General features: G+C 66.6%; 73 protein-coding genes and 1 tRNA gene. 42 read left to right on the top strand and 32 right to left on the bottom strand.

The window, feature by feature from the left end; genetic code table 11:
* Positions 1–276: 276 nt before the first annotated feature.
* Positions 277–1,569: a phospholipase D-like domain-containing protein gene (locus ACTOWK_RS17300; RefSeq protein ID WP_441331345.1), complete on the bottom strand. Its 1,293-nt coding sequence runs from the start codon at positions 1,567–1,569 to the stop codon at positions 277–279.
* A gap of 248 nt (positions 1,570–1,817) precedes the next feature.
* On the opposite strand from ACTOWK_RS17300, the gene ACTOWK_RS17295 reads away from it, so the two are divergent.
* Complete coding sequence (locus tag ACTOWK_RS17295) at positions 1,818–2,654, top strand: hypothetical protein (protein ID WP_441331344.1); 837 nt, start codon at positions 1,818–1,820, stop codon at positions 2,652–2,654.
* Between the two features lie 27 nt (positions 2,655–2,681).
* On the opposite strand, the gene ACTOWK_RS17290 is transcribed toward ACTOWK_RS17295, so the two are convergent.
* The 5 genes from ACTOWK_RS17290 to ACTOWK_RS17270 form a co-directional block, all read right to left on the bottom strand.
* Positions 2,682–4,073 carry a hypothetical protein gene (locus ACTOWK_RS17290; protein WP_441331343.1) on the bottom strand — a complete coding sequence of 464 codons (1,392 nt, stop codon included), beginning with the start codon at positions 4,071–4,073 and terminating at the stop codon, positions 2,682–2,684.
* Positions 4,057–5,457 (bottom strand): CHAT domain-containing protein, encoded by a 1,401-nt coding sequence (locus ACTOWK_RS17285; protein ID WP_441331342.1) that lies wholly within the window; start codon positions 5,455–5,457, stop codon positions 4,057–4,059. The genes ACTOWK_RS17290 and ACTOWK_RS17285 overlap by 17 nt, the downstream gene beginning before the upstream one ends.
* Positions 5,454–7,271 (bottom strand): hypothetical protein, encoded by a 1,818-nt coding sequence (locus ACTOWK_RS17280; protein WP_441331341.1) that lies wholly within the window; start codon positions 7,269–7,271, stop codon positions 5,454–5,456. The genes ACTOWK_RS17285 and ACTOWK_RS17280 overlap by 4 nt, the downstream gene beginning before the upstream one ends.
* A 16-nt stretch (positions 7,272–7,287) precedes the next feature.
* Positions 7,288–8,607 (bottom strand): hypothetical protein, encoded by a 1,320-nt coding sequence (locus ACTOWK_RS17275; RefSeq protein WP_441331340.1) that lies wholly within the window; start codon positions 8,605–8,607, stop codon positions 7,288–7,290.
* A 62-nt stretch (positions 8,608–8,669) separates the two neighbouring features.
* Positions 8,670–8,798 (bottom strand): hypothetical protein, encoded by a 129-nt coding sequence (locus ACTOWK_RS17270; protein WP_441331339.1) that lies wholly within the window; start codon positions 8,796–8,798, stop codon positions 8,670–8,672.
* A gap of 131 nt (positions 8,799–8,929) precedes the next feature.
* Between ACTOWK_RS17270 and ACTOWK_RS17265 the strand changes: the two genes are divergently transcribed.
* Complete coding sequence (locus ACTOWK_RS17265) at positions 8,930–10,819, top strand: XVIPCD domain-containing protein (protein ID WP_441331338.1); 1,890 nt, start codon at positions 8,930–8,932, stop codon at positions 10,817–10,819.
* 83 nt (positions 10,820–10,902) lie between these two features.
* On the opposite strand, the gene ACTOWK_RS17260 is transcribed toward ACTOWK_RS17265, so the two are convergent.
* The 6 genes from ACTOWK_RS17260 to ACTOWK_RS17235 form a co-directional block, all read right to left on the bottom strand.
* Positions 10,903–11,640, bottom strand: a complete 738-nt coding sequence (locus ACTOWK_RS17260) for a helix-turn-helix transcriptional regulator (RefSeq protein ID WP_441331337.1) — start codon at positions 11,638–11,640, stop codon at positions 10,903–10,905.
* 638 nt (positions 11,641–12,278) lie between these two features.
* Positions 12,279–12,557: a hypothetical protein gene (locus ACTOWK_RS17255; RefSeq protein ID WP_441331336.1), complete on the bottom strand. Its 279-nt coding sequence runs from the start codon at positions 12,555–12,557 to the stop codon at positions 12,279–12,281.
* A gap of 382 nt (positions 12,558–12,939) precedes the next feature.
* Entirely contained in the window at positions 12,940–14,565 is a 1,626-nt protein-coding gene (locus ACTOWK_RS17250) for a flavin-containing monooxygenase (RefSeq protein WP_441331335.1), read from the bottom strand.
* Between the two features lie 80 nt (positions 14,566–14,645).
* The gene (locus tag ACTOWK_RS17245) at positions 14,646–15,869 is read right to left on the bottom strand and encodes an FAD-dependent monooxygenase (RefSeq protein WP_441331334.1); all 1,224 of its coding nucleotides are present in this window, start codon (positions 15,867–15,869) and stop codon (positions 14,646–14,648) included.
* Between the two features lie 251 nt (positions 15,870–16,120).
* The gene (locus tag ACTOWK_RS17240; RefSeq protein WP_223620571.1) at positions 16,121–16,447 is read right to left on the bottom strand and encodes an antibiotic biosynthesis monooxygenase family protein; all 327 of its coding nucleotides are present in this window, start codon (positions 16,445–16,447) and stop codon (positions 16,121–16,123) included.
* A gap of 1,628 nt (positions 16,448–18,075) precedes the next feature.
* Entirely contained in the window at positions 18,076–19,101 is a 1,026-nt protein-coding gene (locus ACTOWK_RS17235; protein WP_441331333.1) for a methyltransferase, read from the bottom strand.
* A gap of 131 nt (positions 19,102–19,232) precedes the next feature.
* Between ACTOWK_RS17235 and ACTOWK_RS17230 the strand changes: the two genes are divergently transcribed.
* The 8 genes from ACTOWK_RS17230 to ACTOWK_RS17195 all read left to right on the top strand — a co-directional run bounded on the left by ACTOWK_RS17230 (position 19,233) and on the right by ACTOWK_RS17195 (position 26,559).
* Entirely contained in the window at positions 19,233–19,475 is a 243-nt protein-coding gene (locus tag ACTOWK_RS17230) for a hypothetical protein (protein ID WP_441331332.1), read from the top strand.
* Positions 19,476–19,723: 248 nt separating this feature from the next.
* Complete coding sequence (locus ACTOWK_RS17225; protein WP_441331331.1) at positions 19,724–21,130, top strand: class II 3-deoxy-7-phosphoheptulonate synthase; 1,407 nt, start codon at positions 19,724–19,726, stop codon at positions 21,128–21,130.
* Between the two features lie 216 nt (positions 21,131–21,346).
* Positions 21,347–21,973: an isochorismatase family protein gene (locus tag ACTOWK_RS17220; RefSeq protein ID WP_441331330.1), complete on the top strand. Its 627-nt coding sequence runs from the start codon at positions 21,347–21,349 to the stop codon at positions 21,971–21,973.
* Positions 21,970–23,841, top strand: a complete 1,872-nt coding sequence (locus ACTOWK_RS17215; protein ID WP_441331329.1) for an anthranilate synthase family protein — start codon at positions 21,970–21,972, stop codon at positions 23,839–23,841. Before ACTOWK_RS17220 ends, ACTOWK_RS17215 begins: the two co-directional genes overlap by 4 nt.
* Entirely contained in the window at positions 23,838–24,176 is a 339-nt protein-coding gene (locus ACTOWK_RS17210) for a hypothetical protein (protein WP_441331328.1), read from the top strand. The genes ACTOWK_RS17215 and ACTOWK_RS17210 overlap by 4 nt, the downstream gene beginning before the upstream one ends.
* A gap of 321 nt (positions 24,177–24,497) precedes the next feature.
* Positions 24,498–25,127, top strand: a complete 630-nt coding sequence (locus ACTOWK_RS17205; RefSeq protein ID WP_441331327.1) for a pyridoxal 5'-phosphate synthase — start codon at positions 24,498–24,500, stop codon at positions 25,125–25,127.
* A gap of 13 nt (positions 25,128–25,140) precedes the next feature.
* Positions 25,141–25,995, top strand: coding sequence for a PhzF family phenazine biosynthesis protein (locus ACTOWK_RS17200; protein ID WP_441331326.1), 855 nt, complete (start codon positions 25,141–25,143; stop codon positions 25,993–25,995).
* Between the two features lie 69 nt (positions 25,996–26,064).
* The gene (locus ACTOWK_RS17195; RefSeq protein WP_441331325.1) at positions 26,065–26,559 is read left to right on the top strand and encodes a PhzA/PhzB family protein; all 495 of its coding nucleotides are present in this window, start codon (positions 26,065–26,067) and stop codon (positions 26,557–26,559) included.
* A gap of 236 nt (positions 26,560–26,795) precedes the next feature.
* Here ACTOWK_RS17195 and ACTOWK_RS17190 read toward each other — a convergent pair whose 3' ends face one another.
* The gene (locus ACTOWK_RS17190; protein WP_441331324.1) at positions 26,796–29,729 is read right to left on the bottom strand and encodes a winged helix-turn-helix domain-containing protein; all 2,934 of its coding nucleotides are present in this window, start codon (positions 29,727–29,729) and stop codon (positions 26,796–26,798) included.
* 303 nt (positions 29,730–30,032) lie between these two features.
* Between ACTOWK_RS17190 and ACTOWK_RS17185 the strand changes: the two genes are divergently transcribed.
* The gene (locus ACTOWK_RS17185; RefSeq protein ID WP_441331323.1) at positions 30,033–32,132 is read left to right on the top strand and encodes a S8 family serine peptidase; all 2,100 of its coding nucleotides are present in this window, start codon (positions 30,033–30,035) and stop codon (positions 32,130–32,132) included.
* Positions 32,133–32,261: 129 nt separating this feature from the next.
* Here the strand turns inward: ACTOWK_RS17185 and ACTOWK_RS17180 are convergent, their stop codons facing one another.
* Positions 32,262–33,134: a helix-turn-helix domain-containing protein gene (locus ACTOWK_RS17180; RefSeq protein ID WP_441331322.1), complete on the bottom strand. Its 873-nt coding sequence runs from the start codon at positions 33,132–33,134 to the stop codon at positions 32,262–32,264.
* A 139-nt stretch (positions 33,135–33,273) separates the two neighbouring features.
* Between ACTOWK_RS17180 and ACTOWK_RS17175 the strand changes: the two genes are divergently transcribed.
* The 5 genes from ACTOWK_RS17175 to ACTOWK_RS17155 all read left to right on the top strand — a co-directional run bounded on the left by ACTOWK_RS17175 (position 33,274) and on the right by ACTOWK_RS17155 (position 42,020).
* Positions 33,274–34,251 (top strand): alpha/beta fold hydrolase, encoded by a 978-nt coding sequence (locus tag ACTOWK_RS17175; protein WP_441331321.1) that lies wholly within the window; start codon positions 33,274–33,276, stop codon positions 34,249–34,251.
* Positions 34,252–34,849: 598 nt separating this feature from the next.
* On the top strand, positions 34,850–38,986 hold the full coding sequence (locus ACTOWK_RS17170; RefSeq protein ID WP_441331320.1) for a DUF1592 domain-containing protein: 4,137 nt from the start codon (positions 34,850–34,852) through the stop codon (positions 38,984–38,986).
* Positions 38,987–38,988: 2 nt separating this feature from the next.
* The gene (locus ACTOWK_RS17165) at positions 38,989–40,353 is read left to right on the top strand and encodes a DUF1552 domain-containing protein (protein WP_441331319.1); all 1,365 of its coding nucleotides are present in this window, start codon (positions 38,989–38,991) and stop codon (positions 40,351–40,353) included.
* A gap of 184 nt (positions 40,354–40,537) precedes the next feature.
* The gene (locus ACTOWK_RS17160; RefSeq protein ID WP_441331318.1) at positions 40,538–41,074 is read left to right on the top strand and encodes a lanthionine synthetase LanC family protein; all 537 of its coding nucleotides are present in this window, start codon (positions 40,538–40,540) and stop codon (positions 41,072–41,074) included.
* 250 nt (positions 41,075–41,324) lie between these two features.
* On the top strand, positions 41,325–42,020 hold the full coding sequence (locus ACTOWK_RS17155) for a hypothetical protein (RefSeq protein ID WP_441331317.1): 696 nt from the start codon (positions 41,325–41,327) through the stop codon (positions 42,018–42,020).
* Between the two features lie 312 nt (positions 42,021–42,332).
* Here the strand turns inward: ACTOWK_RS17155 and ACTOWK_RS17150 are convergent.
* Together ACTOWK_RS17150 and rnd are read right to left on the bottom strand one after the other, a co-directional pair.
* Positions 42,333–42,408 (bottom strand) — tRNA-Ala (locus ACTOWK_RS17150).
* A gap of 66 nt (positions 42,409–42,474) precedes the next feature.
* Complete coding sequence (gene rnd / locus ACTOWK_RS17145) at positions 42,475–43,578, bottom strand: ribonuclease D (RefSeq protein WP_441331316.1); 1,104 nt, start codon at positions 43,576–43,578, stop codon at positions 42,475–42,477.
* A 391-nt stretch (positions 43,579–43,969) separates the two neighbouring features.
* Here rnd and ACTOWK_RS17140 point away from each other — a divergent pair, with 391 nt between their 5' ends.
* Together ACTOWK_RS17140 and ACTOWK_RS17135 are read left to right on the top strand one after the other, a co-directional pair.
* Entirely contained in the window at positions 43,970–45,694 is a 1,725-nt protein-coding gene (locus ACTOWK_RS17140; RefSeq protein WP_441331315.1) for an SUMF1/EgtB/PvdO family nonheme iron enzyme, read from the top strand.
* Between the two features lie 161 nt (positions 45,695–45,855).
* Positions 45,856–46,779, top strand: a complete 924-nt coding sequence (locus tag ACTOWK_RS17135; protein ID WP_441331314.1) for a M48 family metallopeptidase — start codon at positions 45,856–45,858, stop codon at positions 46,777–46,779.
* A 776-nt stretch (positions 46,780–47,555) separates the two neighbouring features.
* Here the strand turns inward: ACTOWK_RS17135 and phbB (ACTOWK_RS17130) are convergent.
* The 4 genes from phbB (ACTOWK_RS17130) to gluQRS all read right to left on the bottom strand — a co-directional run bounded on the left by phbB (ACTOWK_RS17130) (position 47,556) and on the right by gluQRS (position 51,025).
* Positions 47,556–48,296, bottom strand: coding sequence for an acetoacetyl-CoA reductase (gene phbB / locus ACTOWK_RS17130; RefSeq protein WP_408950312.1), 741 nt, complete (start codon positions 48,294–48,296; stop codon positions 47,556–47,558).
* 186 nt (positions 48,297–48,482) lie between these two features.
* On the bottom strand, positions 48,483–48,968 hold the full coding sequence (phaR, locus tag ACTOWK_RS17125; RefSeq protein WP_036147922.1) for a polyhydroxyalkanoate synthesis repressor PhaR: 486 nt from the start codon (positions 48,966–48,968) through the stop codon (positions 48,483–48,485).
* Between the two features lie 317 nt (positions 48,969–49,285).
* On the bottom strand, positions 49,286–50,026 hold the full coding sequence (phbB, locus tag ACTOWK_RS17120) for an acetoacetyl-CoA reductase (protein ID WP_057918483.1): 741 nt from the start codon (positions 50,024–50,026) through the stop codon (positions 49,286–49,288).
* 42 nt (positions 50,027–50,068) lie between these two features.
* Positions 50,069–51,025 carry a tRNA glutamyl-Q(34) synthetase GluQRS gene (gene gluQRS, locus ACTOWK_RS17115; protein WP_441331313.1) on the bottom strand — a complete coding sequence of 319 codons (957 nt, stop codon included), beginning with the start codon at positions 51,023–51,025 and terminating at the stop codon, positions 50,069–50,071.
* Between the two features lie 184 nt (positions 51,026–51,209).
* On the opposite strand from gluQRS, the gene htpX reads away from it, so the two are divergent.
* Complete coding sequence (gene htpX, locus ACTOWK_RS17110; RefSeq protein WP_441331312.1) at positions 51,210–52,124, top strand: protease HtpX; 915 nt, start codon at positions 51,210–51,212, stop codon at positions 52,122–52,124.
* Positions 52,125–52,438: 314 nt separating this feature from the next.
* Here htpX and ACTOWK_RS17105 read toward each other — a convergent pair whose 3' ends face one another.
* Together ACTOWK_RS17105 and epmB are read right to left on the bottom strand one after the other, a co-directional pair.
* Positions 52,439–54,532, bottom strand: coding sequence for an EAL domain-containing protein (locus tag ACTOWK_RS17105; protein ID WP_441331311.1), 2,094 nt, complete (start codon positions 54,530–54,532; stop codon positions 52,439–52,441).
* 176 nt (positions 54,533–54,708) lie between these two features.
* Complete coding sequence (epmB, locus tag ACTOWK_RS17100) at positions 54,709–55,758, bottom strand: EF-P beta-lysylation protein EpmB (RefSeq protein ID WP_441331310.1); 1,050 nt, start codon at positions 55,756–55,758, stop codon at positions 54,709–54,711.
* A gap of 260 nt (positions 55,759–56,018) precedes the next feature.
* Between epmB and efp the strand changes: the two genes are divergently transcribed.
* The 8 genes from efp to ACTOWK_RS17060 all read left to right on the top strand — a co-directional run bounded on the left by efp (position 56,019) and on the right by ACTOWK_RS17060 (position 64,479).
* Positions 56,019–56,585: an elongation factor P gene (efp, locus tag ACTOWK_RS17095; protein ID WP_441331309.1), complete on the top strand. Its 567-nt coding sequence runs from the start codon at positions 56,019–56,021 to the stop codon at positions 56,583–56,585.
* A gap of 259 nt (positions 56,586–56,844) precedes the next feature.
* The gene (locus ACTOWK_RS17090; protein WP_441331308.1) at positions 56,845–58,185 is read left to right on the top strand and encodes a TRZ/ATZ family hydrolase; all 1,341 of its coding nucleotides are present in this window, start codon (positions 56,845–56,847) and stop codon (positions 58,183–58,185) included.
* Between the two features lie 202 nt (positions 58,186–58,387).
* A complete protein-coding gene (gene ubiG / locus ACTOWK_RS17085; RefSeq protein WP_441331307.1) occupies positions 58,388–59,206 on the top strand; it encodes a bifunctional 2-polyprenyl-6-hydroxyphenol methylase/3-demethylubiquinol 3-O-methyltransferase UbiG in 819 nt (272 codons plus the stop codon).
* On the top strand, positions 59,203–59,907 hold the full coding sequence (locus ACTOWK_RS17080) for a phosphoglycolate phosphatase (RefSeq protein WP_441331306.1): 705 nt from the start codon (positions 59,203–59,205) through the stop codon (positions 59,905–59,907). Before ubiG ends, ACTOWK_RS17080 begins: the two co-directional genes overlap by 4 nt.
* Positions 59,889–60,647 carry a phytoene/squalene synthase family protein gene (locus ACTOWK_RS17075; RefSeq protein ID WP_441331305.1) on the top strand — a complete coding sequence of 253 codons (759 nt, stop codon included), beginning with the start codon at positions 59,889–59,891 and terminating at the stop codon, positions 60,645–60,647. Before ACTOWK_RS17080 ends, ACTOWK_RS17075 begins: the two co-directional genes overlap by 19 nt.
* 88 nt (positions 60,648–60,735) lie before the next feature.
* A complete protein-coding gene (gene folE2 / locus ACTOWK_RS17070) occupies positions 60,736–61,677 on the top strand; it encodes a GTP cyclohydrolase FolE2 (RefSeq protein WP_441331304.1) in 942 nt (313 codons plus the stop codon).
* A gap of 214 nt (positions 61,678–61,891) precedes the next feature.
* Positions 61,892–63,610: a diguanylate cyclase gene (locus tag ACTOWK_RS17065; protein WP_441331303.1), complete on the top strand. Its 1,719-nt coding sequence runs from the start codon at positions 61,892–61,894 to the stop codon at positions 63,608–63,610.
* A complete protein-coding gene (locus ACTOWK_RS17060; RefSeq protein ID WP_441331302.1) occupies positions 63,607–64,479 on the top strand; it encodes a hypothetical protein in 873 nt (290 codons plus the stop codon). The genes ACTOWK_RS17065 and ACTOWK_RS17060 overlap by 4 nt, the downstream gene beginning before the upstream one ends.
* Positions 64,480–64,483: 4 nt before the next feature.
* Here the strand turns inward: ACTOWK_RS17060 and ACTOWK_RS17055 are convergent, their stop codons facing one another.
* Genes ACTOWK_RS17055 through yidD form a run of 3 tightly spaced genes read right to left on the bottom strand, consistent with a single transcriptional unit; the run spans position 64,484 to position 66,965 of the window.
* Entirely contained in the window at positions 64,484–65,404 is a 921-nt protein-coding gene (locus ACTOWK_RS17055) for a M23 family metallopeptidase (RefSeq protein WP_441331301.1), read from the bottom strand.
* Positions 65,401–66,732, bottom strand: coding sequence for a dihydroorotase (locus tag ACTOWK_RS17050; RefSeq protein WP_441331300.1), 1,332 nt, complete (start codon positions 66,730–66,732; stop codon positions 65,401–65,403). Before ACTOWK_RS17050 ends, ACTOWK_RS17055 begins: the two co-directional genes overlap by 4 nt.
* Complete coding sequence (yidD, locus tag ACTOWK_RS17045) at positions 66,717–66,965, bottom strand: membrane protein insertion efficiency factor YidD (protein WP_031370542.1); 249 nt, start codon at positions 66,963–66,965, stop codon at positions 66,717–66,719. Before yidD ends, ACTOWK_RS17050 begins: the two co-directional genes overlap by 16 nt.
* Before the next feature lie 345 nt (positions 66,966–67,310).
* Here yidD and dksA point away from each other — a divergent pair, with 345 nt between their 5' ends.
* A complete protein-coding gene (gene dksA, locus ACTOWK_RS17040; RefSeq protein ID WP_441331299.1) occupies positions 67,311–68,402 on the top strand; it encodes an RNA polymerase-binding protein DksA in 1,092 nt (363 codons plus the stop codon).
* 229 nt (positions 68,403–68,631) lie between these two features.
* A complete protein-coding gene (locus tag ACTOWK_RS17035; protein ID WP_441331298.1) occupies positions 68,632–68,988 on the top strand; it encodes a hypothetical protein in 357 nt (118 codons plus the stop codon).
* Positions 68,989–69,018: 30 nt separating this feature from the next.
* On the opposite strand, the gene ACTOWK_RS17030 is transcribed toward ACTOWK_RS17035, so the two are convergent.
* From ACTOWK_RS17030 to cysS, 3 genes are all read right to left on the bottom strand, one after another.
* Entirely contained in the window at positions 69,019–70,239 is a 1,221-nt protein-coding gene (locus ACTOWK_RS17030; protein ID WP_441331346.1) for an MFS transporter, read from the bottom strand.
* A 113-nt stretch (positions 70,240–70,352) separates the two neighbouring features.
* A complete protein-coding gene (locus ACTOWK_RS17025; RefSeq protein ID WP_441331297.1) occupies positions 70,353–70,790 on the bottom strand; it encodes a SufE family protein in 438 nt (145 codons plus the stop codon).
* Positions 70,791–70,899: 109 nt separating this feature from the next.
* The gene (gene cysS / locus ACTOWK_RS17020) at positions 70,900–72,288 is read right to left on the bottom strand and encodes a cysteine--tRNA ligase (RefSeq protein ID WP_441331296.1); all 1,389 of its coding nucleotides are present in this window, start codon (positions 72,286–72,288) and stop codon (positions 70,900–70,902) included.
* A gap of 311 nt (positions 72,289–72,599) precedes the next feature.
* Here cysS and ACTOWK_RS17015 point away from each other — a divergent pair, with 311 nt between their 5' ends.
* The 12 genes from ACTOWK_RS17015 to ACTOWK_RS16960 all read left to right on the top strand — a co-directional run bounded on the left by ACTOWK_RS17015 (position 72,600) and on the right by ACTOWK_RS16960 (position 88,022).
* Entirely contained in the window at positions 72,600–73,067 is a 468-nt protein-coding gene (locus ACTOWK_RS17015; protein ID WP_441331295.1) for a hypothetical protein, read from the top strand.
* Positions 73,068–73,486: 419 nt separating this feature from the next.
* The gene (locus tag ACTOWK_RS17010) at positions 73,487–74,515 is read left to right on the top strand and encodes an N-acetylornithine carbamoyltransferase (RefSeq protein WP_441331294.1); all 1,029 of its coding nucleotides are present in this window, start codon (positions 73,487–73,489) and stop codon (positions 74,513–74,515) included.
* Between the two features lie 48 nt (positions 74,516–74,563).
* The gene (locus tag ACTOWK_RS17005) at positions 74,564–75,811 is read left to right on the top strand and encodes an argininosuccinate synthase (protein WP_441331293.1); all 1,248 of its coding nucleotides are present in this window, start codon (positions 74,564–74,566) and stop codon (positions 75,809–75,811) included.
* 345 nt (positions 75,812–76,156) lie between these two features.
* Positions 76,157–77,251, top strand: coding sequence for an acetylornithine deacetylase (locus ACTOWK_RS17000; RefSeq protein WP_441331292.1), 1,095 nt, complete (start codon positions 76,157–76,159; stop codon positions 77,249–77,251).
* Positions 77,248–78,576, top strand: a complete 1,329-nt coding sequence (locus ACTOWK_RS16995) for an acetylglutamate kinase (protein ID WP_441331291.1) — start codon at positions 77,248–77,250, stop codon at positions 78,574–78,576. Before ACTOWK_RS17000 ends, ACTOWK_RS16995 begins: the two co-directional genes overlap by 4 nt.
* A gap of 5 nt (positions 78,577–78,581) precedes the next feature.
* Positions 78,582–79,214: a GNAT family N-acetyltransferase gene (locus ACTOWK_RS16990; protein WP_441331290.1), complete on the top strand. Its 633-nt coding sequence runs from the start codon at positions 78,582–78,584 to the stop codon at positions 79,212–79,214.
* Positions 79,207–80,178 carry an N-acetyl-gamma-glutamyl-phosphate reductase gene (gene argC, locus ACTOWK_RS16985; protein WP_441331289.1) on the top strand — a complete coding sequence of 324 codons (972 nt, stop codon included), beginning with the start codon at positions 79,207–79,209 and terminating at the stop codon, positions 80,176–80,178. The genes ACTOWK_RS16990 and argC overlap by 8 nt, the downstream gene beginning before the upstream one ends.
* Before the next feature lie 187 nt (positions 80,179–80,365).
* On the top strand, positions 80,366–81,694 hold the full coding sequence (proS, locus tag ACTOWK_RS16980) for a proline--tRNA ligase (RefSeq protein ID WP_441331288.1): 1,329 nt from the start codon (positions 80,366–80,368) through the stop codon (positions 81,692–81,694).
* A gap of 130 nt (positions 81,695–81,824) precedes the next feature.
* A complete protein-coding gene (argH, locus tag ACTOWK_RS16975; protein ID WP_441331287.1) occupies positions 81,825–83,114 on the top strand; it encodes an argininosuccinate lyase in 1,290 nt (429 codons plus the stop codon).
* Complete coding sequence (gene proB / locus ACTOWK_RS16970; protein ID WP_441331286.1) at positions 83,111–84,343, top strand: glutamate 5-kinase; 1,233 nt, start codon at positions 83,111–83,113, stop codon at positions 84,341–84,343. The genes argH and proB overlap by 4 nt, the downstream gene beginning before the upstream one ends.
* On the top strand, positions 84,340–85,620 hold the full coding sequence (locus ACTOWK_RS16965) for a glutamate-5-semialdehyde dehydrogenase (RefSeq protein ID WP_441331285.1): 1,281 nt from the start codon (positions 84,340–84,342) through the stop codon (positions 85,618–85,620). Before proB ends, ACTOWK_RS16965 begins: the two co-directional genes overlap by 4 nt.
* Positions 85,621–85,823: 203 nt before the next feature.
* Positions 85,824–88,022, top strand: coding sequence for a CocE/NonD family hydrolase (locus ACTOWK_RS16960; protein WP_441331284.1), 2,199 nt, complete (start codon positions 85,824–85,826; stop codon positions 88,020–88,022).
* A 324-nt stretch (positions 88,023–88,346) separates the two neighbouring features.
* Here ACTOWK_RS16960 and ACTOWK_RS16955 read toward each other — a convergent pair whose 3' ends face one another.
* The 3 genes from ACTOWK_RS16955 to ACTOWK_RS16945 all read right to left on the bottom strand — a co-directional run bounded on the left by ACTOWK_RS16955 (position 88,347) and on the right by ACTOWK_RS16945 (position 91,438).
* Positions 88,347–90,023, bottom strand: coding sequence for an XVIPCD domain-containing protein (locus ACTOWK_RS16955; protein ID WP_441331283.1), 1,677 nt, complete (start codon positions 90,021–90,023; stop codon positions 88,347–88,349).
* Between the two features lie 6 nt (positions 90,024–90,029).
* Entirely contained in the window at positions 90,030–90,662 is a 633-nt protein-coding gene (locus tag ACTOWK_RS16950; RefSeq protein ID WP_441331282.1) for a hypothetical protein, read from the bottom strand.
* Positions 90,663–90,802: 140 nt separating this feature from the next.
* Positions 90,803–91,438 carry a hypothetical protein gene (locus tag ACTOWK_RS16945; RefSeq protein ID WP_441331281.1) on the bottom strand — a complete coding sequence of 212 codons (636 nt, stop codon included), beginning with the start codon at positions 91,436–91,438 and terminating at the stop codon, positions 90,803–90,805.
* A gap of 10 nt (positions 91,439–91,448) precedes the next feature.
* On the opposite strand from ACTOWK_RS16945, the gene ACTOWK_RS16940 reads away from it, so the two are divergent.
* On the top strand, positions 91,449–92,132 hold the full coding sequence (locus tag ACTOWK_RS16940) for a hypothetical protein (RefSeq protein ID WP_441331280.1): 684 nt from the start codon (positions 91,449–91,451) through the stop codon (positions 92,130–92,132).
* A 180-nt stretch (positions 92,133–92,312) separates the two neighbouring features.
* Here ACTOWK_RS16940 and ACTOWK_RS16935 read toward each other — a convergent pair whose 3' ends face one another.
* Complete coding sequence (locus ACTOWK_RS16935; protein WP_441331279.1) at positions 92,313–94,424, bottom strand: family 16 glycosylhydrolase; 2,112 nt, start codon at positions 94,422–94,424, stop codon at positions 92,313–92,315.
* Positions 94,425–94,519: the final 95 nt, after the last annotated feature.

Here is a 94,519-nt window from a genome sequence, read left to right as displayed (position 1 = left end):
GCGGGTAAGCCTGGACATCCGTATGCCGGCGGAGGTGTTTCTGGAGAAGCTTTACAGGCGGCCGGTGAACTTCTCTATTGAGGACGTGCTTGCGGTGGGGTGATGCACTTGGATGTTGACTCCGCCTGGCCATGAAGCTGCTCCTGAAGGAAAGGGCTGCCGATGCGTCGGCGACACCCGATCCTGCACCCGGGAAAGTTAAGGCCGCGTGGCACGCGGCGGATTCATCCGGCCGTCGCGCCTTGCCTCATCGATTCTTGTGCAGCCGTGCGCCGGTCACAGTTGGCTCTTCAGCGGCAGGATGAATTTCTCGGCGAAGCGCTCGGTCCACGGACGTTGCTGCCAATGTTGCAGCGTGTACGGCGCGGCCTGGGCGAGGTCGGTTTCGAACACGCGGGTCATGCGCTCGGCGAATCCCGCGTCGTAGACGTTGAGGCTGGCTTCGTCGTTGAGCCGGAACGAGCGGATGTCGAAGTTGGTCGATCCCACCGACACCAGGTGCCGGTCCACGATCAGCAATTTGACGTGCATCATCGTCGGTTGGTATTCGTGGAACTCGATGCCGGCCCGAAGCAGCGGTTCCCAGCCGGCTTTCGAGGCCAGGCGGACGGCATCGGAGTCGGTATGTTTTCCCGGCACCAGGATGCGGATGCGCACGCCGCGCTTGCGCGCCGCCAACAGCGCCCGGGCGATCAGGTCGTCGGGGACGAAATAGGCCGCGGCCAGGTCGATCGAACGCGAAGACGCCGCGATCGCCATGAGGTACATCAGGTGCATGCTGTCGCTGCCGCCGGCCGGCGAGCTGAGAAACATCTGTGCGTCCATTTGGCCGGCCGGACGCAGCGTCGGGTAATACGCCGCACCGTTCAACACCTGGCCGGTGGTCTTGATCCAGTTGTCGCTGAAGGCCGCCTGCATCTGCGCCGCGACCGGCCCCTCGACCTTGAAATGGCTTTCGCGCCAATGCTCGGGGTCTTGCGCATGGCCCAGCCATTGATCGGCCACGCCCACGCCGCCGGTGAATGCGGTCGCGCCGTCGACCACCAGGATCTTGCGATGGGTGCGATTGTTGATCCGGTCCAGGCTATGCCAGGCGATCGGTCGATAGCGTTGGATGCGCACGCCGGCCTGCTGCATCTGTTCCAGCAATGCCGGGTCCATCTTGGCGCTGCCGAGCCAGTCGATGGTGAGGTGCACACGCACGCCGGCCCGGGCGCGTTCCGACAGTGCGTCGCTGAAGCGCTGGCCTATCTCGCCGGACCAATAGATGTAGGTCTCGAAGGTGATGGTGCGCCGCGCCGAGGCGATCGACTGCAGCATCGCCGGAAAGATCTCGTCGCCGTTGTGCAGATCGACCACGTGGTTGCCGGGCAACAGGGCCGGACCCAGCATCACCCCCATTTCCTGGCGGAACTGCGGGTCGGTCACGGCGTAGCGGTGCTCGGGCATGCGCTGCAGGCGCTTTTCCGGACCGGCCAGATTCACCGCCAGCCAACCGAGCAAGGTGGTGATCAGGACGGTCGCGACGATCGCCGAGGCGACTTGCTTTCGAGTCCAGCGTTCAGACATGAGTAGCGACCGTGAAGGGCGGGCGCGATGGTCTTCCCGAGGCCTGAGGATCGGCCGCGCACTGTGCAATCCATGCGAAGTTCCGACCGGGGGTGACGCGGCGCGTAACGAACGGTATGTATTGGGCGACGGGCTGGCATCGCGAGGTCGTTGCCGCCGCGGACCCGGGGTAGCGTGGCCGCTGGAAAATCATGCGGCGACGCAGCACAATCGCGCTCCAGCCGACGGCCGTGTCAGGGATCGACCGCATGAGTGCCATTCGTATCACCGTCCTCGCCGGGCTGCTGGCGCTCGCGCCGTTGCGCAGCGGCGCCGCCGAGGTTCTCGCCGCCGTGCAGGCGTCGCCGACGCAGCCGCAGACCGATTGCCGGCGCCTGTTGCAGTTGGCGCAGTGCCTCGCTTCGGTCGAGCTGAGCTCGAACTCGCCGCCGGACGAGGCCTATCGCGGCCAGTGGCAGCGTTACGCCGACAACGAAAGCCGGGCTTCGGTGCAACGCGGCCGTCTGCAGTTCGAGTCGATCGTGTTGCGCAACGGCCGCCATTTCTCGAAAACCAATGACGAGTCGCAAGCGGCGGCCAGCGCCGCCGAACTCGGCGCCTTGCTCGCCAGCACCCCGGTGATGTGGCTCGGCCTGCTGCTCGGCGAAAATTTCGAACTGCCCTTGCCCGGGCACGACGTCGATGCCGTCGGCGAGAACAGCTGGGCCTATGGGGTGGAGAAGTATCGGGTCCAGGTCAAGGCGCAGGGCGAGGGGCGTTATCGCATCGATCTCGTCAAAACCGCCACCACCGGCGCCGAAGCGCCCCCCGAAGCTGCGCCGCAGGCCGGCGAGTGCAGCGACGCCGAAGCCAAGGCCGGGCGCTGCGAGCAGCCCTTCGTCTTCAGCACCGCCGAGGACCGCGCCGCGCGCTTGGCCGAGTTGGCCCCGATCGGCTCGGGCTTCACCGCGATCATCGGCGTGCAAACGCCGACGCAGGCCTTGCCGGATGCGCTGTCGCTGAGCGGGTGGACGTCGAGCGACGGCAAAGCCTATGCCACGCTCGGCGATGCGCGCCGCGCCGCCGAGCCCGCTGCGAAGGAATGACCGAGACACTGCCGAAAGCGCAGCGCCTCAGTTCGGCAAGCGCACCGTCGGGTCGCCCAGCACCACCATCGCCAGCCGATCCATCGCCAGCAACTTGGCCTTGCGCGCGCGCGCTTCGGCGCCGAGCTCGTGCTCGTTGAACGCCTCGATGGCGTCGAGGTGGTCCAGCAGCAGGCCGGCGACCGCATCGTAATAGCCGTCCATGGCCAGGCCGATCGGCGGCCGCGCCGCCGAATGCAGGGCGGTGTACAAGGTGTCGACGATCAGCGCGTCGGTCATGCGCTGGCCGGTGTCGGGATCGCGCAGGGTCCAGTCGAAAGTCGGCTCGACATGGCCGACGAAGGCCGCCAAGGGGCGTTCGCCGCCGAGCAGAGCGCGCGGCACCGGCGCCGTGCACGGGCCGATTCCGGCCACCGCCGCCAACATCCGGCCGAGGCTGGATTGTTCGTCGACCAGGCCGTGGAAGGTCGAGGGCCGGTCGGCGCCGGCCGAACAACAGGCGTGCGCATACCAGATCGCGCCGGCCGGGTTCCAGGCCCGCAACAAGGCGCCGATGTCGAGTACGGCATGCTCGGTGTCGAGCATCGTGCCCAGTTGCGCCTTGAGTTGCACCGCGTCGTGGAGCGGAAACGTGGCGCCGTGGCTGGAGCTGAGCACGAAGGCGGGCTGGCATCGCTTCAGGCCGGCGTAGAAGTCCTCCAGCCGGGCCTGCGCGTCGGTCAGCAGCGACGGCGTGAAGCCGCCGGCGACCAAGGCCTTGAACAGGGTTTCGGCGATGGTCTTGCGCATCAGGAAGGTGATGTCGGGATGGCCGTGGTCCACCGCCCACAGCAGCGGCGCATCGACGTCGCGCTGCTGTCCCGGCCAATCGTTGAGCAGCGCATCGACATAACGCTCCAGGCCGGGCTCGTCGAGGTCGAGGCGGCCGACGAAGGCATCGGTCTGCAAGCGGTACTGGAAGCGCCAGGGGATCTGCTCGGGCGAACCGACGATCAACAGATAGCGCGGCACCGCGGTGTCGACGAGCGTGCCGCGGGTGCCGGACAGGCGCAGGCTGGCCGGCCCGCGGTGCGGGTAATAGCGTTGCAGGCGGCCATCCTGGGCGATCTCGGGGCGATAGCGGAACACCGGCGCGTTGCCGCGCGCGGCGATCAGCTTGCGGATCGCCGCCGGCGCATCGGCGGCGACCGCCTTGTCGGCATCGCTGAAGCCGTCGCGGTCGGGCAGGACCACGCCCCAGCCCACCCGCGGGTCCTGCCATTGCGCCAGGTCGAGCGCCGGTGCCGCGCCGCTGAGGTTGCGCTGGATCGACAACGCGCCGCGCAGGGCCCAGGCCGTCGATTGTTCGGAACAGGCGCCGCTGGCGGCGGCGTCGCCGCACCAGGCGTTGCTGAGCAACGGCTCATTGTCCGTCGACATGATCGAAGCTGCCGTCGGCGGAGGGCCACAGGGCGCGCGGCACGTTGGCCAGGCCGCGCTCCAGCGCTTCGATGCGTTCGGCCGCGCTCAGTTGCTGGCCGGCGGTGCGCAGCCACCAGGCTGCGGTTTCGGCGCGGATGCGGAACTCGTCCGACTCGGCCGGGGTGAAACCGAGCGGGCGGATGAAGACCTGCGCTTCGACGCCGCGCACGTACAGCACCGGCAACGACCACTCCGGCGAGGCCTGGGCGTCGCGGTTGCCGAGTTGCGAGATGGCGCTGCGCGCGTGGTACATGATCGGCGTCCATTCCAGGGTGGTGCTGGCGCGCTGCTTGAGTTCGTCGCGCGCGCGCAACAGCGCGGCCAGCGCTTCGGGATAGAAGGCGCGGGTGAATTCGTAGGCGTCCTTGGCGTCGACCGGTTCCATCATCGCGACCACCGCCGGAAAGCCGGCCGACACCACCTGGTTGGCCATCGATTGCAGACCGATGCCGCCTTGCCCGCTGGAGCAGCAGTTCAGCACCATCAGCCAGGGATTGCCGAGCGATGCGCCCAGGGTCACCAGGTCCTGCGACTGCAGGTTGATCGAGCCGGCGACGACGTCGGGGTTGTGCGCGGCGAACTGCACGTGGTCGTTGGCGGTGGCCAGCTCCAGCCATTGCCCGGCGCTGCCGGCGTGGCCGTGGCAGAAGAAATGCAGGATGTTCGGCGACCACTGGCGAATGCGCTGGGTCAGCCGTGCCGCGGTTTCGTCGATCGCCGCCACCTCGATGTCGGCCAGGCCGGCCGGGTCCTGCTGGATGTCCTGGCGGATGCGCGTGTGCAGGTCGGAGTCGCCGACCAGCAGCTTCAGCAGCACCGGCAGGCCGTCCCGGCGCGCGGCCAACACCGCATCGCGCAACAGTTCCCATTCCTTGCGCTGGTCGCCGATGCCGAGCGCGGAGATCACCGCCATCAAGCGCACCGGCGTGGTCAGCTCGCCGGGCAGCCGGCTCGGCGCGTTGATCGGATCGATGATGCGGGCGATCGGCCAGCGCGGGTCGAGGGCCACGAACTGTTCGTTGCTGTCGCACAGCATTTCCCAGTTGATCAGCTCGGCCTCGGATGGGCTGAGCATGACGAACAAGGGCCGGACCTGGGTCGGCAAGGTCTGGCTGAGGCTGTCGAGCACGCCGGAGATGCCCTGGTGTTGGCGCAAGGCGTCGCGCACCATGCGCCCGCGCGCGAGCACCGCGGTCTGGGTGTCCATGCCGGGCAGCTGATCGGCGCGCAGTTGCAGGCGGCCCATGGCGTGGCCGCCGGCGACCGGGAACGGTGCGCGCACGATGCGGGCGATCAGGTCGTTGTCGAGAATGTCGACGGCGAGGATGGTGCGCTCGTTCATGGCGCATCCTCGAGTTCGTCGGAATCCGACAGCTGCAGCTTGCGCTGCTCCAGGTCTTGCTTGGCCTTGTGGATGCGCGGGTTCAGGTCGAGCGAGTCGCCGCTGATCTGTTCGATCTGCAACTGGAAATCCTCGATCTGGTTCATACGTTCGATCTGGACCTGCAGCAGATCCTGTTGCGGGTAGGCGGCCGCGCCGACCTCGATCGCGAAAGCATCCTCGATGCCGGCCTCGATGCCGGCCTCGATCGGCTCCTCCATCGGCGCCTCGGTCGGCGCCGGGATCGGCGCTTCGACCGCGGCCTCGACGGTGGGCGGCGCGTCCTGTTCGATCTCGACCAGGCGCTGCTCGATTTCGCCGCGCAGGCGGCGTTGCTCGATCTCGCCGACCGCCTGGCGCAACAGGTCGATCGTGTCCATGGCCGCGTCGAGGTCGCGCTGGACGATGGCTTCGGGGATGACTTGGTCGCGCAGCACCTGTTGGTACTGCACCTGGACCTGTTCGGCCAGACGCTCGGTCGCGGCGGTGACCGCCGAAATGCTTTTGGCCGCGGCCTGCAGCGCATAGGGGCTGCGCGTGGCCGATGCCGCGGCCGAGGGCGGCAGCGACTTCAGGGCCGAATCGCGCTGAGTGTCGTTGCGCGAATACAGCTCGATGTGGCTGCGCACCTGTTCGGACAGTTCGGTCTCGTCGGCGGCGCCGCGGGTCGGCGCCAGCAGATAGGGTTGGCAGTACAGATACAGGGCGCGCGACTGCGGCGGCGGTTCGGCCGTGCGTGCGTGGACGAAGCGATAGCTCTGCGCCAACGCCGCAGGGTTGTCGTAGGCCGCATTGAACAGCAGCATCGGACCCGGCAACGATTGCGCGATCTCGTCGGCCAGGGCGCGCAGGCCGACCGGGTTGTGGTTGTCGCGCGAGGCCGAGAACGCGGTCGCCCAGGCGCCGACCTGGGTCAGGAAGCTGGTGAGCTCGCAGGCACCGACCGGGCCGGCCAGATAGTTCTCGCTGCGGCCCAGGGGCGACTGCGCCAACAGCATCGCCCCGGCCGCGCCGGACAGATGGCCGTGGCAGACGAAGTGCACGGCATCGGTGCTGTAGGGCTTCAAGGCCTGGCGCATCCACAGCAGCCATGGCGAACGCAGGGTGCCGCTGGCGTCGAGCAGGCGCGAGGACGGGTCCTCGACGACGTAGCGTTCGGCATCGGCGGGCGAGTGCAGGATCAATTCGGCCGGCCCGGTGGGCAGGTGCCGCACCGGTTCGCCCATCTCCGAGTCGGCGAACACGTGCAGGCGCAGCGGCCGGTCGATCGCGGACAGGATCGCCTGGATCGCCTCGATCAGGCCATCGCGGATATGCGCATGCTCGCAATTGAGCGGCGCGCTGGCGCAGACCGCGATGTCGAGCATGCTCGCGCTTTCGCGCGGCGGCGGGAAGAGAAAGTCCGGCAGCATCAGCACCGGCGTGTGCAAAGCGTCGACCAGCAAGCGTTCCCACGGCAGATAACGCAGCGCGCCGTAGGGTTTGACCAGGTGGACCCACAGCGGGCGCGCGGCCTCGCCGTGCTGCAACCAGGCCGAGCGCAGGCTCTCCAGCAAGCGCGGCGGCAGATGGAACTGCGACTCGTCCGGGCGCGAGCGCAGGTCCGAGGCGATCGACGGCGCCAGCCCCCATTCGTCGATGCCGCCCTCCCACAGCGGCAGGCTCTGCAGCCTGCCGTCGGCTTGGAACTGCAAAGTGGCGCGCACGCGATGGAGCCGCATCAGCTCCATCTTGAGCGTGACGATGTCGTTCTCGCGTTTGAGCAGTTCGGACATGGCGCGGTACGGGCGCTCAGCGGCTGGAGGCGAGGTTGTGCGCCAGCCACCAGGTCGATGCGTTGCTGATGTCGCCGTGGCCGCCGATGGTGCGCGTGCCGCGGATGCCGACGATGCGGCCGCCGGCGCCGAAATCGTAGGCCGACGCCGGGTCCTGGATGTCGAGCACCGCCTGCGCCGAGGCCTGCGGGCCGTAGCCGCCCAGGGCGGCGTACTTGCTCGGCGAGTCGCCGGCGGCGAGCGGCTGTTCGCCGAGGTCGTGATCGCGCCGCAAGGCCAGGTGGAAGGTCTTGGACAGGGCGATGTCGCGCCCGCTGAAGGTGGCGACCACCGGCCGTTCGATACGTTGCAGGTTGCGGTGGTAGCCGCCGACCCGGCCGCTGTCCGGCACCTGCGCGGCGAACGCGTACTGCGACATCGCCGGCTGCAACAGCAGCGCCGAATGCACCTTGCGCAGGCCGTCCGGCAGCGACGCGGTGGCCGACATCACCACCTTGCAGCCGAAGGAATGGCCGAGCAGGTGGATGCGCGCTTGCGAGCGGCGCAGCAACTCGGCCAGCAGTTGCGACACGCCGCGGCTGCCGACCTTGCCGGAGCGGTCCTTCATTTGCCACACCGTGAACGGCTTGATCAGGTTGCGCGGGTCGAGTTTCTTCAGCGCGTCGCCGAAACCGCCAGCGGCGGCCGGGCCGCCCGCGACCGGCGTCGCCACCGCGCCGACGTCATCGAAATCCGGTGGCGCCTCGGTCAGGGAGGCCGCCGCCGCGAGCAGGTCGTCGGCCGATGCCGGTGCGGCGTCGTGGCCCTCGTCGTCGGGCGTGAGCACGCTCGCCAACAGTTCGGCGAGCTCGCGCGATTCCGCCTCGGACAAGGCCGGGGTCTGGCTCAGCGCGTGGAAGCGTTCGCGACGCTCCGGCGCCAGCAACGCGGCGATATCGGCCATCTGCTGGCGGCCGCTTTCCACATCGTCGCCGGCGCCGGCGAAGCCCGGGCCGGTTTCGCTGTCGAACCACGACAGGGCCTGGCTGGGCCAGAAGATGCCGATCAACAGCGGCCGATAGCCGGCCGGAGCGGTCAGGCCGAATCGCCGGCGCTGATCGATATAGCCGTTGATGAAGCTCGCATAGCGTTCGCTGGCGGCTTCCCAGTCGTTGTTCCAGCCGTGCGAGAACAAAAAGATGTCGCTGTGCCCGTCCAGATGGTCGAGCACGTGCTGGCGCGTCAACGGCCCTTCGCAGGCCCCGTCCTTGTCGAACGGCACGATGTAGTACGGAAACGCCGTGCCTTCGGCGGTGACGAATTGCTTGTACGGTCCAACCGGTATCAGTGCTGGCATGCCGAGTCCCCCTTCTCGAAGGGAGCGGCGCCGATGGCGCCGGGCTGACTCCCTAGCCTGATTCAAGAAACGGCGAAAGCCTCGCGCAGCGGCCATTCCCGGCGAGGCCAGGGCGGGTCGCGGGCGCCGCTGCGGTCGGCGCGGGCGGGCACATTGGTGCGTGGCGCATCGAATTTGCGCACCTCGGCCATGGCCTGCGCTGCGCGGGAATCGCGTTTGACCTCTCGGGTCAGGGGCTCGACCGACGATGCCGCAGGGGGAGGGTTCGCCGTTCCGGCCTTGCGGTGCTTCGAGTCGAAGGGCGCTGGCGGGGAGAAGCGGGATGGGTGGCGAAGTCAAAGTCAGTCTGCGCAGCGGTCGCCAGGTCAGCCTGGCCGAATGGGACGAGTACAAGCCGCCGGTGCATGGGGACGGTCTGCAGAACAAGCGCTGGAACGCCTTGAGCGCGCGCGACGGCATGGCGTTCTACGACTCGACCGTGCACTACATGCGCAACGACTGGGCGCGCAAACATATGCCCGGAGAGCATGTTTCGCTGGGCCGGGACAACCTGCTGCTGTTCTACAGCGCGGGGACCAAGACCTGGCATTCGGCCGACGCTCTCGACATCGACCACGTCAAGCCGTGGAAGGCGCATCTGACCGGCTTGGGCGTCAACAATTACGCCGACGCCCACCGCGCCTACAACGATGTCGGCAACCTGCGCCTGTTGCCGTCGGTGTACAACCGGGCGCGCGACAGCGCCGACCGGATCCTGTTGCATGGCGCCGACTCTAGCCAGTGGAAGGCCTGGGCCAACGAACGCTGCGGCTTCGATCCGTCGGTCGAGCCGCCGAAGTACGACCCCGAGCGCGACATCGCCCGGCGTACCGGCGCCACGGTGAACCAGGCCTGGTCGCCCGAGGACGGACGCAAGGGCCTGGCCTTCGATGCCGGCGTGCGCGGCAAGTGGTTCGAGCAGCAGCTCAAGGAGAGCTACGTCGGCACGGTGGTGGCGACCAGTCCGCTCGACGGATCCAAGCAGAACGTGCCGCTGTTCCGCTGCGCCGCCACCCAGCAACTGGTTACCCGCGATGCCCTCGACATCGACCATCGGATTCCGTTCGAGATCGTGGCCCAGGAGATGGTCAAGCATGCCGGCCCTGGCGGCCTGACCAAGGCCAATGCGCTCGACGCCTACAACGACACCTCGAACCTGCGCCTGGTGGGCCGTGGTGCCAACAGCTCGCACGAATGGGAGCTCAACGTTTCCGGTGAATACCGCGACGAGGAGGTGGCGGAAATCCGCGGCGAATTCGACGGTTTCATGGTCGGCAGGAACACCGGCGTCAGTGGGGTGAGTTCGCTGATCAGCGCGCATTTCGATACCACGCCCAAGGCATCGTCGAGTTCGGCCATGGACATGCGCGAAGACGCGCCGGCGTTCCAGCCGGTAGTGCGGCGCAAGGGCGCCGAGCCCAGCGTCTCGTCGTCGGCGAGCGCGCCGATGACGGACGGTCCGAAGAGCGTCCTGCCGAGTGCTTCGGCGATGGACACGACCGCCTTGGACCTGCCGAGCATGCAGGCCAAGAAGAGCGGCGCTTCGGCGTTCGCCTCCCCACCGACTCCGAGTCTTGGCGGGTCGAATCCGAGCGTGCAAGCGTTCGCAAGTTCGACGCCCGCGCCATCCGGCTTCGGTACTTCTGCGTTCGGTCCGTCTGCTTTTGCCAGCCCGGCTTTCGGCGCTACGCCTTTCGGCACGTCGGTCTTCGGTACGCCAGGCTTCGGCACATCGGGCTTCGGCGCACCGAGTCCGGTCTCGGCCTTCGCATTGCCGTCGCTGCCGGTCGCGCAAGCGCCCCTGATCACCGAATCGACCAGTCCGCATAACGCGGCCTTTCGCAGCACGCTGGTCAAGGTCGAGGACCTGGTCAAGAAATCCGGCGGAACGATGTCGTCGCAGCAATGCCAGAACGCGACCGGGGCGCTGATGCGCGCGGCCCGCGACAACCAGCTTGCGAGCATCGACTACGTCGCCCGCAGCGACAATGGCGACAAGCTGTTCGCGGTCTCCGGTGCCCCGCATTCGCCGTTCCAGCGGTGGGCGGAAGTGCCGACCTTGCAGGCGGTAGCGCAAACGATCGGGCAGAGCAGCGAAGCCTTGAGCCGGGCCACTGCCCTGGCGTCGCTGTCCAGCCAAGGGCCGGTGCAGAACCCCGGCATGACCAAATAAGGCATCGCCGACGGGCTTCAAGCCCTTCGCGCCATCTCCGCAGCGCGGGCCGTCGACGCCGGACGGCGCCGACGACCCGCAACTCAATTGGTGGGCTGATAGGACGGGGCGTTGGACGGCTGCATCAACGACAGCGGCGATGTGCCCTGGAAGATGATCTTCGACGAGCACTTCATGAACAAAGTGTCGGGAATCACGTACAGATAGCCCTTGTTGATCGCTTTTTCGATCAGGTCGGGCTTGGTCAGCACCTCGAACTTGTCCTTGAGCACATCGATGTATTGCTCGACCGTGCGCGAGGAGATCGACAGCAGTTCGGCGATGCGCTTGGAGGTGCCGCCGCGCAACAGGAAGAACAGCACCTCGTACTCGCGGCGAGTCATGTCGATGTCGGCTTCCGGGTCGGCATGGACCTGGCCGGTCTGCGGCTGGCTGTTGATCGAGGCCTGGTGCGGGCCGGGGTTGCCGAAGTAGGAGCCGAGCGCGCCGGCGTTGATCGCGGTGATGTCGGTGCCGTGGAACAGCACGCCGCGGATATTGGTTTCCTGATCGAAGAACGGCTTCTTGACGATCAGGAACGCTCGCCATTTCGCGCACTTGAAGCGGTGCACGTTCAAGGTGGTGATGGAGATCTGCCGTTCCATCACGTACTTGTCCTGCTCGCGAAAGGTCTTGCCGTGCGAAGCGACTTCGCAGGGCAGGTCGAAATCCGAGAGCCCGTCCACGTCCTCGTCGGGCTCCAGGCCGACCAGGGCCTTGAACTCGGTGTTGGCGTAGAGGAATTTCGAGTCCTGGTCCTTGCAGGCGCAAGGTCCGGGCATTTGCTCGATCATGGAAGAAAGTGCCGAACTGATTGCGATTGCCATGGTGGGACATCCTTGTTGAAGGGCAGCAATTCCGAATCTTTCCGGAACGAATAGGTTGGACTTCCTCGATAATGCGGTTCGCAGGGTTCCACGCAGCAAGGGAAGCCCCCGTTGCCTGGATCGGGCCGTTCGCAGCCTCGGTCCGCTACAGCGCAGCGGGCCGGGGGTTGTCACTGCTGGGCGCTTCGGCGTATGTCCTGTGGTCCGTCATGCCGTCGACGCATCCGTACCGCCAGCCGCTACGCTCCCTGCCGATCACCATCCGCGCGCCCACATGGTTTTTATGTGTCGAGTAATGGGCGCGGCCTGCCCGCAGTGCGGGACCGGCGTGATCCAGGTTGAGTTCCCGCTTGTCGGTGCAGTCTGCCGGGCGTCGTTCCTTGCGAGTCGCTGCAAGGATCCGACCGTGTTCGCGAGTTTTGGTTCAATCGAACGTTGCGAGACAGGCTTGCACGTCTTGAGCCGGACTTCAGGCTGACTACTGCGCATCTTCCGAGGGTGTGGCGGCTTCGGAATCGTGCCGAGCTATTTAAACGTGATGCATGGATTTATTGTGTGATAAGCATTGGGAATCGTGCAGCGCAAGCCAAGTATCAATCGATTGCGTTACCGGTCTGTGATCGCAATGACGCTTTCGCAATCGAATGAAAGAGCGCGTGAAGATGCGAAATATCCCTTAAAACAAGGGAAATCGAGATGCATGGAGAAATCTCGACAGCATTCGAATTCTCCTGGCTAGTGACAAATGACACAAAGTCGAAGAGCGTGAACTCGATCGGTTTCGACGAACGATTTTCATCGTCTGCATCGATAGTTTTGCCGGGAGTTTGAAAGCCTGTTTCCGATGATGCCAATCGGTTCAGCGTATTCATTCGCCCGCCGATCGCTGTCGTCGCCGGTTACGGATGACATCGGTGGCATTCGCCGCTTGGCGTGTCGAACCAGGCGCTATCGGCTATCGAACCGCGTTGCGCGGGGCTTGGGAGCGCGCCGCCTGCGCCTCGCGCGAGGCGTACGGCGCCGTTCGCGCTTATGCCGATGACAGTGGCGTGGGTGGGATCGGCGCGAGTCGGATCGATGCGCTCATACCGCATCGGTATTGCGCATGAGGAATATCTTGGTAAAGAAATAATCTATAAAGAATAAGTCGACATAACGAAGCAGGCCCACCGCGAACGGTGGGGCCTGCCCGTGATTCCGCCATCGAGTTCGCGAATGCCTTGCGGCCTTCGCTATCCGGCTCAGCTATCCGGCTCAGGCCACCATCGAGGAGGGATCGCTGTGCAGGATGAAGCCCTCGTAGTCGGCGTCGGCGACTTCGCGCAGTTTGGCGCGATAGCCGGCCAGGCCGCCGAAGTAGAACAGCACGCGGCTGCTCCTGCCGTCGATGTTTTCGCCGAAGATCCACGACTTGACCTTCGGGAACAAGGTATAGGCGGCGATTTCCTTGCAGGTCGCGGTCCAGGCTTCCTCGGCCTCGCGGGTGGTCTCGATGACCGGCGTGGACTCGCCTTCGGCCCAGCCGATCAGCTCGCCGATCCACTCGACCTGGCTCTCGATGCTCGGCGGCAGGTTGCTGAAGGCGCTGTTCGGGCCGAGCACCATGAACATGTTCGGGAAGCCCGCGGTGGCGACGCCCAGGTAGCTGCTCGGTGCGTCCTTCCAGTGGTGCTGCAGGGTTTCGCCGCCGCGGCCGCGGATCTCCATCTGGTTGTAGCTGCCCTCGACCGTCTCGAAGCCGGTCGCGAACACCAGCAGGTCGAGTTTGTGCTCGACGCCGTCCTCGGTCAGTACGCCGTTGGCGGTGAGTTCCTTGATCGGGTTCTCCGGCAGGCTGACCAGGCTCACGTTCGGCAGATTGTAGGTCTCGTAGTAATCGTTGGTGCAGACCGGGCGCTTGGCGTAGAGGTCGGTCGGGCACAGCTTGCGCGCGGTGTCCGGGTCCTTGACGATCTGGCGGATCTTGGCGCGGATGAAGTCCGAGGCGGCCTGGTTGGCGGCCGGGTCGACGGCGATGTCGGAGAAGGTGCCGAACATGAAGCGGAAGCCGTTGCCGATCTCCCAATGGTGCTCGAACACTTTCTGGCGTTCTTCTTCCGACACGCTCATCGCCGAGACGCCGCTTTCCTCGAAGCCGCAGGCGATGCGCGAGTTGCGGATGCCGTCCCAGATCTGCTCGAAGTTGTTCTTGTACTCGGCGACGTAGGCTTCGCTGACCTGGCGGCTGCCGGCGGGCACGCAGAACTGCGCCGAACGCTGGAACACGGTCAGGTGCCGGGCGAGCTTGGACGCGGCGCAGATGAACTGCACGCCGGTCGAGCCGGTGCCGATCACGCCGACGCGCTTGCCTTCCAGCGACAGGTCGGCCGGCCAGGCGCCGGTATGCACGATCTGGCCCTGGAACTGGTCGCGCCCCGGGATCTGCGGGATCACGATCTTGGACAGCACGCCGACCGCATTGACCAGGTAGCGGGCGGTGAACAGCTCGCCGGTGCTGGTGGTCAGGGTCCACACATGGTGGATCTCGTCGAACACGGCGCTGTCGATGCCGGTCTTCAGCTGGATGTCCTTGGCCAGGCCGTGGCGATCGACCACCGCCTGCAGGTAGCCGAGCATCTCGGGCTGGTCGACGTAGCGGCTGCGCCAGTCCCAGTTCTCGGAGGTTTCCTTGTCGAAGGAATAACGATAGACGAAGCTCTCGGTGTCGGCGCGCGCGCCCGGGTACTTGTTCCAGTACCAGGTGCCGCCGACGCCGCTGGCCTTGTCGAAGGCACGGACCTTGAGGCCTAGCTCGTTGCGCAGCTTGTGCAGCATATAGATGCCTGCGAAGCCGGTGCCGATTACGATCGCATCGAAGTGGGTCTTGTCATTGTCGATCACGGATTGACTCCTTGGAGCTCCTCAGCGTCCCCGATCACTCGGAAGGCCTGGCGTCGGAGTAGTTTCGGGAAACCACGTTTTCACCGGACGTGCGAGCGATCGACGATGCTGCGGTAAGAGCTCGTGATCGCCGAAAGCGCGGCGGTTTTTTCCGGGTCGGGGCGGGTGGCGATGGCGCGTTCGGCGCTGTCGCGGTCGCGATTGGCCTGCACGATCGCGGTGGTCGGCGGGCGGCGCACCGCCTCGTAACGCTGCAGCGCATCGACCGTATCGCTGTTGTCGCCTAACTCGCCGGCCAGGCTGACCGCATCGAGGATGGCCTGCGAGGCGCCGTTCGCACCGACCGGATACATCAGATGGGCGGCGTCGCCGAGCAGGGTCGCCCGGCCGATGCCCCAGTGCGGCAGCGGGTCGCGGTCGACCATCGGGTACTCGAGGATCTGGGTGCTGCGCGACAGCAGGTCGGGCACGTTGAGCCAACCGAAGTCCCAGTTGGCGAAGTAGGGCAGTACGTCCTTGAGCTGGCCCGAGCAATCCCAGCTGGCCTCGCGGGTGAGGTCCTGGGCGACGTCGGGCACCATGCAGACCCAATTGACCAGCGCCCGTCCGTGCTGGGCATGGCGCGCCGAACAGGGGTAGGCGATCAGGCGGGTGGAACGATCGTCGTTGGCGACGATCATGCTGCGGCCGTCGAGGAATTCGTCCACTTCGGTCAGGCCGCGCCACATCTGGATGCGGGCGGGCAGCAGTTCGCAGGCATCGGGGTGCAAGCGTGCGCGCACCGCCGAATGCAGGCCGTCGGCGCCGATCAGCGCTGTGGCTTCGAAGGCGACGCTCGCGCCGTGGCGGCCGCGGTCCTCGGCATGGATGCGGATGCCGGTGCGGGTGTGTTCGAAATCCTGCAGGCGCAGGCCGGTGCGCACGGTGTCGGCGCCGAGCCGTTCGCGTACCGCAGCGAGCAGCAGCATCTGCAGTTCGCCTCTGTGGATGGCGTATTGCGGATACGGGTCGCCGGCGGCGAGGCCGCGCGGTTCGGTCCACAGCGTGGTGCCGGCGTGGTCCAGATAGCGCAGTTCGCGGGTGGCGATGCCGGTCGCGGCAATCGCCTCGCCCAGGCCGAGCGCGAACAATTGGGCGATGGCGGCGGGCTGGACATTGATGCCGACGCCGAGCGGGCGGATTTCGTTGGCGCTTTCGAGCACCACGACTCGCTCGATGCCCTGCGCGTGCAAGGCCAGGGCGGTCGTCAAGCCCCCGATTCCTGCGCCGGCGATCACGATGTCGGTTTGCGTAGCGGTGGTCATAACGACGGTAGCTCCTCGACCTTGAGTTGTCGGACTGCCGGTTCCAACCGCCGCTCGATCGGGGACGCCCGAGGCTCATGCAACGGTGTCGGCGAGCACTGGCGACCGCTGGACTGCAGACCTACCGGGCAGAGGGGCCGGGCCGCTCGCGAGAGCGCCCCGACCCCTCGTCACCTTCCACCCGTCAGCGGCGGCGCCGTGCCCGCGACAGCGGGTCGCGGGCGCCGGGCCGCCGCGACGGGCGATGCGCATCAACGGTGGACGGACGCCACCGAGTAGACGTGCGGGGTGGCGCGCGCGAGTTCGGCGCTGCGCTTGCCGTAGTCCTGCGCGGCGGGGTCTTCGCGGGTGGCCTTGATGTCTTCGGCGCTGCGCCACTGGGCGTAATTGACGACGCGGCTGCCGTCCTTGCTGGCGAGGATGCTCACCGAGATGAAGCCGGGGCGATGGCGGATGACCTTGTCGGCGCCTTCGTTGAGAAGGTTGACCAGCTCCTGCTGCTTGGCGGGCTCGACGTCGAAGACGTTGATGAAGGTCACCGTGTCGTCGGCGCGGATTACCTGTTCGTTCTTGGCCATGATGTGATTCTCGTCTCTAATCTGGCGTGGACTACGCCAGTCGGTGGGGTCACGGCAGGCTCGCCAGGGAGCATTGCCGTGCATCTCGAAGACCCTGTGTCCGCTTGCCGCGAATGAAACTCGCGGTCGGGCTTCGACCGATAAAGTAATGAGAGGCCATCACCGGCACATCTGTAGTTTCTACGGATAAAGAATGGCGATGTGGAGATTTTGCCGTTCGAGCGGAGATGACATTCCCGATAAAATGCGACATCGGGGTGAATGTGCCGAATCGGGGAGATTCGCGGGGCGCTATAAAGCGCCTATATAACAGCGGTTTTTATAGCCTGGGAACGAAGGGGTAATCGCGCGGTAATCCATGCAAGTGTTATCTGTCATAGAAACAATCAGTATGTCGTCATGACCTGCGTGGCCGCAGAAATCGGCGCGCGAGCCCGCCGCTGAAGACGGCGTGAGGCGGCGATGACGCACCGATGACAACCGCCGTTCGAGGCCGTGATCGGTCGTTGCCAGGGGCGGCGCAAGCTACGACCGCGTTACCTGACGTTTGCGTCGCGACGGCCTGTGGCCAAGGATAGGAGCGACGCGAGTCGCGACCGTACCGTTTCAATCTCGCGCCGCATCTCGCCGGAAGCTCTGTTGGAGCGGCGTGAGCCGCGACCGCGCAGCTGACGGTTGGTGCGCCTCTGGCCGCAGAGCGGTGAAGCAACATCTAAAGCTTCCGTCCGCTGACGCGGCCGGGTTACTTTCTTTTGCTGGCCCAAAAGAAAGCTAACCAAAGGGAGGCCTTCCTTGACGAAGCTCCCCTGCGAGGTCGGTGCGCGCGCCGGGATTTTTCGATAGGACATCCTTGTCCTATCGAAAAACGCCGCACGTCCTGTGCGCCGCCCTCCGGGTCTGCGGATGTTCTCGCAAGCACGGTGCTGCGCCAAGCTCATCACGGCAACGGCAACGGCAACGGCAACGGCAACGGCAACGGCAACGGCGCTTTGGGGTAGGAGCGGCGCAAGCCGCGACCGTGGCATTGCGATAACGACGTCGCGATCTGGAGGTTGCGCGGTCGCGACTTGCGTCGCTCCTACAGGGGAGAGGACGTCGCCTTTTGATTCAGACGCAGCCTTTGTAGGAGCGGCGTGAGCCCGGAGCTGGCTTGGCGGTGGGGTGGATGCTGGTTCATAACATGGCACCTTGCTTTGCCTTTGCCTTTGCCTTTGCCTTTGATTTTGCCATGGCTGTGCGCCGCCTCGCACTAGCGAAGGCCATTGGAGACCCGAAGGGCGGCCCGCAGAGATGCGGGCCGTTTTTCATCGGGACAGGGATGTCGCGTATGAAAAATCCCTGCGGATGCACCGCTCGTGCGGGCCCGTGATTCAAAACAAAGCAACTTCTTTGGTTAGCTTTCTTTTGTTGCTTTAGACAAAAGAAAGTAACCCGCCGCTTTAGTGGCGGAAGCTCTTGGCGTTTGATCTAGATCCTGATCTTGCTTGAGCGAGACGCCGCAAGACCGACACAGCGCGATCGCTACGCAGACGGGGAGTTGCGCACCGCGACGGATACGACGAGATGCAGCCGGCCGCACCAGCGACCGGCTGCATGAGAGTCGTCCGGCGCGTGGCCGGACGATGCGATCAGATGGGACGCGCTTCGACGATGCTCAGGCCCGAAGCGGTCGGCAGGACGCGCTCCAGGGCGAAGCCCGACGCGGCGAACAAGGTCTTGAACTCGTCGGCGGTGCGTTCCTGGGCGCCGAGCAGGACCAGCATGTGCAGGTCGAGCCACTTGCCGAAGAACGGTTCTTCGCCCTCGGGCAGTACCAGCTCGACGATCAACAGCTTGCCGTGCGCCGGCATCGCGCGGCGGCAGTTGCGCAGGATCTCGATGCTGCGTTCGTCGTCCCAGTCGTGCAGCAGCAGCGACAGGATGTAGACGTCGCCGTCGGAAGGCACTTCGACGAAGAAGTCGCCGCCGACCGTGCCGCAACGATCGCCGACGCCGGCTTCGGCCAGGCGCTTGCCGGCGGCTTCGGCCACGTGGGGCTGATCGAACAGGATGCCGCGCGCCTCGGGCTGGCTGCGCAGGATCGCCGACAGCAACGGGCCGTAGCCGGCGCCGATGTCGATGACGGTCTTGAACGGCGAGAAATCGTAAGCGTCGACCACCGCATGCGCGACCTGCTTGGTGTAGCCGGCCTGGGCTTCGTTGAAGACGCGGTCGGCCTCCGGGTGCTGGGCCAGATAACCGAAGTAGCTGGTGCCGAACTCCTTCTCGAACGCGGTCTCGCCGGTCTGCACGTTGTGCAGCACGTCGGCCCAGGCGCGGTACTGCTCTTCGCCGTGCATGATCGCCTGCGGACGCATCGAGTCCGGGGTGCCGCTGCGCAGCAGCGCGGCCAGCGGGGTGATCGCGAAGCTGCCCGGCTGCGGTTCGGTGAACACGCCGATGCTGGCCAGGGTGCGCAGCACGCGCTTGAGCAGCGGCGCCTTGGCGCCGGTCTTCGCCGCGAGTTCATCGATCGGCTTGGGCGCATCGGCGACCAGGTCGGCGATGCCGAGCTTGGCGGCCACGTAGAGCGACTGCGTCACCCAGTAGCCGGTGATCATCTGCAGCAGGATCGACGACAAGGGTACGGCGCCGGCACGGATATTCTCAGTCATATGCACTCCTGGATGGTTATGCGCAAACGTGGATGGCGAAAGGGCGAATCGCCCAACCGGGATGGGATAGTCGGATCGACGTGCGTGGAATCGCTCAGCCATTGATTGAAACGCCGCAACAAGTCCGATGTATGACCGCCCCTGTGAACATCGGATTCGTTTTTGAGACTTCGCGGGCGCTTTCAAGGCGCGGTCCAAACAACGTCGGTGCGCTGATCAAGATTAAAACGGATAACGCTCACACTAAGCCGGAAACTGCGATGCAGTGCCTCGGCATGCCGCGCAATGAGTCTGCTCGGCGGGAGCAAATCTACATCGATCGCAGCGCGGTCGGTTACGTACTTTCTACGGTTAAACCCCCATTTTCCATCTGATAATTTGCCTTCACTGCTGGAAGTCGTCGGCTGCATACGGATGGAAAGATACGCAGCCATAGCAGGCGGGGATAGGCGCAGCCGCATCGGATGAATGGTCGATGCGCAGGCGCGCACTCGGTACGGCGCGTTCAGACAGGCGCCGACCGTGCATTGCCCGGATACGCAAGCTCGCATGCAGGGATCGACGCGAAAGATCGCGTGCCGGCACTCAAATCCACTGGGGAGATGAATCCATGTTTCGACCGTTGAGCGTAGTCAGAAACGAGGACGATTGGTCGCCGCAGACCTGGCAACAGCGTCCGGCGCAGCAGCAGCCCCAATACGCGGCGGACGGGGAACTGGCCAAGGCCACCGACCGGCTGGCGAGACTGCCGCCGCTGGTGACCTCGTTGGAAGTGTTGAAGTTGAAGCGGGCGTTGGCCGAAGCGCAGGAAGGCCGCCGCTTCCTGTTGCACGGCGGCGATTGCGCCGAGAGCTTCGTCGATTGCACCAGCGAGATCATCGCCAATCGCCTCAAAGTGTTGCTGCAGATGAGCATCGTGCTGGCGCACGGCCTGAAGCAGCCGGTGATCCGTGTGGGCCGTTTCGCCGGGCAGTACGCCAAGCCGCGTTCGACCGACGAGGAAACCCGAGACGGCGTGTCGCTGCCGAGCTTTCGAGGCGATATCGTCAACGGCGCCGATTTCGACGAAGCCTCGCGCCGGCCCGACCCGAATCGCTTGTTCGAGGCCTATGCCCATTCGGCGCTGACCCTGAACTTCACCCGCGCCATGGTCGATGGCGGTTTCGGCGACATCCATCACCCCGAGTACTGGAAACTCGACTGGGTCGAGCATTCGCCGCGCGCCATCGAATACCGGCGCGTGGTCGAGGAAATCGCCGACTCGCTGCGCTTCATGAAGACGGTCGGCGGGCAGTTCGTCGACAGCCGCATGCACACCGGCTTCTACACCTCGCACGAAGCCTTGCTGCTGCATTACGAGGCCGCCTTGACCCGGCGCGTGCCGCAGCGTGGCGGTTGGTTCAACCTGTCCACGCATCTGCCCTGGATCGGCATGCGCACCGCCGCGCTGGACGGCGCCCACGTCGAACTGTTCCGCGGCATCGGCAACCCGATCGCGGTGAAAGTCGGCCCGACCACCAAGCCCGACGAGCTGTTGCGCCTGATCGACGTGCTCAATCCTTACGAAGAGCCGGGTCGGTTGACCCTGATCACGCGCATGGGCAAGAGCCGCATCGCCGATGCCTTGCCGGGATTGCTCAAGGCGGTGCGCCAGGCCGGGCGCCGAGTGCTGTGGGTCGCCGACCCGATGCACGGCAACACCGAGAGTGCTGGCAACGGCTACAAGACCCGCCGCTTCGACAATATCCGCGGCGAGCTGGACCTGGCCTTCGACATCCACGCGGCCGAAGGCACGCGCCTGGGTGGCGTGCATCTGGAGCTGACCGGCGAGGACGTCACCGAATGCCTGGGCGGCGCACGCGACCTGGCCGAGGCCGACCTCAGCCGCGCCTACAAGACCGCGGTCGATCCACGCCTGAACTACGAACAGTCGCTGGAGCTGTCGATGCTGATCGTCTCGGCCAGTCGCGCCACGCCGTCGACACGGCCGATCGCGCCGCGCCTGCAGGCGATGGGCGGTTCGCTGTGAGGGCCTAGGCCGGTCGCCTTCGCGCGACCGGCCGCGACCGGACCGGCACGACGACCGATACCCAAGCCGCGTACCACCGCCGTGTCCTCGCGCGCCGCGCACGTTCGCTGCGCGCGGCGGGTGCGCGCGGGCTGCGAACTCCCCGGCCGCGGCTGCGCTCGACCAGCCGCGGCAACCGCCACGAAGGGTGTCACACCCGAGACGATGGAACTGACCATGACCGGTATTCCCAAGATCCAGCCTTATGCGATGCCGACCTCCGCCCAGCTTCCCGCCAACATCGCGAGCTGGCAGATCGAACCCGATCGCGCGGTGTTGCTGGTGCACGACATGCAACGCTATTTCCTGCGTCCGATCCCGTCCGAAGGCCTGGGCTCGGTGCTGGTCAAGAACGCCGCGTCGATCCGCCGGCGCTGCCAGGCGCTCGGCATCCCGGTGGCCTATACCGCGCAACCCGGCGGCATGACCGCGGAAGAGCGCGGCCTGCTCAAGGATTTCTGGGGCAGCGGCATGCAGGTCGACCCGGTCGACCGCAACGTCGTCGACGAGCTCAGCCCGGTCGAGGGCGACTGGTCGCTGACCAAGTGGCGCTACAGCGCATTCTGGAAGTCGGACCTGCTCAAGCGCATGCGCGAAGCCGGGCGCGACCAACTGATCATTTGCGGCGTCTACGCCCACATCGGCGTGCTGATGACCGCGGTCGAGGCCTTCTCCAACGACATCGAAACCTTCGTGGTCGGCGACGCCGTCGCCGATTTCTCCCTGGAACGTCACCTGATGGCGCTCGAATACGCCGCGCGCTGCTGCGCCGTCGTGGTGACCTCGGAACAGGTGGCCGCATGACTACCCCATTGCTGCGCGAGATCGTCGATGGCGGTGCCGGCAAAGGCGCGTTCGCGCTGTTGTTCCGTCCGCAGTCGGACGTCCAGGACATGCTGGACGTCTACACCGGCGAGATGGGCCAGTTCGATACGCTCGAATCGATTCCGCTCGCCGATGCGGGAACCGTGGGCGAGGAAGTGTTGGTATTGATTCCCTACGGACAATTGCGCGAGCGCGGTTTCGCGTCCGTCGACGATGGCCAGCGTCTGCAAGTCATGACGATCCATCAGCGTGAGCGCGTTTCCGTCGAAGAAGCCCTGAAGACCATCGCCGCCGCGCCGATCGAGCTGGCCGGCGGCGAGTTCGACATCGACGACGAGGCCTATGCCGACAAGGTGCGGCGCATCGTCGCCGACGAGATCGGCCGCGGCGAGGGCTCCAATTTCGTGCTCAAGCGGACCTTCATCGCCGACATCAGCGGCTACTCGCTGCGGGTGGCGCTGGCCGCGTTCCGCCGCCTGGTGCAGGAGGAGGTCGGCGCCTATTGGACCTTCATCGTCCACACCGGCGAGCGCACCTTCATCGGCGCGAGCCCCGAGCGCCAGGTCAGCCTGCGCGACGGCGTGGCGACGATGAACCCGATCAGCGGCACCTACCGCTATCCGCCCTCGGGTCCGTCGCTGTCCGGGGTGATGGGTTTCCTCGCCGACGCCAAGGAGAAAGACGAGCTGTACATGGTGGTCGACGAGGAGCTGAAGATGATGGCCCACTTCTGCCCGCAGGGCGGCAAGGTGGTCGGCCCCTATCTCAAGGAAATGTCGCGGCTCGCCCACACCGAGTATTTCATCGAGGGGCGCACCACCAGCGACCCGCGCACCATCCTGCGCCACACCTTGCTCGCGCCGACCGTCACCGGCAGCCCGATCGAGAACGCCTGCCGGATCATCGCCCGCCACGAGCCGGAAGGCCGCGGTTACTACGGTGGCGTGGCCGCGCTGATCGGGCGCGATGCGAACGGCCAGGCGATGATGGATTCGGCGATCCTGATCCGCACCGCCGACATCGATGCCGGCGGACGCATGCGCATCGGCGTCGGCGCGACCATCGTGCGTCATTCCGACCCGGCTTCGGAGGCCGCGGAAACCCGCGCCAAGGCCAAGGCCTTGCTGGCCGCGCTCGGCCACGGGCGCAAGTCCAGCTTCGGGCTCGACCCGGACGTGCAGGCAGCGTTGAAACAGCGCAACGGCGGCATCGCCGACTTCTGGCTGTCCGATGCCGACGACCGCATCCGCATCGACCCGGCCCTGAGCGGGCGCAAGGTGTTGATGGTCGATGCGGAGGACGCGTTCACCGCGATGCTCGCCCAACAGCTCAAGTCGATCGGCCTGGACGTCACCATGTGCCGCTTCGATGAGCCGGCGCTGTTCAAGGGCGACTGGGACCTGGCGGTGATGGGCCCGGGGCCGGGCGACCCGCGCAACATGGACGACCCGCGCATCGCCAGTATCCGCCGGGCGATGAACCATCTGCTCGCCGAGAAGAAATCCTTCCTGGCGGTCTGTCTGAGTCATCAAATCCTGTGCCTGGAACTGGGCCTGGAGCTGATCCAGCGCGCCTCGCCGAACCAGGGTGTGCAGCGCGAGATCGATTTCTTCGGCAGCCCCGAGCTGGTCGGTTTCTACAACACCTATGTCGCCAAGTGCGACAGCAGCCAGTTCGCCCGCGGCGACCACAGCCTGATCGAGGTCAGCCGCGATGCCGAGTCGAACGAAGTGCACGCGCTGCGCGGCGCCAGCTTCGCTTCGATCCAGTTCCATGCCGAGTCGTTGCTGACCCACCGCGGCGTGGACATCATCGCTTCGAGCGTAAAGAGAGTGTTGACCACATGAAGACGACGATCAGTTGGTGGAACCTGGACAAATCGAGCCAGACCATAGAGTCGATGCGCGACTATCTGCGCGAGGAGGGCGTCGCGCCCTGGGAAGACGTGCGCGGCATGCATTCCAAATTCTGGATCTCCGACCCGGCCAACAATCTGTGGGGCGCGGTGGTGGTGTGGGAGTCGAGCGACGCGATGAGCCAGCCGCTGCCGCCGAACCGCGCGACCGAGTTGATCGGCTACCCGCCGAGCATGCGCACGACCTTCGACATGGAGATGTTGATCGAAAACGGCCGCGCCGGCCCGTGGCTGGTCGGCGACGCGCTGGAGGAAGAACACGCCTGAAACACCGTTGCACAGCGCCAGGCCGAGGGTTCGGCCGCCGGCGCAGTCGGGCAGCGCGCAGGGTTCGTCGGTGCAGGCGACGGATCGGTACGCGCATAGCCCGGCTGCGCCGGAACCGGCGCCAGGCGTTGCGGAAGCGGCGCCGGGCGTTCCGGAACCGGCGCCAAGTGCGCCGGTCACGCCGATCACGCCGGTCACGCGGGTCACGCCGGCCGCAACACGAGCCATCGCCGCGCCTGTCGTTCGGCGCGGGCATCGAGACCCGATCGGAAGTTCATCGTCGATGCGAAACGCAAGCCCCCATTCAACGGACCAAACGACATGAGTCAATTCAACACTACCCAAGCCGAGACGCTGGAGATCTCCATCTTCGACGTTCCACCCGAGCTACCGATTCCGCTGCTGCGCGAATGGTTCAACCAGGCCATCGACAGCCGCGTGCGCGACCCCGGTACCTTGGCCCTGGCGACCACCGGCATCGACGGCCGCGCGTCCAACCGCATGGTCCATCTGCTCGAGATCACCGGCGATTCGCTGGTGTTCACCACCCATGCGAAAAGTCAGAAGGGTCGCGAGATCGCCTTCAACGGGTGGGCCTCGGGCGTGCTGTATTGGCGCGAGACCAAGCAACAGATCGTGCTGTCCGGCCCGATCGGGCCGCTGTCGGCGACGGAGTCGGACCTGTTGTGGACTAAGCGGCCTCCCGAGGCCAATTCCATGTCCACCGTGTCGCGCCAGAGCGCGCTGCTGGAAGACGAGAAAGCGCTGCGTCTGCAAGCGCAGCGCCTGACCCGCGCGGCGATTCCGCTGGTGCGGCCGGAGGGCTGGCACGGCTACGCGCTGCGCCCGACCATCGTCGAGTTCTGGCAGGCCTCCGACGACCGGCTGCACAGCCGTTTGCGCTACGACGCCGCGCCGTCGGGCTGGACCCATCGCAGGCTTCAACCATAAGGAAGTGCAGATCATGACGGCAGGCAAGTATGTAGTGGCCGATGTATTCACCGACCGGCCGCTGGAAGGCAACCCGGTCGCGGTGTTCACCAATGCGTTCGGCCTGGAAGCGGCGGACATGCAGCGCATCGCCCGGGAGATGAATCTTTCCGAGACCACCTTCGTGTTCCCGCCCGGCGCCGACGGCGATTTCCACGTGCGCATCTTCACTCCGGTCAACGAGCTTCCGTTCGCCGGTCATCCCACGCTCGGTACCGCCATCGTGCTTGGCGAGCAATGCGACGCGGCCGGGTTCGGCCTGGAAACCGCAATGGGCACGGTGCCGTTCACCTTCCAGCGCAACGACGACGGCAGCATCCTCACCGCGAGCATGCAGCAGCCGATTCCGGCCTGGGAACCGTACGAACTCGCCGACGTATTGCTCGAAGGCCTCGGCCTGGCCTCGTCGACCTTGCCGGTGGAGATCTACCGCAACGGCCCGCGCCATGTCTTCGTCGGCCTGCCGAGCATCCCGGCGCTGTCGGCGGTGAAGCCCGATCTGCGCATCCTCGCCACCTTGCCCGACATGGCCGCGAATTGCTTCGCCGGTTCGGGAACGCAATGGCGCATGCGCATGTTCTCGCCGGCCTACGGCGTGGCCGAGGACGCCGCGACCGGTTCGGCGGCGGGGCCGCTCGCGCTGCATCTGATCCGTCACGGCCAGCTCGGTTTCGGCCAGCCGATCGAGATCTGCCAGGGCGTGGAGATGGGGCGCCGTTCGGTCATGCACGCGGTGGTCGAAGGCTCGCTGTCGCAGATCGGGCCGATCCGCGTTTCGGGCACGGCGACGGTGGTGGCGCGCGGCGAACTCACCCGCTGGAAAGTCTGATTCTCCGAGGCATCAGGCGGCCAGCAATTCGATAACGATCGACTCATGGCTTACACAGAGGACGGCATCATGATTGAACATGCATTCAAGACTTCCGCGGCGGCCAGCAGCGACGACGACCTGCGTCGCAAGCATCGGGCGGTGGTCGAAGACTATATGAGCCGCAAGGGCGAGACGCGGCTGACCCGCTATCTGTTGTTCACGCCCGACGGCAGCGGCGGCCTGTGGACCAACGACACCGGCGAGCCGATCGTCTCGCGCGGTCACGAAGGTTTGAAGGCGCACGGCGCCTGGTCGCTGAAGTGCTTTCCGGATTGGGAATGGAAGAACGTGCAGATCTTCGAGACCCAGGACCCGAACCGTTTCTGGGTCGAGTGCGACGGCGAAGGGCAGATCCTGTTCCCGGGCTATCCGCCGGGCTATTACAGCAACCACTTCATCCATTCCTTCCTGCTGGAGAATGGAAAGATCAAGCAGAACCGCGAGTTCATGAACCCCTATCAGCAGATGCGCGCGCTCGGCATTCCGATTCCGGCGATCAAGCGCGAAGGCATTCCGGCTTAAGGCTAATCGTTTCAGGGCGCCGTACGACGTAGCAACACTTGCAGCATCGCGGTCGCCGCGACCGGATTGAAGCGTTGGGCGGATGCCCGCGTGAACGGCGGCCGGGAAGAATGGTTACATCGGGGACTGCTTCGAGCTTTGCGGCGAAGAGCAAATCCCCCCACCCCCCCTTTTTCAAAGGGGGGAGAGCAAAGACGGGCGGCGGTAGAGGCGCTGCGAAAGACAACAGGCCTCGCTCAGGGCGACAGCGTTTCCAGCGCCGGCTCTGCTGCGAGCGCTTGCGATTTCGGCTTCAACCACAGCAGGCTCGCGCCGCGCATGCCGGTGCTCGCGGTCATGCTGTCGCGATGGGTGCGGCTGCAATCGGCGGCCACCACGCCGTGCGGCATCAGGCTGTGCAGTTCCATCTGGGTCAGGCGGTCGCCGTTGCGTTGCGCCTTCGCATGCAGTTCGGAAGCCAATGCGGACGCGCGCGGCCGGTCGTCGCCGGCCAGGGCGGCGACGATATCGAGCACGTCCAGGCGGCTGGTCAGCGGCCAGGCATCGGCCGGTATCTTGCTGCGGGCATCGGCGCCCAGGCGCCGGCTGGCGATCCAATCGCCGCGTGCGGCCGCGTTCTCGGCCTGGCCGGTCTCGGCGCTGGCGACCAGCCATTGGTACTGCGCCGTGCGCATCAAGGGCAGGGCGCGTTGGTATAGCCGGTCCGATTCGGCGATGGCGCCGGTGCGGGTCAACAAGCTGGCAATTTCGATCGCGGCTTCCGAGCCCTCGGGCGAATCGCCCAGGCCGGTCTGCACCGTTTGCGCACGCCGCAACAGCTCCGCCGCGGCTTCCTTGTCGCCGGCGAGCCACTCGGTGCGGGCGCGTCCTACCAGCGGCGAAACCCGATTGGATTGCTGTTCGGAGGCGGCGCAACGCTGCCAGTCGCTGCGCACTGCCTGCAGGTCGCCCAGCGGCAGGCGCGCTTCTGCGCGCAAACAGCCCAGGCGCGCCCGCGATTCGCCGGCGCCGCCATCGGCCTGCTGCTTCGCCAGGTCGCGTTCGGCCGCGTTCAACACCGCGACGGCGTACTCGTAGCGGCCGTGGATCGAGCTCAGCGCCGCATCGAAATGCGCCAGGTCGATTTCCCAGCGCCCTTGCAAACCGGCCTTGCGTAATTGACGCAGACGTTCGGCAGCGCTGTCGAGACGGGCGCCGACGATGTCCTCGACCAACAAGGCCATCGCCAGCCGGTTGCCGATCAGGATATCGCCGGAATCGCGCGCGACCATCAAGGCTTCTTCGAGCAACTTGCGATAGCCGGGCCAGTCGCCGGCGCTGTAATGCTGGCCGGCGGCGCGCGCCAGGATGTCGATCTCGAGCCGGCGATAACCGCCTGCGCGGGCCTGCGCCAGCAAGGTCTGCATGCGCGCCGCGGAGGCCTCGGCGGGGGCGACGGTGGTTTCGGCGAGGAAGCGCGCGTACAGCGCCCGGGTGCGGTTGCCGGCCGCCTCCAATCGCTTCGCCGCCAGCTCGTACTGGCCGACGTCGGCGCGTTCTTTGTATTGCATGGTGTCGGCCACCGCGATCATCAGCAGGGCGTTACCGTTTTCCAGCTCCCAACCGGCGCCGGTTTCGCGGGTGATGCGTTCGGCGCTGCGGGCGTATTCGCGCATGCCCTCGGGGTCGCCCATCAGCTGGTGGATTTCGCTGATCAGTAGCAGGCGGGTGACGCGCGTGCCCATCGGCTTGCGTTCCCACTCGGGCGCCGACAGCATCTTCAAGGCCTGTTGCAGATCGCCGGTCTGCGACAGCAACTGGGCGTATTGCAAGGCGTAGCTCGACTGCCCGGGATAACGCGCGGCGAGTTTCGCGTACGCCTCGCGCGCCTGCTGATGGCGTTGCGGGTCCATCGCCAGGGCCTCGGCGCGCATCGATTCGCCGACTTCCGCCGGCACCGGCCGGGTCGATTCGATGGCGATCTGCATCTGCTCGGTGGCCGAGTTGGCCTGGGTCAATCGCGAGCGCGCCCGCGCCAGCTGCATCCGCGCCAGGCCGAAACGCGGCGCTTGGCGCACGACTTCGTTGGAGATCGCCGCGGCCGCGGTCCAGTCGCGTCGCTCGATCGCTTCGACCGCATCGGCGTAGCGGCGCGCGGCCGCGCTGTCGAGGTTCAACGCCGGCCAGCTGTCGACGCGAGCCGGAAGCAGCTTGGCCATGATCTGTTGCGACAGCTGGTCGACCATGGCCGGCGCCTGCGTGATCGGCCCCTTGAGCTCCATGCGCTGTTCCTGGCCACGGTCGTGGAAGCGCGCGCGGATCGATACCTGGGTAGCGTCGTCGGTGGCGATGCCGGACGACAGGAAGATCACCTTGGGCGAGCTGGTTTCGCCATCCGCGGCGAGGTCGGCTTCGCTCAGCAGGGTCACTTCCGGCAGGCTGCCCAGCTTCCAGCGCAACCATTCGCCCAACAACTTCACCGGCCAACGCGCGGCATCGGCGCGGTCTTCCACTTCGATCAGCGCCACCGTCAGCGGGCGCGCGCCGGTGGCTGCGTTGGGCGGCTTGGGAGCGCGAAACCACAGCAGCGCGCAAGCGATCGCGACGATCGCCAGCGCCGCGGCGGTCCATGCGGCCGGACCGACCCAGCGCTTCGAGGGCGGTGTCGCCGGCGTACTCGTGCGTACTGCCGCCTCCGATTCGGCTACCGACGCGAACGCATCGGCCGTTGCCGATTCCGCAACGGGCCGCGTATCCATTGCGGCGGCCTGAGCGACGGTTTCATTGGTATCGATCGGCGCAACGACCGCCGGCGCCGGTTCGACGGCAGCGGGCAGTTCAACGAACCATTCGACCGGTCCCGGAGGCTCGAAAACATAGCCACCCTTGGCCACGGTGCGGATCCAGGCCTTGCGCGACTCGCCGAGCGCCTTGCGCAGCAGCCACATGTTCTGGGTGAGGTTGGCGTCCTCGACGACCAGGCCCGGCCACAGGCGCGCGAACAGCTCGGCGCGGCCGTGCAGGGTATGCGGCTCGGCCATCAACAGCACCAGCAGGTCGAACAGACGCTGCGGCAGCTCGACCTCCGCCTCGCCGCAACAGACGCGGCGGTAGCGCAGATCGATCACCAGGTCGCCGGTGCGCAGGTAGCGCGAATCGGCTGGCCAAGGCGGCGTACGCGTCTCTGTCATCGGTAGCCTCAGCCGCTTTACGAAGTCGATGCTGGCGGTGGTTCGCCAGGCCGCAACATCCTGCCGCATGCCTATCGCTTGACGCAGGCCTCTCCCCGAGGGGGCACTGCCCTATTAATGTGACCAGAATATCGTTTTCAACGACAAATGAGAAAAAAGTGATGTCTCGCCAGAGGTGTGGACCCTCTGCGTCGCACTACATCTGGGACACCGGTCGCACGGCATCGCCCGCCGAAGACGTCCGGACAGCGAACGAGTCCGCTCCCGGACTCGATATTCCGATAGCTCAGAGGGGATTCATTGATGTCCACTGTATCGAATAACGGCATTCGCAAGAACGTACTGGCCACGGCCACGATGTTGGCGCTGTCGGCCCTGGCCGCTCCGGCCTTCGCCGGCCAGGCCTATCTCGGCGGCCTGAAAGACGGCGGCGAGTACGGCAAGTTCATCGTCAGGTACCGCGACGGCAGCGCGCCGCGCACCAGCACGGCCGCCTTGAGTTCCTCGCTGAACCAGGCCGTGGAGCGGATTCAGGCGGCCCGCAAGGGCGGCAAGGCGCTCGGCCTGAAGCACTTCCGCCGCATGGCCCTGGGGTCGGACGTGGTTCGTACCGACCGCAAGCTGGACCGCGTCGAGGCCGAAGTGCTGATGCGCCAGCTCGCCGCCGACCCGAACGTGCTGTCGGTCGAGCCGGATCTGCTGGTGCGCGCCTTGGTCACGCCCAACGACACCCGTTACAACGAGCAGTGGCATTACGCCACCAGCGCCGCCGGCGCCAACGTCTCGACCGCCTGGGATACCAGCACCGGTCAGGGCGTGGTCGTGGCGGTGGTCGACAGCGGCATCCTCGCCCATACCGATCTCAACGCCAACATCCTGCCCGGTTACGACATGGTGACCACCGCGGTGGGCTACAGCGCGGCCGAGTGCGCGACCGTGGGCGCGACCGCGGGCTGCGGCCGCTCCGACGACGGCGATGGCCGCGATGCGAACGCCACCGATTCCTCCAATATCCAGCACGGCACCCACGTCGCCGGCACCATCGCCGCGGTGACCAACAACAACGCCGGCGTCGCCGGCGTGGCCTACGGCGCCCGCGTGGTGCCGGTGCGCGCGCTCGGCAAGGACGGTCTCGGCGATACCTCCGACATCGCCGATGCCATCGTCTGGGCTTCCGGCGGCGCTGTTCCGGGCGTGCCGGCCAACGCGAATCCGGCCGAGGTGATCAACCTCTCGCTCGGCGGCGACCGCCCTTGTTCCGATACGCCTGCCTACCAGGCCGCCGTCAACACCGCCATCGCCAACGGCTCGATCGTGGTCGCGGCGGCCGGCAACAGCAACATCGACGTGGCCGGCGCGACCCCGGCCAGCTGCAACAACGTCATCAGCGTGGCCGCCAGCGACATGAGCGGCAATCGCGCGTTCTACTCGAGCTATGGCGCCAGCATCGACATCACCGCGCCGGGCGGCGAAACCTGTTCGCCGCTGACCGAGTTCCTGCCGCTGGGTCAGAAGCCCAGTTGCGCGAGGAACCATGAAAACCAGGGCGTGCTGTCGACCGTCGCCGGCAATGGCTACGCCTTCTATCAGGGCACCTCGATGGCGACGCCGCACGTCGCCGGCATCGTCGCGCTGATGCAGGCGGTGGCGCCGGTGCCGAAGACCACCGCGCAGATCCAGGCCATCCTGGCCCAGACCGCGCGTCCGATCACGGCGGCCAAGTGCCCCGGCGGTTGCGGCCCGGGCCTGATCGACGCCGCCGCGGCGGTATTGGCCGCGCAGGGCGGGGTCGGCGGCAACGTCAACCCGGTCGCGAACTTCAGCTCCGCCGTCAACGGCCTGACCGCGACCTTCACCGACAGCTCGACCGACAGCGACGGCAGCATCGTCTCGCGCAGCTGGAACTTCGGGGACGGCACAGCGGCTTCGACCGCCACCAACCCCAGCCACGCCTACGCCACCGCCGGCACCTATAACGTGAGCCTGACGGTTACCGACAACGCCGGCGGCACCCACACCAAGACCGCTTCGGTCACGGTGACCGCGCCGGGCGGCGGCGTGCAGACCTACAGCAACACCGCCGACTACGCGATCAGGGACAACGCCACGGTCGAGAGCCCGATTACCGTGTCCGGCCGCAGCGGCAACGCACCGAGCAATGCGACGGTGACGGTGGCGATCGTGCACAGCTTCCGCGGCGACGTGCGCGTCGACCTGGTCGCGCCGGACGGCTCGACCTATCTGTTGAAGAACTACAATTCCTTCGACAGCGCCGACAACGTCAACGGCACGGCGACCCTGAACCTGTCGACCGAAACCTTGAACGGCACCTGGAAGCTGCGGGTCAACGACAACGCCACCAACGACACCGGCAAGATCGACAGCTGGAGCATCAAGTTCTGATCGATGTCTAGCCATCGTTAGCGGGCGAAAGCGAACAGCCCCGGTCTCGGCCGGGGCTGTTTTTATCGGTATTCGCGTTCCGGACAAGGCTGCCGCTTGCCGGTGTGCCCGTGGCATCAATTCCGCCGATCAGTGCAGCGAGTCCGTGATCTGTCTCGGGCTCACACCCAGCAAGCGCCGCATGCAGCGGGCCATGTGGCTGGGATGCGCGAAGCCGGCTTCCAGCGCGATTTCGCTGACGCTCTTGTCGCCTTGCAGCAACAGGCTACGGGCGCGTTCGACCCGTCGTTCCAGCACGAAGCGGTGTACCGGCATGCCGACCGCCTGTTTGAACAGCGGCTTGAAGTGGGACAGGCTGAAACCGGCCACGCTCGCCAGCTCGGCAAGGCTCAGGTCCTGGTCCAGATGCGCCTCGATGTATTCGATCACGTGACGCAGGCGCCACGCCGGCAGGGCGCGTCCCGGTTTGTCCAGCGTGGCGCTCTTGCGCGACTGCAAGGCCAGCAAGCGCGCCGCGAGCGCGGAAGCGAGGCTGTCGCTGAACAAGCGACCGCCGGGGTAGGCCTCGTTGTCCTCGGCCAACATCATCCAGCCGATGCGCTCGACCTGTGGGTCGCGGATATGGATCGACGGTGCGAGATCGGCGTCGTATGCACCCAATCCCATCGCCCCCGCGCTTTCGCGCAGCAACGACGGCATCAGCCGCAACAGCAGCGAACGCGCCGGTTTCGACACGATCCAGCGCGTGCTGGACCCGGCCGGGACCACGCAGAACTGGCCGTGGATGCGCAGGCCCTGGCGTTCGTGGCCCTGGATGCGGTAGGACACCGGCACCGGATGGCCCTGGTGCAGGCACAGCACGTGGCGAGTATCCAGCGGCGAATCGAACAGGCCCGACGGCACCGGTTTGCTGAGCACATCGAGCAGCGGCGCGCGGTCGGGGCCGGCGCTGGCGAGCAGCGCGGCCGAAGGGCCGGGATAGCAGGCGGGGCGGTCGGTCATGGGCGAATCCTGGTACGCGCCCCGGCCCGGCAACAGTGCCGAAAATCATCCCTGCGTGCTGCGTAGCGGCCATTCGTGCGCGCGCGCCCTCGACGGTGCGGCCAGCATGGGCGATCCATCCGTCGCTTGGGAGTCAGTAATGAAACGCAGACAATTCATGGCCATGGGCGCCGCCGCGGTCGCCGCCGGTGTGGCCGGTGCCTGCGCACCGTTGGCGCCGATGACGCGCGGCGGAGCAGGCAGTGCCGCGAGGCCGGCGACCGACGCCGCCGCATTCGCCGCGGCCAGGCGCTACGCCGAGCTCGGGGTCGGCCGGATCGCCTACGTCGAGCGCGGCGCCGGCGAGGCGGCCCTGTTCCTGCATGGCGCGCCACGCAACGGCTACCAGTGGCGCGGCGCCATCGACCGGCTCGCAGCGCATCGGCGCTGCCTCGCTCCCGATTTCATGGGCCTGGGTCATTCGCAGATTCCCGAGCATCAGTCGCTGGCCGCCGACGCTCAAGCCGGGATGCTGGCGTCCTTGCTCGATACGCTCGCGATCGGTTCGGTCGACATCGTCGCCAGCGACAGCGGCGGCGCAGTCGCGCAGTTGTTCCTGTCGCGCAACCCAGGGCGCGTGCGCAGCCTGCTGTTGACCAACTGCGACGTCGAACCCGACAGCCCGCCGGCCAAGGTCAAGCCGATCGTGGAGATGGCGCGCGCCGGCACGCTCGACGAGATGACCGCGCAATGGCTGACCGACAAGGGGCTGGCGCGTTCGACCTTCGGCGCGGCGGTGTTTCGCGACCCAGCCGGCTTCGCCGACGAGACCATCGAGTACTACATCGCCCCCTTGCTGAGCACACCGCTGCGCAGGGCCCAGTACAACGCTTTCCACGCCGCGTTCGAGCCGAACCCCTTGGCCGGCATCGAGGCCGAGCTCAAGCGCAGCACGGTGCCGTTGCGGGTGGTCTGGGGCGCGGCCGACGACATTTTCGCGCAGAGCGACGCCGAGTATCTCGACCGCGTGTTTCCGAACTCGCAAGGCGTGCGCCGCGTGCCTGGGGCCAAGCTGTTCTTCCCCGAGGAGTTCCCCGAAGTCATCGCCGAGGAAGCGCGACGGCTGTGGAGGGTCTGAGGCCCGGGCAGACCGGTTGCAAGCACGGCGCACCCCGCGCCGTCGCTGCTGCATAGGCTGCGGCCGTGTCCAGGCCATCGGCCGTGGCTACGCTCTGCGATTCATGAGGTCGAGTGCTCGTACGCGCGACCGAGCTGTCTGATCGTTAGCGCGAGCGCTGCAGGTTTGCATTCGCGAATGCAGCCGCAAGCCAAGTCGATGCATTTATCGGATGCTGCATCGCAATGCATTCGGTGCGGAAGTTCGTTGACTCACCGATCCTCGATTCAAGATGCCAATCACGTTTGCCCCGGATTCATGTTGATAGTTTCGCCCTGCGGATGCGGCTCGCCGTTGCGGAACCGGAATCGATCGAGGCATCGATGAGCCTCATCGAGACGGTGGCTGCGCGTAGCGTCGCGGCGCCGCCGTCGCGCCGAAGCCATTGGGTTCGCGGCTAGGCATCGGCCGCCGTCGTACAGCATGTCGTGCCCCAAACGTATCCAACCGGTTCGCCCGCATTCGTCTGGGCGTGTCGGCGCGTGTCCATGACCAAGTAGCGCCTGTCGAAGCCTGTCTGAAAACGCGTTGTCGCAACGCCTGCGTTCAGGAGAAGGGAATGATGAAGGCAGCAAAGGCTCGTGCGTGGTTGGCGACGATGGCAGCCGTGGTCCTGATGATGACGGCGTGCTCGCGCGATGGCGACGCGCCTGGAGGCAGGAAGTCGGCGAGGGCCGGGGGCGCATCGGCCTGCACCGCGCCGCAGTACGTGGCCGGCACGGCTTATCAGTCCGGCCAGGAGGTCTCCAACGTCGGCCGCCAGTTTCAATGTTGGACCGACGAAGAGGCGCCGTTGGGGCCGGGCAGTTGGGCCTGGTGCCAACTGCAGGTCTATAACCCCGGTCTGCCGGCCGACAGCGGTGCGGTGAACTGGCCGGAGGCCTGGAAAGACCTGGGTCCCTGCGACGAGGGCGGGTTCGAGGGCAACCGCCTGACCGTGGAATTCGCCGAGCCGGAAACCGACGACTCGCGTGGCGCGCCTTCCGGTAAACACCCGGCGACGATGAGCGGCGTATTGCGTTGCGGCAGCGAGACCGTGCCGATCCGCGCGGTATGGGGCGAGACGCTGAAGATCGACGAGCTCAAGCGCTGCGACTACTCGCTGGTCATGGACGTCGCCGAAGGCTATGCGCCGATGAATGCGCCGCTGATGGTGTCGTTTACCCAGGAGGAGGGCGAACACCTCAGCCGCGTGGTCCGGTATCGTCCGCGAGTCGACATCGCCAAGCTGCGCCCGCTGCCCGGCGTCAAGATCGAGTTGTTCGCCGAGGGCTTGCTGCAGCCGCGGCAGATGGCCCTGGGCAACGGTGTGCTGTACGTCGGTTCCGGTTGGGTGGGCGGGGTATTTCCGCCGCCGCTGTCGAAACTGATCTATGCCTTGCCGCTCGACGCCGGCACCGGCAAACCGAAAGGCGTGCATGTGCTCGCATCGGGCCAACTGGAACCGCACGGGGTCGCGTATCGCGACGGCAGCCTGTTCTATTCCACCGCCGACGCGCTGTATCGCATACCGAATGTCGACGCCAGCTACGACCAGGCCAAGCCGGAGCAGGTGTTGAAGTTCCCCGGCGGCGACACGCCGTTTCCATTGCCGCCGGTCGACGTCGCCCTGGAATGGTTGTACTGGCATCAGAAGCATCCCTTGCGCTTCAACCCGCACGACCCATCCGACAAGGGCCTGTATACCGCGGTCGGCATCCCCTGCAACCTGTGCATGGTGCCGGCGGACCCGCGTTACGGAACCATTCTGCGTTACGACCTGGACAGCAAGCAGGCCACGATCGTCGCCAGGGGCGTACGCAATTCGCTCGGTTTCGACTGGAACCCGGCCACCGGCGATCTATGGTTCAGCGACAACAACCGGCAACACTTCCCCAATGCGGAAGAGGTCAATCGCATCGCCAACGAAGGCGAGCATTTCGGCGTGCCCTATGTGTTCGGCCGCCGTTCGCTCGGCTTCACTGCCGAAGAAGAAAAGGACCCCAGGCTCGCCAACGACGGGCGCTGGCTCGAAGGTCTGCAGTTGTCGGACATTCCGCTTGGCCAGATCGAAGTCGGCCGCTACCGCCCGCCGGCCTTCGAGATCGCTTCCAACTCGGCGCCGCTGGGGGTGAAGTTCTGGAACGGCTATCCGCAACCGGCCGATGCGCAACTGCTGCTGGTGGCGACGCATGCGCTCGGCAGCGTCGACGAGCCGGGCTTGCAACTGCGCATGTTGACGATCAAGAACGACCAGGTGATCCACGAAATCCCCTTGGTCGACGGCTGGTTGCAGGACCGCGCGAGCGCGGACCTCCACTGCATCAAGGGCGGTTGCATCGGCCGGCCGGTGGATTTCCTGGAGCTGCCCGACCACAGCCTGCTGCTGTCCGACGACGTGGCCGGGGCGATCTACCGCATCAGCCGCTACGACCCCAGTGTGGTGCCGGATACCGAGTTGACACTCAGGCCGACGGCGGCGCCGTCGCCGGATATCGCCGCCGAGCGGGTCAGCGGTCATCTGATCGACGCGGCCGGCCACAAGCGGCTGTTCCATGTGGCCTGGGGCAGCGAGCCGATGGCGATCAAGGGACTGGCGCATGGCGACTACCAGGTGCGGCTCAACGACGTCGGCAACTGGATACCGCTCAAGCGTACGAATCATTTCACCCTCTCGGCCGGGCAGAGCAGCCACGCCATCGAGTTGGGGTACCGCGAGCGGCCCGAACACATCGAAGTGCCGATGACCTTGCGTGCGCCGGCCAAGCCGGACGGCGCGGCGGGTGCGCACTGGGTGGTCAAGCTGATCGACGCGAAGGATGCGGTGCGCGAGGTGTCGGTGCCCTGGGGCGGCCAGACCGAGGTCGTACTCGGCTATGGCAGGCACCGGGTGATCTATCCGTATTACCCGACCCACCGCCCGCAGCCGAGCATGGAGAGCGTCGACGTCAACGAGGAGAGCGAGCAGATCGAGCTGCCGCCGATGGCGTATGTCTACGAGGGGAATCTCGGTTTGGCGGTGTTGGAAGACAGCTGCAGCGGCTGTCACGACTCCAAGTTCTTCGACGACCCGAACAAGGCGCATAACTGGGATGCGGCCGGCCGCGAGGCCCTGGTCAAGAAGATCCAGAGCATGAACATCGAGGGACATTGCGACGGCGTCTGCGCCGGCGCGGTGTCCGACTACCTGTTCGATACGGTGTGGAGTGTCTACCTGAGGCCGCAGACGCCGTTCGGCAAGCGTCAGATCCGGCAGCTGACGCCGCATGAGTACGCGAGCAGCGTGCACGACTTGTTCGACGTGACCATCAATCCGGCCAAGCTGCCTGCCGACAAATCCGCCAAGGAATTCAAGTATCCCGGCGAAGCCGACCTTGGCATCCTCCAGGCCGAAGACGTCAAGCGCTATTACGATGCGGCGCTGGAAGTGGCGGGGCAGGTCGAGCCGCAGTCGTTGGGTTATCGCAAGACCGCCGAGGCCGCGACCTTCGTCGGCGAGTTGGGCCACAAGGTGTTCCGCCGCCCGATGACGGCGCCGGAGATCGAGCGCTACGCCGCCTTGCTCGACCAACACGGCCTGCAGGACATGGTCGCCGGCATGCTGCTGTCGCCGCACTTCCTGTATCGCTCCGAGCTCGGCGACGACAGCTACGGCCGGGTCAACGCCTACAAGCTCACCCCCAGCGAAGTGGCGACGGCGCTGTCGTTCACCTTCCTCGGCACTACGCCGAGCCTGGCGCTGCTGCACAAGGCCGAGAGCGGCGGGTTGGCGACGCCCGAGCAGATCGGCGCCGAAGCCGCGACGATGATCGCGACCGAGCGCGGGGTCGAGCAGTTCGTGCGCTTCATCCGCCACTACACCAAGACCGCCGGGGATGTGCAGGAGAAGCCGGGCTTGGGTGGGCCGGTGATCCAGGCCATGCGCGAGGAACAATCCGCCTTCGTGCGCCACGTGCTGTTGAGCGGCGAAAGCACGATGACCGAGTTCTTCGACCCGCGCTACACCTTCCTCAACCAGACTCTGGCCCTGCACTACGGCATCGCCGGCGTGTCCGGCGAGGCGATGCGCAAGGTCGAGGTCGACGACAAGCGCGGCGGCCTGTTGCATCAAGGCCTGACCCAGGCCGCGACTTCGGACTATGTGACGACCTCGCTGGTCAAGCGCGGCATCATGATCCGCGAGCAACTGCTGTGCCGCGAGTTCGGTGCGCCGGTCGAAGCCGACCCGGAGACGCCGACCTTCCCGAACCGGCCGATCAGCACGCGCGAACGCTGGGACCTGGTCAACGGCGAGCACGCTTCCAGCGGCCGTTGCTGGCAATGCCATCGCTTCATGAACGACACCGGTGCGTCGATGGAGCACTACGACGCCGCCGGGCGCTATCGACTCAAGGAACGCGCCTACAACCACGAGCTATTCCCGGGGGAGGTCGACATCGACGCGGCCGGGCCGTTCGTCGACAACGTCGGCCACGGCGACTGGGCGCAGATCCAGGACGTGCGCGACATCGCGAAGCTGATACCGACCAACTCGACCGCGCTGACCTGCATGGCCGACAGCTATTTCCGCTACGCCTTCGGCAACCATTCCGACGCCTTGACCGCCGGCACCATCAAGCAGATGGGCGACGAACTGAAGAGCTCCGGCTCGCTGCGCAAGATGCTGCACGAGTTGGCTATCTCGAACGCCACCCTCTACAAGAAGGAGCGGGACTGAGCATGGACATCCTCAAGAGCCGCCGTCATTTTCTCGCCGGCCTGACCGCCGCCAGCGTGCTCGCGCCGCTGAGCTTGTACGGCCTGGCGCGGATGGCCGTGCGCGGCGAACGCGAAGCGCCGAACCTGAAAGTGGTGTTCTTCGTCACGCCCGACGGCCTGGCGGTGGATTCGTTCACCGGCGGCGGGTTCGGCGACGGCCGCGGTCTGTGGCATCCGGACGCGCAGGGCGACGACACCAGCGACTTCACCCTCGGCGAGGTCAGCCGCGAGCTGGAGGCCTACCGCAATCAGTCGCTGTACCTGCGCGGCACCATCCTCGGGCCGGCCAATACCGGGCACGACGGCTGGAAATGGGTGCTGCGCGACTCCGACAAGAGCAAGACCTCGATCGACAACCTGCTCGCCGCGCAGATGCCGGGCACCGACCCCTCGCTCGGCGCGGTGTTCGCCGGCCCGCACGCCGGCATCGACGGCACCCATTGGGACGTGTCGTGGATCGACAACCGCATGCGCATTCCGCAGAACGATCCCGGATTGCTGTTCGAAAGCATCTTCCGCTCCGCGGCGAGTTCCGGGCGAGGCCAGCAGATCCGCAGCAAGGACGTGTTCGCTCCGGTCTTCACCGACATCCAGGAGTTGAATGCGCGACTGGCCGGCTCGCAGCGCGAGAAGCTCGCCACCCACCTCGACGCCGTCAATAAAGTGGTCAAGGACCTGGAAGACACCCGCCCGCCACTGGAATGCGATCCGCAGCGGCCGGAACACAACCCGATCAATTCGGCCGAGTTCCGCAACCAGGTGCAGGCCGCCCATCACCAGGTCGTGGCTACGGCGCTGGCCTGCGGCGTGGTGCGGGTGGCGACGATCCAGGTCGGTCGCTCGGCCGAGTCGCTGAACATCCTCGACGTCACCAACGACCGCAATCCGCACGACTGCGCCCACCGCTACACCGGCGAGGGGCCGTGGAAGGGCACGCGCCAGTGGTATGCGCGCCAGGTGAAGCTATTCCTCGACGAGTTGGCCAAGCACGCCGACCCGGACGTGCCGACCGACAACCTGCTGCAGCACACGCTGGTGATCTTCACCAGCGAGATGGCCGACGGTGCGCCGGAGCACATGCTCGACATGCCGCTGGTGATGTTGGGTGGGGCGTCCGGCCTGCTCAAGAGCGGCGACGGCCAGGGGCGCTGTCTGAAGATCACCGGACAGGCCGACCGCGACCATCACACCGGCAATCCGGTGATCGGCAAGCGTTTCGTCGACATGCAACGGATCTGGGCTACCGTCGGCAAGGCGGCCGGCGTCGAGGTGCCGTATGCGGGCAACATCGCACCGGTGAGCGGCCTCTTCAGCAACGTCAGCTGAAACTCTCGCCTTGCGGATGGCGGCGGCAAGACGCAGAGATGACGGTCCGATCTGCGTCGATGTGGCATGCACTGCGGCCCCATCGAGTGGCTTGCGGACCGGAATGCATTCGACGGATGGAACGAAACGCCGTCGTGCGGCAACGAAAGGCCGCGTTTGGAATGATGCGCCGCGATCGAAAGCGATGCATTCGACGATCTGCGCGGAATCGTTCCGAGTTCACGATTTGGCCTGGTTTTTACTCTATTTGCGCATGTCGACCCGGTGTTCGTCGCCTTCGTACAGGCCATCGCCGGCGGCGTCGACCGCTGCGTCACCGGCTTCGCCCACGGCAGCAGCGGCATCGGCATCGCCTTTCGCCCTGATCCACCTCGCGCGCGCACTCAACGACGCGAACATGCACGAACTCGCCTTGTGTGCATTGCGACGCGAGGATCGATTGTTCAATCCCGAAATCGGCCTATGGCCGGACACCCGCATGGACGAACCGCAGTACTCGCTGGGTTGGTGCAATGGGGCTGTGGGTTTTTTACTTGCGCGTGCTGAGGCTTGGGACGATCTGGAAGCCTGGCAACGCGAGCATGTGCGCAGTGCGTTCGCGCGTATCGTCGAGTGGTTTGGGCGGTTGGAGGATGATTCGCTGTGTCACGGCACGGTGGGGGGCGCAGTCTGGGGCGGTTGCCGACAAGAGTCACTATTGTTCCGCCTGGAGCCACGATAGCGGCAATCTGGGCCTGATGGTTGGCATATCTGGTGCCAGCTTGGCGCCGTTGCATAAGCAAGGTGCCCATGGCGGGGCCGCGCGCTTGATCTGCCCGCTCACGCTGGTGCAGCTAAGTTATGAATCGTGAGAGTTTGGTTTCAACCCGAAGCGATTACCCGCCACCATGCTGCGCATGATTCCGGCTAGGCGATAGTGGTAACCCGCTGCATTCGACTACCCTAGGGACGTCCATCTCAGTAGGTCTTATATGACACGTTCGTTCGAACTGGTCGAAGAAAAGCTAAGAGAGGCCGAGTATTTCCTAAGGCTGCTCTCGGAGTCTGATCGACACTCACAGGAAGCGAAGTTCTGCTTCAGTGCTTTTGTTTCAGCCTCCCGCAGCGTGACCTTTGCCTTGCAAGCCTGCCTTAAAGGCGTTGAAGGATTCGTTGAATGGTATTCCATCGCCCAGTCTGCTCTTAAAGCCGACCTGCTCGCCCCGCACTTTGTTGAGTTTCGTAACTCCGTTCAAAAAACAGGAGAAAATCCTATTGGCCGGGTCGACCCAGCAAATCTTCGTCACTATCTTGCGGCACAGCTAAACGGCACTGCACCGAGACATGTCCTGGTTCATCCTGCTACGAGAGAGATGATTGATGCAGTGGAGGCATCCGATGCGTACATGACGTCCGTTGCACGCGTAATTTATGACTGTTACATCCACTTTCGCACTATCGTCGATCCTCAGTGGCATTTCACAGAAGATGCGTTTAAGAATGTTGGCAAGACATTCAATGATGCGCTCCAAGAATTAGGGTATCCGCCCTCTTGGAGCGATGCCTTGCCCTTGGGCGTAGATGGCTGGTCGCTACTGCGGAGTCATCTGCCAGATTGCGCCATTAATGACATTTTTCATGCGCGTCTCGGGCAAGTAGTCCTCGGTCCTGACAACTGCCATAAGTAGGCTGAGGCATAACAACTTATTCAAGTCAAAGTCGCTTTTCGGCTCGGCTTATTCAGGCGTTGCATCGGGGTCTGCTTTTGGCTGTGAGCAGTCATTGGAAATCTGATCAGGATCTGCACGTTCTATTATCGATGTCGCGCAGACCGACAGTGATGCTGATCCGTCAGCGAAATCACGCAAAACACAGCAATCCTGCCGTCTACAGGCACATAGGCTTGCCAACTATTTGCCTCGCTTGTGGCAAACACTGAGCCCAAAACAAAACAGCGCGTCACACCGCAAGGTGTAACGCGCTGTCTTGTCTGGATAGGTTGGTGGAGCGGAGGAGGATCGAACTCCCGACCTTCGCATTGCGAACGCGACGCTCTCCCAGCTGAGCTACCGCCCCACTTCGGGGATCGAGTGTAGCGGGCCGCGCTGGGGGGCGCTAGTCCTTGAGTTCAGTCCCTCGTGCTCAGTCCTGCTGGGCCAGCAAGGGGGCGAGGTCGGGCTCCAGCGCGGCGCGGCGCCAGCCGGACAGGGCGTCGGGCCAATCGCCGTGGTCGAGCAGGGCTTCGAGCCAGCGGCGCGAGGCGAGGACGCCGTCGGGCAGGCCGAGGGCGGCGCTGCGGGTGGCCACGGCTTCCTGGAGTTGGCGCAGGCGCTGTTTGTCGCGGGTTTCGGCGACGCCGGCGTCGGGGGTCTGGTCTTCGTCGGCCAGCGGGGTGCTCAGCGCGGTCCAGATGGCGTCGCCGAGTTTGCGCGGGGCCTTGGGGTGGGCGTCGAGCTGGCGCTGCAGGGCGTCGCGGTCGGCCGGGACCTGGCGTGCGATCGAGACGGCGAGTTCGTTGTCGAGAATCCAGCTGCGCGGGCGGTCGCTGTCGCGCGCGTAGGCGTCGCGCCAGCGCAGCAGGCGCACCAGACGGCGTTGCGCGGGGGCGTCGAGAAACTGGGCGCTGCGCATCGACAGATGCGGCCAGCGTTCCGGGGCTTCGTTTTCGGCGTTATGGACGGTGCGGGCGGCGTCTTCGTCGAGCCAGGCGCGGCGGCCGAGCGGGGCGAGCAGGCCGTCGAGGGCGTCGAGCATGGCGAACAGGTGGCGCACGTCGTCGGCGGCGTATTCGAGCTGCGACGGCGAGAGCGGGCGGCGCATCCAGTCCGAGCGGGTCTCGCCCTTGGCCAGGGCGACGCCGGTCAGTTGCTCGACCAGCTTCTGATAGCCCAGGCCGCTGCCGATGCCGGCCAGGGCCGCGGCCTGCTGGGTGTCGAACAGCGGCTTGGGCACCACGCCGCAGGCGTGCTTGAAGGCGACCAGGTCCTCGCTCGGGCTGTGCACGATCTTGAGGATGGCCTCGTCGGCGAGGATCGGCGCCAGCGCTTCGGCGATGCCGGGGCGCAGTGGGTCGACCAGCAGGATCGTCGGCTCGTCCCCGTCGGCGCTTTCGATCGCGATCTGCACCAAGGCCAGCTGCGGCCAGTAAGTGCGTTCGCGGATGAATTCGGTGTCCAGCCCGATGCGTGCGGGCTTGACCTCGAAATGCGCTTGCAGCGCGGCGGGGGTGTTGATCCAGACGGGCATGTTTCGGTTCTTTCGCGTGGCCGGCGTCGAGATTGCCGGGGCGGGCGACAATAGCCTACTTTTCGCGGCGGCGGGTCGCGGCGGAGCGCGGTGGCTTAGGCAGGCCAAGGCACGCAAGCCGGCAGGCCAGGCATTCCGGCCCTCGCAGAGCCGCCGGAGGCCGCAACTGCCTGTGCCGCCACGGTCCGGTCGCATCGCACGCTACGCCACCTGAACATGGCGCCGCGGTCGAAGCGATATGCTGTCCCATCGATCGCCAAGACGGTTCCAGAGAGGTTGCAGGTTGCGCGCATTGATGTGGTCGGGCATCGCCGCGATAGGGCTGCTGGTCGGGTGCACCGATCGGGGCGGGAAGGCGTCGTCGCAGGATGCCGGCGCGCGCGCGCCGATCGTGACGATCAGCGCCGACCAGGCGGTGTCGCCGGTGCCGCCGTGGCGGGCGCCGGCCATCGCGGTCACCGCCGAGAACCTGGAAGACTTGAACAAGCGCGGCGAAGCGGCGCTGACCGCCGGCCGGTTGCATGCCGACGCCGATTCGGCGATCCCGCTCTATCTGGCGCTGCGTACCTACGCGCCGAACGACCGCCGCTTCGCCAAAGGCCTGGACAAGGCGGTGGCCCTGTTGCTGGTCGAGGGCGATACGGCGTTGAAAGGCATCGACGACGACCCTGTGTCCCTGCGCGGCGCGCACGAGGCGGCAGCGGTCGCACGGGTGGCCGCGCCCGAGCATCGCAAGGTGGTGGCCTATCTGGAGCGCGTCGACCGCGCCGACCAGGCCCAGGAGGCCAACCGCCTGGGCGAGGAAGACTTGAACGCCGGCCGGGTCGGCGAGAACGGCAAGGGCGGGGCGCTGGCGCGGTTCCGCGAGGCCTTGGAACTGCGGCCGAACGATGCGCGCGCTTCGCAGGGCATCGCCGCGGCCGAGAGCGCGCTGATCCGGCGCGCCGAGCTCGCCGCCGAACGCGACGATTACGCCAGCGCCGACCGTTGGCTCGCGGCGGCGGCGCAGGTCCGGCCGAAGTTCGATACCGCCTCCACCGCCCAGGGCCGCATCGCCGCGCAGCGGCGGGCGCGGATCGGCGGCCTGCGCGACCAGGGCATCGCCGCGCTGCCGAAGTTCGGCGGTATCGACGTCGCGCGCGGGCATCTGGCGACCTTGCTGCGGATCGCCCCGGCCGGCGACCCGGCCGCGGCCGAACTGCGCGAGCGCATCGAGTTGGCGACCCATTACGGCTTGTTCCGCCCCGGCCAGGTGTTCACCGATGCGATGAACCTGGGCGGGCGCGGGCCGGCGATGGTGGTGATCCCGCACGGCGCGTTCCGGATGGGCGCGGAAACCAGCGAGGCGGGGTCCAGCGACGCCGAGCGGCCGACCCGCAACATCCGTTTCGAGCGCGGCATGGCCATGTCGCGCTATGAGATCACCGTCGGCGAGTTCCGCCGTTTCATGAATTCGACCAAGCATCGCGCACGCGCGGCGCGGCGCGGTTATTCCACCGCCTACGACGAACGCAGCGGCAACCTGGTGCGGCGCGGCGGGGTCGATTGGCGCTCCGATTACGCCGGCAACCCGGCCGCGGACAACCTGCCGGTGGTGCACGTCAGTGCCAAGGACGCGGTGGCCTATGTCGAGTGGCTGTCGGCGATCACCGGCCAGCGCTACCGGCTGCCGAGCGAGGCCGAGTTCGAGTACGCGCTGCGCGCCGGCAGCCAGGGCGCCTATCCCTGGGGCGACGGCTCGCCGCCGGCGCGGGTCGGCAACCTCACCGGCAGCCTCGACGCGTCGCCGAGCCGGCGCCATTGGCGCAACGCCTTCCAGGGCTTCGGCGACGGCGCCTGGGGGCCGATGCCGGTCGGCAGCTATGCGCCCAATGCATTCGGTCTTCACGACATGGCCGGCAATGTCAGCGAGTGGGTGGCCGACTGCTGGCACGACAACTACCGGCGGGCACCGCGCGACGGCGCGGCCTGGTTCAATCCAGGCTGCCGCACGCGGGTGTTGCGCGGCGGTTCCTGGTCGAGCTCGCCGGCGCAGTCGCGCGCGGCGTGGCGGCAGGGCACCAGCGCGGATACCACCAACGGGCGGCTCGGGTTCCGGATCGTGCGGGAAATTTGAGTTCGACCCGTTTGAGTTGGAGCGGCGCGCGGACCCGCGACTGGGTTCATGATGGAATCGCGCCGCGCGCAGGATGCAGGCGGGCAGGGTGGCTGCAGGCTTCGGCCGCGGCCGGTAATCAACGGATCGGGCCTGGGCCCGTGGCAGTGGGGAGTGTGGAGATGAGGATCGATCCCATGGGTGGCGCGAGTCGCGCGCAAGGGCGGCGCGGCTTCGGCGGGTTCCGTTGGTGGATCCTGGTGCTGTTCGCGATCTACGCGGCGTGGTCGTGGTTCGGCAGCGCTCAGACCGACCCCTACACCGGCGAGAAGGCCCATTACGGCGCCAGTGCCGACGAGGAGGTGCAGCTCGGCGCGCAGGCGTTCCAGCAGGTGCTCGGCGACGCCAACTCGCAGCGCGCGCTGTTGCCGGCGAACGCGCCGCAGACCCAGGACGTGCGTGAGGTCGCCCAGCGCCTGATCGAGAAGGTGCCGCAGGTGACCGAGGCATTGGCCACCGCCAACGGCCAGACCGCGCCGACCGACTACCGCAATTTCCAATGGGACGTGGCGGTGATCGATTCGCAGGACGCCAATGCGTTCTGCCTGCCCGGCGGCAAGATGGCGGTCTATACCGGCCTGTTGCCGGTGACCCAGAACGACGACGCGCTGGCGGTGGTGATGGGGCATGAGATCGCGCATGCGCTGTTGCGTCATGGCTCGCAGCGCATGGCCCAGCAGAAGCTGGTGCAGATGGGGCAGATCGCCGCGGGCATGGCGGTCGGCGGCATGGACCCGCAACAGCAGCAGATGGTGATGGGCGCGCTCGGCGCCGGCGCGCAGTACGGGCTGGTGTTGCCGTACGGCCGCAATCACGAGACCCAGGCCGATCAGGTCGGTTTGATGTTGGCCGCGGCGGCTTGTTACGACCCGCGCCAGGCGGTGCCGTTGTGGGAGCGCATGTCGCAGCTTGGCGGCGGTCAGCGCCCGGCGGAGTTCGCCTCGACCCATCCGGACCCGGCCAACCGCATCCAGACCTTGCAGGCGTTGATGCCGAAGGCGCTGCAGTTCTACCAAGCCAATTGCGCGAGCCGGCCGTTGCGTTGAGGAACGGCAACAGCGAGAGCAAATCCCCCCTGGCCCCCCTTTTCCAAAGGGGGGAACAGCAAGCTTTTGCGGAGGGGAGGCGAGATTTGGATGTGTCGGTCGCGAAGGTAGCGCCATGCGTCGTGCGTCATGCGCCACACGCCGACGCAAGCCTCCCGATGCGACCGCGATAATTCGCCCCCTTTGCAAAAGGGGGCTGCGACCTGCGTGGCGCGTGTGCCGGCGAAGTCTGCTGGCGCGGGGGATTTGCTTCGGATCGCGATGATCTTTAGAGCAAGAGCAAATCCCCCCTGGCCCGCCTTTTCCAAAGGGGGGAACGGCAAGCTTTTGCGGAGGGGAGGCGAGATTTGGATATGTCGGTCGCGAAGGTAGCGCCATGCGTCGTGCGTCATGCGCCACACGCCGACGCAAGCCTCCCGATGCGACCGCGATAATTCCGATGCGACCGCGATAATTCGCCCCCTTTGCAAAAGGGGGCTGCGACCTGCGTGGCGCGTGTGCCGGCGAAGTCTGCTGGCGCGGAGGATTTGCTTCGGATCGCGATGATCTTTAGAGCAAGAGCAAATTCCCCCTGGCCCCCCTTTTCCAAAGGGGGGAACGGCAGAGGCAGAGGCGGATTGTTGTGCCGCAACTTCGCCGCAACAAAAAACCGCCTCTCGGCGGTTTTTTGTTGCGGCGATAGCCTGAGCTCTGCAGCCTTTCCCGAATCCCGAATCCCGAATCCCGAATCCCGAATCCCGAATCCCGAATCCCGAATCCCGAATCCCGAGAAAACCTCAGAAACTCATGAACAGCCCCCCATTGACCGGGATGTTGGCGCCGGTGATGAAGCCGGCGTCGTCGGCGGTCAGGAATTCGACGGTGCGGGCGATTTCGCTGGGCTTGCCCAGGCGGCCCACCGGGACGCTGTCGACGATGCGGCTGCGGATGTCTTCGGGCACCGCCATGACCATCGCGGTCTCGCAATAGCCCGGCGACACCGAGTTGACGGTGACGCCCTTGCGCGCCACTTCGCGCGCCAGGGCCATGGTGAAGCCGTGCATGCCGGCTTTCGCCGCGGAGTAGTTGGTCTGGCCGAACTGGCCGGTCTGGCCGTTGACCGAGCTGATGTTGACGATGCGGCCGAAGCCGCGCTCGGTCATGCCGTCGACAGCGTGGCGGCACAGGTTGAATACGCCGTCGAGGTTGACGCCGAGGACGTCGTCCCAGGCGCGCTTGTCCATCTTGCGCAGGCTGCCATCGCGGGTGATGCCGGCGGCGTTGACCAGGATGTCGATGCCGCCGTCGTCGCCGACGATGCGCTCGATGGCCGCGCCGCAGTCGTCGTAGTCGGCGACATTGGCCGCTTCGAAGCGGATGTCGAGCTCGCGGGTAAGCTCGGCGAATTCGGCGATGCGTTCCTCGCGCGTGCCCAGGTCGAGGGCGACGACGCGACGGCCGGCACGGGCCAGCGAGAGGCAGATCTCGGTGCCGAGACCGCCGATGCCGCCACTGACGACGGCGATGCGTTTGTTCATGGAATCCCTATCTCATGCGAATGGCGCGGAGCGTGCACGCGCCCGGCCGTCCCCCGACGGCCAATGGCCAACAGCTGCATCAATGAACTGCGGGCAATGAACTGCCAGCGATAACTGCGAGCGATGAACCGCACGATCACCGGCCCGCGTTGGGCCGCCGACCGGCGCGCAACAAAAAAGCGCGGCTCAACGCTCGCGCTTGTCGGTCTTCTGCTTCGGCGTCGTGGGCTGGCCTACGTTGCCGGACAGGTTTTGCTGAAACTCTTTCCACAAGGTCAGATTGCGCTCGGTGAGCTGGTTCATCATCGCCCAGGGCGTCTGCCCGAGCATGCCGCCCATCTGGTTGCGGAACTGTTGCTGCTGATCCAGGAACACCTGCATGGAGCGTTCCAGGTAGTTGCCCATGAAGCCCTGCAGCGAGTCGCCGTAGAACCGGATGATCTGGCTCAGCAACTGCGTGGACAGCACCGGCTCGCCGTCTTGCTCGTGTTCGGAAATGATCTGCAGCAGGACCTGGCGGGTCAGGTCGTCGCCGGAGCGCGCATCGCGGACCTCGAATTCTTCGCCATCGACGATCAGCTGCCGTACGTCTTCGATGGTGATGTAGCTGGAGATCTCCGTGTCGTACAGACGACGGTTCGGATACTTCTTGATAATTCGGGTCGAGGCCATGGAGCTTTGGCTCTAAAACGTGGTGCCTTGCAGCATGGCTCAGGGCGCAAGGGCTTGCAACAGGTACGGCGCTCCGGGCTGCGCCGCCCGTCGCGGAGGCTGCAAGTGCAGCGTTTCGGCGGCCTGGACGATGCCGCGCAGGACCCGTTGCGGGGTTGCGGAGGGCGGCGGTCAGGGCGATTGCGCGGCGCGGCCGCGGCGGCGTTGCGTCGAAGCGGGAAGGCGGGCCCGCTCGTATGCCGGAGCCGGAGACCCTGAACAGGTCTCCGGCGCGGCGCGGGTCTTTACTAGCCCCCAGCTTTACTTGGCCCCGGTCCCTACCAACCCATGTACTGGCCGCCGTTGGCGGACAGGTTGGCGCCGGTGATCCAGCTGGCTTCGTCGGGGATGAAGAAACCGACCGCGTAGGCGATCTCGTCCGGCGTGCCGAGGCGGCCGGTCGGGATCTGGGCGACGATCTTGTTGCGCACGTCCTCGGGCACGGCCATGACCATGTCGGTGCCGATGTAGCCCGGCGAGACGGTGTTGACGGTGATGCCGAACTTCGCGTTTTCCTGCGCCAGCGAAATCGTGAAGCCGTGCATGCCGGCCTTGGCCGCGGCGTAGTTGGCCTGGCCGTACTGACCCTTCTGGCCGTTGATCGAGCTGATCTGCACGATCCGGCCCCACTTGCGCTCGCGCATGCCCTCGATCACCGGGCGGGTGACGTTGAAGCAGGAGTTGAGGTTGGTGGCGATGACCTCGCTCCACTGCTGCGAGGTCATGCGGTGGAAGGTGGAGTCGCGGGTGATGCCGGCGTTGTTGACCAGGATGTCGACCGGGCCGAGCTGGGACTCGACGCCGCGGATCAGGGCTTCGGCCTGTTCCGGCGAGGACACGTCGCCGCTGGCGATCGCCACGTCGATGCCGAGTTCCTTCATCTGCGCCTGCCAGGCGCGGCCCTTGGCTTCGTCTCGATAGTTGGTCGCTACCTTGTGGCCCATCTTGGCGAGGCGTTGGACGATCGAGGTGCCGATGCCACCGGTACCGCCGGTGACGAGTGCAACGCGTGACTGCATCTGTACTCTCCTTGACCGCGACCGCGCGGTCTCGGACCGATTCTAGACAGCATTCGTCAAAGGGTCGTTGTGCATCGCGGCGAGAGGCTTAGCACATTTCGGAATCTGTGCCGGACTAAACGAAACCTGTGCGCGTTCGAGCAGTTCCGTGACAGTCGCTACCGTGTCCAGGGCCTGCGGATCCTGGCCGAGGCCGCGCCAGGCGGTGCGCAGCGCGGGCAGGGGATCGCCGGCATCGACCGGCTGGGCGGCGTCGGACTTGGACAGTTTGCGGCCCTGCGCGTCGAGCAGCAGCGGCAAATGCGCATAGCGCGGCGTCGGCAGGCCGAGCGCCGCTTGCAAGAGGATCTGGCGTGGCGTCGAGTCGAGCAGGTCGGCGCCGCGCACGACGTCGCTGATGGTTTGCGCGGCATCGTCGACGACGACTGCGAGTTGGTAGGCCCAGTAGCCGTCGGCGCGGCGCAGGACAAAGTCGCCGACGTCGCCGGCGACGTCCTGCGATTGCGCGCCAAGCAAGGCGTCGTCGAACCCGACCACCGCGCCGTCGGCGACGCGCAGGCGCACCGCCGGTTGCGGCGCGGCGCGGCCGCGGCGCGGCGCGTGCGCGACGCAGCGGCGGTGGATGCCGTGGCTCGCCGCGAGGTCGCTGCGGCTGCAATGGCAGAAGAACGCGCGGCCTTCGTCGAGCAGGCGGTCGAGCGCGGCCTGGTAGAGGACGCCGCGCGCGCTCTGGCGCACGATCGCCTCATCGCTGCGCAGGCCGAACGCCGCGAGCGTGCGCAACTGTCGTTCGACCGCGCCGGGAACTTCGCGCGGCGGGTCCAGGTCTTCGATACGGACCAGCCAGGCGCCGCGGTGATGGCGGGCGAGCAGCCAACTGCCGAACGCGGCCAGCAGCGAGCCCGGATGCAGGTCGCCGGTCGGCGAGGGCGCAAAGCGGCCCCGGTACGGCGTGTCCGTCCGGTCAGGCGCAGCGGTCGGTGAAGGATGTCCGGACAATGAACGAGCGCTCTGGCTGGGACGGGTTATAGCGGGATTCTCGTTGAATTAACGGCGTCTTCGCCACATTTGACCAATGCGGCGATCGCGCCGCACATGAGGACAGGCGGCGGCGATGCCGCCCTGGACAGGGACGTCGACTGAAGCTGCGCACGGTGCGCGGTAAGACAGAGCCCGTACGTCCATGTTCAAACGCATAGCCCTTTTCCTGGCCACCAACCTGGCCGTGCTGATCCTGCTCGGCATCGTCATGTCGGTGCTGCAGAACGTCTTCGGCATCCGCCTGGGCAACAACGGCGGCATCCTGGTGATGGCGGCGGTGTTCGGTTTCGGCGGCTCGCTGATTTCGCTGCTGATGTCGAAGTGGATCGCCAAGCGCGCGACCGGCGCCTACGTGATCGAACAGCCGCGCAACGAGACCGAGCAGTGGTTGGTCGCGACCGTGCGCCGCCAGGCCGAAGCGGCCGGCATCGGCATGCCCGAGGTCGCGATCTACGACGCCCCGGAAATCAACGCGTTCGCCACCGGCGCCAACCGCAACTCGGCGCTGGTCGCGGTGTCGACCGGGCTGATGCGGGCGATGAGCCGCGACGAAGCCGAAGCGGTGCTCGCCCACGAGGTCAGCCACGTCGCCAACGGCGACATGGTGACGATGGCCTTGATCCAGGGCGTGCTGAACACCTTCGTGCTGTTCGCCGCGCGCATCGTCGGCGGCTGGATCGACGCGATGCTCGGCGGTCAGCGCGAGTCGCGCGGCCCCGGCCTCTTCTACTTCCTGGTGGTGATGGTGCTGGACGTGGTGTTCGGCTTGATCGCCAGCATGATCGCGATGGCGTTCTCGCGTTACCGCGAGTTCCGCGCCGACGCCGGCGGTGCGCAGTTGGCCGGCCGCGACAAGATGATCGCGGCGCTGCAGCGGTTGTCGCAGACCTATGGGCAGAGCACCTTGCCGAACCAGGTGCAGGCGTTCGGCATCAGCGGCGCGGTCGGGCATGGGTTTTCGCGCTTGATGCGCAGCCATCCGCCGCTGGAGGAACGCATCGAGGCGCTGCGCAATGCGCCGGAGCAGCGTTCGAGCGGCCGCGCGGTGGTGCGCTGAGGTCGGTGCGATAGGTGGCAGTTGCGCGGCTTAGAGCAAGAGCAAATCCCCCCTGGCCCCCCTCACCAAAGGGGGGAACAGCAACGGCGACACGGCAAGGGCGGGTTGTTTGCCGCAACTTCGACGACAAAAAAACCGCCTTTCGGCGGTTTTTTTGTTGCGGCGACAATATGGAGCCTTCAGCCTTTTCCCGAGTCCCGAGTCCCGAGTCCCGAGTCCCGAGTCCCGAGTCCCGAGTCCCGAGTCCCGAGTCCCGAGTCCCGAGTCCCGAGTCCCAAGTCCCGAGTCCCGAGTCCCAAGTCCCAAGTCCCGAACTACTGGAAGTCGTAATCCATGTCCGGCCCGGCAGCGGCCAGGAAATGGCCCTGGGCGTAGTCGATGCCGGCACCGAACAGCAGGCTCATGCTGGCGGCGTCCTGGACGAATTCGGCGATGGTCTGCCGGCCCAGTTCGCGCGCTTTCTCGGCGATTTCGCGCACGCGCTGCTGGTGGTCGGGGTTGGAGGTCAGGTCGATCATGTAGCCGCGATCGATCTTGAGGAAGGCGGCGTCGAAGTGATTGAGCAACTGGAACGAGTTGAGGCCGGCGCCGAACTGCTCCAGGCCGACGCGTACGCCGTACTGGGAGATGCGCGACTGCAGTTCCTGGGCGGCGCGCAGGTTGGTGAAGACCTTGGACTCGGGCAGTTGCAGCACCAGCAGCTTGCCGTCGGCGCCGTACTTGGCCAGTTGCTCGACCACGTGCTGGATCAGGCTTTCGTCCTGTAGCGAGGCCTGGGTGATCTTGACCAGCAAGGTGGTGCGGCGGCCCTGGCGCATGCGTTCGCCGATGACCTGGATGGCCTTGCCGACCACCCAGCGGTCGATTTCCCACAGCAGGCCGTGTTCTTCGGCGATCTGCAGGAACGACAACGGTTGCACCAGCTCGCCGCCGACTTCGCCCGAGGGGCTGTTCTGCATGCGCAGGTAGGCCTCGTACATCTCCATCGGTTCGCCGTGCAGATTGATCAGCGGCTGGTAGTTCATGACGAAGCGGTCGGCGTCGAGGGCGTCGCGGATGCGTCCGACCCAGGCGGCGATGCGTTCTTCCTCGGCGCGGTCGGCCGCGCCGGGGTCGAACAGCTCGGTGCGGTTGCCGCCGACGTCGCTGGCCGACTGCAGGCACTGGCTGGCCTTGCCGAGCACCGCGGTGATGCTGGCGATCTTCTCGCCGATCTGCACGCCGCCGACGCTGGCGGTGGCGCTCAGCGACAGGCTGTCGGTCTCCAGCACGTGGTCGGCGAACGCCGCGCGGATGCCTTCGGCGAGGTTGGAGGTGTGCATATGGTCGCTGTGCCGGGTCAGCACCGCGAACTGGTGCTCGCCGAACCGCGCGGCAATGTCGTCCGGGCCGATCGCCGCGCGCAGGCGCTCGCCGCAGGCGGCGATGAGCTGGTCGGCCTGGTCCAGGCCGATTTCCTGCAACAGCTGGTTGTAGTGGTCGGGCTCGAGCAGCAGCAGGCCATGGTGGGCCGAGTTCTGCGCCGCGTCGGACACCGCGTCTTCGAGCGCGCGCAGGAAGGTGGCGCGGTTGAGCAGGCCGGTGACCTGGTCGCGCTGACGCAGCGCTTCCACTTCGCGGGCGAGTTCGGGGTCGATCTCCTGGCGGCGCAGCACCACCTGCAGGCAGTGTTCGCCTTCGTAGGTGGCCGCGGTGAACTCCATGACCGCCGGGAAGGCGTTGCCGTCGAGCGCGCGGGCCTGGGTCTCGTAGCTCGGCGGCGGCGCCTCGCCCTTGCTGAGCTGCTTGAGCAATTGCTTGAAGCCGTCGACCTGGGACGGCGCGACCAGGTCGAGCAGGGACATGCCTTCGATGTCCTCGAAGGACTCGAAGCCGAAGATTTCCAGGTACGCGGCATTGGCACGGATGTGCATGCCTTCGTGGATGTAGGCGATCGGGTCGCGCGAGGAATCGATCAGCGCGTCGCAGCGGCGCTCGGTCTCGCGGACCTGGGCCTCGAGGCGGCGCAGCGAGCGGCGCGCTTCCAGGTCGGCCCATTCGGCGCGTACCGCGTTCTGCACGTGGGCGACGTTGGAGCGCAGCACCACGCCGCGCGCACCGATCTCCAGCGCGCCGAGCAGGGCGGCGTCGTCGATCGATTCCAACAGCACCAGCACCGGCAGGTCCTTGCCGCTGGCGTCGACGCTCTGCATCAGCTTGGCCAGCGAGACGTTGCGCGAGTTGCGCGCCGCCAACACCAGGTCCGGTGGATGCTGCAGGATCAGTGCGGCGACTTCCTGTTCGTTTTCCGGCCGTGTCGGCCGTACCGCGATGCCGCTGTTGCGTAGCCCGCTGACGATGGCCTCCGCCGCCTCGACGCTGTCGTCGACGATCAACAAGCGCAGCACCATGTCTTTGCCGAATTGCATTGACCACCTCCGTGGGCCGGTTTTATGACATGAAGCGCCGGCCTCGTCCATGCAAGGTCGAGAATCTGTGACCCGTTGAGGAGTTCGATCGCGCCGCGGACGTACGCCGCGGGCGCTTCCGCGTCCGCGTACGGCTCCTCGGCGTTCCCCAATCAAACCCCAACCAGATTACAACCTTACAACGGACGCTTGCCCGGGTCGCCTGCCACTTCTCGCACCAGCTTGGGCACCAGGTAGCCCGACAGGCGCGCGGCCAGCTGCCGGTGCAGCTCGCGGGCGCGCTCGTCGGCGATCTCGAAATGGGCCGAACCCTGGACCCGGTCGAGCTGGTGCAGGTAATAGGGCAGCACGCCGGCGGCGTAGCTGCGCTCGCTGAGCGCGGCCAGGGCCTCGACGCTGTCGTTGACGCCGCGCAGCAACACCGCCTGATTGAGCAAGGTCGCGCCGCTGGCGCGCAGGCGCCGCATCGCCGCGTCGACCTCGGCGTCGAATTCCTGGGCGTGGTTGGCGTGCAGCACCACCGCCACCGGCCACGGCAGGCGTTCGAGCCAGGTCTGCAGGGCGGCGTCGACGCGCTCGGGCAGGACCACCGGCAGGCGGGTATGGATGCGCAGGCGCTTGAGGTGAGGGACCTGGGCCAGGGCCTCGCTCAGCTCTTCGAGCTTCGGCGTGGCCAGCGACCAGGGGTCGCCGCCGGACAGGATGACCTCGTCGATACCGGTGTCGGCGCCGATCGCGGCGACCGCGTCGCGCCAGCCGCCGGCCGCGGCGGTTTCCTCGGCATAGGGAAAGTGACGGCGGAAGCAGTATCGGCAGTGGATCGCGCAACTGCCGGTGGCGATCAGCAGGGCCCGTCCGTTGTACTTGCGGATCACGCCATGGCCGGCCTTGGCCGCGTCGTCGCCGACCGCGTCGAGGCTGAAACCCGGCATCGGCCGCAGTTCGTCGTCCAGCGGCAGGACCTGGCGCAGCAGCGGGTCGTGCGGGTCGCCGTGGCGCATGCGCGCGACGAAACCGCGCGGTACCCGCAGCGGGAACTGCGCCGCGGCCTCGTCCGACAGCGCCAGGGCCGCGTCGGACAGGCCGAGCAGGGCCAGCAGCTCGCGCGGATCGCGCACCGCCTCGCGCCACAGCGCCTGCCAGCGAGCGCCCGCGGCCGGCGGGCCGGCGGTTGCGCTCGCGGGCGTGGGGGCCTGCTGTAAGGAGGCTTGAGCAGCGGGTATCATGCAGGGCTAGCCTTCAGGGTTCCGATTACGGCGCCCGGGTCCCGCCGCCGCGGTGAATCGCAGCGGATGGGCCGGCGCAGCCCGACATTCTAGCCTTCCGCCGCCACAGGCAGGTCCCTCGCATCGCGGACCCCTGGGCTCGCCGCAGGCCGGCCCGGGACCGCGCCGGACGACGGCCGCGGCCACCGCCGACCCGCCCGGTGCGGGGGTGACCGGAACCCCAACGCAACGCCACACTCATTATTCGCAGGAGTTTCAGCATGGCCAGCTATGGCATGAACGACGTCAAGAACGGGATGAAGATCCTCGTCAACAACGATCCTTGCGTCATCACGGATACCGAGTACGTCAAGCCGGGCAAGGGCCAGGCCTTCACCCGCGTGAAGTACCGCAGCATCAAGTCCGGCCGCGTGGTCGAAATGACCATGAAGGCGACCGACGACCTCGAGGCCGCCGACGTCGTCGACACCGACATGCAATACCTCTACAGCGACGGCGAGTACTGGCACTTCATGAACCCGGAAAGCTTCGAGCAGGTCCAGGCCGACAAGTCGGGCATGGGCGGCGCGGAGAAGTGGCTCAAGGGCGAGGAAGCCTGCGTGGTGACGCTGTGGAACGGCGTGCCGATCATGGTCCAGCCGCCGAACTTCGTCGAACTGAAGATCGTCGAGACCGACCCGGGCGTGCGCGGCGATACCTCGGGCGGCGGCGGCAAGCCGGCGACCCTGGAAACCGGTGCGGTGGTGCGCGTGCCGCTGTTCGTCAGCCAGGACGAGATCATCAAGGTCGACACCCGTTCGGGCGAGTACTTCAGCCGCGCCAAGTAAGTTATTAGTGTTGGGCTGCGGCCGCGATGGCGACCGCAGCCTGGCCGCAGCCTGGCCGCAGCGCCGGCCGGGCGCCTTGCCTGGGTTGCGGTCGCGATCGGCAAAGTCGGCTGTAACCCGGCCAGCCCACAATGAGGTCCGGTGCGAAAAGGTCCGGTGCGAACCGGGCCTGCGGGCCGCACGGCGCCATGCCGCCGGCCTGGCGGCAAGCACCGGAGCCTGCCGGACCGGTGCCCCACAGCCTTACGAGCGAGCGCATATGACCCACGAACACCCGCCCATCGCCTGCGACCTGTTGATCGAAGCGGGCTGGGTGGTGCCGGTCGAGCCGCATGCGGTGGTGCTCGAAGACCACGCCGTGGCGATCAAGGACGGCGTCATCGTCGGTCTGCTGCCGACCGCCGAGGCGCGCACGCGCTACGCCGCGGCGCAGACGGTGTCGCGGCCCGAGGCCGCGCTGATCCCGGGCCTGGTCAACGCCCACACCCACAACCCGATGACCCTGCTGCGCGGGATCGCCGACGACCTGCCGTTGATGGAATGGCTGCAAGGCCACATCTGGCCGGTCGAAGCGGCGGTGATCGGGCCGCAGTTCGTCGAAGACGGCATCACCCTGGCGATCGCCGAGATGCTGCGCGGCGGCACCACCTGCGCCAACGAAAACTATTTCTTCCCCGACGTGCAGGCCGCGGTCTACAAGCGCCACGGTTTCCGCGCCCGGGTCGGCCTGCCGGTGATCGATTTCCCGACCGCCTGGGCCAAGAGCTCCGACGAATACTTCGACCGCGCCGGCGAAGTGCACGACCTGTGGCGCGACGACGCCCTGGTCGCGACCGCGTTCGCGCCGCATGCGCCGTACACGGTCAGCGATGCGAATTTCGAACGCATCCGCATGCTCGCCGACCAGCTCGACCTGCCGATCCACCTGCACACCCACGAGACCGCGCAGGAAGTGGCCGACTCGATCAAGCTGCACGGCCAGCGACCGCTCGCGCGCCTGGACCGGCTGGGCCTGGTCAGCGACCGCCTGATCGCGGTGCACATGACCCAGCTCACCGACGCCGAGATCGCCTTGTGCGCCGAGCGCGGCGTCAGCGTGGTGCACTGCCCTGAATCCAACCTCAAGCTGGCCTCGGGCTTCTGCCCGGCGTGCAAGCTGGAGCAGGCCGGGGTCAACCTGGCGATCGGCACCGACGGCTGCGCCAGCAACAACGACCTCGACATGTTCGGCGAAACCCGCACCGCGGCCTTGCTGGCCAAGGCGGTCGCCAACGACGCTTCGGCCCTGGACGCGTTCAAGTCGCTGCGCGCGGCCACCCTCGGCGGCGCCAGGGCGCTCGGCTTCGAAGCCAAGATCGGCTCGATCGAGATCGGCAAGCAGGCCGACCTGGTCTGCGTCGACCTCGGCCAGCTCGAAACCCAGCCGGTGCACCACGTGGTCTCGCAGCTGATGTATGCGACCGGCCGTCACCAGGTCAGCGACGTGTGGATCGCCGGGCGCAGCAAGCTGCGCCAGCGCGAACTGATCGACATGGACACCGCGGCCCTGGTCGCGAACGCCCGGCAATGGCGCGAACGCATCGCGACGATCCGGCGCTGAGCGCGATCGCCGCGACGCGATCGCCACCGGGCGCTGTCGCCGTGCGCTGGCGCGGCCTCGACGGCGCATCGGCGGCGCTTGCTTCACACTATCGACCCACACGCCGCGGGCCCGGCCCGCGCCACGCCGGACCGATCCTCGCCCGCGCATCGCGCGGGCAGGGCGGTCCGCAACGATCCGCAGCAATGACGGGCAGGAAGTCATGAGCGCAGCCAATTCGACCCCGCACACCCCCTCCGACAGCTCCGCAGGCGCCAGCGCCGCGGCCGAGCACGACAGCGCCGCGGCCGAGCACAACAGCGCCGCGGCCGAGCACAACAACTTCAGCCAGGCCGAACTCGACAAGTTCGGCGCGTTGGCCAATCGCTGGTGGGACCCGGAAGGCCCGCAGAAGGCTTTGCACGCGCTCAACCCGGCGCGCCTGGGCTATGTCGTCCAGCGCGTGAATCTGCGCGATGCGCAGGTGCTCGACGTCGGTTGCGGCGGCGGCCTGCTCAGCGAGGCCCTGGCCGCGGCGGGCGCCCAGGTCACCGCGATCGATCTCGCGCCGGAACTGATCAAGGTCGCCAAGCTGCATCGCCTGGAGACCGGCGTCGCCATCGACTACCGCCTGCAGGCGGCCGAGAGCCTGGCCGAGGAAATGCCGGGTCGCTTCGATGCGATCACTTGCATGGAGATGCTCGAACACGTGCCCGATCCGGCCGCGGTGGTGCGCGCCTGCGCGCGTCTGCTCAGGCCCGGCGGACGTCTGTTCCTGTCGACCCTCAACCGCACCCCGGCGGCGTTCGCGCTGGCCATCGTCGGCGCCGAATACGTGGCGCGGGTGTTGCCCAAAGGGACGCATCAGTACCGCGACTTCATCAAGCCGTCCGAACTCGCCGCCTGGTTGCGCGAGGCCGGCCTGCAGATGGAAGACGTCAGCGGCCTGATGTACGAACCCTGGCGCAACGCGGCGCGGGTGATCTCGCGCACCGACGTCAACTACCTCGCTTGCGCGCTGAAGCCGGAGTTCGACGCATGACCGCCGCCGCTACGCTCGACCAGGCCGACGCACGCGCCTTCCCGAAGGCGGTGTTGTTCGATCTCGACGGCACCTTGCTCGACAGCGCGCCGGACATGCTCGCCGTCGCCAACCGCATGCGCGCCGATCGCGGCCGCGACCCGATCGGCCTCGAGCTTTTGCGACCGCACGTGTCCAAGGGTTCGCGGGCGATGATCGGCGCGGCCTTTCCCGACATCGACGCCGGCGAGCGGGACGGCTGGGTGCAGGAATTCCTCGACCTGTACGAGCGCGAACTCGGCCTGCACGGCGCGCCGTTCGAAGGCGTCGAAGCGATGCTGGCGGCGCTGGAAGCGGCCGGCTGCGTGTGGGGCATCGTCACCAACAAGCCCGAATACCTCGCGCGCAAGCTGATCCCGCTGCTGGGTTGGCAGACGCGCTGTGCGGTGTTGATCGGCGGCGACACCCTGGCGGTGCGCAAGCCCGATCCGCTGCCGCTGACCCATGCCGCCGAATTGATCGGCATGCGTCCCGGCGATTGCATCTACGTCGGCGACGACGAGCGCGACATCGTCGCCGCGCGCGCCGCCGGCATGGCTTCGGTGGTGGCGCTGTGGGGCTACCGCCTCAGCGAGGACGACCCGATCGCCTGGCAGGGCGACGTGCTGGTCGAGCTGCCTGCGAGTTTGAGCGAGCCAGGCGCATGGCCGGCGACGCGATGACCGCAGCGGCCGCCGCCGCCGACCGCGACGAGGCGCTGGAGGATTTCACCGCCAAGTGGCGCGCGCGTTGGCCGGAATGGTCGGTCGCCGAAGTGTTCGTGCCGCGCGCCCAGCGCAGCACTGCGCTGGCCTGGGCGAGCCTGCAACAGGAACTGACCGATGCCGCCTGGGGCGGCAGCGATGCCGCGCCGGGCGAAGCCAAGCTCGGCTGGTGGATCGAGGAACTGCAAGGCTGGAGCCAGGGCCGCCGCCGGCACCCGCTCGGCCTGGCCCTGCAGCGGCAAGCGGCGCCGTGGAAGGCGCTGGCGGTGATGCTGCCGTCGCTGCGCGACAGCCGCGAGCGCCCGGGCGACCGCAACGAGGCCTTCGAGGCGCTGACCCCGCTGGCCGAGGCCATCGGCGCGATCGACCTGGCCCTGTTCGGGCCGGTGCCGGGGCAGTTGGCCGAGACTGCGGTGGCGCCGATCCTGTCCTCGCTGCTGGAAGCGCGCCTGGTCCTGCAAGGCGACGCGGCGGTGCCGCTGAGCGTGGTCGCGCGCACCCTGGCGCGTCCGGGCGAGGGCGCGGCGGCCGAATGGAGCCGCGAACTGCTGGCGCAATGGCCGGCCCGCGGCGGCTCGACCGTGCCGCGGCGCCTGTGGACGGCGCTGGCGCATACCCGCCTGCAGCGCGGCGACGCGGCCCGTCCGCTGTCGCCGTGGACGGCGCTGCTGGCGGCCTGGCGTGGCGCCCGCAACTGAGCGTTGCAGGGCCGGGCAGGGGACGCCCGGCCCCTGCGGCTAGAATGACGGCGTTGCGTTCCCCCCACGCGCCCCCACCTTTGTCGTCGTGAATCCTCCCCAGACCCCCTCCGCACTCAAGCCCGTCCTGCCCGATGTCGCCTTCGACGCCGCCGCCGCGGCGCGACCGCTCGACTGGGTCGGGATGTCCAACATCGCCTTGCCGCTGCGGATCGCCGCGGCCGACGGCAGTTCGATCCAGGTCGCGGCCTCGGTCGACGTCTCGGTGAATCTGCGCGACGCCGATGCGCGCGGCATCCACATGTCGCGCATGTACCTGCATCTGCAGAACGCCTTCGCCAGCGAGACGGTGACGCCGGCCGGCTTGCGCCGGGTGCTGCAGAGCCTGGTCGACGGCCAGGGCGGCATTTCCAGCGCCGCGCGTCTGGTCCTGCGCTACGAGCAGTTGCTGCTGCGTCCGGCGCTGGCCAGCCACAACGCCGGCTGGAAGCGCTACCCGGTCGAGATCGACGCGCGCCTGCTCGACGGCCACCTGCATCTGGGCCTGCGTTTCGCGGTCGAATACTCCAGCACCTGTCCGGCCTCGGCGGCGCTGTCGCGCCAGCTCAACGCCGAACGTTTCGCCGACGATTTCGCCGCCGCCCATCCGCTGTCGACCGCGGTGGTCAGCGACTGGCTGGCGTCCGAACGCGGTCTGGCGGCGACGCCGCACGCCCAGCGCAGCCGCGCCGACGTGCGCGTCGAACTGCGTCCGGCCTTCGACGAAGTGCCGCTGGTCGCTTTGATCGACGCCATCGAACACGCCCTCGGCACGCCGGTGCAGACCGCGGTCAAGCGCGAGGACGAGCAGGCCTTCGCCCGCCTCAACGCCGAAAACCTGATGTTCTGCGAAGACGCCGCGCGCCGCGTCGCCGCCGCCTTGTCGCACGACAAGCGCATCGAACGCTTCGATGCGCAGATCGCGCACTTCGAAAGCCTGCACGCGCACGACGCCGTCGCCCGGGTCACCGGGCAGGGCGCCCGCGACTGACGGTGTGATGCGGCGATGTCCGACGGACAGTCGGCATCGCGGCGACGCAGCGGACGTGTAGCATCGTCTCCGAGCCGCGGCAGGATCGCTGCGGCAATGCATGGAGGCGTGGGCGAGTGCACAGATTCGAGGCCCAAACCGTGACGGCCCCCTCCCCCGGAGCGCGAGGCCCATGGGCTATGCTCGGTTCACCAGACTTGTGACCGGAAGGGGCATGGGGAAACCCTCGCGTCGGGCCTGGCAGACCCTGTTGGTGCTGCTGGGAATGTGGGTGGCGACGATCGTGTCGGCGCAATCCTTGGGCCTGGCTTCGCCGGGCCGCGCCTCCTATGCGTCGCCGTCGCTGAGTCTGTCCCGCCTGGGCCAGGACCCGGTGCCGGCGCGGATACTCGGGGGCGAATTCGATCGCGAGTTCGAAAGCATCGCCGGCAACCAGATTTCGGCGCCGCGGCGCCAGCCGGTGTGGTGGCGGGTGACGGTCAACCAGGACGTCGCCGAATCCGATGCGCCGCAACTGGTGATCAGCCGGCCGTATCGCCGCGAAATCGAACTGTGGCGCCCCGGCGACGCGGTGCCGCTGCGGCGCTCGATCTACGGGCCCGACACCGACTTCAGCCATTCCACCCGTTTCATCGTCTTCCCCTTGCCGCACGGCCTGCGCCGCGGCGATTCGCTGTATCTGCGCGTGCTGACGGTCGACGTGCTGCCGTCCAAGGTGACGATCCAGCCGCTGGCGAAAGTGCAGCGCGAGGACATGCTGCACGTGGGGCTGCGCAGCATCGTGCTGACCGCGATGGGGGTGGCGGCGGTGCTCGCCTTCGGTTTCTGGGCCGGGCTGCGCGAACGCGGCTATGCCTACCTCGGCCTGACCCTGGTCCTGCAGATCCTGACCCTGACCGCCGACGGCGGCGAGATGCGGGCGATTCCCTGGCTCGACGAGATCGCCCCGGACGGCCGCACCAACGTCGTGCTCAATACCGCCGCGGTGCTCGCCAGCATCCGCTTTTTGATCTTCTTCCTCGGCTTGCGCACGACTCAGCCCAAGGTCGCGCGCATCCTCGACTACTGCAGTGCGTCGCTCGGCGCGCTGCTGCTGGTGTCGCTGTTCCGCACCTGGAAGCACAGCGCGCTGTTCGGCAACCTCAACCTGCTGCTGGTGATCGGGCTGGTGCTGTACTGCACCGTGGTGGCGATCTGGCGGCGTCAGCGCGAGGCCTACTTCCTGTTGCTGGCGTGGTCGCCGTTGATGGTGCTGCTGGTGGTGCTGGTCGGCGCCAATCACGAGTGGTGGCCGGAGTACGCCTGGCTGGAATATTCGTTCCCGGTCGGCCTGGCCTTCGGCGGGCTCGGCCTGCTGCTCGGTCTGACCTCGAAACTGCAGCAGCTGCGGCGCGACCGCGACACCGCCAACCGACTGGCCACCTACGACAGCCTGACCGGGGCCATGACCCGCGCGGCGATTTCGCAGAGCCTGCGTGGCGCGGTCGAAAGTGCGCAGCGTTCGCACCGGCCCCTGTCGGTGGTGTTTTTCGATATCGACCATTTCAAGCGCATCAACGACGAGCACGGCCATCGCGTCGGCGACGAAACCCTGCGCATCGTCGCCTTGCGCACCCGCAACCGCTTGCGCGCCTACGACCTGTTCGGCCGTTACGGCGGCGACGAAGTGCTGGTGGTGTTGGCCGATACCTATCTGCGCGACGCGATCCGGGTGGCCGAGCATCTGCGCGAATCGGTCAGCGGCAGCCCCTTGTCGATCGACGGCCGCCTGTTGCCGGTCAGCCTCAGCCTCGGCGTGGCCGAACTGCGCACCGGCGAAACCCCGGAACAGTTGCTGGAACGCGCCGACGCCGCCCTGTATGCGAGCAAGTCGGCCGGCCGCGACCGCGTTACCGGTCACAGCGTCGCGCCGGAGCCCGAGGTCGTGTCATGAACCCGCCGGACAGCCCGGGTACGGCCACGGCCACGGCCACGGTCTCGGCTGCGCAGTTGCGCACCGGCGACCTGCTGCTGATGCGCAGCCGCAGCGAGTTGGCGAGTTTGAGCGCGTGGTTCGGCGACAGCGATTACGACCAGGTCGCGCTGGTCGGCCGCGCCGGCTGCGTGATCGATTTCGGTGCCGGCGGCGTGGTCGAGCCGTCTTTGGACGAGCGCTTGGCGGCGGCCGACCTGGTCGCGGTCGATGTGCGCCGCCCGCTGTCGGGGCAGGGCGAGGACTTGCAGGACAACGACCGCATCGCCGTGCTTGCGCATGCCTTGTCCTTGCGTCGGCCGAACTATGCCGGCGATCCCTTGCGCGCGCTCGGCGTGCTCGCGGCGGTGCGCGAGCGCGAGTTGCCGCCGCAAGCGGCCTTGCGCCGGGTGTTGTACGAAGCCTTGCAGCGCGTCGCCCGCGCCGGCGCCGATGCGATGACCGCGAGCGAATTCGTCTACCGCTGTTTCGCCGAGAACCCGGTGCAGCCACGTGGGCGCCTGGCGCCGCAGCTGACGCCGATGGCGGCGCGCGCCGCGCCGTTTCCGCAGATCGACTGGCCGGCGTTGTGGCTGCAGATCGCGCCGTGGTTGCCCGAAGAGCGCCGCGCTTTGCCGTCGTTCGACGGCGATGCAGGCGTCGACGACGGCGATTTCTACATCGCCGCGACCGCGGCGCGTTCGCGGCTCGGCCTGATCTCGACCGGCGCCGGCCTGCTCGCGGCGGGGCCGCGTCAACCGAATCCGAAGTGGCTGCGCCTGTGCGAGCTGGAACGCTCGCCTTCCTACGCGCCGCTCGGACGCCTGTATCCGGCGCCCGACCTCGCCTGAGGCGTTACGGCGTCGCCGGTTTCGCCGCCGCCGCTTTCGTCGTCTGGTCGGCCTGCGCGCGTTCCAGCATCAGCAGCGGGTCGACCCGCACGTCGAACCAGTTCATGCCCCAGTGCAGATGCGGGCCGGTCGCGCGCCCGGTTGCGCCGACCGCGCCGAGGGTCTGGCCCTGGGTAACGCGGTCGCCGACTTTGACGTCGATGCGCGACAGATGCAGGAAGTTCGAGCTGACTCCGTGGCCGTGGTCGAGCAACACGGTGCCGCCAGTGAGATACAGGCCGGGCTTGGCGAAAGTGACCACGCCGGCGGCCGGCGCCAGGATCGCGGTGCCGGTCGGCGCGGCGATGTCCATGCCGGAATGGCCGGAGCCTTTCTGGCCGTTGTAGACGCGCTGGTTGCCGAAACGGCCGCTGATGCGGCCGCGTACCGGCCAGACGAAGGCCTGGGCGAAATCGGCGCGGTCGTCGTCGCGCGCCCGCGCGGCGGTGACTTCGGCCTGCTCGCGTTCGATGCGCGCGGCGATCTCCGGCGGCGGATTGACGGTCTTGGGCGGCACGCCCTGGATGTACTCGGTCGGGAAATCGCGTGGCGTCACCGCGATGCGCACGCTGTCGACGCGGCCCGGCGCGGTCTCGACTTGCAAGGTCAACGTGCCGCTGGCCTCGCGGCCGACGCCGAACACCACCGTGCCGTAGCCGGTGGTACGCAGGACGCGCTCGCCGTAGCGCACCACGCTGCCGGCCGGGACCTTGCCGATCACCAACGCGCCTTGCTGCGCCGCCGGTGGAAACACGATGCGGGCATCGGCCGGCGCGCGCGCCGGCGCTACGGCCGGGGCGGTTTGTGCATCGGCGAACGAAACCGGGACGAGCCAGGCCGCGAGCGCGGCCACAAGCAACATCGAACCCGCGAGCACTGACCTCATCGATCGAAAGCCAGGCGCTGTCCGTTGGCCGCGCCGACCAGGGCGCTGCCGTCCCAGGCCAATACGCCGTTGACCCAGGTCGAGGCGATCCGCGAACGGAAGGTGCGGCCCTCGAACGGCGACCAGCCGCACTTGGACAGCACGTCCTCGCGGCGCACGGTGTAGGGCGCGTCGTCGATCAGCACCAGGTCGGCGGCATAGCCTTCGCGCAGGAAGCCGCGCTGGGCGACGTCGAACAGCTTGGCCGGGGCGTGAGCGAACTTGTCGACCACCTGGGCGGTGGTCAGGCGGCCTTCATGCACCAGCTCCAGCGCGGCGTTGAGCGCGAACTGGACCAGCGGCAGGCCGCTCGGCGCGCCGGTGTAGGGGCGGGCTTTTTCTTCCAGCGTGTGCGGAGCGTGATCGGTGGCGAGCACGTCGATGACGTCGCCGGCGACCGCGCGGATCAACGCCTCGCGGTCGGCCGGGTCTTTGATCGCCGGGTTGCACTTGATCAAGTGGCCCAGGGTCTCGTAATCGTCGCGGTCGAAACGCAGGAAGTGGATGCAGGTCTCGGCAGTGATGCGCTTGCCTTCGATCGGGCCGGCCTCGAACAGCGCCAGCTCGTCGGCGGTGCTGATATGCAGCACGTGCAGGCGGGTGCCGTGCTTGCGCGCCAGCGAGATCGCCAGCTCGGTGGATTTCTTGCAGGCCTCGCGCGAGCGGATATCGGGATGGAAGCGCGCCGGGATGTCGTCGCCGTACTGTGCCTTGTAGCGCGCCAGTTCGGCGTCGATCATCGGCGTGTCTTCGCAGTGGGTGATGATCGGCGTCGGCACGTCGCGGAAGATCGCGTCGAGGGTCACCGGGTCGTCGACCAGCATGTTGCCGGTCGAGGCGCCCATGAACACTTTCACACCGGGCGCCGTGCGCGGGTCCAGGCGCTGGATCGCCGCCAGGTTGTCGTTGCTGGCGCCCAGGTAGAAGCCGTAGTTGCCCCAGGCGCGGCCGGCGGCGCGGCGGTACTTGTCCTCCAGCGCCTGCGCATCCAGGGTCGGCGGGTTGGTATTGGGCATGTCCATGAACGTGGTCAGGCCGCCGGCGACCGCCGCGGCCGACTCGGTCGCCATGTCGGCCTTGTACTCCAGGCCCGGTTCACGGAAGTGAACCTGGTCGTCGATCATGCCCGGCAGCAGGCGCCGGCCCTGAGCGTCGACCACGGTCTCGTTGCCGCGTGCGGCCAGGCCACTGCCGATCTGGGCGATGCGGCCGTCTTCGACGCGCAGGTCGCCGTCGTATTCGCGTCCTTCGTTGACCAGGCGGGCGTTGACGATCAGTGTCGATGACATGAGTGCTTTCCAGGTTCCAGGGGCGGCACCGGATCGTGCCCGCCGGGGTGCAGGGGATGGCAGCGCGCGATGCGCCGGACCGTGAGCCAGCTGCCCTTGAGCGCGCCGAAGCGCTCGATGGCCTGCATCGAGTATGAGGAGCAGCTGGGATAGAAACGGCAGCGCTGGCCTAACATCGGACTGATCCAACGTTTGTAGCCATGAAGCAGGGCGATGAGCAGGCGGTCGATCACGTTTCCTTCATGCCGGCAACGGTAGGGACTAAGACAGGGCCGGGGCGCTGAACAGACCGCGGGCACTGCGTTTGGCCGGGTATTTCGCGCGGTTGCCGCGGGTGCCGCAGCAGGGTATAACAGCGCGCTTTCCCCAAACAAGGCAAGTGCAAGACGAAGGTCCGCGCGGCGTGGAAGCGAAGCCGCCATGTTTGCTCGGACCGGGCGAAAACCGGCGTAATGCCGGATTTCACTTGCGGTCGTCGAACGCATGTGCATTTGATGACCGGGTGGGTCATGCTTGGCCCGCGAAGCTCCTGGACCGCGTCCAGGGGCGCCCTCAGGGAATAGAAGGACAAGCCGCTCGTGGCAGTGAAAAAACCTGCGAAGAAGGCCGCCAAGGCCGCCAAGAAGACCGTCAAGCCGGCCGCTAAGAAGGTGGCCAAGCCTGCGCCGAAGAAGGCGGTCGCCAAGAAGCCTGCGGTCAAGACGCCCGCGGCCAAGAAGCCCGCGAGCAAGCCCGCGGCGACCAAGACGGCAGCAGTCAAGAAAGCCACGCCGAGCAAACCGGCGGCCAAGAAGGCCGCGCCCGCGAAGAAGACGGCGCCCGCCAAGGCTCCGGCCGCGAACAAGCCGGCGGCCCAGCCGGCGGTTCCGGCGAAGAAGGCGGTGCCCGCGGCACCGGCCAAGAAATCCGCGGCAGGCAAGGACAGCGGAGCGAAGAAGCCCGAGCTTAAGAAAACTGAAGTGAAAAAGCCCGAAGCTGTGAAGCCCGCAGCCAAGCCTGCCGACAAGCAGCCCGCATCGTCGCCGCCCTCCAAGGCCGCCCCGACGCAGGTCGTCAGCATCTCCGACCAAAGCAAGAACACAGTGACCCAGACAGCATCCAGCAAAAACTCCGCGGGCAAGTCCGCGACAACCGCCGCCGCTCCGGTCGTGCGCCCGGCCGGCAAGGTCGCCGTGGCCGTCACCGCCAAGACTCAACAAACCCCCGCACCGAAAACCAAGGTTAAGGTCGTGCCCTACAAGAACGACCCGGCGACCGGCCGTCCGCTCATGCCGGAAGGCTACAAGCCGGCGCCGGACGAGGAATACATGAGCCCGCTGCAGCTGGAGTACTTCCGCCAGCGTCTGTTGCAGTGGCGTACCGACCTGGTCGAGGAATCGAAGCAGACCATCGAGAACCTCAAGGACGAAGTGCGCGATGTCGGCGATGAGGCCGAGCGCGCGACGCGCGAGACCGAGAACTCGCTCGAGCTTCGCACCCGCGACCGTTACCGCAAGCTGATCAGCAAGATCGACAGCACGCTCAAGCGCGTGGATTCCGGCGACTACGGTTTCTGCGTCGACACCGGCGAAGAAATCGGCCTGGAGCGCCTGGAGGCGCGCCTGACCGCCGAGCGCACCATCGACGCTCAGGAACGTTGGGAACACCTGCAGAAGCAGATGGGCGACTGATCGGTCGCGTATCCCGCCGTACCGCACCACGAAAGGCCCCGCGAATGCGGGGCTTTTCGTTTTTGGGCCGCCGCTGCGGTGCGGGCCGCGTCGGCGCGGCATGACTGGCCCGCGCATGCACGACGCTGCAGGCCGGAGTGGCGACGACGGCGAGGCGGCCGTGGCCGGCTACTGCCGCGCCGGTCGGACGGTGCTACCGTGGCGGCCACCGCATAACCGGCGACGACTCATGGACGAACTGCTGTTGCTTGCCGCACCGGTGCTGATCATCGGCCTCAACCTGGTGCTGTGGCGGCTGTCCTACCGCTACAACCGCGTCGCCGGCCCGGCCTTGTTCGTGCTCAACCTGCTGGTCGGCTCGCCGCTGATCGGCATGGGCGTATGGCGGTTGGCCAACCTCGATGCCGAACCCAGCGCCGCCGGCAGCTATGGCGACGTGCTGGTAGCGGTCGCGGCGGTGGCCTTGAACGGCCTGATCGCCTTGGTCGGCGCGGTCGCGGCGGCCTTGCGCAAACCCGCGCCGCGCGCCGAAGCGGCACCGCATCCCGAAGCGGAAAGCCGCCGGGTCAGACTGCGCAGCGACTGATCGGGCCGCTGATCGGGCCGCGGCGCGGCCTCACTGCAGGTCGCGCAGATCCAGCCGGCGCAGCTTGGGCGCCAGTTTCGCAGTCGCGCCGACCACCGCCAGGGTCATGCAGCCGCCGAAGATCACCGACGGCACCAGGCCCATCAGGCGCGCCGCCACCCCCGATTCGAAGGCGCCGAGCTCGTTCGAGGAGCCGATGAAGATGCCGTTGATCGACGAGACCCGGCCGCGCATTTCGTCGGGCGTGGACAGTTGCAGGATGGTCGAGCGCAGCACCACCGAGACGCCGTCGCACATGCCCGACAGCATCAGCATCGCCGCCGACAGCCAGAACTGCCGCGACAGGGCGAAGCCGACGATGCACAGGCCGAAGCCCGCCACCGCAAACAGCAGCAGGCGGCCGGCGTTCTTCTGCGGCGGGTGCTTGGCCAGCCACAGCCCGATCAGCACCGCGCCGGCGGCCGGCGCCGCGCGCAGCACGCCCAGGGCTTCCGGGCCGTAGTGCAGGATGTCGTTGATGAAGGCCGGCAACAGCGCCACCGCGCCGCCGAACAACACCGAGAACATGTCCAGCGCCTGCGCGCCGAGCACCACCTGATTATTGAAGACGAAGCGCAGGCCTTCGCCGATGCTCTTGAACACCGGCGCGCGTTCGGCCGGCGCCGGCGGCTCGGTCACGCGCAGGGAAATGATCGCGACCGCCGCGGCCAGGGCGAAGCCGGCCGCGACCAGATAGGCCGAGGTCTTGCCGCCCCAGGCCACCAGCGCGCCGCCCATGGCCGGGCCGAGCACCAGCCCGGTCTGCATGACCACGCTGCTGACGCCGGCGCCGCGCGCGTAGTGCTCGCGCTTGAGCACGCGCGCGAACAGCGACATGTAGACCGGCGCCAGGAAGGCGCGGACCACGCCGTTGATGGCGATCGCCGCGTAGATAGTCAAAGTGCCGAAGCCGAACGCGCCGGCCGGCACATAGACGCCGGCGACGCCGGCGAGCAGCAGCGTGGTCAGCATCAGGCCGAGGCAGGCGAACAGGCCCAGCTTGCGCCGCGGCAGGTGGTCGACCGCATAGCCGGCGAACAGGGCGAAGCAGAAATAGGGGATGACCTCGGTCAGGCCGATCAGGCCGAGCGCGAGCGGGTCGTGGGTGATCTCGTAGACGTGCCAGCCGACCGTGACCGCGACGATCTGGTACGACAGCATGCCCAGCAAGCGATACACCAGCAGGCCGACGAAACCCGGGTTGCGCAGCAGTTGCGCGGCGCCGACCGTCGGGGCCGGGACAGGATGGGCGCTTGCGGTGCTGCTCTGCGCGGTAGTGCTCTGCGCGCCGCTGCCGACGGCGTCGGGGCGGTCGGCGTCGTGGCTCACAGGCGCCGTTGCGCCTGGTCGCGGACGAAGGCCAGCAAGGCCGCCAGGCCGTTGCTGCGGGTCGGCGAGAGATGCTTGGCCAGGCCGATGTCGGCGATGTAGTCGGCCTGGGTGGCGACGATCTCGGTCGCGCTGCGGCCCGAGTACACGCGCAGGGCCAGGTAGATCAGGCCGGAGACGATGGCCGAGTCGCTGATCGCATGGAACACCAGTTTGTCGGCGTCGCCTTCGACCACGATCCAGACCATCGACTGGCAACCGAGCAGGCGATGCTCCTCGGTCTTCCACTCATCCGGCAGGTCGGGCAGCTTGCGGCCGAGGTCGATCAGGTACTGGTAACGCTCGGACCAGTCGCCGAAGAAGGCGAATTCTTCGCGGATCGCGGCCTGCGCTTGCGCGGCGGTGGGTTCGAGCGGGAAGGGACTGACTATCATCGATTCATCACGGTAGGCGGCCGTCCCTGGCGCGGTATTCGGGGCGTGCGCCGCGGCCGTTGCCGGCTGGGCGTGCACAAGCGCAGCGGTGGTCGCCTCGACCGGCCTCTCAGGCCGGCTGGGTGGCGCGCTTCCTGACCCAGCGCACGCCGGCCGGCGTGTCTTCGAGCAGGATGCCTTCGCCGGCGAGTTGGTCGCGGATCGCATCGGCGCGGGCGAAATCGCGCGCCTTCTTGGCTGCGTTGCGTTGGTCGACCAGATCCTGGATGCGGGCGTCGTCGTCGGCATCGACCGCGCCGACGAACCACGCGGCCGGGTCTTGCTGCAGCAGGCCCAGGGCCAGGCCGGCGCCGAGCAGGTCGCGCTTGAGCTGGGCCTGTTCGGCCGGGTCGGTGGCCTTGCGCGCTTCGCCGGCGATGCGCGCCAGTTCGGCCAGGGCCTGCGGCGTGTTGAGGTCGTCCTCGAGCGCGGCCTCGATGCTGGCCGGGATGGCGATGGCACCGGCGTCGACCTCGGCCAACTCGCGCAAGGTGCCGTACAAACGGTCCAGGGTGCGCGCGCTTTGTTCGATCAAGCCCGGCGACCATTCCAGCGGCTGGCGATAGTGCGCCGACAGCAGCGCATAGCGCAGCGCTTCGGCCGGATGCTTGCCGAGCAGGTCGCGTACGGTCTCGATGTTGCCCTTCGACTTGGCCATCTTGCCGCCGTCGAAATTGAGCATGCCGTTGTGCAGCCAGAAGCGGGCGAAGGTCTTGCCGCCGTGGGCGCACTCGCTCTGGGCGATTTCGTTCTCGTGGTGCGGAAACACCAGGTCGACGCCGCCGGCGTGGATGTCGATGGTTTCGCCGAGGTGCGCGGCGGCCATCGCCGAGCATTCGATATGCCAACCCGGGCGGCCGCGGCCCCAGGGCGAGTCCCAACCCGGCAGGTCGCCGGTCGAGGGCTTCCACAGGACGAAGTCGCCGGCGTCGCGCTTGTACGGCGCGACCTCGATGCGGGCGCCGGCGCGCATGTCGTCGATGTCGCGGCGCGAGAGCTTGCCGTAACCGTCGTAGGTCTCGATCGAGAACAGCACGTGGCCTTCGGCGGCGTAGGCGTGACCGTTTTCGATCAGGCGCTCGATCATCGTCACGATTTCGCCGATGTGCGCGGTCGCGGCCGGTTCCAGCTCCGGCAAGCGCACGCCGAGGCCGGACATGTCCTCGCGGTAGGCGGCGGCGAAACGGTCGGTGATGGTCGAGATCGGCACGCCCTGTTCGGCGGCCGCGGCGTTGATCTTGTCGTCGACGTCGGTGATGTTGCGCGCGTAGGCCAGCACGCCGTAGCGGCGGCGCAGCAGGTCGGCGAGCACGCCGAACACGACCGGGCCGCGGGCGTTGCCGATATGCGCGAAGTTGTAGACCGTGGGGCCGCAGACGTACATCGTCGGGCGTGCCGGATCCAGCGGGACGAAGGCTTCGACCTGTCGCGACAGGCTGTTGTAGAGATGCAGGCTCATGGAGATACGGCTTGGGGTCGGTTCATTCTAACGGCCGATGACCCTCGCGGTGCGCCCGGCGGCGATCCGGGCCGACGCTGCGGCGTGGCGATCGGTCCGGGACCGCGGGCGAGGGCGCGGCCGAGCGCGATCGGCCGGCCGATCGGGGCGGCGAGGCATCGCTTCGGTGCGCAATCGGACCGGCCCGGGGCCTGCAAAGCGTCGCCTGGATCACGCCGAGAGCTCGCAGGCTCAGGGTCTAAAGGCGGGATTCAGGCCGTGAGCGGACACTGCTCTTACACTTTGTTTACGAATCCGACTCCGCGAGCCCGATGAACCGAACCGTCCTGCAGGCTTCGATCCTGGTGCTCGCCAGCGCCCTGGCTGGCCTGTGGACGATCCCGGCGGCGGCCCAGCACACGGTGATCCAGGCCGAAAACGTGCGCTTCGATTACGCCCAGGTGCTGCGGGTGACGCCGGTCTACCAGACCCTGCGCGCCACCACGGTCGAGCAGCAGTGCGAGCCGGAACCGCCCACCGCCGAGGACTCGCGCCTGTCGCGGGTGGTCGGTGCGGTGCGCGAGGCGCTTGGCCGCGAACGCAACCCCAAGCCCAGCACCGGCGACAACTGCAAGCCGGTGCCGGTCGAGCGCGAGTTCCGCCGCCCCATCGCCTACGACGTCGACTATGTCTACAAGGGCAGCCGGTTCCGCTCGCGCCTGCCCGAAGACCCCGGCAACAAGCTGCGGATCCGGGTCGCGGTGACCCCGATCATCACCCCGATCAGCACCTCGCGCTGATCCCGACCGGTCTGGACGGCCGGCTTGACGCCCTGGGCGGCTTGCGCCCCGGGCCCGCCCATGCGAGCATTCGCGGCCTCATGAACCCGAACTACGCCGACGCCGACATCCTGACCTCTGCCTACATGGCGGCGGGCATGACCTCGCGCGCGCGTCGACCGTTGCCCTGCCAATCCGCTGGGTGACGGTGCTCGCCGTCGTTCGTGTAACAAGCAACACACACGAAAAGCCCAGCCTTAGCGCTGGGCTTTTTTGTTTTTCCGGTTCGGAAATCGGGGAGGGGGAGGGAATCGGCGAGGCTCGCCGGTTTCCAGTGCCCCGCGCGATTGCCAGCCACCGCATGACTGCATGACTGCATGACCGCTTTACCGATTCCCCATTCCCGATTCCCAATTCCCGTTACGGAACCGAGCCAACCGATGAAGCACTTCCTCAACACCCAGGACTGGTCGCGCAACGACCTCGATGCGCTGCTCGCGCAGGCCGCCGCGTTCAAGCGCAACAAGCTCGGCGATGAGCTCAAGGGCAAATCGATCGCCCTGGTGTTTTTCAATCCGTCGATGCGCACCCGCACCAGCTTCGAGCTCGGCGCGTTCCAGCTTGGCGGCCATGCGGTGGTCCTGCAGCCCGGCAAGGACGCCTGGCCGATCGAGTTCGAACTGGGCACGGTCATGGACGGCGACACCGAGGAGCACATCGCCGAAGTGGCCAAGGTGCTCGGCCGCTACGTCGACCTGATCGGCGTGCGCGCGTTCCCGAAGTTCGTCGACTGGGCCAACGACCGCCAGGACAAGGTGCTGGCGAGCTTCGCCAAGTACTCGCCGGTGCCGGTCATCAACATGGAAACCATCACCCATCCCTGCCAGGAGCTCGCCCACGCGCTGGCCCTGCAGGAGCACTTCGGCACCAGCGACCTGCGCGGCAAGAAGTACGTGCTGACCTGGACCTATCACCCCAAGCCGCTCAACACCGCGGTCGCCAACTCGGCCCTGACCATCGCCACCCGCCTGGGCATGGACGTGACCCTGCTGTGCCCGACCCCGGAGTACGTGCTCGACGAGCGCTACATGGGCTGGGCCGAGCAGAACGTCGCCGAGAGCGGCGGTTCGCTGCAGGTCAGCCACGACATCGAAAGCGCCTACCGCGGCGCCGATGTGGTCTACGCCAAGAGCTGGGGCGCGCTGCCGTATTTCGGCAATTGGGGCCCGGAAAAACCCATCCGCGACCAGTACCAGCACTTCATCGTCGACGAAGCCAAGATGGCGCTGACCAACAACGGCGTCTTCAGCCACTGCCTGCCGCTGCGTCGCAACGTCAAGGCCACCGATGCGGTGATGGATTCGCCGCAGTGCATCGCCATCGACGAAGCCGAAAACCGGTTGCATGTGCAGAAGGCGATCATGGCTACGTTGATGCGGGACTCGGGACTCGGGACTCGGGACTCGTAAGCGCGTCCGCCTTCTTCTCTCTTTTGTTTCCACTTTCTGGAGTTCCCCATGTCGCAGCAATCCGCTTCCGCGAGTCCCGAGTCCCGAGTCCCGAGTCCCGCCAGCAAAGACATCGTCCTCGCCTTCTCCGGCGGCCTCGACACCAGCTTCTGCGTGCCCTATCTGCAGGAGCGCGGCTGGGCCGTGCACACCGTGTTCGCCGACACCGGCGGCGTCGATGCCGAAGAGCGCGCTTTCATCGAAGAGCGCGCGGCCGAACTCGGCGTCGCCAGCCACGTCACCGTCGACGGCGGCCCGGCGATCTGGTCGGGCTTCGTCAAGCCCTTCGTCTGGGCCGGCGAGGGCTACCAGGGCCAGTACCCGCTGCTGGTGTCGGACCGTTACCTGATCGTCGAGGCCGCGCTCGCGCGCGCCGCCGAACTGGGCTGCAAGGTCATCGCCCACGGCTGCACCGGCATGGGCAACGACCAGGTGCGTTTCGACCTGGCGGTGAAGGCGCTCGGCGACTACGAGATCGTCGCGCCGATCCGCGAAATCCAGAAAGAACACACCGAAGTGCGCGCCTACGAGCAGAAGTACCTGGAAGAGCGCGGCTTCGGCGTGCGCGCCAAGCAGAAGGCCTACACGATCAACGAGAACCTGCTCGGCCTGACCATGTCCGGCGGCGAGATCGACCGTTGGCAGGCGCCGGGCGAAGGCGCGGTGGGCTGGTGCAAGCCGCGCGCGGAATGGCCGGCGCAATCGCTGAAGGTCACGCTGAAGTTCGAGAACGGCGAAGCGGTGGCCCTGGACGGCGAGAAGATCGAAGGTCACAAGCTGCTGGCCAAGCTCAACGGTTTGTTCGCCCAGTACGGCGTGGGCCGCGGTCTGTACACCGGCGACACCACCATCGGCCTCAAGGGCCGGATCATTTTCGAAGCGCCGGGCCTGATCGCGCTGTTGACCGCGCATCGCGCGCTGGAAGAGGCGGTGCTGAGCAAGCAGCAGAACCGTTTCAAGCCGGACGTGGCGCGCAAGTGGGTCGAGCTGGTCTATGAAGGCTTCTTCCACGACCCGCTCAAGACCGACCTCGAAGCCTTCCTGGCCAGCTCGCAGAGCACGGTCAACGGCGAAGTGGTGCTGGAAACCTCGGGCGGCGTGGTCAACGCGGTCGCGATCGACTCGCCGCACATCCTCAACGCCAAGGGCGCGACCTACGCCCAGGCCGCCGACTGGGGCGTGGCCGAGGCCGAAGGCTTCATCAAGTTGTTCGGCATGAGCAGCACGCTGTGGGCGGAGATCAATCGCAAGAGCTGAGGCTCGATGTCGCTGGCAGTGAGGTCGCGCCGGCGCTCTGAAGCCCCTCTCCCGCTGGCGGGAGAGGGGTTGGGGTGAGGGGGCGAAGCGCCGCAGGCGCGAGCTGCTCTGTTGCCGTTGCTTTCACAGCGACAGCAAGAGCGCCCTCACCCTAACCCTCTCCCGCAAGCGGGAGAGGGGACTTAAGCGGAAGCGCACAGCCAAAGCAGCAACAGCAGCAACAGCAACAACAGCAGCAACAACAGCAGCAACAACAACAGCAAGGCAACAGCAAGGCAACAGCAGTCGCAGCACACGCACCGCCCCCACCGCATCATCCCCACGATCCGACGAGCCCAGACCTCCATGCTCCCCGAAGTTTTGCAGCACCTGCAGGCCCTGGTGTCCTTCGACACCCGCAATCCGCCGCGCGAGATCGGCACCGGCGGCATCTTCGATTATCTGCGCAGCCAGCTCGACGGCTTCCGCATCGAAGTCGTCGATCACGGCGCCGGGGCGGTGTCGATGCTCGCCGTGCGCGGGCAGCCGCGGCGCTTGTTCAACGTCCATCTCGACACGGTGCCGTCGTCGCAGGCCTGGAGCGCCGATCCGCATACCCTGCGCGTCACCGAGGACCGCGCCATCGGCCTGGGCGCCTGCGACATCAAGGGCGCGGCCGCCGGTCTGCTCGCGGCTGCCGCGACGACGCAGGGCGATGCCGCGTTCTTGTTCAGCACCGACGAAGAAGCCAACGACCCGCGTTGCATCGCCGGCTTTCTCGCCACCGATCACGGTTTCGACGAAGCCATCATCGCCGAGCCGACGATGTGCGAAGCGGTGCTCGCGCATCGCGGCATCAGCTCGGTGCTGCTGAAGTTCCGCGGCGTCGCCGGCCACGCCTCGGGCGCGAACGCGATGCAGACCAGCGCGCTGCACCAGGCGATCCGCTGGGGCGGCAAGGCCCTGGACTTCGTCGAGTCGCAATCGCACCAGCGCTTCGGCGGCCTGACCGGGCTGCGCTTCAACATCGGCCGGGTCGAAGGCGGGATCAAGGCCAATATGATCGCGCCGAGCGCCGAGCTGCGCTTCGGCTTCCGGCCGTTGCCGTCGCAGTCCATCGACGGCCTGCACGAAGGCTTCCGCAGCATGGCCGACGCCAGCGCGATCGAGAGCTACGAAGAAACCTTCCGCGGCCCCTCGCTGCCCGCCGGCGATGTCGCCACCGCCGAGCAACGGCGCCTGGAAGCGCGCGACCTCGCCGACGCGCTCGATCTGCCGATCGGCAACGCGGTGGATTTCTGGACCGAGGCCTCGCTGTTCTCGGCTGGCGGCCTGAGCGCGATGGTGTACGGCCCCGGCGACATCGCCCAGGCGCATACCGCCGACGAGTGGGTCGCCCTGGAACAACTGCAGCGTTACGCCGACAGCGTCGCCCGCATCATGGACAACAACGCGCAATGAGCATTTCGATGGACGCCCACCTGCAAACGCGACAGACCATCGTGCGCCTGCTTTCGAGCATGGCCAGCGCGAAGGAGATCTCGCAGTACCTCAAACGTTTCTCCCAGCTCGACGCCAAGCGCTTCGCCGTGGTCAAGGTCGGCGGCGCGGTGTTGCGCGACGATCTGACCGCATTGACCTCGTCGCTGGCGTTCCTGCAGGACGTGGGCCTGACCCCGATCGTGATCCACGGCGCCGGCCCGCAGCTCGACACCGAGCTGGCCGCCGCCGGCATCGAGAAGCAGACCGTCAACGGCCTGCGCGTGACCTCGCCAGAAGCCTTGGCGATCGTGCGCCGCGTGTTCCAGGCGCAGAACCTCAAGCTGGTCGAAGCCTTGCAGACCGGCGACGCGCGCGCGACCTCGATCATCTCCGGCGTGTTCGAAGCCGATTACCTCGACCGCGACACCTATGGCCTGGTCGGCGAAGTGCGCGCGATCAACCTGGCGCCGATCGAGGCCAGCCTGCAGGCCGGCTCGATCCCGGTGATCGCCAGCCTCGGCGAAACCGCCGGCGGCCAGATCCTCAACGTCAACGCCGATTTCGCCGCCAACGAACTGGTGCAGGTGCTGCAGCCGTACAAGATCGTGTTCCTGACCGGCACCGGCGGCCTGCTCGACGACAACGGCCGGGTCATCGATTCGATCAATCTGTCGACCGAGTACGAACACCTGATCGAGCAGCCGTGGATCAACGGCGGCATGCGGGTCAAGATCGAGCAGATCAAGGACTTGTTGGACAAGTTGCCGCTGACCTCGTCGGTGTCGATCACCAAGCCGGCCGAACTGGCCAAGGAATTGTTCACCCACAAGGGCTCGGGCACCCTGGTGCGACGCGGCGAACGCGTGCTGCAGGCCGAGCGTTGGGACCAGCTCGACCTGGTGCGGCTGCGCAGCCTGATCGAGTCGGCGTTCGGGCGCAAACTGGTCGGCGACTATTTCGACAAGACCACGCTCAAGCGCGCCTACGTCAGCGAGAACTACCGCGCCGCGGTGATTCTCATCGAAGGTGGCGGGCATACTTACCTGGACAAGTTCGCGGTGCTCGACGACGCCCAGGGCGAAGGCCTCGGCCGCGCCGTCTGGCAGGTCATGCGCGAGCAGAACCCGAGCCTGTTCTGGCGCTCGCGCCACGGCAACCCGGTCAATCCCTTCTACTACGCCGAGTCCGACGGCTGCTACAAGCAAGAGAAGTGGAAGGTGTTCTGGTACGGCATGAACGGCTTCGACGAGATCGCCGAATGCGTGGCGTTTTCGTCCCAGCGTGCCCCGACCCTGCAGGACTAAACCTGATGAACGAAGACCGCACCGCCGCTGCCTGGCATGGGCCGACCCGATTGAGCGGCCGCCACGTCACGCTCGAACCGCTGAGCTATGCGCATGCCGACGGTTTGCGCGCGGCCCTGGCCGACGGCGAGCTGGCGCGCGCCTGGTACACCAACGTGCCGGCGCCCGAAGCCGTCGAAGCCTATGTCGATGCGGCGCTGGCGATGCAAGGCCGGGGTACGGCCTGGGCCTATGCGGTGCTCGATGCGGACGGCGAGGTGGTCGGCAGCACCCGCTACTACGACATGGACGCGAGCGTGCCGCGGGTACAGATCGGTTACACCTTCTACGCGCCGCGGGTGCAGCGCACCGGCCTGAACACCGAGGCCAAGCTGCTGTTGCTCGGCCATGCGTTCGAGACCTTGGAGTGCATCGCGGTCGGTTTCGAGACCAGTTGGTTCAACCTGGCTTCGCGCACCGCGATCGCCCGCCTCGGCGCCAAGCAGGATGGCGTATTGCGCAACCATCGCCGTCATGCCGACGGCAGCCGCCGCGACACCGTCGCGTTCTCGATCATCGACAGCGAATGGCAGGCGGTGAAACGCAACCTGCAGTACAAGCTCGAACAGCACGCTCCCGGAGGCAAGACCCATGGCTAAGACCCTAGGCATCGTCGGCGCGCGCGGGCATGTCGGCGTAGACTTGATCCGGCTGGTCGCCACGCATCCGCAGTTCGAGCTGGCCTTCGTGTCCTCGCGCGAACTGGTCGGGCAGCCGGTCGCCGAGCACATCCCCGAGTACGCCGCGAAAGGCGGCGACCTGCGTTACAGCTCGCCGAGCCACGAAGAGCTGCCGGGCCTCGGGGCCGATGCGATCGTGCTGGCCCTGCCGAACGGCAAGGCCGCGCAGTGCGTCGCCGCCTTCGATGCGGCCGGCGCCGAGCCGGTGCTGATCGACCTGTCGGCGGACTATCGCTTCGACGACCACTGGTACTACGGCCTGCCGGAGCTGACCCGCGCTCAGTACCACGGCCAGCGCCGGATCAGCAATCCGGGTTGCTACGCCAGCGCCATGCAGCTGGCGATCGCGCCGTTGCTCAACGTGCTGGAAGGCCCGGTGCAATGCTTCGGCGTGTCCGGTTATTCCGGCGCCGGTACTTCGCCCTCGGACAAGAACGACCCCGACAAGCTGCGCGACAACCTGATGCCGTACGCGCTGACCGGGCACATGCACGAGCGCGAAGTCACTCGCCACCTGGGCCACCCGGTCGAGTTCATGCCGCACGTGGCCGCGCATTTCCGCGGCCTGACCATCACCTCGAACCTGCATCTGTCGCGCCGTTTCGAGCGCGAGGAGCTGGTCGAGCACTACCACCGTCACTACGACGGCGAGCCGATGGTGCGGGTACAGGAAGACGCGCCCTGGGTCAGCGCGATCGCCGGCAAGCACCACGTCGACATCGGCGGCTTCAGCGTGTCCGAGGACGGCCGCCGGGTGGTGGTGGTGTCGACCCTGGACAACCTGCTCAAGGGTGCGGCGACCCAGGCCTTGCAGAACCTCAACCTGGCGTTCGGCTTCGACGAGCTGACCGGTATCGAGGTGGAGCCGCGACCGCAACCGTAAGCCTGTGCTGTTCCCCCCTTTGAAAAAGGGGGGCAGGGGGGATTTGCTGTTGCCGTTGCTTTGTTTTTTATCGAGCAAGAGCCAGAGCAAGAGCAAGAGCAAATCCCCCCTAACCCCCCTTTTCCAAAGGGGGGGGGCGTAAACGGAGTTCGGTTCTCGTCTGCTGGTTCGTTTGGAGCAAGTCGCCATGCGTCTATCGCGTTATCTGTTGCCGACATTGAAGGAAAACCCCGCCGACGCGCAGATCGCTTCGCATCGGCTGATGCTGCGCGCGGGGCTGATCCGCCAGGAAGCCGCGGGCATCTATTCCTGGTTGCCGGCCGGCCTGCGGGTGTTGCGCAAGATCGAGGCCATCGTCCGCGACGAGATGAACCGCGCCGGCGCGCTCGAGTTGCTGATGCCGACCCTGCAGCTCGCCGATCTGTGGCGCGAGAGCGGGCGCTACGACGCTTATGGCCCGGAGATGCTGCGGATCAAGGACCGGCACGAGCGCGAGCTGCTGTACGGGCCGACCAACGAGGACATGATCACCGCGATCTTCCGGGCCAACGTGCGCTCTTATCGCGCCTTGCCGATGAACCTGTATCACGTGCAATGGAAGTTCCGCGACGAGCAACGGCCGCGTTTCGGGGTAATGCGCGGGCGCGAGTTCCTGATGAAGGACGCGTATTCCTTCGACCTGGACGAAGCCGCGGCGCGCCGCTCCTACCGGCGCATGTTCGTCGCCTACCTGCGCATTTTCGCCCGCATGGGCATCCGCGCGATCCCGATGCGCGCCGAAACCGGCCCGATCGGCGGCGATCTGTCGCACGAGTTCCTGGTGCTGGCGCAGACCGGCGAGTCGGCGGTGTATTGCGACCGCGCCGTACTCGACCTGCCGATTCCCGCCGACGACACCGACTACGAAGGCGACCTGGAACCGATCGTGCAGGCCTGGACCGCGCGTTACGCCGCGACCGAAGACGTTCACGACATCGACCGCTTCGAGCGCGAGGTGCCGGCCGAGCAGCGCGTGCAGACGCGCGGCATCGAGGTCGGGCAGGTGTTCTACTTCGGCACCAAATACTCGGCACCGATGAAGGCGCTGGTGACCACGCCCGAAGGCGACGAGCGCCCGATCCACGGCGGCTCCTACGGCATCGGCGTGTCGCGCCTGCTCGGCGCGATCATCGAAGCCGGCCACGACGACAGCGGCATCGTTTGGCCCGATGCGGTCGCGCCGTTCCGCGTCGGTCTGGTCAATCTCGATCCGGCCGATGCCTCCATCGACGCCGCCTGCGTCGAGCTGCAAGCGCAGCTCGAAGCCCGCGGCATCGATGTATTGCACGACGACACCCCAGAACGTGCCGGGGTCAAGTTCGCGCGCATGGACCTGCTCGGCCTGCCTTGGCAGGTCGTGGTGGGGCGGCGCGGACTGGATCGCGGTATCGTCGAACTCAAGCGCCGCGCCAGCGGCGAACGCAGCGAGTTGCCGCCGGGCGACGTACCGGCACGGCTTGAAGCGAGGAACTTGTAGCCAGGAACGAGTGAGGAGCGAGAAACGAGGAACGAGTAAAAGCGTTGTTCCCAGTTCCTCGCTACTCACTCCTCACTTCTCGCTCCTCGCTCCGCTCCCACACCACCTCCAGCCCCCGCGAGCCGCCCCCATGTCCGATCTGCTTTGGCAAAAACCCGGCGTCAAGGTCGACGCACGCATCCAGCACTTCCTTGCCGGCGCGGACGTGATCCTCGACCGCGAATTCTTCCTGTTCGACATCCAGGCCAGCGCCGCGCATGCACAAGGCCTGCAACAGATCGGCATCCTCAGCGCCGACGAGCTCGCCGGCCTGACTCGCGAGCTCGACGTGCTGGCCGAGGACTTCCGCGCTGGCCGCTTCGTCCTCGATGAACGTTTCGAGGACGGCCATTCGGCGATCGAGGGGCGTTTGATCGAACGTCTCGGCGATGCCGGCCGCAAGATCCATACCGGCCGCAGCCGCAACGACCAGATCCTGGTCGCGACCCGGCTCTGGCTCAAGGATCGCCTGTCGCATCTGTACGCGCTGTGCCGCGAAACCGCCGAGGTCGCGTTGGCCCGCGCCGAAGCCGAAGCGCAGCTGCCGCTGCCGGGTTACACCCATCTGCAGCGCGCGGTGGTGTCTTCGGCCGGCATGTGGTGGGGCGCTTGGGCCGAAGGCTTCATCGACAACGCCGTGCGCGCGCAGCAGACCCTGGACTGGGTCGATGCCAACCCGCTCGGCAGCGCCGCCGGTTATGGCGTCAACCTGCCGTTGGCGCGCGACCACACCACGCAGGCGCTCGGTTTCGGCCGCCTGCAAGTGTCGGCGGCGTATGCGCAGCTATCGCGCGGCAAGTTCGAACTCGGCGCGATAGATGCTCTGTCGACCGCGGTGCTCGACCTACGCCGCCTGGCCTGGGACCTGAGCCTGTTCACCACCGCCGAATTCGCCTTCGTCGCGCTGCCGGCCGAGTACACCACCGGCAGCTCGATCATGCCGAACAAGCGCAATCCCGACGTGATCGAGCTGATGCGCGCGAGTTATGCCAGCGTCGCCGCCGCACGCTCGGAGATCGAGCATCTGCTGTCGTTGCCGTCGGGTTATCACCGCGACCTGCAGTTCTCCAAGGGCGCGATCTTCCACGCCTTCGGCCGCGGCCTGGCTGCGCTCGAACTGCTGCCGGATCTGCTGCGTAACCTGGAGTGGAAGCCCGACAACCTGCGCGCCGCGCTCGACCCGTCGATGTACGCGACCGACCTTGCCGTGGACTTGGCCCGTCAAGGCGTGCCGTTCCGCGACGCCTATAAGCAGGCGGCCGATCCGGCGCGCTGGGCCGAAGGCGACCCCGAAGCCAGTCTGGCCGCGCGCGTGTCACCCGGGGCTTCCGCCGATCTGCGCCTGGACGTGCTGCGCAGACGTTTGCAGGCACTGACATGAGCGTCGCGGCAAAGGATTTCATAGCGCAGCCTTTGCCGAACTGGCGTCGCGCTGTGCTCAAGGTCGGCAGCAGCCTGCTGGCCGGTTTCGCCGACCAGGCCGGCGGCGGGCTCGACCCGCGCTATGCGGCCGGGCTGGCGCGGTTCATCGCCGAGGCGCGCGCGCAACAACGCGAAGTGGTGTTGGTGTCGTCCGGCGCGGTCGCGGCCGGGCGCAGCCGCATCGAAGCCGGCGGCAACGGCCTGGTGTTGCGGCAGGCGCTGGCCTCGTTGGGGCAGGCTTCGCTGATCGCATTCTGGCAGGGGCTGTCGGCGGTGCCGGTGGCGCAGGTGCTGTTGACCCACGACGACCTGCGCAATCGCCGTCGTTATCTCAACGCGCGCGCCTCCTTGCGCGAACTGCTACGGCTCGGCGCCTTGCCGGTCATCAACGAGAACGACACCGTCGCCGTCGACGAACTCAAGCTCGGCGACAACGACAATCTCGCTGCCGCGGTGGCGTCGCTGGTCGATGCCGACCTGCTGCTGATCGCGACCGACATCGGCGGCCTCTACAGCGGCCATCCGCAGCGCGACCCGTCGGCGCGGCCGATTCCGCAAGTCGCCGTGGTCACCCCGGAACTGCTCGACGCCGCCAGCGGCGGCGCCGGCACGCTGGGCACCGGCGGCATGCGCACCAAGCTCGAAGCCGCGGCCAAGGCCGCCACCGCCGGCATCGCCACCGCGCTGTTCTGCGGCCGCGACGCCGAAGTGGTCGCCGCGCTCGGCGAAGGCCGTTTGCACGGCACCCTGGTGGCGGCGCGCAGCGACCGCCTGCGCGCGCGCAAGCAGTGGCTGCGGCACGCGCCGGCCAGCGGCTGCCTGCGCATCGACGCCGGCGCAGCCACGGCCCTGCACGATCGCGGCGCTTCGTTGCTGCCGGGCGGAGTGGTCGCGGCCGAAGGCGAGTTCCGCCGCGGCGACGTGGTCGAGCTGCGCAGCGTCGGCGATGCCGCCACCGTACTCGGGCGCGGCCTGGTCCAATACAACGCCGGCGAGGTGCGCCGCATCGCCGGCCGCCACAGCCGCGATATCGAAGCGCTGATCGGTTTCCGCTACGGCGAATCGGTGGTGCACCGCGACGACCTGGTGCTGCTCGACCGCGCCAGCGAGCCGTCCCAGAGTCCCAACGCCGACGCCGGCGCCGACAACGGCCCGGCCGCCGAATTGCCCAAGGAAGTTTTGCCATGAGCGGTTATGTCCGGGCCTTGGCCCAACAGGCGCGCGACGCCTCCGTCGTCCTCGCCGCGCTCGACGGCGACGTGCGCCGCCGCCTGATCGAGGCGATGGCGGCGCAGCTCGACGCCTCCAGCGAGCGCATTCTCGCCGCGAACGCCGAAGACCTCGGCCGCGGCGAAGCGTCTGGCCTGAGCGCGGCGATGCTCGACCGCCTGCGGCTCGACCCGGCGCGCCTGGGCGCGATCGCCGCGGCGCTGCGCGAAGTGGCGGCGCAGGCCGACCCGCTCGGCGAAGTGACCCGCCGCGAGACCCGGCCCAACGGCCTGGTGATCGAACGCCAGCGCGTGCCGCTGGGCCTGATCGCGATGATCTACGAGGCGCGCCCCAACGTCACCGCCGATGCCGCGGCGCTGTGCCTCAAGGCCGGCAATGCGGTGTTGCTGCGCGGCGGCTCGGAAGCGCGCGCTAGCAATGCGGCGATCGCCGCCTGCCTGCATGCGGCCCTGCGCGAACAAGGCCTGCCGGCCGCGGCGGTGTCGTTGATCGAGGACACGGCGCGCGAGCACGTGCTCGAACTGCTGCAGCTGTCGGACCTGGTCGACCTGGCGATTCCGCGCGGCGGCGAGGGCCTGATCCGCTTCGTCGCCGAACACGCGCGGGTGCCGGTCATCAAGCACTACAAGGGCGTCTGCCATCTCTATGTCGACCGCGCGGCCGACCTCGACCTCGCGCTCGGCCTGCTGATCGACGGCAAGGCCTCGCGGCCGGGCGTGTGCAATGCGCTGGAAACCTTGCTGGTGCATCGCGACATCGCCGCCGGTTTCGTCCCGCGCGCGCTGGCCGCGCTGGCGGGGCGCGGCGTGCAGGTGCGCGGCTGCGAGCGCACCCGCGCGTTGGCGCCCGCGGACGTAGCGAACACCGTGCAACCCGCCGACGAAGGCGACTATGCCGCCGAATACCTCGACCTGATCATCGCCGCCAAAGTCGTCGACGGCCTCGACGAGGCGCTGGCGCATATCGCCCGCTTCGGTTCCGACCACACCGAGGTCATCGCCACCGAGGACGCCGCCACCGCCGAAGCCTTCGTGCGCGGCACCCGCAGCTCCGCGGTCATGGTCAACGCCTCCTCGCGCTTCAACGACGGCGGCCAGCTCGGCCTCGGCGCCGAGATCGGCATCTCGACCACGCGCCTGCACGCCTACGGGCCGATGGGCGTGGAGTCGCTGACCATCGAGCGTTTCGTCGTGCGCGGGGCAGGGCAGGTCAGGCACGCAGAGTCGCGCAGCTAGATTTCGGCTTCGGCGTGGCCCGGCCGCGGTCCGTTCCGATAGTTTGCCTATTCGTGCGACGATCCGGCCACGGTCGGCATCTCTTGTGATGTCGCCGTGCCTTTGCCGCGGATCGAGGAGTAGGGATGTTCCGGATCGTGTGCCTGTGTCTCATGTTGCTGTCGGCGCCTTGTTTCGCGGCCGATCCTCCGATTGAATTGCCCGTGGCCGCGCTCGAGAGCCCGGCCGCGCTCGACGCGGCGATGCCGGCGCTGGCCGAACGCCTGATCGCCGACTACCGCGAACCGGACCGGGCGCGTTATCTCACCCAGTTGTTCCGCCTCCAGCTCGTCGCCGGGCGTTATGCGCAAGCGCGGCGTTCGATCGAGGCCTTGCGTGAGTTGTCGCCGCTCGGCGGCCCGCCGCAGCAGCGCGCCACCCTGGTCCAGTACGAGATCCACGCCCTGGCCAAGGAGCGGCAGGCGCGCGAGCGCAGCGATTTCGACAGCGCCTTCCGCGCCAGTTTCGAGACGGTGTTCGCACGCCTCGACGACCGCAGCGCGGCCCTGGCGATGCGCACGTTCACCGGCGACCAGTTCGCTCCGGCCACCCTGCAGCGCGCCCTCGATACTGCCTTAGCGGCGCAACGCGGTAAGCAAGGGATCGACCAGGCCGCGGCCTTGGCCCTGCTGCGTGCGTACCACATCGCCGCGGTGTACCGCGATTTCAGTGGACAGGCCGCCGACCTGGTCGCGAGGGACGATGCGCGACGCTACCGCATCGACCGCGAGGTGCAGGTGCGTACCCCGGAGGGCGCGACCGTGTGTGCGCTGGTGGTGCGCCCGCGTTCGGCCGAGCAGCACCTGCCGACTTTGTTGAACTTCACCATCTACGCCAATCCGGCGACCATGCTCAACGAAGCTCGCCGCACCGCTTCGAACGGTTATGCCGGCGTGGTCGGCCTGAGCCGCGGCAAGGGTTGCAGCCCCGACACGCCGGTGCCGTACGAGCACGACGGCCGCGACGCCGCGGCGCTGATCGACTGGATCGCCGCGCAAGCCTGGAGCGACGGTCGGGTCGGCATGTACGGCGGCAGCTACGAAGGCTTCACCCAATGGGCGACCGCCAAGCGCCGGCCGAAGGCGCTCAAAGCGCTGATGCCGTCGGTGACCGGCGCGCCCGGCATCGACGTGCCGAAAGAAGGCGGCATCTACTTCGGCTTTCAGCACTACTGGCCGTTCTACGTGGCCAACAACAAGACCCTCGACCAGGCGCCGTACGAAGACGATGCGCGTTGGCAGCGCATGTACCGGCAGTGGTATGTCGACGGCAGCGCCTACCGCGAGCGCGACCGTATCGACGGCACCCGCAATCCGCTGTATCGGCGTTGGCTCGACCACCCCGACTACGACGCCTATTGGCAGGACATGATTCCGTATCGCGGCGAGTTCGCCGCGATCGACATCCCGGTGCTGACCACCACCGGTTATTACGATGGCGCCCAGATCGGCGCGCTGTACTACCTGCAACAGCACTATAAATACCGGCCGCAGGCCGAGCACTACCTGGTCATCGGCCCCTACGACCATGTCGGCGGCCAGCGCGGCACCGGGGTGATGGGCGACCACCTGCGCGGCTATGCCATCGACCCGGTGGCGCGCATCGATATGGGCGAGCTGCGCTACCAGTGGTTCGACCATGTCTTCAAGCAAGCGCCGAAACCGGCCGTGCTCAAGGACCGGATCAATTATCAGGTGATGGGCGCCAATGTCTGGAAGCACGCGCCGTCGTTGCAGGCGATGGGCGAGCGCCGCCTGCGTTTGCATTTCGCCAAGCAGGGCGAAGACGGCCGCGGCCGTTTGCTACCCGAGCCGCAAGGCAGCGACAGCGTGGCCCTGCAACGCATCGACCTGGCCGACCGCCGCGACGCCGACCGCTGGGTGCCGGGCGGCGGCATCGTCGATCGCGTGCTCGATAGCGAAGGCAGCCTGGTGTTCGTCAGCGAACCCTTCGCCGAGGCGGTCGAGTTCAGCGGGCTGTTCGGCGGACATCTCGACCTGATCGCCAACAAGCGCGACCTCGACCTGCACATCGGCCTGTACGAATTGAACGCGAAGGGCGAGTACTTCGAGCTGTCGCGCTTCCAATCGCGCTTGAGCTATCTGCAGCAGCTGGAACAACGCCGCCTGCTGACCCCGGGCCAGCGCGAGCGATTCGATTTCAACAACGGGCGCCTGACCAGCCGCCGTTTCGCACCGGGCAGCAGATTGCTGGCCTTGATCGGCCCGGGCAAAGGCCCGCAGGACCAGATCAACTACGGCAGCGGCAAGGACGTCAGCGATGAGACCCTCGCCGATGCCGGCGAAGCACTGCGGATCGAGTGGTTCGGCGGCAGCTATCTGGAGATTCCGTTGAGCCGTTGATGCGGCGTGCCGGGGCCTCGTCGTCGATACGACCCGCCTGGGCCCTGTAGGAGCGATGCGCTGCGTCCCCGGAAAACCCGCGCACCCCTGTAGGAGCGGCGCAAGCCGCGACCGCAGAGTTTCCAGTTCGCGTCGCACGCTTGGATCCGCGGTCGCGGCTCGCGCCGCTCCTACAAAGAGCGATCCACTACGTCCCTGGAAAGCCAGCGTGGCCGCCTGGGCCCCCTGTAGGAGCGGCGCAAGCCGCGACCGCGGGGTTCCAGTTCGCGCCGCACGCCGGGATTCGCGGTCGCGGCTCGCGCCGCTCCTACAAAGAGCGATCCGCTATGTCCCTGGAAAGCCAGCGCAGCCGCCTAGGCCCCCTGTAGGAGCGGCGCAAGCCGCGACCGCAGGGTTTCCAGTTCGCGCCGCACGCCGGGATTCGCGGTCGCGGCTTGCGCCGCTCCTAACAAAGAGCGATCCACTACGTCCCTGGAAATCCAGCGTGGCCGCCTGGGCCCCCTGTAGGAGCGGCGCAAGCCGCGACCGCGAAGCCTCAGCTCGCGCCGCACGCCTGGAACCCGATGTCCGGCCATCCACACAAGCCGATTCACCACCCGCCGCTTCGACAGCACGCGGGCTAGCGCTACATCCGCGGCCACCCTGAGACTGCCCATCCATCCCCTGTGTCTGCTGCGCGCTCTCCCGCAGCGACCGTTGCTCGGCTGCCTGAGCCTCGCGCATACCCTGCGCTTGCTCGTACCGCTCGGGCGCGGGCAGCGACAGAGCCTGAGCCACCGGCATATGCGCATAGTTGGCCGCCGGGTCGGGAGAGGCGCCGCGGCCGTCGCGATACACGAACAGCACTTCGCCCGCCGCGTTCTGCGCGGTGGGGCGGTTCAGCGTGACTTTGACGTCGTCACCAGGGCCGAACCGGTTGGCGACCGCCAGCGAAAGCGCGCTGGCGCTCATGCGCTCGCTTTGGTCGTCCCAAGGTTTGCCGATGCTTTGCTCCAGGTCGCGCACGCCGCCCCTGATCTTTTCCAACAACGGCTGATCCGGGTGGCTGGGGTCGTTGGCGCCGGGCCTAGCAGGTCGCTCCGCAGGCGGTGCCGATTTGTTCGGCGTGCGGCTGGTGTCGATGAAGTCGGGCGGCACGGTCACCTGCGCGCCGAGCGCCTGGGCATTGATCCTCACCTCAGGAAAGTCGCGCCCGGGATGCGCGGCCTGTGCGATGGCTTCCTGGCGGTAGATTTCGCTGAAGGCCCAGTCGATGTTGCGGGCAGGGTAATCGCCGACCTTGTCGTAGAACACTTGTGCCATTGCTTCGACGCTTTTGTCAGCGTCCAACTGCAAATCGGGCTTGATGTGCAAGCCCTGATCCATGGCGTAAGGCGACGGCCCTTGGCTGTTGTTGTCGATGTAGTTGGATGCGCCGCCATCAGCTCGATACACGTCCTCCAACGTCGCCCCAGGACCCTCGTGCTTTACCTGTGCTGCAATCGTGTTGAACCCCGCGATCTCCGCCCGAGCTTCCCTCTCGCGCGCCCCTTGGTTGTACTCCTTAACCGGACCGGTAAAGTCGTGCGGCGACGGGCCGCTTGCGATTGCCGCGACCTGCTCTCGAAAGCGCTGTTCCATCCGCAAACTCTCGTTGCGGGTCAGCGCGTGGTCTATCTCGTGACCGGCGGTGTAGCGAACGAAGTTGGTGGCTTCCTGAAATTCATCCGGCTGCTTATTCTCCGGAGTGGCTTCGTTCAATTGCTCAGCCGACAGGCGCATGGTGCGGGTAGCACTGTCGTAACTGCCGTTGAATCTCGGGTCGGTTTCGGCTTCTATCGCGACCAGATGTTCTTTCTCAACAGCGAGCTGAAATTGCGCCCGGAGCCCCGGGGTGCTGTCGAGAACGCTGCGAAAAATCTCGCCTGGGTTCGTGTCATCGGTTCGGGCTTGTCGCTCGAACTCAGCCAGAATCGCGTCGAGATTTTGCCTGGCTTCCAAATCTTCCTGAAGTGTAGCCATGCTCAATCATCCATAAGGGGCGGCGCTTATGAAAACCCTGGTGACACACAATTGCTCGTCATAGAGCTTCGTCTTTCCACGCAGTTCAACGCGTACAGAGACTTTTTCAGTGCGGAAGAACCTGTATTCGGTGCCGAGCCGCGGCGGACGTTGCGACGCCTTAAATCCGGCTGCGGTCAGCGCGGACTGATAGTGCTCCAGACCGACGCACACGGGAGTCATATCGTCATGGTTGTCGCCACTGTGCCCCATGCTGAACAAGACGGAGTGGGGGCTCGTGCCGGGGGCGGGCTTCACCGAGGACAGCGAATAACGCCACGCTCCGGTCAACGCCCCGACGCCTCGGAAGCTGTTGGGGCCGTCCGTGTCTATCCTCATGCTAAGACCGGTGTGCTTCTCGATGTTCCGCACGGACAGGTCACGGGCGTCGTTCACGCTAAGAATCCAGGCCAGGAGCCTGTCGTGGAGTTGTTGCGCGCTAAGTGAGTCGTTACTGGCGGGCGATGCCGATTCCGTCATGGTGGCCTTCTCCTGAACCGAAGTGGGGCCCGCGGTCGTGCTGGCGCACGCACAGGCAGCGAGCAGGCAAGCCAGCGGGGCCAGTCTTGTCGCTAGAAGGTGAGAGTCGAGTTTGGGCATTTACGTCTCCATGTGTGCCGTGGTTCGGCGTCCGAACTGCCGGCGCACTCGCGGCCTGATCGTGGAAGAGCGTCCGCCACGAGTCAAGGTGTCGAGCTTTTGCTCGCATCTAATTCTTGCTGAGGTACTGCGATGCCCGATCATGCTTGAGGGGGCGCAGCCGTGACGAACACCCTGTAAACACAAAGCTGCTCGTCGATGGGTGTTGTCTTTCCGTGAAGCTCAACGCGCACATAGACCATTCGGTTTCTGAAGATCCGGTATTCCGTGCCCGCCCGTCGAGGAATATCAGACGCTTTGAATCCGACAGAGATGAGGGCGGATCGATAGTGCTCCAGGCCAACGCACACAGGCGTCATATCGACGTAGTCGTCGCCGGCACGCCCAATCTTGAACAAGACGGCGCGGAGTCTGTGCCCAGGGGTGTTATTAACCGAAGACAGCGAGTAGCGCCAGCCATCAGAGAGTGCCCCGACGCCGCGGAAAATATGGGGAGTTTCCGGATCAAGCCCCAGATGAAGACCAGTGTTCTTCTCGACCTTCCAGCCGGACAGGTCTCGGGCGTCGTTCACACTCAGAATCCAGGCCAGAATCCTGTCGTTGAGTTGTTGCGCGCTAAGCGAGTCGTTGATGGCGGGCGATGCCGAGACCGTCATGGCAGCCTTCTCTTCAACTGAAGCAGGGCCAGCAGTCGTGGTGGCGCACGCACAGGTAGCAAGCGCGCAGACCAGCGAGGCAAGTTTCTTCGCCAGGAGGTAAGAGTCGAGCTTCAGCATTTACCTCTCCATGTATGCCACGGTCAGCGTCCGAATTGCCGACGCACCCGCGGCTAATCCTGGAAGAGCGCCCGTCAGCGGTCAAGCAAATGCGGCGGCGCCGACGCCGAGATATGACCGGTATCTCAGGCGCGTTCGCGTTGGACGGATCTTCAAACTGCATGACCGCAACTACGGGTATCGCATCGTGCTCATCGGCGGCATCGTCGACCATGAACTCGGCACCGCCGAAAGCCTGATCTTCGTCAGCAAACCCTCCAATGATGCCGAAGAATTTAGCGGCGTGTTCTCCGGCCGGCTGGAAGTCGAAACCAACAAGCGCAACTTTGAGTTCAACATTTCGCGCTACGAACAACTGCCCGAGCAATGCTACTTAGGAATTTCGCGCTATCAACCGCGCGCCACCTACGTCGGCGATGTCAGCCCCAGGCAGCTGCTGCAACCCGACCGCCACACGCTGCTGAGCTTTGAAGTCGGCCGTGCAAACAGCAAATGCCCCAGCTCGGCTGGTGGCCGTGCAGAGCGTGCTGCGCAATCCGCAGGAAATCACGCGGCATTGGGGGGCGGGAAGAGCATTGCGGATGAGGGGGCGATAGCATGTGGGGGAGCTACCTGGAGATGCTGCCTGGCCGCTGAGGCCGCGAGCGCGATGCGCGTGGCAGCGGGGCGGTTTGGCTGCTGCTACGGCGCCTGAGCCCACTCCGGTTGTGCGCAACGGGGCGGAACAAACGTTGCGCTGACCATAAAGGCGTCTTGCCCGATCCGACGACACACGGCTGCTTTCGGCTAGAAGCTTGCATCTATTCACTCGAAACTGCGGATCCAGTTTCTTAGTTTAAGAAAATAGTAATTTTGAATATTGGAATATTCGGCGCTAGGTCGAAGGGTGCTCTTCATCACCGCATGCAATCTCCATTTCAGGTGAATTCACCTCCCCGATGACGCAGTGTGCACCAATGAAAACGTTTCTGACGAACGCCGATACCGGAAGTGAGCGAAGTGCAAGTCGACCAGCAAGCTCTGCGGAGCGACTCGGCCACGTGTTCAAGTGCAGGGTCATAGGGAGATGCGGAATCGGTGTGGGATCCCAAATTACACGCCGGTGAACTAATTGATCATCTACAAACCATCTGATCTCGCACGGATCCCATTCAATAGCGTAATGATGAAATGACTTCGAAGCATCAAATCCTAGTTCTATAATTACCGGTGCTCCCCTGTATCCGTAGTCATACTTCGACCCTTCATCCCCAGGGTTGTAGAACACGTTGACCAAGAGGCAGTCCGGACGGTTTCCTGGGATTTCGACGTCGATTTCCTGGCGCGGGGAGTCCCTATGAAGAAAGAATCCTGTAACAACACCTCGAGCACTGACTGCTTGCAGCGTCGCCTCGAATCTTCCAAATAGAAATTTAGCTCTGCTGGAAATCGCTCCAGCGCTAAGCGCCCGTACCCCCAAAGACTCCTTTAAGACAGAGAGCGACAAGCCGCGGTCGGACGAAAGAGCAATGTTGGCCGGGCGAAAGAGGCCAAGATTTCCTGGAAAAGTGTCATTGCGTAACAGCCAATGTGTTGGCTGAATTTTTGTGAAGTCATCATGGATGCGTATCGGAATAGAGCTAGGCTGATCTTGAGGAGTCGTCTTTGCGGAAAGTCCGCTCCAGCCAGCTCGTGGGCTCGCCACCCACGGAGAAGTATCGAATTGCAGTTGCCTTGTTGGGATTGATGGTGCTTCCTTAGGCAGTTCGCATACGTATGTGCGCAGCCCAATTTCATCAATAGATGGGTATAGTGCGTCGGGCGGGGCCATTCTCAGGTGCTCACAAATCGCATTCCAGTTAGAGGCACGCTCTCGGGTTAGGTGAAGAACGTCGGCGCCGCCCAGTACGCTCAACAATGCCTCGTGGAGATGGCTTCGCGGCTCGCTCAGTATGATGAACTTTGCGTGTGGATACGTTTGTCGAAGATGAGGTAGTTTAGACGTCAGTGACTCGATATTGACGTAGGCGTCGAATACACGGTCGCTACCTCCTGTCATAAGTTGATTGAATTCACTCGGTGGGATTTCACTAAAATCGCTGCAACAACGATAGCCAAGCATCGAAAGCGCCATTGCGAGAGCGCTTAAGCCCGACCCTGGGGCTCCAAATGCAAATACCGGCCACTCAACGGGACGACGATGAAAAAGCGATGCGTCTCCACCTTCCAGTACGCCAATACGCGCAAGGCTTGGGAGTATTGAGTACGAATTTGTCGAATGAAGATCGCGACGTTGATGTACGAGAGGGCGACGCAAGCCCAGCACGAGCAGGCTCTCAAACTTGTGGTTGATCCAGAGATCAACTGGGCCTTCGCAGGGAAGTGCGTCAAGTAGCGCCTGTGCTCCTCGCCTTGAAAGAATGTAGCCCGATAGAAACCACAGGCCACGCCGAGGTCGAAAGATACATTTTCCGATTAGTTCTTTCGGAGCGCCGTGCCGCACTTCTTGGTACGAGACATAAAGGATATCAAAATGGGGTGGGGCTGCGACGGCCGTAGTCGCTTCGCGCCATGCGTCATTTAGCGTACGCCCAAATCCGTACTCGAACCAAACATCGTCCTCCAAAACTAATGCATACTCTTCGTTCGATTGAGCGATCTTCCTCCAGACGCCAATGTGTGAGTAGGCAATAGCGATCTCAGCCCGAGTCATCTGTATTGGGCGGCTCAAGTCGAACAAATCGGGATTGGCACGCGGTTGCGGCTCGACAAATAGCTGGGCGCCCAATGTGTATGTAGGGTTCACCAAGGTCGCATCAGTCAGCTCGCCAGAGCCTCCCCGTCCATCCACTGCTGGGAATCGGATAACGCGATTTGCGAGAGGCACATTCGCGGCATCGGTGAGGCGATCCAGCTCGCGCAACATGTCAGCCATGCGGTCGGGCTGCCTTTCTAGATTGATGACGTAGATCGAGTTGTCGACCCACCATAAATCAGTGCCACACAAAACTAGAGGTCGCCGGGTCGTTTTGGATCCGAAACTCGTTGGGCGTTAAACCGCCCAGGCTGTCGTGGGGTATCTCGGCGTTGTAGTCACAAAGC

The sequence above is a fragment of the Lysobacter sp. CA196 genome (assembly GCF_052078695.1).
Classification (GTDB): Bacteria; Pseudomonadota; Gammaproteobacteria; order Xanthomonadales; family Xanthomonadaceae; genus Lysobacter.
This window is presented reverse-complemented; position numbering and strand designations above follow the sequence as displayed.

Coding starts and splice junctions, on each gene's coding strand:
- ACTOWK_RS17265 (WP_441331338.1), top strand. CDS start 8,930: ATGGGTGGCGAAGTCAAAGTCAGTCTGCGCAGCGGTCGCCAGGTCAGC.
- ACTOWK_RS16990 (WP_441331290.1), top strand. CDS start 78,582: ATGAACGAAGACCGCACCGCCGCTGCCTGGCATGGGCCGACCCGATTG.
- ACTOWK_RS17200 (WP_441331326.1), top strand. CDS start 25,141: ATGACGGCAGGCAAGTATGTAGTGGCCGATGTATTCACCGACCGGCCG.
- ACTOWK_RS17035 (WP_441331298.1), top strand. CDS start 68,632: ATGGACGAACTGCTGTTGCTTGCCGCACCGGTGCTGATCATCGGCCTC.
- ACTOWK_RS17155 (WP_441331317.1), top strand. CDS start 41,325: ATGACACGTTCGTTCGAACTGGTCGAAGAAAAGCTAAGAGAGGCCGAG.
- ACTOWK_RS17160 (WP_441331318.1), top strand. CDS start 40,538: ATGCATTCGACGATCTGCGCGGAATCGTTCCGAGTTCACGATTTGGCC.
- ACTOWK_RS17105 (WP_441331311.1), bottom strand. CDS start 54,532: ATGCAATTCGGCAAAGACATGGTGCTGCGCTTGTTGATCGTCGACGAC.
- ACTOWK_RS17300 (WP_441331345.1), bottom strand. CDS start 1,569: ATGTCTGAACGCTGGACTCGAAAGCAAGTCGCCTCGGCGATCGTCGCG.
- ACTOWK_RS17195 (WP_441331325.1), top strand. CDS start 26,065: ATGATTGAACATGCATTCAAGACTTCCGCGGCGGCCAGCAGCGACGAC.
- ACTOWK_RS17260 (WP_441331337.1), bottom strand. CDS start 11,640: ATGCCCGGACCTTGCGCCTGCAAGGACCAGGACTCGAAATTCCTCTAC.
- ACTOWK_RS16950 (WP_441331282.1), bottom strand. CDS start 90,662: ATGCCCAAACTCGACTCTCACCTTCTAGCGACAAGACTGGCCCCGCTG.
- ACTOWK_RS16995 (WP_441331291.1), top strand. CDS start 77,248: ATGAGCATTTCGATGGACGCCCACCTGCAAACGCGACAGACCATCGTG.
- ACTOWK_RS17275 (WP_441331340.1), bottom strand. CDS start 8,607: ATGCCAGCACTGATACCGGTTGGACCGTACAAGCAATTCGTCACCGCC.
- epmB (WP_441331310.1), bottom strand. CDS start 55,758: ATGATACCCGCTGCTCAAGCCTCCTTACAGCAGGCCCCCACGCCCGCG.
- cysS (WP_441331296.1), bottom strand. CDS start 72,288: ATGAGCCTGCATCTCTACAACAGCCTGTCGCGACAGGTCGAAGCCTTC.
- ACTOWK_RS17180 (WP_441331322.1), bottom strand. CDS start 33,134: ATGACCGACCGCCCCGCCTGCTATCCCGGCCCTTCGGCCGCGCTGCTC.
- argH (WP_441331287.1), top strand. CDS start 81,825: ATGTCCGATCTGCTTTGGCAAAAACCCGGCGTCAAGGTCGACGCACGC.
- ACTOWK_RS16955 (WP_441331283.1), bottom strand. CDS start 90,023: ATGGCTACACTTCAGGAAGATTTGGAAGCCAGGCAAAATCTCGACGCG.
- ACTOWK_RS17215 (WP_441331329.1), top strand. CDS start 21,970: ATGACTACCCCATTGCTGCGCGAGATCGTCGATGGCGGTGCCGGCAAA.
- proS (WP_441331288.1), top strand. CDS start 80,366: ATGCGTCTATCGCGTTATCTGTTGCCGACATTGAAGGAAAACCCCGCC.
- ACTOWK_RS17055 (WP_441331301.1), bottom strand. CDS start 65,404: ATGAGGTCAGTGCTCGCGGGTTCGATGTTGCTTGTGGCCGCGCTCGCG.
- ACTOWK_RS17280 (WP_441331341.1), bottom strand. CDS start 7,271: ATGTCCGAACTGCTCAAACGCGAGAACGACATCGTCACGCTCAAGATG.
- ACTOWK_RS17185 (WP_441331323.1), top strand. CDS start 30,033: ATGTCCACTGTATCGAATAACGGCATTCGCAAGAACGTACTGGCCACG.
- htpX (WP_441331312.1), top strand. CDS start 51,210: ATGTTCAAACGCATAGCCCTTTTCCTGGCCACCAACCTGGCCGTGCTG.
- ACTOWK_RS17245 (WP_441331334.1), bottom strand. CDS start 15,869: ATGACCACCGCTACGCAAACCGACATCGTGATCGCCGGCGCAGGAATC.
- ACTOWK_RS17285 (WP_441331342.1), bottom strand. CDS start 5,457: ATGAACGAGCGCACCATCCTCGCCGTCGACATTCTCGACAACGACCTG.
- ACTOWK_RS17205 (WP_441331327.1), top strand. CDS start 24,498: ATGAGTCAATTCAACACTACCCAAGCCGAGACGCTGGAGATCTCCATC.
- ACTOWK_RS17175 (WP_441331321.1), top strand. CDS start 33,274: ATGAAACGCAGACAATTCATGGCCATGGGCGCCGCCGCGGTCGCCGCC.
- ACTOWK_RS17000 (WP_441331292.1), top strand. CDS start 76,157: ATGCTCCCCGAAGTTTTGCAGCACCTGCAGGCCCTGGTGTCCTTCGAC.
- ACTOWK_RS17295 (WP_441331344.1), top strand. CDS start 1,818: ATGAGTGCCATTCGTATCACCGTCCTCGCCGGGCTGCTGGCGCTCGCG.
- ACTOWK_RS17025 (WP_441331297.1), bottom strand. CDS start 70,790: ATGATAGTCAGTCCCTTCCCGCTCGAACCCACCGCCGCGCAAGCGCAG.
- ACTOWK_RS17005 (WP_441331293.1), top strand. CDS start 74,564: ATGTCGCAGCAATCCGCTTCCGCGAGTCCCGAGTCCCGAGTCCCGAGT.
- phbB (WP_057918483.1), bottom strand. CDS start 50,026: ATGCAGTCACGCGTTGCACTCGTCACCGGCGGTACCGGTGGCATCGGC.
- ACTOWK_RS17065 (WP_441331303.1), top strand. CDS start 61,892: ATGGGGAAACCCTCGCGTCGGGCCTGGCAGACCCTGTTGGTGCTGCTG.
- ACTOWK_RS17170 (WP_441331320.1), top strand. CDS start 34,850: ATGATGAAGGCAGCAAAGGCTCGTGCGTGGTTGGCGACGATGGCAGCC.
- ACTOWK_RS17270 (WP_441331339.1), bottom strand. CDS start 8,798: ATGGCCGAGGTGCGCAAATTCGATGCGCCACGCACCAATGTGCCCGCC.
- ACTOWK_RS16945 (WP_441331281.1), bottom strand. CDS start 91,438: ATGCTGAAGCTCGACTCTTACCTCCTGGCGAAGAAACTTGCCTCGCTG.
- ubiG (WP_441331307.1), top strand. CDS start 58,388: ATGAGCGCAGCCAATTCGACCCCGCACACCCCCTCCGACAGCTCCGCA.
- ACTOWK_RS17240 (WP_223620571.1), bottom strand. CDS start 16,447: ATGGCCAAGAACGAACAGGTAATCCGCGCCGACGACACGGTGACCTTC.
- ACTOWK_RS17290 (WP_441331343.1), bottom strand. CDS start 4,073: ATGTCGACGGACAATGAGCCGTTGCTCAGCAACGCCTGGTGCGGCGAC.
- argC (WP_441331289.1), top strand. CDS start 79,207: ATGGCTAAGACCCTAGGCATCGTCGGCGCGCGCGGGCATGTCGGCGTA.
- proB (WP_441331286.1), top strand. CDS start 83,111: ATGAGCGTCGCGGCAAAGGATTTCATAGCGCAGCCTTTGCCGAACTGG.
- ACTOWK_RS16940 (WP_441331280.1), top strand. CDS start 91,449: ATGTATGCCACGGTCAGCGTCCGAATTGCCGACGCACCCGCGGCTAAT.
- efp (WP_441331309.1), top strand. CDS start 56,019: ATGGCCAGCTATGGCATGAACGACGTCAAGAACGGGATGAAGATCCTC.
- ACTOWK_RS17015 (WP_441331295.1), top strand. CDS start 72,600: ATGAACCGAACCGTCCTGCAGGCTTCGATCCTGGTGCTCGCCAGCGCC.
- phaR (WP_036147922.1), bottom strand. CDS start 48,968: ATGGCCTCGACCCGAATTATCAAGAAGTATCCGAACCGTCGTCTGTAC.
- ACTOWK_RS17090 (WP_441331308.1), top strand. CDS start 56,845: ATGACCCACGAACACCCGCCCATCGCCTGCGACCTGTTGATCGAAGCG.
- rnd (WP_441331316.1), bottom strand. CDS start 43,578: ATGCCCGTCTGGATCAACACCCCCGCCGCGCTGCAAGCGCATTTCGAG.
- ACTOWK_RS17255 (WP_441331336.1), bottom strand. CDS start 12,557: ATGAATACGCTGAACCGATTGGCATCATCGGAAACAGGCTTTCAAACT.
- ACTOWK_RS17080 (WP_441331306.1), top strand. CDS start 59,203: ATGACCGCCGCCGCTACGCTCGACCAGGCCGACGCACGCGCCTTCCCG.
- ACTOWK_RS17060 (WP_441331302.1), top strand. CDS start 63,607: ATGAACCCGCCGGACAGCCCGGGTACGGCCACGGCCACGGCCACGGTC.
- ACTOWK_RS17230 (WP_441331332.1), top strand. CDS start 19,233: ATGACCGCCCCTGTGAACATCGGATTCGTTTTTGAGACTTCGCGGGCG.
- ACTOWK_RS17235 (WP_441331333.1), bottom strand. CDS start 19,101: ATGACTGAGAATATCCGTGCCGGCGCCGTACCCTTGTCGTCGATCCTG.
- ACTOWK_RS17190 (WP_441331324.1), bottom strand. CDS start 29,729: ATGACAGAGACGCGTACGCCGCCTTGGCCAGCCGATTCGCGCTACCTG.
- ACTOWK_RS17135 (WP_441331314.1), top strand. CDS start 45,856: ATGAGGATCGATCCCATGGGTGGCGCGAGTCGCGCGCAAGGGCGGCGC.
- ACTOWK_RS17220 (WP_441331330.1), top strand. CDS start 21,347: ATGACCGGTATTCCCAAGATCCAGCCTTATGCGATGCCGACCTCCGCC.
- ACTOWK_RS17075 (WP_441331305.1), top strand. CDS start 59,889: ATGGCCGGCGACGCGATGACCGCAGCGGCCGCCGCCGCCGACCGCGAC.
- phbB (WP_408950312.1), bottom strand. CDS start 48,296: ATGAACAAACGCATCGCCGTCGTCAGTGGCGGCATCGGCGGTCTCGGC.
- ACTOWK_RS17050 (WP_441331300.1), bottom strand. CDS start 66,732: ATGTCATCGACACTGATCGTCAACGCCCGCCTGGTCAACGAAGGACGC.
- ACTOWK_RS16965 (WP_441331285.1), top strand. CDS start 84,340: ATGAGCGGTTATGTCCGGGCCTTGGCCCAACAGGCGCGCGACGCCTCC.
- ACTOWK_RS17210 (WP_441331328.1), top strand. CDS start 23,838: ATGAAGACGACGATCAGTTGGTGGAACCTGGACAAATCGAGCCAGACC.
- ACTOWK_RS17165 (WP_441331319.1), top strand. CDS start 38,989: ATGGACATCCTCAAGAGCCGCCGTCATTTTCTCGCCGGCCTGACCGCC.
- ACTOWK_RS17010 (WP_441331294.1), top strand. CDS start 73,487: ATGAAGCACTTCCTCAACACCCAGGACTGGTCGCGCAACGACCTCGAT.